Source organism: Vibrio sp. 10N.222.49.C12 (assembly GCF_041475025.1).
Classification (GTDB): domain Bacteria; phylum Pseudomonadota; class Gammaproteobacteria; order Enterobacterales; family Vibrionaceae; genus Vibrio; species Vibrio crassostreae_C.
Window position 1 is genome coordinate 1 of sequence record NZ_JBFRVF010000014.1, and the last position, 115,343, is coordinate 115,343.

Annotated in this window: 101 protein-coding genes and 4 pseudogenes (1 of these 105 running past the window's edge); 57 read left to right on the forward strand and 48 right to left on the reverse strand. The window is 44.3% G+C overall.

The genetic code is table 11. The annotated features are described in order from the left end of the window. Positions 1–94: 94 nt before the first annotated feature. The gene (locus AB4583_RS04255; RefSeq protein WP_017069196.1) at positions 95–1,429 is read right to left on the reverse strand and encodes an MATE family efflux transporter; all 1,335 of its coding nucleotides are present in this window, start codon (positions 1,427–1,429) and stop codon (positions 95–97) included. A 262-nt stretch (positions 1,430–1,691) separates the two neighbouring features. After that, positions 1,692–2,666 carry a helix-turn-helix domain-containing protein gene (locus tag AB4583_RS04260; RefSeq protein ID WP_372116558.1) on the reverse strand — a complete coding sequence of 325 codons (975 nt, stop codon included), beginning with the start codon at positions 2,664–2,666 and terminating at the stop codon, positions 1,692–1,694. Positions 2,667–2,758: 92 nt separating this feature from the next. Between AB4583_RS04260 and AB4583_RS04265 the strand changes: the two genes are divergently transcribed. Together AB4583_RS04265 and AB4583_RS04270 are read left to right on the forward strand one after the other, a co-directional pair. After that, the gene (locus AB4583_RS04265) at positions 2,759–4,114 is read left to right on the forward strand and encodes a serine hydrolase (RefSeq protein ID WP_017060556.1); all 1,356 of its coding nucleotides are present in this window, start codon (positions 2,759–2,761) and stop codon (positions 4,112–4,114) included. Positions 4,115–4,180: 66 nt separating this feature from the next. After that, positions 4,181–4,972, forward strand: a complete 792-nt coding sequence (locus AB4583_RS04270) for a hypothetical protein (protein ID WP_017060557.1) — start codon at positions 4,181–4,183, stop codon at positions 4,970–4,972. A 95-nt stretch (positions 4,973–5,067) separates the two neighbouring features. Here AB4583_RS04270 and ppsA read toward each other — a convergent pair whose 3' ends face one another. Continuing rightward, on the reverse strand, positions 5,068–7,440 hold the full coding sequence (gene ppsA, locus AB4583_RS04275; protein ID WP_050645846.1) for a phosphoenolpyruvate synthase: 2,373 nt from the start codon (positions 7,438–7,440) through the stop codon (positions 5,068–5,070). Between the two features lie 178 nt (positions 7,441–7,618). Here ppsA and AB4583_RS04280 point away from each other — a divergent pair, with 178 nt between their 5' ends. Next, positions 7,619–8,452 (forward strand): pyruvate, water dikinase regulatory protein, encoded by an 834-nt coding sequence (locus AB4583_RS04280; protein ID WP_372051315.1) that lies wholly within the window; start codon positions 7,619–7,621, stop codon positions 8,450–8,452. 119 nt (positions 8,453–8,571) lie between these two features. Here AB4583_RS04280 and grxB read toward each other — a convergent pair whose 3' ends face one another. From grxB to AB4583_RS04295, 3 genes are all read right to left on the reverse strand, one after another. Next, entirely contained in the window at positions 8,572–9,204 is a 633-nt protein-coding gene (grxB, locus tag AB4583_RS04285) for a glutaredoxin 2 (protein WP_017069201.1), read from the reverse strand. Positions 9,205–9,551: 347 nt separating this feature from the next. Further along, positions 9,552–9,710: a hypothetical protein gene (locus AB4583_RS04290; RefSeq protein WP_004733064.1), complete on the reverse strand. Its 159-nt coding sequence runs from the start codon at positions 9,708–9,710 to the stop codon at positions 9,552–9,554. A 164-nt stretch (positions 9,711–9,874) separates the two neighbouring features. Further along, positions 9,875–10,855 carry a Gfo/Idh/MocA family protein gene (locus AB4583_RS04295; protein ID WP_017069202.1) on the reverse strand — a complete coding sequence of 327 codons (981 nt, stop codon included), beginning with the start codon at positions 10,853–10,855 and terminating at the stop codon, positions 9,875–9,877. Between the two features lie 219 nt (positions 10,856–11,074). Here AB4583_RS04295 and AB4583_RS04300 point away from each other — a divergent pair, with 219 nt between their 5' ends. Both AB4583_RS04300 and AB4583_RS04305 read left to right on the forward strand, forming a co-directional pair. Further along, positions 11,075–11,557, forward strand: a complete 483-nt coding sequence (locus AB4583_RS04300) for a GNAT family N-acetyltransferase (RefSeq protein ID WP_017069203.1) — start codon at positions 11,075–11,077, stop codon at positions 11,555–11,557. A 2-nt stretch (positions 11,558–11,559) separates the two neighbouring features. Then, complete coding sequence (locus AB4583_RS04305; protein ID WP_372116561.1) at positions 11,560–12,351, forward strand: murein L,D-transpeptidase family protein; 792 nt, start codon at positions 11,560–11,562, stop codon at positions 12,349–12,351. A 104-nt stretch (positions 12,352–12,455) separates the two neighbouring features. On the opposite strand, the gene AB4583_RS04310 is transcribed toward AB4583_RS04305, so the two are convergent. The 3 genes from AB4583_RS04310 to AB4583_RS04320 all read right to left on the reverse strand — a co-directional run bounded on the left by AB4583_RS04310 (position 12,456) and on the right by AB4583_RS04320 (position 14,887). After that, a complete protein-coding gene (locus AB4583_RS04310; RefSeq protein ID WP_372051317.1) occupies positions 12,456–13,193 on the reverse strand; it encodes a sulfite exporter TauE/SafE family protein in 738 nt (245 codons plus the stop codon). Positions 13,194–13,353: 160 nt separating this feature from the next. Further along, the gene (locus AB4583_RS04315) at positions 13,354–14,073 is read right to left on the reverse strand and encodes a glycerophosphodiester phosphodiesterase family protein (RefSeq protein ID WP_372116563.1); all 720 of its coding nucleotides are present in this window, start codon (positions 14,071–14,073) and stop codon (positions 13,354–13,356) included. Positions 14,074–14,284: 211 nt separating this feature from the next. Continuing rightward, positions 14,285–14,887 carry a 2OG-Fe(II) oxygenase gene (locus AB4583_RS04320; protein ID WP_017069207.1) on the reverse strand — a complete coding sequence of 201 codons (603 nt, stop codon included), beginning with the start codon at positions 14,885–14,887 and terminating at the stop codon, positions 14,285–14,287. A gap of 202 nt (positions 14,888–15,089) precedes the next feature. On the opposite strand from AB4583_RS04320, the gene AB4583_RS04325 reads away from it, so the two are divergent. After that, the gene (locus AB4583_RS04325) at positions 15,090–15,878 is read left to right on the forward strand and encodes an MBL fold metallo-hydrolase (RefSeq protein ID WP_017067276.1); all 789 of its coding nucleotides are present in this window, start codon (positions 15,090–15,092) and stop codon (positions 15,876–15,878) included. A gap of 146 nt (positions 15,879–16,024) precedes the next feature. Here the strand turns inward: AB4583_RS04325 and AB4583_RS04330 are convergent, their stop codons facing one another. Together AB4583_RS04330 and rimK are read right to left on the reverse strand one after the other, a co-directional pair. Further along, positions 16,025–16,453 (reverse strand): RimK/LysX family protein, encoded by a 429-nt coding sequence (locus AB4583_RS04330; RefSeq protein WP_017069208.1) that lies wholly within the window; start codon positions 16,451–16,453, stop codon positions 16,025–16,027. A gap of 32 nt (positions 16,454–16,485) precedes the next feature. After that, positions 16,486–17,391 carry a 30S ribosomal protein S6--L-glutamate ligase gene (rimK, locus tag AB4583_RS04335; RefSeq protein WP_004740040.1) on the reverse strand — a complete coding sequence of 302 codons (906 nt, stop codon included), beginning with the start codon at positions 17,389–17,391 and terminating at the stop codon, positions 16,486–16,488. Between the two features lie 602 nt (positions 17,392–17,993). On the opposite strand from rimK, the gene AB4583_RS04340 reads away from it, so the two are divergent. Both AB4583_RS04340 and AB4583_RS04345 read left to right on the forward strand, forming a co-directional pair. Then, positions 17,994–19,778 (forward strand): SgrR family transcriptional regulator, encoded by a 1,785-nt coding sequence (locus AB4583_RS04340; protein ID WP_017069209.1) that lies wholly within the window; start codon positions 17,994–17,996, stop codon positions 19,776–19,778. A 187-nt stretch (positions 19,779–19,965) separates the two neighbouring features. Then, positions 19,966–21,027 (forward strand): MBL fold metallo-hydrolase, encoded by a 1,062-nt coding sequence (locus AB4583_RS04345; protein ID WP_029235615.1) that lies wholly within the window; start codon positions 19,966–19,968, stop codon positions 21,025–21,027. A gap of 111 nt (positions 21,028–21,138) precedes the next feature. Here AB4583_RS04345 and AB4583_RS04350 read toward each other — a convergent pair whose 3' ends face one another. Continuing rightward, positions 21,139–21,564, reverse strand: a complete 426-nt coding sequence (locus AB4583_RS04350) for a MarR family winged helix-turn-helix transcriptional regulator (RefSeq protein WP_017060573.1) — start codon at positions 21,562–21,564, stop codon at positions 21,139–21,141. 97 nt (positions 21,565–21,661) lie between these two features. On the opposite strand from AB4583_RS04350, the gene AB4583_RS04355 reads away from it, so the two are divergent. The 4 genes from AB4583_RS04355 to AB4583_RS04370 all read left to right on the forward strand — a co-directional run bounded on the left by AB4583_RS04355 (position 21,662) and on the right by AB4583_RS04370 (position 25,011). Further along, positions 21,662–22,153: a DUF2798 domain-containing protein gene (locus tag AB4583_RS04355; protein ID WP_017069211.1), complete on the forward strand. Its 492-nt coding sequence runs from the start codon at positions 21,662–21,664 to the stop codon at positions 22,151–22,153. Positions 22,154–22,186: 33 nt separating this feature from the next. Next, complete coding sequence (locus AB4583_RS04360; protein ID WP_017069212.1) at positions 22,187–22,492, forward strand: DUF3861 domain-containing protein; 306 nt, start codon at positions 22,187–22,189, stop codon at positions 22,490–22,492. Positions 22,493–22,698: 206 nt separating this feature from the next. Then, positions 22,699–23,463, forward strand: a complete 765-nt coding sequence (locus AB4583_RS04365) for a hydratase (protein WP_017069213.1) — start codon at positions 22,699–22,701, stop codon at positions 23,461–23,463. Positions 23,464–23,652: 189 nt separating this feature from the next. Further along, the gene (locus AB4583_RS04370; RefSeq protein ID WP_017069214.1) at positions 23,653–25,011 is read left to right on the forward strand and encodes a Na+/H+ antiporter NhaC family protein; all 1,359 of its coding nucleotides are present in this window, start codon (positions 23,653–23,655) and stop codon (positions 25,009–25,011) included. 201 nt (positions 25,012–25,212) lie between these two features. Here the strand turns inward: AB4583_RS04370 and AB4583_RS04375 are convergent, their stop codons facing one another. The 5 genes from AB4583_RS04375 to AB4583_RS04395 form a co-directional block, all read right to left on the reverse strand. Further along, positions 25,213–26,373, reverse strand: coding sequence for a multidrug effflux MFS transporter (locus tag AB4583_RS04375; protein WP_372116567.1), 1,161 nt, complete (start codon positions 26,371–26,373; stop codon positions 25,213–25,215). A 210-nt stretch (positions 26,374–26,583) separates the two neighbouring features. Then, positions 26,584–28,056 carry a methyl-accepting chemotaxis protein gene (locus tag AB4583_RS04380; protein ID WP_017069216.1) on the reverse strand — a complete coding sequence of 491 codons (1,473 nt, stop codon included), beginning with the start codon at positions 28,054–28,056 and terminating at the stop codon, positions 26,584–26,586. A gap of 10 nt (positions 28,057–28,066) precedes the next feature. Continuing rightward, a complete protein-coding gene (locus AB4583_RS04385) occupies positions 28,067–28,924 on the reverse strand; it encodes an ABC transporter substrate-binding protein (protein ID WP_017066686.1) in 858 nt (285 codons plus the stop codon). 221 nt (positions 28,925–29,145) lie between these two features. Next, complete coding sequence (locus tag AB4583_RS04390; RefSeq protein ID WP_372051320.1) at positions 29,146–29,526, reverse strand: hypothetical protein; 381 nt, start codon at positions 29,524–29,526, stop codon at positions 29,146–29,148. Positions 29,527–29,681: 155 nt separating this feature from the next. Then, a complete protein-coding gene (locus AB4583_RS04395) occupies positions 29,682–31,394 on the reverse strand; it encodes a pseudouridine synthase (protein WP_372051321.1) in 1,713 nt (570 codons plus the stop codon). Positions 31,395–31,685: 291 nt separating this feature from the next. Here AB4583_RS04395 and AB4583_RS04400 point away from each other — a divergent pair, with 291 nt between their 5' ends. Next, the gene (locus tag AB4583_RS04400) at positions 31,686–32,138 is read left to right on the forward strand and encodes an NUDIX pyrophosphatase (RefSeq protein ID WP_017069219.1); all 453 of its coding nucleotides are present in this window, start codon (positions 31,686–31,688) and stop codon (positions 32,136–32,138) included. Positions 32,139–32,155: 17 nt separating this feature from the next. Here AB4583_RS04400 and AB4583_RS04405 read toward each other — a convergent pair whose 3' ends face one another. The 9 genes and pseudogenes from AB4583_RS04405 to AB4583_RS04445 all read right to left on the reverse strand — a co-directional run. Beyond that, positions 32,156–32,593, reverse strand: a complete 438-nt coding sequence (locus tag AB4583_RS04405) for a bifunctional diaminohydroxyphosphoribosylaminopyrimidine deaminase/5-amino-6-(5-phosphoribosylamino)uracil reductase RibD (RefSeq protein WP_108099750.1) — start codon at positions 32,591–32,593, stop codon at positions 32,156–32,158. Between the two features lie 155 nt (positions 32,594–32,748). Further along, positions 32,749–33,303, reverse strand: coding sequence for a nucleotidyltransferase family protein (locus AB4583_RS04410; RefSeq protein ID WP_108207690.1), 555 nt, complete (start codon positions 33,301–33,303; stop codon positions 32,749–32,751). Further along, the gene (locus AB4583_RS04415; RefSeq protein ID WP_017060584.1) at positions 33,303–33,590 is read right to left on the reverse strand and encodes a putative quinol monooxygenase; all 288 of its coding nucleotides are present in this window, start codon (positions 33,588–33,590) and stop codon (positions 33,303–33,305) included. Before AB4583_RS04415 ends, AB4583_RS04410 begins: the two co-directional genes overlap by 1 nt. Before the next feature lie 942 nt (positions 33,591–34,532). Next, entirely contained in the window at positions 34,533–35,390 is an 858-nt protein-coding gene (locus AB4583_RS04420; protein ID WP_017060585.1) for a hypothetical protein, read from the reverse strand. Then, positions 35,390–36,244, reverse strand: a complete 855-nt coding sequence (locus tag AB4583_RS04425) for an ABC transporter ATP-binding protein (RefSeq protein WP_102321049.1) — start codon at positions 36,242–36,244, stop codon at positions 35,390–35,392. The genes AB4583_RS04420 and AB4583_RS04425 overlap by 1 nt, the downstream gene beginning before the upstream one ends. Next, positions 36,241–36,612: a GntR family transcriptional regulator gene (locus AB4583_RS04430; protein ID WP_017060587.1), complete on the reverse strand. Its 372-nt coding sequence runs from the start codon at positions 36,610–36,612 to the stop codon at positions 36,241–36,243. The genes AB4583_RS04425 and AB4583_RS04430 overlap by 4 nt, the downstream gene beginning before the upstream one ends. Positions 36,613–36,835: 223 nt before the next feature. Further along, positions 36,836–38,581, reverse strand: coding sequence for an EAL domain-containing protein (locus AB4583_RS04435; RefSeq protein WP_372051322.1), 1,746 nt, complete (start codon positions 38,579–38,581; stop codon positions 36,836–36,838). Positions 38,582–39,416: 835 nt separating this feature from the next. After that, positions 39,417–39,896 (reverse strand): type II secretion system protein, encoded by a 480-nt coding sequence (locus tag AB4583_RS04440; protein WP_017060589.1) that lies wholly within the window; start codon positions 39,894–39,896, stop codon positions 39,417–39,419. 250 nt (positions 39,897–40,146) lie between these two features. After that, a pseudogene (locus AB4583_RS04445) lies at positions 40,147–41,535 on the reverse strand (putative bifunctional diguanylate cyclase/phosphodiesterase); the annotation flags it as partial. Positions 41,536–41,717: 182 nt separating this feature from the next. On the opposite strand from AB4583_RS04445, the gene AB4583_RS04450 reads away from it, so the two are divergent. Together AB4583_RS04450 and AB4583_RS04455 are read left to right on the forward strand one after the other, a co-directional pair. Continuing rightward, positions 41,718–42,407 carry a response regulator transcription factor gene (locus AB4583_RS04450; protein ID WP_017060591.1) on the forward strand — a complete coding sequence of 230 codons (690 nt, stop codon included), beginning with the start codon at positions 41,718–41,720 and terminating at the stop codon, positions 42,405–42,407. Further along, positions 42,400–43,749, forward strand: coding sequence for a sensor histidine kinase KdpD (locus AB4583_RS04455; RefSeq protein WP_017069225.1), 1,350 nt, complete (start codon positions 42,400–42,402; stop codon positions 43,747–43,749). The genes AB4583_RS04450 and AB4583_RS04455 overlap by 8 nt, the downstream gene beginning before the upstream one ends. A 138-nt stretch (positions 43,750–43,887) precedes the next feature. Here the strand turns inward: AB4583_RS04455 and AB4583_RS04460 are convergent, their stop codons facing one another. Further along, positions 43,888–44,424, reverse strand: a complete 537-nt coding sequence (locus tag AB4583_RS04460; protein WP_017069226.1) for a GNAT family N-acetyltransferase — start codon at positions 44,422–44,424, stop codon at positions 43,888–43,890. Between the two features lie 226 nt (positions 44,425–44,650). On the opposite strand from AB4583_RS04460, the gene AB4583_RS04465 reads away from it, so the two are divergent. After that, a complete protein-coding gene (locus AB4583_RS04465) occupies positions 44,651–45,916 on the forward strand; it encodes an HD-GYP domain-containing protein (RefSeq protein WP_029235617.1) in 1,266 nt (421 codons plus the stop codon). A 135-nt stretch (positions 45,917–46,051) separates the two neighbouring features. Here AB4583_RS04465 and AB4583_RS04470 read toward each other — a convergent pair. Continuing rightward, positions 46,052–46,375: pseudogene (locus AB4583_RS04470) on the reverse strand (PTS sugar transporter subunit IIA); the annotation flags it as partial. Between the two features lie 187 nt (positions 46,376–46,562). Here AB4583_RS04470 and AB4583_RS04475 point away from each other — a divergent pair. From AB4583_RS04475 to AB4583_RS04515, 9 genes are all read left to right on the forward strand, one after another. Next, a complete protein-coding gene (locus AB4583_RS04475; RefSeq protein WP_017060596.1) occupies positions 46,563–47,183 on the forward strand; it encodes a hypothetical protein in 621 nt (206 codons plus the stop codon). A gap of 445 nt (positions 47,184–47,628) precedes the next feature. Beyond that, positions 47,629–48,837 carry a NupC/NupG family nucleoside CNT transporter gene (locus AB4583_RS04480; RefSeq protein ID WP_372051165.1) on the forward strand — a complete coding sequence of 403 codons (1,209 nt, stop codon included), beginning with the start codon at positions 47,629–47,631 and terminating at the stop codon, positions 48,835–48,837. A 321-nt stretch (positions 48,838–49,158) separates the two neighbouring features. Further along, entirely contained in the window at positions 49,159–49,428 is a 270-nt protein-coding gene (locus AB4583_RS04485) for a hypothetical protein (protein WP_017060599.1), read from the forward strand. Between the two features lie 114 nt (positions 49,429–49,542). Continuing rightward, the gene (locus tag AB4583_RS04490) at positions 49,543–50,976 is read left to right on the forward strand and encodes a TolC family protein (protein WP_372051164.1); all 1,434 of its coding nucleotides are present in this window, start codon (positions 49,543–49,545) and stop codon (positions 50,974–50,976) included. Next, positions 50,973–52,202, forward strand: coding sequence for an efflux RND transporter periplasmic adaptor subunit (locus tag AB4583_RS04495; protein WP_372116573.1), 1,230 nt, complete (start codon positions 50,973–50,975; stop codon positions 52,200–52,202). The genes AB4583_RS04490 and AB4583_RS04495 overlap by 4 nt, the downstream gene beginning before the upstream one ends. A 2-nt stretch (positions 52,203–52,204) precedes the next feature. Continuing rightward, entirely contained in the window at positions 52,205–55,393 is a 3,189-nt protein-coding gene (locus AB4583_RS04500; RefSeq protein WP_372116575.1) for an efflux RND transporter permease subunit, read from the forward strand. A gap of 135 nt (positions 55,394–55,528) precedes the next feature. Continuing rightward, on the forward strand, positions 55,529–56,239 hold the full coding sequence (locus tag AB4583_RS04505; protein WP_372116577.1) for a response regulator transcription factor: 711 nt from the start codon (positions 55,529–55,531) through the stop codon (positions 56,237–56,239). Further along, positions 56,236–57,489: a sensor histidine kinase gene (locus tag AB4583_RS04510; protein ID WP_372051160.1), complete on the forward strand. Its 1,254-nt coding sequence runs from the start codon at positions 56,236–56,238 to the stop codon at positions 57,487–57,489. Before AB4583_RS04505 ends, AB4583_RS04510 begins: the two co-directional genes overlap by 4 nt. After that, the gene (locus AB4583_RS04515) at positions 57,489–58,106 is read left to right on the forward strand and encodes a class I SAM-dependent methyltransferase (RefSeq protein ID WP_372116579.1); all 618 of its coding nucleotides are present in this window, start codon (positions 57,489–57,491) and stop codon (positions 58,104–58,106) included. The genes AB4583_RS04510 and AB4583_RS04515 overlap by 1 nt, the downstream gene beginning before the upstream one ends. Positions 58,107–58,250: 144 nt before the next feature. On the opposite strand, the gene AB4583_RS04520 is transcribed toward AB4583_RS04515, so the two are convergent. Further along, the gene (locus AB4583_RS04520; RefSeq protein ID WP_017060606.1) at positions 58,251–59,393 is read right to left on the reverse strand and encodes a DUF3541 domain-containing protein; all 1,143 of its coding nucleotides are present in this window, start codon (positions 59,391–59,393) and stop codon (positions 58,251–58,253) included. Between the two features lie 283 nt (positions 59,394–59,676). On the opposite strand from AB4583_RS04520, the gene AB4583_RS04525 reads away from it, so the two are divergent. Beyond that, positions 59,677–61,032 carry a diguanylate cyclase gene (locus AB4583_RS04525; RefSeq protein WP_372116581.1) on the forward strand — a complete coding sequence of 452 codons (1,356 nt, stop codon included), beginning with the start codon at positions 59,677–59,679 and terminating at the stop codon, positions 61,030–61,032. 163 nt (positions 61,033–61,195) lie between these two features. Then, positions 61,196–62,845, forward strand: coding sequence for a DEAD/DEAH box helicase (locus AB4583_RS04530; RefSeq protein ID WP_017060608.1), 1,650 nt, complete (start codon positions 61,196–61,198; stop codon positions 62,843–62,845). A 555-nt stretch (positions 62,846–63,400) separates the two neighbouring features. On the opposite strand, the gene AB4583_RS04535 is transcribed toward AB4583_RS04530, so the two are convergent. After that, entirely contained in the window at positions 63,401–64,930 is a 1,530-nt protein-coding gene (locus AB4583_RS04535) for a DUF3612 domain-containing protein (protein ID WP_372116583.1), read from the reverse strand. Between the two features lie 169 nt (positions 64,931–65,099). On the opposite strand from AB4583_RS04535, the gene AB4583_RS04540 reads away from it, so the two are divergent. After that, the gene (locus AB4583_RS04540; RefSeq protein WP_017060610.1) at positions 65,100–65,696 is read left to right on the forward strand and encodes a malate synthase; all 597 of its coding nucleotides are present in this window, start codon (positions 65,100–65,102) and stop codon (positions 65,694–65,696) included. A gap of 127 nt (positions 65,697–65,823) precedes the next feature. Here the strand turns inward: AB4583_RS04540 and AB4583_RS04545 are convergent, their stop codons facing one another. The 5 genes from AB4583_RS04545 to AB4583_RS04565 form a co-directional block, all read right to left on the reverse strand. Next, positions 65,824–66,840 (reverse strand): GGDEF domain-containing protein, encoded by a 1,017-nt coding sequence (locus AB4583_RS04545; protein ID WP_017060611.1) that lies wholly within the window; start codon positions 66,838–66,840, stop codon positions 65,824–65,826. A gap of 457 nt (positions 66,841–67,297) precedes the next feature. After that, positions 67,298–67,510, reverse strand: coding sequence for a cold-shock protein (locus tag AB4583_RS04550; RefSeq protein ID WP_004740083.1), 213 nt, complete (start codon positions 67,508–67,510; stop codon positions 67,298–67,300). A gap of 358 nt (positions 67,511–67,868) precedes the next feature. After that, a complete protein-coding gene (locus AB4583_RS04555) occupies positions 67,869–69,146 on the reverse strand; it encodes a cytosine deaminase (RefSeq protein ID WP_372116585.1) in 1,278 nt (425 codons plus the stop codon). Between the two features lie 9 nt (positions 69,147–69,155). Beyond that, entirely contained in the window at positions 69,156–70,394 is a 1,239-nt protein-coding gene (codB, locus tag AB4583_RS04560) for a cytosine permease (protein ID WP_372116586.1), read from the reverse strand. Between the two features lie 680 nt (positions 70,395–71,074). Continuing rightward, positions 71,075–72,127, reverse strand: coding sequence for an HlyD family secretion protein (locus AB4583_RS04565; RefSeq protein ID WP_017070982.1), 1,053 nt, complete (start codon positions 72,125–72,127; stop codon positions 71,075–71,077). On the opposite strand from AB4583_RS04565, the pseudogene AB4583_RS04570 reads away from it, so the two are divergent. After that, a pseudogene (locus AB4583_RS04570) lies at positions 72,126–72,956 on the forward strand (helix-turn-helix domain-containing protein); the annotation flags it as partial. The gene AB4583_RS04565 and the pseudogene AB4583_RS04570 sit on opposite strands and share 2 nt — an antisense overlap. Positions 72,957–72,966: 10 nt before the next feature. On the opposite strand, the gene AB4583_RS04575 reads toward AB4583_RS04570, so the two are convergent. Together AB4583_RS04575 and AB4583_RS04580 are read right to left on the reverse strand one after the other, a co-directional pair. Next, positions 72,967–73,887, reverse strand: a complete 921-nt coding sequence (locus AB4583_RS04575; RefSeq protein WP_372116588.1) for an urea transporter — start codon at positions 73,885–73,887, stop codon at positions 72,967–72,969. An 82-nt stretch (positions 73,888–73,969) separates the two neighbouring features. Beyond that, positions 73,970–74,629, reverse strand: a complete 660-nt coding sequence (locus tag AB4583_RS04580; RefSeq protein ID WP_372116590.1) for a pyridoxamine 5'-phosphate oxidase family protein — start codon at positions 74,627–74,629, stop codon at positions 73,970–73,972. A 90-nt stretch (positions 74,630–74,719) separates the two neighbouring features. On the opposite strand from AB4583_RS04580, the gene AB4583_RS04585 reads away from it, so the two are divergent. Continuing rightward, a complete protein-coding gene (locus tag AB4583_RS04585) occupies positions 74,720–76,177 on the forward strand; it encodes a PLP-dependent aminotransferase family protein (protein ID WP_372116591.1) in 1,458 nt (485 codons plus the stop codon). Between the two features lie 46 nt (positions 76,178–76,223). Here AB4583_RS04585 and yjeH read toward each other — a convergent pair whose 3' ends face one another. Beyond that, a complete protein-coding gene (gene yjeH / locus AB4583_RS04590; protein ID WP_372116593.1) occupies positions 76,224–77,495 on the reverse strand; it encodes an L-methionine/branched-chain amino acid transporter in 1,272 nt (423 codons plus the stop codon). 254 nt (positions 77,496–77,749) lie between these two features. Here yjeH and AB4583_RS04595 point away from each other — a divergent pair, with 254 nt between their 5' ends. The 3 genes from AB4583_RS04595 to AB4583_RS04605 all read left to right on the forward strand — a co-directional run bounded on the left by AB4583_RS04595 (position 77,750) and on the right by AB4583_RS04605 (position 79,867). Continuing rightward, positions 77,750–78,211 (forward strand): Lrp/AsnC family transcriptional regulator, encoded by a 462-nt coding sequence (locus tag AB4583_RS04595; RefSeq protein WP_017061781.1) that lies wholly within the window; start codon positions 77,750–77,752, stop codon positions 78,209–78,211. After that, positions 78,205–79,125, forward strand: coding sequence for a LysR family transcriptional regulator (locus AB4583_RS04600; RefSeq protein ID WP_017061780.1), 921 nt, complete (start codon positions 78,205–78,207; stop codon positions 79,123–79,125). The genes AB4583_RS04595 and AB4583_RS04600 overlap by 7 nt, the downstream gene beginning before the upstream one ends. A gap of 127 nt (positions 79,126–79,252) precedes the next feature. Further along, positions 79,253–79,867, forward strand: coding sequence for a LysE family translocator (locus AB4583_RS04605; RefSeq protein WP_017061779.1), 615 nt, complete (start codon positions 79,253–79,255; stop codon positions 79,865–79,867). A 393-nt stretch (positions 79,868–80,260) separates the two neighbouring features. Here the strand turns inward: AB4583_RS04605 and AB4583_RS04610 are convergent, their stop codons facing one another. Further along, complete coding sequence (locus tag AB4583_RS04610) at positions 80,261–81,424, reverse strand: carboxylesterase (RefSeq protein ID WP_017061778.1); 1,164 nt, start codon at positions 81,422–81,424, stop codon at positions 80,261–80,263. A gap of 53 nt (positions 81,425–81,477) precedes the next feature. Next, positions 81,478–81,708 carry a hypothetical protein gene (locus tag AB4583_RS04615; protein WP_017061777.1) on the reverse strand — a complete coding sequence of 77 codons (231 nt, stop codon included), beginning with the start codon at positions 81,706–81,708 and terminating at the stop codon, positions 81,478–81,480. A gap of 273 nt (positions 81,709–81,981) precedes the next feature. On the opposite strand from AB4583_RS04615, the gene hcp reads away from it, so the two are divergent. Together hcp and AB4583_RS04625 are read left to right on the forward strand one after the other, a co-directional pair. Further along, positions 81,982–83,643, forward strand: coding sequence for a hydroxylamine reductase (gene hcp / locus AB4583_RS04620; RefSeq protein WP_017068651.1), 1,662 nt, complete (start codon positions 81,982–81,984; stop codon positions 83,641–83,643). A 101-nt stretch (positions 83,644–83,744) separates the two neighbouring features. Continuing rightward, positions 83,745–84,806: a hybrid-cluster NAD(P)-dependent oxidoreductase gene (locus tag AB4583_RS04625; RefSeq protein ID WP_136982710.1), complete on the forward strand. Its 1,062-nt coding sequence runs from the start codon at positions 83,745–83,747 to the stop codon at positions 84,804–84,806. Positions 84,807–85,045: 239 nt separating this feature from the next. Here the strand turns inward: AB4583_RS04625 and AB4583_RS04630 are convergent, their stop codons facing one another. Next, positions 85,046–86,482: a glyceraldehyde-3-phosphate dehydrogenase gene (locus tag AB4583_RS04630; protein ID WP_017068649.1), complete on the reverse strand. Its 1,437-nt coding sequence runs from the start codon at positions 86,480–86,482 to the stop codon at positions 85,046–85,048. Positions 86,483–87,448: 966 nt separating this feature from the next. Here AB4583_RS04630 and AB4583_RS04635 point away from each other — a divergent pair. After that, positions 87,449–90,013 (forward strand): ATP-binding protein, encoded by a 2,565-nt coding sequence (locus AB4583_RS04635; RefSeq protein WP_372116632.1) that lies wholly within the window; start codon positions 87,449–87,451, stop codon positions 90,011–90,013. A 31-nt stretch (positions 90,014–90,044) separates the two neighbouring features. On the opposite strand, the gene AB4583_RS04640 is transcribed toward AB4583_RS04635, so the two are convergent. The 3 genes from AB4583_RS04640 to AB4583_RS04650 all read right to left on the reverse strand — a co-directional run bounded on the left by AB4583_RS04640 (position 90,045) and on the right by AB4583_RS04650 (position 91,586). Beyond that, entirely contained in the window at positions 90,045–90,281 is a 237-nt protein-coding gene (locus tag AB4583_RS04640; protein WP_017061772.1) for a hypothetical protein, read from the reverse strand. A gap of 166 nt (positions 90,282–90,447) precedes the next feature. Further along, positions 90,448–91,074, reverse strand: coding sequence for a D-Ala-D-Ala carboxypeptidase family metallohydrolase (locus AB4583_RS04645; RefSeq protein ID WP_017066096.1), 627 nt, complete (start codon positions 91,072–91,074; stop codon positions 90,448–90,450). 197 nt (positions 91,075–91,271) lie between these two features. Further along, on the reverse strand, positions 91,272–91,586 hold the full coding sequence (locus AB4583_RS04650) for a DUF496 family protein (protein WP_004742367.1): 315 nt from the start codon (positions 91,584–91,586) through the stop codon (positions 91,272–91,274). Between the two features lie 195 nt (positions 91,587–91,781). Between AB4583_RS04650 and AB4583_RS04655 the strand changes: the two genes are divergently transcribed. The 5 genes from AB4583_RS04655 to luxQ all read left to right on the forward strand — a co-directional run bounded on the left by AB4583_RS04655 (position 91,782) and on the right by luxQ (position 96,986). Then, positions 91,782–91,982 carry a hypothetical protein gene (locus AB4583_RS04655; protein ID WP_017068647.1) on the forward strand — a complete coding sequence of 67 codons (201 nt, stop codon included), beginning with the start codon at positions 91,782–91,784 and terminating at the stop codon, positions 91,980–91,982. 56 nt (positions 91,983–92,038) lie between these two features. Further along, a complete protein-coding gene (locus AB4583_RS04660) occupies positions 92,039–92,695 on the forward strand; it encodes a YceH family protein (protein WP_017061769.1) in 657 nt (218 codons plus the stop codon). Next, on the forward strand, positions 92,696–93,010 hold the full coding sequence (locus tag AB4583_RS04665) for a GIY-YIG nuclease family protein (protein WP_017061768.1): 315 nt from the start codon (positions 92,696–92,698) through the stop codon (positions 93,008–93,010). A 308-nt stretch (positions 93,011–93,318) separates the two neighbouring features. Then, entirely contained in the window at positions 93,319–94,413 is a 1,095-nt protein-coding gene (locus AB4583_RS04670; RefSeq protein WP_372051151.1) for an autoinducer 2-binding periplasmic protein LuxP, read from the forward strand. After that, the gene (luxQ, locus tag AB4583_RS04675; protein ID WP_372116596.1) at positions 94,413–96,986 is read left to right on the forward strand and encodes a quorum-sensing autoinducer 2 sensor kinase/phosphatase LuxQ; all 2,574 of its coding nucleotides are present in this window, start codon (positions 94,413–94,415) and stop codon (positions 96,984–96,986) included. Before AB4583_RS04670 ends, luxQ begins: the two co-directional genes overlap by 1 nt. A 59-nt stretch (positions 96,987–97,045) precedes the next feature. On the opposite strand, the gene AB4583_RS04680 is transcribed toward luxQ, so the two are convergent. Beyond that, positions 97,046–97,705 carry a PilZ domain-containing protein gene (locus AB4583_RS04680; protein WP_017066093.1) on the reverse strand — a complete coding sequence of 220 codons (660 nt, stop codon included), beginning with the start codon at positions 97,703–97,705 and terminating at the stop codon, positions 97,046–97,048. Positions 97,706–97,899: 194 nt separating this feature from the next. Between AB4583_RS04680 and AB4583_RS04685 the strand changes: the two genes are divergently transcribed. Then, on the forward strand, positions 97,900–98,250 hold the full coding sequence (locus AB4583_RS04685) for a HopJ type III effector protein (protein ID WP_017068643.1): 351 nt from the start codon (positions 97,900–97,902) through the stop codon (positions 98,248–98,250). A 134-nt stretch (positions 98,251–98,384) separates the two neighbouring features. On the opposite strand, the gene AB4583_RS04690 is transcribed toward AB4583_RS04685, so the two are convergent. Beyond that, positions 98,385–98,693 (reverse strand): DUF1289 domain-containing protein, encoded by a 309-nt coding sequence (locus AB4583_RS04690; RefSeq protein WP_080582242.1) that lies wholly within the window; start codon positions 98,691–98,693, stop codon positions 98,385–98,387. 160 nt (positions 98,694–98,853) lie between these two features. Here AB4583_RS04690 and yegD point away from each other — a divergent pair, with 160 nt between their 5' ends. The 4 genes from yegD to AB4583_RS04710 all read left to right on the forward strand — a co-directional run bounded on the left by yegD (position 98,854) and on the right by AB4583_RS04710 (position 103,461). After that, on the forward strand, positions 98,854–100,206 hold the full coding sequence (gene yegD, locus AB4583_RS04695; RefSeq protein WP_017064846.1) for a molecular chaperone: 1,353 nt from the start codon (positions 98,854–98,856) through the stop codon (positions 100,204–100,206). A 492-nt stretch (positions 100,207–100,698) separates the two neighbouring features. Then, a complete protein-coding gene (locus AB4583_RS04700; protein ID WP_372116598.1) occupies positions 100,699–101,757 on the forward strand; it encodes a porin in 1,059 nt (352 codons plus the stop codon). A 288-nt stretch (positions 101,758–102,045) separates the two neighbouring features. Further along, positions 102,046–102,678, forward strand: coding sequence for a fumarylacetoacetate hydrolase family protein (locus AB4583_RS04705; RefSeq protein WP_372116600.1), 633 nt, complete (start codon positions 102,046–102,048; stop codon positions 102,676–102,678). Positions 102,679–102,828: 150 nt separating this feature from the next. Further along, positions 102,829–103,461 (forward strand): LysE family translocator, encoded by a 633-nt coding sequence (locus tag AB4583_RS04710; RefSeq protein ID WP_017064843.1) that lies wholly within the window; start codon positions 102,829–102,831, stop codon positions 103,459–103,461. 107 nt (positions 103,462–103,568) lie between these two features. Here the strand turns inward: AB4583_RS04710 and AB4583_RS04715 are convergent, their stop codons facing one another. Beyond that, a complete protein-coding gene (locus AB4583_RS04715) occupies positions 103,569–105,275 on the reverse strand; it encodes a phospho-sugar mutase (RefSeq protein ID WP_372116602.1) in 1,707 nt (568 codons plus the stop codon). Between the two features lie 470 nt (positions 105,276–105,745). Here AB4583_RS04715 and coxB point away from each other — a divergent pair, with 470 nt between their 5' ends. The 4 genes from coxB to AB4583_RS04735 are packed head-to-tail and all read left to right on the forward strand — an operon-like array spanning position 105,746 to position 110,170. Further along, positions 105,746–106,948, forward strand: a complete 1,203-nt coding sequence (coxB, locus tag AB4583_RS04720; RefSeq protein ID WP_017061757.1) for a cytochrome c oxidase subunit II — start codon at positions 105,746–105,748, stop codon at positions 106,946–106,948. Next, the gene (gene ctaD, locus AB4583_RS04725) at positions 106,945–108,606 is read left to right on the forward strand and encodes a cytochrome c oxidase subunit I (RefSeq protein ID WP_017061756.1); all 1,662 of its coding nucleotides are present in this window, start codon (positions 106,945–106,947) and stop codon (positions 108,604–108,606) included. Before coxB ends, ctaD begins: the two co-directional genes overlap by 4 nt. Positions 108,607–108,617: 11 nt before the next feature. Then, positions 108,618–109,247, forward strand: coding sequence for a cytochrome c oxidase assembly protein (locus tag AB4583_RS04730; RefSeq protein WP_017064839.1), 630 nt, complete (start codon positions 108,618–108,620; stop codon positions 109,245–109,247). A 38-nt stretch (positions 109,248–109,285) separates the two neighbouring features. Next, complete coding sequence (locus tag AB4583_RS04735) at positions 109,286–110,170, forward strand: cytochrome c oxidase subunit 3 (protein ID WP_009845661.1); 885 nt, start codon at positions 109,286–109,288, stop codon at positions 110,168–110,170. Positions 110,171–110,189: 19 nt separating this feature from the next. Here AB4583_RS04735 and AB4583_RS04740 read toward each other — a convergent pair whose 3' ends face one another. Next, positions 110,190–110,420, reverse strand: coding sequence for a DUF2909 family protein (locus AB4583_RS04740; protein WP_029235581.1), 231 nt, complete (start codon positions 110,418–110,420; stop codon positions 110,190–110,192). Between AB4583_RS04740 and AB4583_RS04745 the strand changes: the two genes are divergently transcribed. The 7 genes and pseudogenes from AB4583_RS04745 to AB4583_RS04775 all read left to right on the forward strand — a co-directional run. Continuing rightward, positions 110,359–111,255 (forward strand): SURF1 family protein, encoded by an 897-nt coding sequence (locus tag AB4583_RS04745; RefSeq protein ID WP_372116605.1) that lies wholly within the window; start codon positions 110,359–110,361, stop codon positions 111,253–111,255. The two genes, AB4583_RS04740 and AB4583_RS04745, sit on opposite strands and share 62 nt — an antisense overlap. Beyond that, on the forward strand, positions 111,248–111,856 hold the full coding sequence (locus AB4583_RS04750) for a hypothetical protein (protein WP_017061753.1): 609 nt from the start codon (positions 111,248–111,250) through the stop codon (positions 111,854–111,856). The genes AB4583_RS04745 and AB4583_RS04750 overlap by 8 nt, the downstream gene beginning before the upstream one ends. A gap of 60 nt (positions 111,857–111,916) precedes the next feature. Beyond that, positions 111,917–112,972, forward strand: a complete 1,056-nt coding sequence (locus AB4583_RS04755; protein WP_372116607.1) for a heme A synthase — start codon at positions 111,917–111,919, stop codon at positions 112,970–112,972. After that, positions 112,962–113,936 carry a heme o synthase gene (gene cyoE / locus AB4583_RS04760; protein ID WP_372051143.1) on the forward strand — a complete coding sequence of 325 codons (975 nt, stop codon included), beginning with the start codon at positions 112,962–112,964 and terminating at the stop codon, positions 113,934–113,936. The genes AB4583_RS04755 and cyoE overlap by 11 nt, the downstream gene beginning before the upstream one ends. A 132-nt stretch (positions 113,937–114,068) precedes the next feature. After that, positions 114,069–114,422 (forward strand): XRE family transcriptional regulator, encoded by a 354-nt coding sequence (locus tag AB4583_RS04765; protein ID WP_372116609.1) that lies wholly within the window; start codon positions 114,069–114,071, stop codon positions 114,420–114,422. Positions 114,423–114,522: 100 nt separating this feature from the next. After that, positions 114,523–115,194: pseudogene (locus AB4583_RS04770) on the forward strand (DUF3313 domain-containing protein). Between the two features lie 13 nt (positions 115,195–115,207). Then, a protein-coding gene (locus AB4583_RS04775) for a DUF3820 family protein (RefSeq protein WP_372116611.1) crosses the window boundary here: on the forward strand, positions 115,208–115,343 show its 5' portion. 80 nt of this gene lie beyond the right edge of the window; only the first 136 of its 216 coding nucleotides appear in the window; its start codon is at positions 115,208–115,210; its stop codon lies off the right edge, out of view.

Below are 115,343 nucleotides of genomic sequence, written 5' to 3' on the forward strand. Positions count from 1 at the left end.
CTTTAACTGATCGGCATTACAGCCTAAGTGGCTGCTTTTTCGTTTAATAACTTTATAGCGGTTTAGCTGGCAAGCCGTTTAGTTCGCTAACTGATTAATTAGAAAGCTTAGCCTCGACTTGCCCAAGTGCGCGTTGGTACATAAACCAAGCACATGTACCGGCAAGCACATTACCCACCATGGCACCCCAGAACAGGCCTTCAATACCAGCAAGCTGCGAACCAATCCACAAGCAAGGCAAGAAGAAGGCGAACAGGCGCAGTGCTGATATCGTTAAGGCAGTATAAGACTTACCAAGCGCATTCGAGATAGAAACCATCAGCATACAGATACCCAACGGCCCTAAACTGATAGGAACGATAAGTAAGTGGTAGTTCAAAATGGTCGAGACTTCGTCTTCGCTGGTCATGAGATTTGCCAACCCGCCAGAGAACATCCAAGTTACCAGTGCGATCACCAATTGGAATCCTAATACAAACATCACGGCAATCTTCACAAGACTACGTATGTTCCCTAGGTTCTTTTCTCCCAACATTCGGCCAATCATAGGTGGCATCGACATAGTCAGAGCAAGCACTGCAACAATCGAAAAGAACTCAAAACGTGAACCTAGCGCCCAAGCTGCAACGGCTGCTGTGCCGTAGCCTGCAAGCAGTTTGGTGGCGAGCATCGAAGAGACTGGTGGAAGTAGCTGACTGATCATCGCAGGCCCCATGATGTTTCCTATAGAACGAATACTCTTGCCGATATCAAGATCGTGCCAGTCGAATGTCATCCAATGCTTCTTAGTTACCTTAGGAGCAACGATAAAGATACCCGCACCGAACGCCAAGATGGTCGCAATCGCGGCTCCGTTGATGCCCATGTCGAGCGTGAATATGAAAATCGGGTCCAATATCAAGTTGATGATGCTGGTCGCGATCATCATCGAACCGGGCAGCATGGTATTACCATTGGCACGACACACACTGTAGAAAAAGTAGAGCAGTGCGCCTGTCCAAGAGCTTACCAGCCAATAGATCCAGTAATAATCAATGATCGGTAGTACCGTCGGTGGTGCATCGAGGAGTTGTAAAATAGGACCACGCAACAGATAGATGATGACCGAGAACAGCGCGACACTCACACTGCCCATCGCAACGACTAATCCGCCGAGCTGTTTGGCATAGCGTATCTCGTTAGCCCCAATAGCTCTCGCGATCACAGCCGTTGTCGCGATGCCTAGTCCGACTTGAATCCCGATAATGATCATCTGAATTGGTAGCGTGAAGCCTTGAACCGCGAGCGGCAGTACGCCTAACTGGCCAATAAAAGCACTGTCTACAAGTTGGAAGCTCATCAGGGAGAGCACCCCAAACAGCATTGGCCATGTCATTGTATAGAGTTGTCGGCCAAGAGAAGGCGAGGGAGTTGCGGTCGTAGAATTCATAACACTCTTATCAGTCTTGAAGGTAGGTTTGTCGTAGTGACAATCCACTCAATGAAGAATTGCGTAAAGGATAACGTAACGTTAGCTCGATACCAATAAATGTCATTAAATCTATCGATATTACCTTTGCACAGTTTCATCGGTATGTGAGCATTGTACAATGTAACTTTATGCGTTCGCTTATTGAAATTTAAGGTGTCGTATCTTGTTTCTGAGTTTTATATTAGCGGATTGGGTCTAAAGGTTTTCCATTCGACTATTTCTAATGTTTCGCTTTATCCCGATAACTTGGTGGCGTGACTCCAACCCAACCTTTGAATGCACGATTGAAATTACTCAAGTCGCTGTAACCCACTTGCCAACTGATGTCTTGAACAGAAAGGTTGGTCTCTTCAAGTAGCTGTTTTGCTTTAGCTTCCCGAACTTGTTCTTTGGCTTGTTTAAAGAGAATGTTTTTGCTATTCAGGTTTCTCTGCAGCGTTCGTTTTGTCATGCCGAGCATGGTCGCAAACCACTCAATATTGAACCAAGGTAGAGTCGCATAGGTGTCTATTAATATCTCGACAGCGTGATGCCAATCTTGGGTACTATTTCGTTCTGAAATGGCACGATAATCATCGGGCAGCGGAATCGAGAACGCACCGTATTGCTGTTCAAACTGAATATCAGAATCAAAGAAATGCTTAGGTAATTTACGTGCGCTGTTGTGCTTAGAGACCAACTTGGCGTGTGATGGTTGCCAGCGACTGTCAATGAACTTACGGCATAGGCTAATCACGATCAGGGCGCGAAACCATTCTGCTTGTTCAAAACCTGAGGTCGATGGGTGATAGCAACTTCGATGACACAACCACCACAATCCATCGCTTTTTTCCGTCCATATGGTGACGTGATTACTTAAGGTCGATATTTCAGTAATCAAGCAGCGTACCGCTTGCTCGAGAGAAGTGCATTGTTCAATTTTTCGGTCTAGCTCAGGTGACAATTGCTCTAGAGAGGCCTTACGTCCAACCTCAATCCCTATCGAATAGCCAAACTTACGCTCAAGGCCATGAATGAAGCGAATCACGTCTTGTGTAGGAAGCCATTGATTGGATTGTGTCAGTTCAATGGGTAGACCGCACGCAACGGCGACGGTGCGCCAATCCAGTCTATGTTTGTCACAATACTGAATATATGGAGCAATGTTACTGGTCGAAGTGAGCAGTATGCTGGTGGTGTTCGATGATGCTTTCATTGTTTTGTGCCTACCATTAAATGTCATCAAGTGACCTAATTAAGTGTAGCGCATCTCCCTATACTTTTCCTAACCCAAACAGGAGAACAATTATGAAACTTAAACACATTGCCGTTCTAGTATCGTTAGCGACCCCATCATCATTTGCTCTTGCAGCAAACCCAGTTGAAGAAGCTCTGAAAGTTGAAGGTGCTCAAGTTACCTTGACCGTGAAAGAGGCGAGCACAGCATTTACCCCAAGTTTTACTGACTCAGCTCGTGAGTTATTCAATAACTTTCATTGGCAGATGGGCGGCGACCACAGCGTTTACTACAACATGCACATGAGTGAGTTTCTACCAACGGCACTGGCGGCTCCAAACGAAGAGTACAAGCCTTTAGTCAAAAATATCGACCCACGACTCGCTGCACTGAAAGTTGATACTGAAAGCAAAGGTCAGTTGACAATGGATGAGTACTTGGCGGATGAACAGTTCCGTACCCAAGGCTTTATGTTGATTCACAAAGGGGAGATCGTTTACGAAGCTTACCCAGGTATGAAGCCGACAGATACGCACGTTTGGGCATCTACAGCAAAAACGACGGTTGGCACAGTGATCGCAATGTTAGTGGAAGAGGGCAAAGTCGACCCTGAAAAAGAGATCGCTGAGTATGTTTCTGAATTGAAAGGAACGAACTGGGATGGCATCACAGTACACCAAGTTCTGAACATGTCGACCGCGCTAGACAATGAAGAGACATTAGAGTCTATCTTGAACCCAGACTCTGATGTGGTGCGTTTCTTTGCGGCATCGTTTAACTCACCTCGTGCAAAAACGGGTGAAATGGAAACTTGGATGGAAGTGGCTCAAGGTGCACAGAAACTGGAAGGTGAAAAAGCCGGTGACCATTTCCGTTACGCATCTATCAACACCATGGTGCTGACTAAGTTAGTTGAAAACGTTGAGAACAAAACTTGGACTCAAGTATTCGAAGATCGTGTTTGGTCAAAAGTGCACGCACGTCAACCAATGCAATTCAACTTGACGCCAGATGGCATGGCGATCGCGGTTGGCTTGGTTTCATCAACGGTAGAAGACATGGCTCGCTGGGGAACACTATTTACACCTAGCTGGAAAGCGGTGGCTGATGAGCCAGTGGTGTCACAAGCTGTGATTGATCGTATCCGCAACGGCGGTGATCCAAAAGCATTCGTAGGTACTAGCAAAGAGAGCAGTTCACTGCACGCATACAACGAAAAAGCAGACTACAACGCATACCAATTTGATTTCATTTTCAATGACGGTGCAATGTCGAAAAGTGGCAACCTAGGCCAATTTATTTACATCGATCCTGCACGTGACTTTGTGGGTGTGATGTTCTCAACCAACCCATACCACTCAGGTTTTGGTGAGAATAAAGGCCCTGCACTAATGCGTTCGGCAGCAAAACTACTTGCTGACAAGTAATCTATTTATTACCTAACAGGATGTTCCAGGCTTCAAGGAGGAAGCAAACGACTTTCGAGAGAGATAATGAAAAAGTTTGCTCTATTAATCCCGTTGAGTTTAGGTCTAGCCCTTCCTGCACATGCCGATTCAGATTCCGAACGTGTTATCGATCCTGCTGATGTCACTAAAGTTTATACTCAAGCTGCATTGATGCTGAATGGTAGTTCAGATATCCAATTTCAAGGGCAAGTTTCTGGCGGTTTAGAAAACGGTCAGCAGTTTGCCCTACTGGCCGAAGGGACGTTTGTCGATGAAAGCAACACAGCGCTTCGCGATCCAGACAAATTCGGTACAGAGTACAGCAACTCTAGAATTCAGTACTTCCACGTCTTTGAAACAGGGACGAAAGCTACGCCTAAAGTGGGTCTTTCATTAGATTATATTAATACGCGCAACAGTATTAAAAATGACTTATTGTCGGTTGGCGGTGTTGTTGCGATTAATCCAGCTTATACCGGTGGATTCCTGGTATTTCCAAGAGCAGGACTGATGACTGGTAGTATGGAGATCCCTGGCGTCACTTCATCTAAAGATGATTTAACGGGATACTCGCTTGGTTTGATTACCGCGAAGCATCTCGGTGACTCTGGCGCTTATGTGTCTCTGGTTCCTGAGTGGCAAGATCTTTCTGGTGATGATATCGACATGCAAAACTTCTCATTTAAAACATCGTTAAATGTGCCGATGAACACTGCAAGAACTTGGTGGTTGAATACGCGCTATGACATTACCAAAGCGGATGTTGATGTGAAAGGTGTGCCAATGCCGAATGGTTGGCAAACCGAAGCTTGGGTTGGTGTGAGATACTACTTCTAGCGCTCTAGCCAGCTAATTTGGAAAGAACCTAAAAAAGCCAGTCAACGTGACTGGCTTTTGTCGTTAAGGTACCGCGTGAAGCGTTACTTATTTACTTATTTATTAGCAACGTTACCTAGCTTCAACCACGTATCGATAACCGTATCCGGGTTTAGTGAAACAGAGCTGATGCCTTGCTCCATTAACCACTCTGCTAGGTCGTCATGGTCAGATGGGCCTTGGCCACAAATACCCACGTATTTACCCGCTTTGGTTGCCGCATCGATCGCCATTTTCAGCATTGCTTTCACGGCTGGGTTACGCTCATCGAAGAGGTGTGCCACATCGCCTGAATCTCGGTCGAGGCCAAGTGTCAGTTGCGTCATGTCGTTTGAACCGATAGAGAAGCCATCGAAGTACTTCAAGAACTCATCAGCCAAGATTGCGTTCGATGGTAGCTCACACATCATGATCACTTTCAGACCTTGGTCGCCACGGCGAAGGTCGAATTTAGCCAGAATGTCGATAACCGATGCCGCTTCGCTTGGAGTACGAACGAATGGGATCATGATTTCAACGTTCTTAAGGCCCATTTCGTTGCGAACGCGTTTGATCGCTTGAGTTTCTAGCTCGAAACAGTCTTCGAATACTGGTGAGATGTAACGAGATGCACCACGGAAGCCCAGCATTGGGTTCTCTTCATGCGGTTCAAACGTTTTACCGCCGACTAGGTTGCTGTACTCGTTCGACTTAAAGTCAGACATACGTACGATCACACGCTTAGGCCAGAATGCAGAAGCGATAGTCGCGATGCCTTCTGTTAATTTGCTTACGTAGAAATCGATAGGATCTTTGTAGCCACGAATACGTTCGTTGATTTCCGCTTTTAGCTCATCCGTTTGTGCATCGAAGTTAAGCAGCGCTTTAGGGTGAATACCGATCATCTTGTTGATGATGAATTCTAGACGAGCAAGGCCAACACCTTCGTTCGGGATTTGTGCAAAGTCGAAGGCACGATCTGGGTTACCCACGTTCATCATTACTTTGGTTGGTAGCATTGGTAGCTCATCAACCTCAGAACGTTTGATTTCAAAATCGAGTTCGCCGTTGTAAACGTAGCCTGTTTCGCCTTCTGAACATGACACTGTCACGGTATCGCCATCGTTTAGGCTGCTTGTTGCTGTACCACAACCAACAATCGCTGGGATACCAAGCTCGCGAGCAATGATCGCAGCGTGACAAGTACGGCCACCACGGTTAGTCACAATCGCAGACGCTTTCTTCATCACAGGTTCCCAGTCTGGGTCTGTCATGTCAGTTACCAGCACGTCGCCTTCTTGAACCAGTGACATTTGGTCTAGAGAATCAACCAAGCGAACAGGGCCAGAGCCGATACGCTGACCGATAGCGCGGCCTTCAACCAAGACATCCGCCTTATTGTTTAGCTCGTAACGCTCGATAACGTTTTGATCGCTTTGAGAACATACGGTTTCTGGGCGAGCCTGAACGATGTAAAGCTTGCCGTCGATGCCATCTTTCGCCCACTCAATGTCCATTGGACGTTGGTAGTGCTTCTCGATGATCATCGCTTGTTTTGCTAGCTCTTTGATCTCTTCATCGTTGAGTGAGAACTCGTTACGCTCTTGAGTGTCGGTGTCGATGATATCGACTTGCTTGCCGATTTCTTGATTGGTCGAGTAGATCATCTTGATCAACTTAGAACCAAACGTCTTTTTAACGATTGGGTAGTGACCTGCTTCTAACATTGGCTTGTGAACGTAGAACTCGTCTGGGTTCACTGCGCCCTGTACAACCATTTCACCCAAGCCCCAAGAAGAGGTGATGAACACGACTTGGTCGAAGCCAGACTCAGTATCAAGCGTGAACATCACACCTGAAGAGGCTTTGTCTGAGCGAACCATGCGCTGGATACCCGCAGACAATGAAATGCCACGGTGGTCAAAGCCTTGGTGTACACGGTAAGAGATAGCGCGGTCGTTAAACAGTGACGCGTAAACGTGCTTGGTTGCTTCGAGTACCGCGTCGATGCCTTTCACGTTAAGGAAGGTTTCTTGCTGGCCTGCGAATGAAGCATCTGGAAGGTCTTCTGCGGTTGCAGATGAACGCACAGCTACAGACAATTCTTCGTTGTCTTCGATTAGCTCGCGGTAGTTATCACGGATGTCTTGCTCTAGTGATTCTGGGAAGGGTGCGTCTAGAACCCATTGTCGAATCGTTGCACCTGTCTTACGCAGTGCGTCAACGTCTTCAACATCAAGTTCATCAAGTAGTTGGTGGATGCGCTCATCAAGACCTTTGTAGTCAAGAAAGTCGTTAAACGCATAAGAGGTGGTAGCAAAACCATTAGGTACAGAAACACCAGCATTGGACAGGTTAGAAACCATCTCGCCCAGTGAGGCGTTCTTACCGCCGACTTTGTCGACATCTTCCATGGATAGGCCATTGAACCATAGGGTATTATTTTGCATTTATTTCTCCAGAAACATAGCAAGCATTGTAGGGATTTAAAGGCAAACGATTACGTATCAGTTTAAAAAAATGTAAATTATTTTTTAAAGCTGTGGGGGACGTAATAGTCAGCAGGGTTTCGTTATATATATTATGGTTCCCATCCTACTCAAAATAATTTTAAACATTAAATAAAAAATGCAAATTGATATCCAAAGTCGTGATGTATTCTATGTTTCTGATGGAACGGCCATAACATGTGAGACTTTAGGGCATGTTGTTCTAGGTCAATTCCCTTTTAAAGCCAATGAAAAAACCTTTCCGTTTGTGGAAAGTGAGGACAAACTTTCTGATTTATTAAAAGAGATTGAAATTTCGTATCGTGATACGGGCAACCACCCGTTGGTCTTTTTTTCGATTGTGATTCCAGACATCAAGCAGAAGCTCTTGGAGGCACCAGCGCATTGTTATGACGTGCTAGAGAGTATTGTGCAGAAAGTGCAAGACGATACCCAAATGGCCCCGGTGCCTAAGCTGCAGCGCTCACGTAGTGTTAATAAAGATTCAGTGAAGTACTTCGACCGTATTGCTGCGATTGAATACACGCTGGCTCATGATGATGGCATCACGCTAAAAGGGCTTGAAGAGGCGGATATCATCCTATTGGGTGTGTCTCGAAGCGGTAAGACACCGACAAGTTTGTATATGGCGATGCAGTTTGGCTTGCGCGTAGCGAACTATCCGTTCATTCATGATGACTTGGCGCGCTTGAAGCTGTTACCCGAATTTGAGATCTACCGACACAAGCTGTTTGGTTTAACCATTGATGCGGAAAGGTTGACTGAAATCCGAGAGAATCGTTTAGCCGGCAGTGAATACGCGAGTGATTCGCAATGCTTGTATGAGTTGCAAACGGTAGAGTCGATGTTTCGCCGAGAAGCGATACCTTACATCAACACGTCTTCGCTATCGGTTGAAGAAATTTCGACACGAATCTTGGAGCGAACAGGGTTGAGAAGACGCTTGTTGTAGAAAAAGACAATTGAGTCATAAAAGTCGAAGCTCGTACGAACAATGGTTCGGGGAGCTTCGATTTTTCGTTTAGGCTGGTTGCTAACGGCTAACGGCTAACGGCTTAACAAATTAGCAAATTAGCGAAGAAGCTTGATGCCTAACGTTTGACTCTGTTTTTCTAACCAACGCTCAAGTGTTGGCGGCCATGTGATACTTGGTTCAACACAGAAGCCACGAAGCATTGAGAAATAGAGTGCTTGATCAACTAAAGGTAGCGATGACTCACCATTCTCTAGATCCAGTAAGAGTTCGGCATCTTTCAGTAATGGGTTAATCAGTTGAACGAACTGAGGCGTCTTTTCTAACAGTTCTTCAAAGTTAAAACCTTCGGTCTCTTTACTGGCACGCCAAGCTTCTTTGGCTCCAGCAGAGCGATATTCAGCCAAGTCGAGGTTCCACCAACGTGGGCGTCCAATCTGTTGAGTAAGAGGGAATGCGCGAGTTTGGAACACAGTCACTTGCTCAGATGGCACACGCTGCTCATCGTTTGATTTCAAGTCCATGAAGTACGCGATGATATCTAGGCTCTCTGCCATGATAGAGCCATCGTCTTTTTGTAAGACGGGCACCATCTTTTTACCGATCAGATCGATAAGGGTTTGGGCATCATCATAATCGACAGAAACAAGCTCAATGTTCAAGCCTAGCGATTGAGCAATGTAGGAGACTCTTGCACAGAAAGGGCAGTGATCGTAAATGTAAAGCTTCATAGCTTCCCTCATTCGGGTCATTCTTAGTATAAGATGATGCTAATGTACCAGAAACTTTCGCAGACAATAAGCCTTTGTTAACAAGAACTATTCACTGCGATTAAGTGCACGGGAATATCAAGAGAACGATGAGAATAAGCACCTAGTGTAGAAACTCGTTGCCTAATTCTATTGTCAGTTGAGTGCGGTTTTATTGTAACGAGTAAGCGAATGAGAAAGCTAGTGGGTAAATTACAGGCATAAAAAAGGCTCTGGCTGCTTACTCTAATGCAGAAGAGTGAAGTCAGCCAAAGCCTCAATTTTGTTACCTTTAGTAGAGTGACTACTAAAAGGGCAGAGTGGTTAAACTATGCTTTTTTAAGATCTTGCGCTGGGTAAGTAAGCGTCATTGCGCCTTCTACCGTTGTAACGTGAACGTAGCCGCCACCAGCACTTAGGCCAGTTACTACCATTTCACCTAGTTCAACACCTTTTGTTGCTACAACGCGATCATCAACTGAAAACACTTTACACACCTTCAATAAATTAAATAAATACGATAGATATCGAACGCGGATTTAAACAGATGGGACCTCAGTCAACTAATCCGGTTATTTGTCGTAAAGATTAAATTCAGTTATGTATAAATAATTATGTATTAAAAATCAGTTTGTTAACTTACGCTGTGACGTTATTTATCCGCTGGATACACTACACCAACTTGTTGGCGCATCTCTGTAATTAACTTCGCAACCGTTAAAGCGCGCAGTTGGGCCTGCGCTTGTGTTGCGTTGTCGCCAGCAATGCAGCTAGCAAAGGCCTGCGCTTCGTAACTCATGGAGTTTTCGCTTTGTTCTTGAGTAAGGTTTTCTACCGTGCCATCGCGGTAGCGGATCTTAACGTCAGTACATTCAGCGATGTGATCGATGATGATCGCCCCTAATTCACCTTGGATCTCGCTTGGCGCATAAGAGTCGCTGACTTTGGAGTGCGCAAGGGTCACATCAAACTCAGGGTATTGGAAGATCGCACAGCCATGAGCATCGACACCTGAATCAAGTAGCTTTGCAGAAGCCTGTGCGTTTTCAGGTTTGCCAAATAGCGCGACTGTCGCGGCAACACAGTAAAAGCCAATATCGACCAATGAGCCGTTAGAAAAAGCTGGGTTGAAGGTATTTGGGTTCTCGCCGTTTAGGTATTTTTGGTAGCGCGATGAATACTGGCAGTAGTTGATGTGTGCTTTATGTACCTTGCCAATCTTTTCTAACCCAAGTTGAACTTGCTTAAAGTTCGGTAGGAATTGAGATTTATACGCCTCAAACAGCACCACACCGTTTTTCTCAGCGACTTCGAACATGCGTGTTGCTTCATCAATATTTGATGCAACCGGCTTTTCACAGATAACATGCTTGCCGTGTTCCATCATGAAGATAGATTGCTCGCAATGCAGTGAGTTAGGGGAAGCGATGTACACGGCTTCTACAGTGTTGTCATTGGCCAATGCGTCGAGTGAGTCATACGTGGTTTCAACGTCAAATTCTTGGGCGAACTGTGCCGCGCTGTCTAGATTTCGAGAGTAAACCGCAGCAAGTTGCATCGATTGAGATTCGTGCGCAGCTTGAACAAACTTTTGTGTAATCCAATTGGTTCCAATTACAGCAAACTTAATCATATAGGTATCCAGTCGTTAGTCGTCGTTAGTATATTGATTCTGCAGAGATAGTAGCACTCAACGGCTGGCAATGTGCCTGAGATTTACGGAACAATTTCCCTAAACATAGTGCCTAATATTAATGTTCAGCCTTCACAGAGCGTCTGAGTTGACCAGTGTAACGGTGCACAACTAAGCCATTTTTGCTAAGGTGTTATTGAATTCAAACAAGGTGATGATATGCAAATCCGGGCGGCCAAGGTAACTGATATTAACGCGATCTTAGCGCTCTCTGAGCAGATAAACCGTCAACATCATCTTGGTGCGCCTATGGTATTTGCACCAGCGTCACAAGGCTTGGCCGACAGTGAAGAGTATTGGTTAGGTTTGATGCTTGACCCACTTGGCGCTTTCTTGGTTGCAGTAGACGACAAGCAAGTCGTTGGCTTTTTAGCGGGTAAGGTAACGCAGAACAAAGGCGTCAGTTTTATTCAGCCGCACAAGGTGGCAAGGGTCAATACGATTGTGGTGAACGATCAGGTTCAGAGCCAAGGTGCTGGTCGAGCGTTAATGAAGTCTTTTAATCAATGGGCGCAGGCGAGAGGAGCGATAGAACTTAGGTTGGAGGTAATGGAGTTTAACCAACAAGCTCAGGGTTTCTATGAGTCGTTAGGAATGGAAACTCAGTCACGAACCATGTCCATGCGTTTTGAGGAGATCTAAAGGTGCGTCTGTTTCTGCCTTTATCACTGTGTTTACTGTTTGTGGCTTCGAACGCGAATGCTGAGCAAGTCGTGGTCGAGAAAATAGTCTCTGACGCGACCGCTATCGAAACCATCGTATTCGAGTCTGCACCGGCTCATTCTCAACGTGTCTCAACGTCTTCATCTAACTCAAACTCTTCCACGAGCTCAAACTCTTCCACGAGCTCAAACTCCGAGCATGTGATTATTGTGGATGATGTTCTTAACAGTAGCCCTGATGAAAAGGTAGCTCAGCTTTCTCAAGGGTCATCGAAACGTCCACCTCAAAGTTCCTCTCGACAGTTTTACAACGTACCGGATAGCGCATCTGAGATAGATTCGCTGTCGCAAGTGGTTACGTTAGTTAAAGTCGATAAATCGAAACGTAGGATGTATCTGCTAAAAGGTGAAGAGGTGATTCAGGAGTTTCGTATTGCGCTAGGCAAACAACCGAAAGGGCATAAACGCTTTGAAGGGGACAACCGAACGCCGGAAGGGGAATACCAGCTCGATTATGTGATGGAAGAGTCGGACTTTTATCGCTCAGTACATATTAACTATCCGCAACCTTCGGATATGCAATGGGCAGAGCAAAATGATGTAGATCCTGGAGGAAACATCAAAATCCATGGCATCAAAAACGGCGAGCGTCGTTCGCCGAGCTTTATTCAAAGTTTTGATTGGACGGATGGCTGTATCGCGTTAACCAATCAAGATATGGATGAGTTTCTCCAACTTGTAAAAATGGGTACCCCTATCCATATCGAATGGTAGTCATTGGTACCCAGTTTTCTTAATCACTTTCCGCAGTCAATTAGCGCAATCAATTCGCGAAACCAATTCGTAAAAGCAACGTCCAAAATTAAACGCTAAAGCCGTTACAGTAAGACTCGACCTGCACTGAATATTGCAATCACAATCAGCAATGCAATGGTGACTGGCTTAAACTTCGCTCCACCAAATCTTTCGAACAGTTTAGAACCCACATAACCGCCAAACATGCTGCTTGGTAGAAGCGCGAGAGTCAGCCAAACTACATCGCGGTCGACTAACCCAGCGATAGATGCCGAAACAAACGCAGTGGAATCAGCCAATACAAAGAACGCAATCAGGCCTGCTCTGGCAATGTGCGGAGCGACTGGGCTTGCTAATGCATGAGTGCCAATTGGAGGCCCTGACATCGAAGCCGCGCCGTTCATTACACCCGCAAGGCTTCCTAGAATATAGGGAGTAAATCTAGGTTCGCTTTTGTACTGGAAACCTTTGTAGATCATAAGTGCAGACGCAAAAATGAAGGCACTGATGATCAAGATGATCGTGTCTTGGCTAACGGATTTAAGCAGAAGTAAGCCGACTGGTGTGAAGGCAAAACAAGGGATAAATACCTTTAAAACCCAGCGCCAGTTAACGTGTTTTCGAACTTTAGGCAGTAATTGGATATTACCTAACAGGTCGATCAGCATGAATACAGGAACCAGTTCAATAACAGGTACGAATAACGCACTCAATGGCAATGCCACTAAGGTGAAACCAAAACCTGAGAAGCCACGAACAATAGCGGCGAAAATGAAGATTGCACCCAAAATTGGGAAGGTTGGACTAAAAATGAGATCCATAAATTAAGTAACCAATGAAGCTGTCTGTATAGAGCGAGCTAATGAAACCAAGTGAGTAGCGGAATGTACTCCTACTCACTTGTGTTTGCTACCTAATTTTAAGGTTTCCCGAGAGTTAATTTTAAAGTCTCTCGGGGTTGTTTTTGCGGTATTTGTTTGGTCAATTTATAGAGGCAAATTGATTCGGAAAATCAGTGAATACGGCATCTACTTTTGAGATGAATTTGAAGTGAGACGGATCGTTTACTGTGTAGCACCAAGTTTGGATGTTTGCTTCACTGAGTGTATCAAGATCGCTCTGATTCACATGCTCGTAGTTCATGTGACAGCTGAACACTTTAACCTCGTCAATCAACATCAAGTCGGCTTGAGTCAGTTGCTCAGTGAGCACACCAACTCGGTATCTCGGCAGGTGACGAGCCATTTCAGAAACGACTTGATGGCTGAAACTTGAAAGCAGCACTCTGTCGGTGTCTAGATTTGAACGAATTAACTCGGTATGCAGCAAATCAACGACATGAGGCGCTTGATGTCGACTGTCGACTTTGATTTCTAAATTGACGCTAAGGTCATGTTGCTCAACAAGCGCGAGCAACTCTTCCAACGTCAATATTCTTTCACCAGCGAACTGCTCAGACTTCCAACTGCCAAAATCGAGCTGACGCAGTTCTGCAAGGGTGTGTTCGTCGACACGACCCTTGCCATCACTGCAGCGCTCAAGGGTGTGGTCGTGACAAACCACAAGTTGATCATCCTGAGTGGGCTGAATATCTACTTCAATCCATTTCAAGCCGAGTTTAGCGGCTTGTTCAATGCTTGCTTTGGTATTTTCTGGGTGAGTACCTGCTACACCCCGATGACCTACGATGATAGACGACATAATTAATCCTTCTTAAAGACGCACCGTAAATATTTATTAAATATCAGTTTTCCCGAATACGCCAGAGTAATTGCTGGGCAAGAGTCTCTACACAGGATTCGGCTCATAAAAGTGATATTTTCCTCTTAGTACTTTCCTAGCAGTACTAAGTGGAAAAGCCTCTCGAGTGGAGAGGCTTTGGATGAGATGAGGCTTTGACCCGAACCTCGCTTTAGTGTGCGATATCGAGTTGGTTGTCTTTCACGCCGTTAATACGGAACCAACCTGCAATACTGAATCGCTCTGTGTTGGTTGGCAGAACCTCGTGTGGGAACTGTTCAGATAAGAACACAAATAAGCGGCCTGACTTTGGTGGAATGGTCGCGATGTGGTTGTCTTTTAGGTCGTAAACCACAAGTTCACCAGCGTCTTCTTCTGTCCACTCATCATTCATATAGAACACAGTGGTCAGGCGGCGGTTTTCATTGCCCTTGAAACAGTCTAAGTGCTTCTGGTAGAAGTCGCCTTTTTCGTATTTAGCAAAGTGCGCTTCGTACTCGAACAGACCCAAAAAGAACGCTTGGTTTGCCGCTAAACGAATTTGTTCCATTTTGTCTAGGAACAGAGATGCTGGCTGACCTATATCGCGGCGCACCCATTGAATCTTGTCACTACGAATGGTCGACTCTCGCGTTACTTCATCGTTACGGCCAATCCTAGCCTTTTTCCAGTTCTCTGGAATGCAATCCCTCAATGCCACCACTTCTTCTTGAGTTAAGAAGTCATCCCAAACGAAATAACCTTGGGTAGAAAGAGCATCGATTAATTGGTTCATGTATAGCACTCAGACAATAAATTAGAGGCGCATATATAGTCCTAATAACTTAGGTCAACAAATCACGTATTTTGTCGTCACGATAAAAGAGCGGAAGAGCATGGTACTTTGATGTGATTTTATAGTTAACAAATTTGTTACAAATAAATGTGAGTTTGCTATGGTATAGGTCTGACCAGTTGTTTTATCACAAGGAGCGGTTTTGCAGCTGCATACCATCAAAGGCTATATCCAAGACATGTATCTCGTAGAGTACCCAGATAGGTTGCTGTTACTTGATGGTGCGTGCCGTGCGGATATTCCTCATCTTAGGGCTTTCATTGAAGATGAGCTTGGCCGTGAATTTAGCGACCTACATACTGTGGTTGTTACACACATGCATCCGGACCACGCAGGGGCAGCGCATACGCTCAGAAAGCTGACTAATTGTCATTTGGTGGCAGCAAACAGAGACAAAGATTGGTATCACGGCATCGATGGCATTTTGATGCACCTGACCGACTTAGCGCTTGCTAGGTGGATGGCGAACCGCTTAGGCAAGCCTAAAGCAAACCTATGGTATTCAAGAAAGTTAAAGCCGGACTACAAGCTGTCTGATGGGGATAGTATTCCAGGGTTTGATGATTGGTTGGTTCTTGAAACACCGGGCCATACCGACCGTGATCTCTCGGTCTATTGCCCATCACACAGCGTGGCTTATGTTGCCGATTTAATGGTCGAGGTTAAGAAGAAGCTGATTCCGCCGTTTCCTATCTTTCACCCTAATAAGTATCGAGCGTCTGTATCGCGCATTTATGACATGCAGCTCGATACCTTGCTGGTGGCGCATGGTGGGCAAGTCGATTTCAGTCAGAAGGCTTTTGAACACCTGCTGATGAGTGCCCCAAGAAGGCCTGTTACACATTGGCGAGTGACGAAAATCAAAACCAAGAAATTACTTTTATCGATTGGGCGATTTGGTTTTCAATCTCATGGTAAATCGAAGAAATAGATCAGAAGCTTGAATGCAAAGTCGTGTATTCAGAGCTGAAAGTAGAAATAGAAAAATAGATAGCAATAAGGCCAGTCATGAGACTGGCCTTATATCGTTGTGAGTAGCTTTAGTTATAACCTGTGGAGCGGTTACGATGACTCGGATTAGTGAGTCAGCAGGAATTCACCCGCAGGGTCAACAATCACTTTGTCACTCATGCCTTGACGTCCAAGCAACATCATGTAAGTCATGTCTTGACGGTTGCTTAGCGTGATATCGATAGGCCATTCCTGACCACCGATTCTGAGCATGGTTTCAATCACGCAACGGTGTTCAACTTCGCCGTTAGATGATTTAATTTTCTTACTTGTTTTCAGTTTCGCCTTGCAGCGCACCGTCTCTTCTAGGTGATAAACGTCTGGGTGAAGGTCGAACTCTACGAATTTCTCACCATTTGATTTAACACATAGTAGATTGTCTACGTGTAGAGAAGAGGTTTTAGCCCCTGTATCAACACGTGTATGTAGTCCAGTTATCCCTAACTCTGGTAAGCAAAGTGCTTCGGTATTCCCTATGATCATTTTATTGTTCATTTTCTTTCCAATCATGAGTTATCGGTATTCAATCAGCCCTTGCCACGAGTACGGTTAGCGTTTGGTTTTGCATTCTTCTCGATGAATTCGAAAATCATGTCTGCTACATCTTTACCCGTTGCTTTCTCGATGCCTTCTAGGCCTGGAGAAGAGTTTACTTCCATTACTACTGGGCCGTTCTTAGATTGTAGGATATCTACACCACATAGGTTTAATCCCATGATTTTCGCTGCATTGATTGCTGTTGCGCGCTCTTCTTTGGTTAGTTTAACCAGCTGAGCAGTGCCGCCACGGTGCAGGTTAGAGCGGAATTCACCTTCACCAGCTTGACGCTTCATTGCAGCAATTACTTTGTTGCCAACAACAAAACAACGGATGTCTGCGCCATTTGCTTCTTCAATGAACTCTTGAACCAAGATGTTCGCTTTTAGGCCCATGAACGCTTCGATAACGCTTTCTGCTGCTTTGTTTGTTTCTGCTAGTACAACGCCGATACCTTGAGTGCCTTCAAGAAGCTTGATCACAAGTGGCGCGCCGCCTACGTTTTTGATCAGGTCTTGAATCTTGTCTGGGCGGCTAGCGAAACCTGTTTTTGGTAAGCCAATACCTTTACGAGACAACAGTTGTAGTGAGCGCAGTTTGTCGCGAGAGCGACTGATTGCTACTGACTCATTGATACAAAAAGTGCCCATCATTTCAAATTGGCGAACAACCGCAGTTCCGTAAAAGGTAATGGAAGCGCCAATACGTGGAATAACAGCATCGTATTGAGGTAGCTCTTCACCCATGTAGCGAATCTTCGGATTGTTACTCGCGATATCTATATCACAGTGCAACGTGTCGATAACATCGACCTGATGACCACGTGCTTCTCCAGCCTGCTTTAGACGAGCGGTAGAGTATAGATTTTCGTTGCGAGAAAGAATTGCGATACGCATGGCGTTTCCTTAGTTAATACCTGATTGGTAACTGCAAATAAATTAGTTGTTAGCTGAGCTTTCAGTTTTTTCTGAGGCTCCTTGCTTGCTTCGGGGCGAACCTTAAGGCTTTTCGTTCAACTAAGAAAACGAATTAAATTTGTCGAGTCGACAACGGAAATTTATCGATTGTGTGAGCTATTGGTACAGCAGGCTTGAGAGGGGAATTGGAATGGAAAAGCGAGTTGAGACCTAACTCATATTGGGGGTAGGAGCATATTAGGTTGTACCCAACTCGCGTTTACTCGGTGCTAAAAAGTGTACTAATAACGCCAGTTACATAGATCTAAAAGTGTTCGTAGTGCTTCTCTTTCGAGCTTACGGCAGGTGCTTTTTAGCTTGTTAAGATAGTATTTTCTCATGGTCATTACTCTCTCTGGTTAGGCTTTATTTACAACCTATGGTTTGTTGCTGACCCGTTCATTATGGATAATTAAGAGGAACTAAAAAACAGATGGTATTTTTATTGGTTGTTCCTGTTTTGGTCGCATTACACTACTTTTTGATGAATGTGTTTTATAATGAGCTTAATTAGGAAGAGCTATCTTTAAAAGGTTCACTATTTGTCTGATCTAAACATGATGCGTTACTACACGCGGCTAGAATCGTTCGAGCCAAACATTTCTCATTCAGTCACCCTAGCCGAAGTAGCGGATATGCTGTTTACTAGTTTGCGCCATGCACGAACCTTGTTAGGCAAGATGCATCAGGCTGAGTGGGTAGTGTGGGAGCCTAAAGTGGGACGGAATCAACGTTCTAACCTGACATTACGTTTTAGTAATCAAGAAATGACTCAACATGTTGCCAGTAAATTGATAGAGCAGGGCAAATACGAAAAAGCACTCTCTATTTTGGAAGATGACCGCGCTGTATTTGGCTCTCTCCTCCAAGAAACCTCTGGCGCGACGATGCGCGAAGGGTTACTGCACGTCCAATTGACCTACAAACGTAAGTTTGAAGATCTCTTCCCGCACCATATACACCGCAGTAGCGAACGATTTTTGATCAGACAGGTGTTTAGCTGCCTAGTGACGTGTAATGGTAAAGGTGAGTTAAAGCCTGAACTAGCTCACCATTGGGAATATGACACTGAGCAACTGGTTTGGACTTTCTATCTGCGCCCCGGTCTGACATTTCATGATGGTCAGCCAGTTGATGCCAAGCAGCTGGTTGCTTTGTTTACTGCTTTACAAGCTCTGCCTTTCTATCAAGCTGAGTTAGATCATGTTTCTTCCATCTACAGTGAACAGCCATTGAGGATCAGCTTTCAACTCACCAAAGCAGACACCGGGTTCGCGGGCTTATTGGCTGGCGTTAAGTATTCGATTCAACCTGCTGCGCAAGTCACACGAGAGCCATCGCCATTAAATTCGGTCTCTCATGCTGTGATTGGAACCGGCCCCTTCAAAGTGGTTGAGACCAATAATGAACGAATCAAGCTTGCCGCATTTGAACACTATTATGGTTGCCGCTCGTTAACCGATGAGGTGACTATCTGGCAGTTTGAGGAATCAATGACGGGCACTGCTCGTTTCGATGACAGCCAAATGCACGTATCGCCTTATGGAAATTCTTCTTGTTTCCATCAATTAGGGAAAAGCGATGCGGAACTTGTTTCAGCAGACACAGACGGCCTTCGTAGCCGAGTCGAGGATGGTTGTTTGTTTGTTCTGTTCAATCAAAACTCAGCAGTGAATCCGTTAAGCGACGAGCAACGTAAGTACCTATCAGCCCTTGCAAACCCTCAGGCTATTTTGGCGCAACTGGAGCAAAACCAAGGATTATTCAGTGTCTCTTTGGCTCAGAACATATTGCCAAGTTGGCAGAAGCTGTATCGAACGCCTTCCAGAGAGAGCGAGTTGCCTAAGAAATTGAGCATTGCGGTATATAACTACTATGCCCTTTATCGGTGTGCCATTTCCGTGTCGGACATCCTTAAACGACATGGAGTGGAAGTTGAGGTGAACACCTACAGTTTTCGAGAATTGGCTCAGTTATCTCAGAGTGGCGAGTTAAAGGAGGACTTGGTGCTGTGTAACTTGAACCTCGATGACAATGCTCCGTCTTCGCTGTTCTCGTGGATGATGAACGATCCTGTTTTGCACTCTGCTTTAGGAGAGATGAACAGCGATTGGCTCAAGCAGCGCTTGGATAGTCATAAAGCATCCGTGGAACTGCCTAATTACTTGGCAGAGCTAGAACCCATCGCGTCTACTCTGATCTCAGATTATTGTTTAGTGCCTATGTTCCACCACTTACAGACCGTTCGTTTCCAAGGGATTCTGAAAAACGTGGCCATCACAAACTGGGGATGGCCAGACTTCAAGAATGTATGGTCTGCTGATTAACCTTTCTTACTAACTAAATAACTAAGTTAGCTCGTTTTCAAAGTCGGTTTTTCCAAAATCGACTTTGACACGCTTACGTCTAGATAAATTAAAAATTACACTCTGTGGTTTACTTTTTGGTTTTGGTATGTAAACTAGTCAGTGTAGTTTTTGAGTTGGGTCTTTCCCAACGGTTGAAGAGATACCAATGAAAAAATATCTATTACCGATTTTAGGAGTACTTGCCGTGGTCGCTATCGTAAGCACAGGTTCACAATCAAATGACAATCTAGATAAGCTTCCAAAGAAGTTTGCTAACAGTGAGTTAGAGTACAAATCGGGCATGTCTGATATTTTTTCAATCTTGAAAGCGTATGTAACCGTGGAAAGAAATGAGCCAGTGCCACGTGCTGCATTGCCTTTGATTCCGATGACAGCCGAGCAATTGATCGAAGAGACAGAAGACGTTGCGTACCGCTTAGGTCACTCAAGTGTGATGATGAAGCTAGATGGCAAGCTAGTGATGACTGACCCTGTGTTCAGTGATCGAGCATCACCAGTGCAATGGATGGGGCCAAAGCGCTTTCACCCAACCCCAATCTCACTGCAAGATCTACCTGACATCGATGTGGTAGTGATCAGCCATGATCACTACGACCATTTAGACAAAGGTGCCGTGAAGGTATTAGCCGACAAAGTAGGGACGTTCTTAGTGCCATTAAGAGTGGGCGCACTGTTGGAAAAGTGGGGCGTGGATAAAGAGAAGATCATCGAATTGAACTGGTGGGAATCGGCAACGGCCTCAGACATTGAGTTCACGTTGACACCGACACAGCATTTCTCTGGTCGTGGCTTGCTTGATCGTGACCAAACACTGTGGGGCAGTTGGGTTATTAACGCTTCAGACAAGAAAGTCTTCTTTAGCGGTGATTCTGGTTACTTCAATGGCTTTAAAGAGATTGGCGACCGTTTTGGGCCGTTTGATTTAACCATGGTTGAAACGGGTGCGTATAACTCACTTTGGGCGGATATTCATATGTTCCCAGAACAGAGTGTTCAGGCACACATTGATCTGCAAGGTAAGGTGATGATGCCAATCCACAACAGTACCTTCGACCTTTCTATGCATGATTGGCAAGACCCAATGGAACAAGCACTGGCGATTAGCAAAGAGCGAGATGTACAAATGGTAAGCCCGGTGATGGGTGAACGTTTGGTGATCTCAGAGCCTGTACCTGTTCAGGCATGGTGGAAACTAGCATCGAATTAGAGCTGTCATCCAAATAGACATAGCTAAACCACTAAGCTGTACAACCCAACTTATACACGAAACGCCACCGATCTTACGATTCGGTGGCGTATTTTAGTTTTATTTTTAAGATCAGCTTTCTAAGTTCTGCGCCATTTTCTTCGCAATTTTTCTGAATTGTTCTAACTCGTCTTCGGCCATGCCTTTGGTCATTCTCTTCAGCATGTCTCTATCGATATCCGAGACCTTACTCATGATCTCTTGACCCTTATCAGTCAGAACCAATAACTGGCTGCGCTTGTCTTCCGGGTTCGGAGACTTCTTCACAAGTTCCTGATTGATCAAGGCATTAATGAGCCGAGTGACCTGTGCTTTATCACGATCTAGGAAGTGTGCGATATCGATAGCGGTACATGGAGACTTCTTAGTAATGATCTTCATGACACGAATGTTCATAGGTGCGATCTCTGAGTCTAAGCTCTCAATCTGTTCGCTCATTTGACGTTTCAAAGAGTGCACTAGACGAAAGATTGATTCTAGCGATGTGTTATCAGACATAAACGATCCTTAGAAATATAGTTGACATTATCAACTACTGTATTTATAGTTGACATTATCAACTTAATTGTTCGTAAATTCAAGACAGGAAATAGATATGACGATTCAAGCAACTCTAACGCCAACTCTTCCTGAGCAAAAAGGCACACCGGTTTTATACAAAGTTTTGGTCATGATGAGCTTAATGCTGACGATTGGCGGCAGTTTAACGGCTGTGATGACTTACATGAATGTCGGATTCGGCGAGGAATTTATTGGCAACTGGCTTTCTTCGTTAGCCCTTGTTGTCGTGATCATGATGCCAATGGGCACGGTGATGATGGCTTTAGTCACCAAAGCCGTTGCTAGAGTGTTCACAACTTATAGCGAGAAAGTTCGCAACCTGATCGTAGGACTGATCATGGCATTCATAATGGAGTCCATGATGGCATTTGTAACAGCGGCAAATAACATTGGATTTTCGGATACATCGGCGTTTACCAGTGGATGGTTTAATGGATTTATTGCCGCGCTTCCTGTTGGCCTTACGATCATGGTCGTAATGTCGATGACGGTTAAACCTAAGCTAGAACGATTCATGAAGAGCTAGCCAAAACATTTCACAGCATTGTAGGAGATCCACATGAAAGCATTTACAGGCAAACACAATAACTACCGCATCACTATTGAAGAAGTGAGCGTTAAAGAAGACCGCGAACTTCAAACCATGCAGTTTGAAATTGAAGACAGAGAAAACATGTTCGCGATTGTTGAGAAGATCAAACAAGACAGCGGCTTAGATGAGCAATCAGCAGCACGACTAGGCGTGAGTATCCGCTTACTCGGCCCATTGATGATGCAAGATAGAAAGCATCCTCTGTTTGTTAATTTTATGCCTCACTTCAGAGACTTCATGCAAAACCTTAAGAAGACCTTGAAAGGGCAGTAAAGCCTAACCATCAGCAACACATCGAAAAGCCAGTAACGAACTTACTGGCTTTTGTTGTCTTTAAATCAAAATAATTTCAGTTGTTTGCGTCTAGAATATGCGAAAATTGATGGCTGAATTTTCGGTGTAGCACCGTTGTTGAATTGTCTATTCAAGCTTTAAGAAATCCGATATTATACTGGTCATAAAACTAAAGGTGGTATTATATGACAAATGTATTTAAACAAGCAGCTGAAGAACTGTTGAGTCGTCGCGTTGCTGGCACCAAAGCACCAAGATTGGACGAACAGTACCGTCCGAATAACTTGGAAGATGCGCTAAAGATCCAATCTTCAATGATCGATTTGAAAAGCGATAAAGTCGGCGGTTGGAAGTGCTTACTTCCTCTGGCTGAAGACAAGTTTGTTGTTGCGCCAATCTTCTCGGGCAGCGTTCAACAAGGCGAAGTTTGTGAACTGTTTGCAGACAACGATGTAGTGCGTGTTGAGCCTGAAATTGCATTTACTCTTGCTAAGAGTCTGCCTGCAAACCAAGAAGGCTACAGCGAAGAGCAAATCAACGAAGCGATTGGTTCTTGTCACATGGCACTTGAGTTAATGCAATCTCGTTTTGCGGATGACAGCGGCGCTGAGTTCTATGAAAAACTGGCCGATGGCCTAGTAAACCAAGGCTTATTCATTGGCCCTGAGATTGATCGCGAAAAAGCGTTCACTTCTGCAGAGATCAGTATTGAAGTGACTCAAGGCGAGCAAGTTCAAGCATTCGACGGTAAGCACCCGAATACACTGCCACCAAGCCCAATTTACTGGCTGATTAACTACATGACGCGTCGTGGTGTTGATTTCCAAGCGGGTGAAGCAATTATCACGGGCTCTTACTGCGGTATCGTGGAAATGGAATTCGATAAACCAACGACCTTCCATTATGAAGGTATTGGCGAATACCAAGTAACCTTCAAGCAGAAACGCTAACTTCTAGCGACGCACTATCTGTTATCGAAAGGCTGTTTACTGATGAGTAAATAGCCTTTTTTATTACGTGATGCTCAATAGGGTTCTTATTACTTTGCATTAAATTAGGCGTTTAGACGTCTAGACGTTGACAAGTTCTAAGTGTGACATTAGTCTGCTCACCTTCCTGTTCTATTGTGTTGTCGTTCCATGTCCAATTCAAAAAATTCTAACGCGGTAATTGCCCCTTCTGCAGTGGCGCTTATCCCTCTGATCGTTTTCCTTGCGCTGTTTATTGGCGTGGGTACATACCTGTCGCTACAAGGCGTCGATTTTGCTTTCTATCAACTTCCAGCTCCGATTGCGGCTCTGCCTGCTGTGATGTTAGCGTTGCTATTGAGCAAAGATAAATTGAACCGTGCGATTGAGCAGTTCTTAGGTGGCGTGGGTCACAAAGACATTATCGCAATGTGTATGATCTACCTATTGGCGGGTGCTTTTGCTGCTGTGGCTAAAGCTTCTGGTGGCGTGGACGCGACGGTAAACCTTGGTCTATCGGCTATCCCAACGAGCATGATCCTACCGGGCATCTTCCTTATTTCGGCGTTCATTGCGACAGCAATGGGCACCTCTATGGGTACTATCGCTGCGGTTGCTCCTGTTGCACTAGGCATTGCTGACTCAGCTGGTATGAGTATTCCTCTAACCGCTGGCGTAGTGCTAAGTGGCGCTATGTTTGGTGACAACCTTTCTATCATCTCAGATACCACGATTGCCGCGACTCGCTCGCAAGGCTGTGAGATGAGAGACAAGTTTAAAGAGAACATCCGTATAGCACTTCCTGCTGCACTTATCGCGATTGTTATCTTTGCTTTCAACAGCACAGCAACTCAAGTTCCTGAAACAGGCCCAATTGAATGGCTGAAAGTCCTTCCGTACATCACTATCCTAATCCTTGCGGTATCGGGCATGAATGTGTTCGTTGTGTTGACGATTGGTATCTTGCTAGCGGGTGGAGTGAGCCTAGGTTCTATTGAGAACTACGGTATGACGGATTACGCTCAAGATATCTACGCAGGCTTTGGCAACATGCAAGAGATCTTCTTACTGTCGATGCTGATTGGTGGTTTGAGTGAGCTGATGCGTCGCCAAGGTGGATTAGCATTTCTGACTAACTTAGTGAGCGGTTTGATTCGTGCATTTGGTTCTTCTCACTCTAAGCAAGCGAATGGCCGCGCAAGTGAGCTAGGCATTGCAGGCTTGGTATCAATGGTGAACCTATGTACGGCAAACAACACCGTAGCAATCATTGTTTCTGGTAGTGTGGCTCGCCAATTAGCTGAAGAGAACGATGTATCTCCACGCCGCTCTGCAAGCTTATTGGATATCTTCTCGTGTGTGATTCAAGGCGTACTGCCTTACGGTGCTCAGGTATTGCTATTAGGCTCTGTGTTTAACCTATCGCCGCTAGAGATCGTGTCTAACTCTTACTACTGTTTCGCGCTTGCAATCGTGGCTGTAGTCGCTGTGTTTATTAAACACCCAGCACGTCAAGTGGCTCAAGCTTAGTAACAATTGACCAAACTGAGTGCTCACTGGCTCTGATAAGAAGGCTCCTTAATAGGAGCTTTTTTGTGCGTGAAACTCATGGCTTGAAAATTCAATGTACGTCTTCAAATACAAGAAAACCGCCTATGTAGACGGTTTCTAATTTCGTTATAGCGGTTTTCAAGTTTATTGTAGTGTGAATGACAATTAGGCTTGAGAGCTTTAATTCAGCTTATTAGTCACGAACTCTTTGTTTCTGACCATTAGCCACATCAGGCCGCCTAGCGTACCGATGGATAATTGGATAAAGCCTAGGTTTTCAATCAGTGACTCTGGGCGGATTGAAACTAATACCATGCCAAGCGAGCCACAAATCATGCTGAAGAACTGTATCAGTGCGACGGCAGAGCCCGTGTCATGATCTTGTTGATTCAACATTAAGTTGGTGCCCGGTACTCGCATGATGATCGCCATTAATGTTGCTGGAGCAGCGATGAACATAAAGAACCAAGGGGACAGGTCGCCAATGGTTAGGGTGAAGATGCCCGCAAGCGCCAATAAAGCAAAACATCCTGAGATGACCTTTTGAACCGGCATTCGGTAGGACAACTTCATGTAAATTGTTGGACCAAATGAGGCGCATAATGCATTGAATGCGAACGCGTAGCTAAACTGTTTTTCGGTCAATCCAAAGTGATCGATGTAGATATAAGAACCCGCCGCAAGAAAGCCCATCAACGCCATCGGTATGATAGAGAAAATGACCAGTAGCTTGAGGAACGAGCGGTTTTTCATGACCACGCCCATTCTTCCCCATGAACGGAACATGGAACCTTGGTATTTGGTTTCGAGCGTTTCTCGATAGCAGCAAGCTAATACTGACGCAAATGCACCAAAAATGGCGAGGGTGACGAACATCATTCGCCAAGACGCAATTTTCAGTAGAAAGGCACCAAATACAGGCGCAACCATTGGCGCGATGATCACCAGTGACATGATAGTCGCCATGATCTTTTCACGTTCTCTGCCATCATAAAGATCTTTGACAATGGCGGTAGCGATAACGGTGATAGCACTACCAGCAAAGGCTTGGAATACACGAGCACCAATTAACTGTTCGATGCTATTGGTCATCGCGCACAATATGCTCGCGACCATATAACCCGCTAATCCAATTAATAGGATCGGCTTACGACCGAATTTCTCGCTGAGCGGCCCCCAAAATAAAAGACCAATAGCGTAAGTAACGAAGTAGCTGCTCAGGGTTAGGTTGACCATGGATCGGTCAGTATTAAACACCTCGACCATCTGCGGAAGTGCAGGTAAGTAAAGGTCGATGGTCAATGGAGGGAAAGCACTTATTATGACGAGAAAAAATAGCATACCGGTCTTTCCCAGTACTGGTTGTGGTCTCTTCAAGGTGGCTCTCCGTTGTCCAAAATAGGTTTTTAATTGGTGTGATAGTATCTTTAGGTTTTGTATGATTAGTTATCTCAAAGCTCTAAAATCAGCAAGGATTTGTGACCTCTAAATGTTTAACATCGAGTTGAAAGGTTCAAGCCAGCAAGTACCTATGCTGGCTTGAGGGTATACTTAGAACTTAAATTTAGCAATCTGAGTGGAGAGGACAGTAGTTTGCGTCAAGATATCATTGGATACGTTTGCCAAATCGTCATTCACGTTAACTAGTTCTTTTGCACTACTATCAAGAGACTGCATGTCATTTGCGACTTTTGAACTAACGTTTGACTGCTCTTCGCAGGCGGATGCAACAGAATCTACCATGCCATTGATGGACGTTACGGAAGAGATAATGCTCGATAGTGCTTGCTGTATTTCATCTGCGCTGGTTTTTGTTTGCTCCACTAAAGCTTTCGAGCTCTGTGTTGCAACAAATGACTCGTTTGCTTCTTTTTGTAGGCGTTCAATAATAGATTCAATTTCATTGGTTGAATCATGGGTTTTAGACGCTAATGAGCGCACTTCATCCGCAACAACCGCAAAACCACGGCCAGACTCACCGGCCCGTGCCGCTTCAATAGCTGCATTCAATGCCAATAAATTAGTTTGTTCCGCAATCGCTTTGATGACTACAATCACTCGACCTATATCATCACTGCTTACTTTTAGTGAATTCGCACATTCCGCTGCACTTTCCAGACTTACGACCAAGTCATCAATATTACGTTCATTGATATCGATTGTGTGACCACTTTGCTGACAAAGCTCGAGTGCATCATTTGATTGATACAGCGTATTTTCCGTATGAACAGCAATTTCTTTGGTTGCTAAATCAAATTGCTCAATGCTGTGCAAACTTTCTTGAGTTAACAAAGATTGTCGTTGGCTTTGTTGGTTCATTTCATCACGTAGTTGCGATATACCGTGGCCACTCTTATCCAACAGTTTGGTCGTGTTCGATGTTTCGAGAATGATAGATTGAATAGTAGCAACGAATTGGTTGAATGCTTTCGCAAGTGATGTGACTTCATCATTGCCTACTTCCGCAACACGTGAAGTGAGGTCTCCTCCACCAGAAGCAATTTCATTCATTGAATCAGCCATGTTTTTGATGGGCCTGACGACTTTTCTATCGAGGACTATGGAAATCAGAATCAGGCTAGCAATAAATATGCAAAGCAAAATACTAATCGCAAGTTGCATAGAGTTCATTAAATTAGCATTCGTCACATCATGGTTAAAACCAACATTAACTTTACCGATAGGCAATGAATCCCATGAAATAGCCATCGATGAGGATTCATCAATGTCACGTGGATTAACACTACCTAATATGTTGTTATTTTGATCGAGCACTTGAATGTTTGCGATTACGTCATTATTTGAATACGCTTCAATGATATTAAGTATCAGTGTCTTATCGTATGCATAAACAGGTTCTTGCAATATCACACTTAATTCAGAGGTTATACGCTGGATTTCTTGTGAAGATTTATCAGTAACGTTTGATTGGTTAATCATAAATTGGATTGGCAAAGCGATAGCAGCAACAATAAGCATCACTGCAGCGATCAGTAAAACCATTTTTTTTGTTATTTGGTTCATAAAAATGTACTCAGTTGGCAAGCGGATCAAAGAAATATTTTTCTGGGATAGAGCGGGTGTCTTCGGTCAGATATGGATTTTCAAGATCGATAATAGTTCGCTCTGAAAGGTTGGCCCGTGAGAGCGCCATTCTTACTTCGGAGTCTTCGAAAAAGAGTTTCTCATAGGTGCCATCAGCGAAAATTTCTTCAACCACTTCTGTGATGTGTTGCTGAAGTTCTGTGTTTTCTTTTTGGACAAAGAGCATATATGGCATGCGATAGCGGAGCATGACATGACTATCAACAGCTAAAGGTAGTTCTGGGTATGATTGCATTTCTGCAAATGGTTCCATGACACCACGAGCAAACAAGTGGCACCGATTACCAGCAAGCATCATCTCAAAAATATTTGGATATTTAAGCGATTTAGCGGTTTTTATACCATTGGCATCAAGAATGAATGTGTCTGGCCATGTTTTCCCTGAACAAACTTTAAAGCGCGTGAAATCCGCTTTAGATCTTACGTTTGCGAGTAATTGTTTATCTTTTTCATGAATTAATCCGATTCGCATACCAAGCATTCCTCGATATATAGGGAACAATATTGGAGCAAAGCGTTTTTCCATGTCGAGACTGGTCGCTGACCAATAAAGGTCAATCTCTCCCGACTCTAAATCCGCCATAACTCTTGATTGAGCAGGTTCCCCTGTTGCTTGATAGACAAACTCGATTTCATCGAATCGGCTCGAGCGATTAACAATTTCTTGAACCAAAGTAAGGTGCAGTTTTTTGTCATTCGGTTTACCTGGCAATCTTAAAGGTTCAGCGTAAGTTATTTGGCAAGTACTAAAAATAAGTATCAAAAAAGTAAAAATGGAGCGAAACATTCTTGGTTCTATAGGCGTGTGATTAAGTGGCAGTAATATCGGTTACCGTGTGCTATTTTGATACGAAATTAACGCCACATTGTGACTTTTCTCTCGTTTTGTATGGGTAATTTAATGCAAGGTCGGATCTGAAATATAAGCATGTAAATATAGGTTTCCAGCCCAATCAGGGTAGCTTGTAATCGCCAGCGACACATTGTAATGATTATCGACTTGGCTTGTTATCTTTTCTTTGGGCGTTTTTCGACTAAACCGTTACGCTCTAAACCACGTCGAACGCTGCTGCATAGTTTACCAAAGCGGCGCAGTTCCTCGAAGTTAGGACCTTGGCCAATGGAAATACTGTGCTCCCAATACATTAACTCGCTGTCGACCATCTCAAGTAGTTTCTTAGAGCAACCCGAGCAATTTCCTTTTGGACCACAGATAAACGTCTCTGACTCGTAAAGTGGGAGTTCGTTTTTAACTTCTTCAATTAAGTTAAGCATTGCCGAGTTTAAGTCTGGCTTTTTGGATGTAATTGGCTTCAAGCTTGGTGCTTGAGTTGCAATTAATTGGGAAGTCAGTTTGTTAGGTTGTAAATTCAAAGCAGCTGATGACATATCAAAGGCCTCAAGGAGAGAAGAAGGTGGGCATGCTACTCTTCACAACAAAGTGAATATTGATGTAGTGCAATAAGCGTGGATATATACCCAAAAGAGGTAGGAGCCACAAGCGGTTGTGACTCCTTATCAAAGCTCGGTACTAATGAGAGATTTTAGAATTCGGCGTCGAACTGGAATTCCATCCACTCTTTGGTGACTGGGTGGTGCAGCGCAAGTCTTTCTGCGTGTAAGTGCAATCGGTCGGCTTTATTGCCATACAAGCCGTCACCGACGATAGGCGTGTTAAGGCCTTCTTGGTGTGAACAGTGAACACGCAACTGGTGTGTACGCCCTGTTTTAGGATGCAGGTAAACCTTAGTGGTTTGCCCGTTTCGCTCAATCACTTCCCATTTGGTTTCTGCTGGCTTGCCGTGTTCGAAGCAGACAATTTGACGAGGGCGGTCATACAAATCACCACGTAATGGTAGTCGAACATAGCCTTCATTTTCTGTTAGAACGCCTTCAATCATTGCCACGTAACGCTTTTCGACTTCACGAGTAATGAACTGCTTCTGTAAGCTCTTGTTCGCACGTCGTGTGAGAGCGAAGATTAGAATGCCAGAGGTCGCCATGTCTAAGCGATGAATCACAAATGGGCCTTCAACATCGGGATGCATTTCTTGAACACGTGTGTAGGCGGAATCTTTGATGGTTTTACCCGGCACGGATAGAAAACCTGCTGGCTTGTGTACTACCACGATGTGCTCATCTTGGAACAGAATATCCAGTTCTTTGCCTTCTGCTGGGTTCTCTAGCAATGGGTTTGGATCGACTTCTAGGCCTTTCATCATATGGCCTAAAATCGGCACACATTTACTCTGACAAGAAGCGTAGTATTTCTTGTGCTTGCGGATTTCCGACTTTGGAGAGCGGCCCCACCAAAATTCAGCCAATGCCAGTGGCGTGTAACCATGTAAGTACGCGTATTGCAGCAATTTAGGCGCAGCGCATTCACCAGAGCCAGCTGGTGGTATCTTGTTTGGCGTGTTTTCAAAGATTTGGTTAAGGTCTTCAACGTTTCCTTCCGCATTTTGGAAAGCGTATTGTGAAAACAACTTGTGTTGAAGCTGATGAGAAATGTGTGCTCTTTGCTCTTTTAGCTCAGCCAGTTGAGTGTTGAACACATCAACTTTAGCTTGCAACACTTGCAGGGTCTGTTCCCAGTTAAGTTTTAGGTACTTCTGCTGGTTCTTGTCGGCAACACTGGCTTTGTTTAGCTCATTATTTAGCTGTTCGAAAGCTTGCTCATCAAGGTTTTCTTTACCTTGTTCACGTTGTTCTTTACGCGTTTTTCGGCCTTCAATAATCAATAGACGTTGAGCTTCAATCTCTTGCTCGGCTTGCGCTTTTTGCTGTGCCAGTTGCTCGCACAATTCAAGGTATTCAGTATTTGCTTGCAGCGCTTTAAACTCAGCGTTGACAGCCATCATGTCGGCTGTGTCTTGATGGAAAAAGCTGTCGCTGCTGAGCATGTCGAACACGGGCGGTACAAAGTGAGGCAGTAGGTTTTGGTCGGCGATTTTCCCTGAAAAAGCAGAGAAGTACCCCAATTCACCTTCAGGGCTTTTCACCAATAACACACCAAACATTTTGCCGCGACCAGCGTCAGTATCAAGTCCGAAGTCATGCTGCCAGTCGGTTTGAGTTTCTAGATATTGTTGAAGCTGATGAGAGGCGATTTCACACAGTGCGTGTGGTTCATAATAGAACGGGAAGGTGAAACGCTCAGGCAACGAATATGACTCGATCGGCTGTTGAAAACGAGTGAAGCAATGCTCAGGTGTGTGGCTGTTTTCTGAGTCGTGCGTTGGTTTTGATGAGTGCATAGTCGTATTAATACTTATATCGTGGTGATAAATGGTTGTGAGTCTACTGTGTATGTTTAAAGGCTTTAAACACAGTACAAGGCGGCGATTCTACTCTTTATCGAAATACGCCTCAAATAAGAAATGGTTCTATTACAGGATAGCTAAGCGAGACGGTTAACACGGACCCCATGAGTTATGGTTTGAACTTCATTAATTGATGAGTAACTTCTCGTTTTTAATCATAGAAGGTAACTTCACAAACGAAGGGTGGTAGCCTTGCCGCCCTCTTGTTCAACCTAAGGTAACGTTATGATTCCACTCAATACTTCGATTGTATCTGGTGTCGCTATTTCAGAGATCGACGGACAAATGAAAATGCTACTAATGAAGCGTGTGAAGGGCGAGTTTTGGTGCCATGTCGCAGGTTCCATTGAAGCAGGTGAAACAGGCTGGCAGGCTATCGTGCGCGAGTTTGAAGAAGAGACCCAAATTAAAGTGGAAGCTTTGTATAACGCGCAGTTTTTGGAGCAGTTTTACGAGGCGCACGTGAATGTGATTCAGCTAATCCCTGTGTTTGCGGTGCTATGCCCACCCAACCAAGCGATTGAACTGAATGACGAGCATACTGAGTACCGTTGGTGCAATTTAGAAGAAGCAAAAGCGTTAGCGCCGTTCCCCAACCAACATGCCGTCTACGATCATATTTGGTCATACTTTGTCGGTAAGCCAGTCAATCCGCTTTATCGAGTCAAATTGAGCTAGCGTTGGCTGTTTAAGAGTTAAGATTTACCAAGATATGGGGTTAGAAAAGCACTCACTTGCGCTTGGCATAACCCCACATCCACCTTCACGCCGTGCGATTCAAGGATCGCAACACCACGACCATTATTGCGAGGGTCTGGGTCTAGCATCGCTACTACCACGTGTTTTACACCTGCTTTAACCAATGTATTGGCGCAAGCGGGTGTTCTGCCGACAAACGAACATGGCTCTAAAGTTACGTAAGCGGTAACCCCCTCCATTGTTCCGTCCGTTTTGTCGTTATAACTATTCAGTGCTTCAACCTCGGCGTGGTTTCCGCCGACTTTTTGCGTGTACCCAACAGACACCACCTTATCGTTCTTCACCAAAACGCAGCCTACTGGCGGGTTTGGTTGGCAATCAGGTAAGGCTTGGCGCGAAGCTTCGAGTGCTTGCAGCATGTATTGTTGGTTCATGGTCGTTACTCAGTATGACGAGAGAGCGTAGCAGCTAGTCGCCACGCGTGGTTGATGAGTTGGTTAATTACTAACTTAATAAGCTAATAAGTGGGGCATGTTCGATCTGATTGGACTTTTAGTCAATGGTTTTAGCGTTTGAATTCGACTGCTAGTTAACTGTGACTCATCGTTAACTTGGGCCACTGGGTTAGCCAACCTTTGGATTGCACTCTTTGATCAAAGATATCTCGGCTACGCTTTGGATTGGGTGTGATTTGCAAATCAAACAAACTCTCTAAGCCAAAGGCAGAAATACACTCGATGTTTCCATGGAGGCTTTGTTTCACGGCGACGGCGGTTTCTTTCTCTGGCCAATAACTCATCGCATCCAATGAGCCTTGGTAAGGTTCATCCCCATTTCTGGTGTGCATGTAGGCTTGATTGCGAACTTGCCAATTCAGTTCGGGTAACCGTTGTTTAAGCTGAGCCTCGTATCTAAGATCCGATTCGTAAGAGGTATCAATGGGATCAAAGTAGATCACATCAATATCATTGAATGGAGTCGGGGAGGCATAACCATGCTGGTGATCCCAAACGAGGTTTCTCACAAAGCCCGCAGCGACATAACACTGCGGCAAATCCAACTGAGCGACACAGTCTAAAACCTTCATTCGTAAGGGATCTTGTTTGATCAACGTGACGATGCGTTTGGCTAGCGGATGTATCATTATGATGTCGGAACATCAGTGACTTGGTAATGACGTGTCACGTTCTGGGAGATTTCACCCCATTCAGAGGCTTTTACTCGCTGTTGGTGCATTTCGAATGCTTCTCGGCTAGTGAATTCTTCATACACTTCAAAGCGATTAGGTTGAAGCGTGCTTTGACTGACTCGAAACACAATACAACCAGGTTCTTCTAGTGTCAGTTCTTTGTGCACAACCAAGGCATGTGTCACTGCTTCTAGGTCGTTGTCTGGCACTAGAATATGCCCTTGCAGAATTACTTTACTCATAATTACGTCCATTTAATTACGTCTATTTAATTTGGTCCATTACGGCTTTTTTCTATCAAAAGCTCTATCCGTTACAAACATAATCCCATTTTGATGTTGTAACGTATAGGCTAATGTGGCGGTTATTAGTTCACATTGAATGTATTTTTTAGTTACACCGTAACTTTAAAGGTGATGTAATCAACAAATGATAAGACACTGGAACTAAATCAGCGTTGGTCCGGTCTATTAAATTAGTATCATTGAACTGTATTGATACTGAAATGAATTTGTCATCTGAGAGAACTAACCTTAATTTTGAACAGCGGCTCATAGGATTGAATTGAGCCATAGTTGATATCTAGGTCATACTTTGATGTAAATGGTACTAAAAACTCTATATATTTTGTGATTTGTATCATTGAACTGGGCATCAAACACCGTTAGATTCGAATGGTTGGCAATAAAAATAGCTCATGAAGAGCAGTTAAAGAAAAGGAAATATCCCTTATGAAAAAAATGAGAAGAGCACAGCTTCATCGCGTTCGTATCCAATACTGGAAAGACACGTCAAAAGAAGCATCAAAGAAATAAGCTTTAATCGTAGAGCTTTAAAAGCTGAAAAGCTTAATCAAATGTAAAACGCAACAAACTGATTTCATTAGCACTCTCAAGGACCTTCATCTGGTCGGCGACTAACGAAATCATCCCCAAAGAGCTGGCAGGCATTAACAACAATGCAATTCAATGTCAGCTCATTAATACCTCCTCTAAGTTTATCTTCGTTTGTTAAACCTGTTACCCCAAACTAAAGCTTGTTCCTTGTTCCTTGTTCCTTGTTATCGCATCCCTGTACTCGTTAACGTCTTGATAATAAAAAAGCTCCCGATTTCTCAGAAGCTTTGATTTAGATTTTGATATCTGATGTGACTGCCCGATAAAGGCTCGTGCTTAGGATAGACTCTAACGTTGGAACAGCGTCTTTAAGCTCACATCGTCCGTTCTATTTAGCTTTAGGCTCAGTAGATAGCCACCAACACCGATCAGTGCGTAAATACCTAAAGATAAAATCGGCGCTTCTGCAATCGCACTTAATGGGTTGCTTGCTATGAGTACATTCATTGGTAATGACGCGATGAGAGATAGGAAGTCATTGATGCCATAGAACCCAAACACTGCGACAGAGAGGAACTTAATCGCATAGCTTGAGATGAAAATGACAAGCAATGGAGAGTTTACCAGCTGCGAAATCGCTAGAGTGACGGTTGCCAGTGGCAATAAAACCAGTGCAACTAACATCATTCGTCCAAAAAACACGACCCAGTTGCTCAGCACATAAAACAGAGATTGTTGTTCAACCAATAGCGCCAGTTGTTGTTCACTTGAGACGTTCAATATCCAGAATAGAAAATCTGCGAACAGTACTAACAATGCACAGATAGCCGGAATCACCACTAAACCGAAGCCGAGTTTCACACCGTGAGTCATTGCGTTAGATACCGGCATACTTCTCCAAAACATCGAACTGCCTTCTTGGCGCTCTTTACGCAGCGTTTTAGGGATGTAAAGCGTTGATAGGATCAGTGAAATAAGGCCCGCGCCAAAGTAGATCACTGAGTTGAGGTCTTGTGCGAACTCTCTGTGGATGTCGCTCACGTCACCGTTCACTTGCATTTCGAAGAAAAACTCATGCTGTGCTGCGCCATTGAAGAACAGACTAACGAACAGTAAGAAACCACATAACGCGACAAACAGAGGCAATCGAGTGTTAATTTTGTGCTCGATGAGTTCTTTTTCTAGCATGTAAAAACTTGGATGCATTATGCCTTCTCCGTCTGTGTTGCAAGGAATAGATCTGCGAGACCAACGTTATAGATGTTACCCAGTGATTCAACCTGCGCTTTGTATTGACCTTCCAATAACCACTTAGTGGTGCCCAGGCCTGATTGCGAGGTCAGTGGGTTGAGTTTCTGTATCTCGCTTGAATGGTTATTTGCGACTTCGATAATGAAATAGTCATTTTCGATGTCTTCCATGCTCTTTTGCAGCACACAATGGCCTTGTTTTAAAATCAGAACATCCGTTAATAAATGTTCAATCTCTGAAACCTCATGGCTTGCAATGATCATGGCGCGTTCGCCGTCGTGGAACCACTCAAGTAGATGGCGATAAAAAGTATCGCGGTACAGTAAATCTAGGCCAAGTGTAGGCTCATCTAAGATCAACACTTGGGTGTCAGTCGCGATGATGATCGCAAGGTGAAGTTGTACTTTCATCCCTTTAGAAAGCTGCTTGATAGTCGAAGAGAGCTTGATGTTGGTGCTGCTTAGCGTCTGTTCTGCTTTTTGCTTGTTGAAGCTAGGGTGTACACCTTGGGTGTATCGAAGCAGTTGTTTAACCGTCATCCACTCTGGTAACACGTTAACATCTGAGATGTACGACAAGTGCTGCATGAGCTCTGCGTGCTGGTGGATAGGGTGGTAGCCGTTTACTTCAATCTCACCTTGATAGTTGTGTCCACCAAGCAGTGATTTGATCAGTGTCGATTTCCCTGCGCCATTATGGCCCAGCAGTCCAAGCACTTGCCCCGGTTTTAACTCAAAGCTGATGTTCTCGACACCCACTTGATTTGAATAGGTTTTGGTTACGTTTTTCACGGAAAGTAACGTACTCATGACTTGTCCTTTATATGTTGTGCTAGCTGTTTCACGAGTTCTTCGACACTCATATCAATGATGCTTAGCGTCTCAGCGATGGCTGGGATCTGTGTGTTGATGAATGATTGGTGTGCGGACTCTTTCAATTTTTGAAGTGCCCCTTCGGCCACATACATGCCTTGGCCGCGTTTTTTCTCTACCAAGCCTTCATCCACCAGTAACTGGTAGCTTTTCATGACAGTAAGGTGGTTGATCTTGAGATCGGCGGCAACCGCACGCACAGAGGGCAATGCTTGTAGCTCTAGCCAAACACCCTGAAGAATTTGGTCACTGATCTTGGCGGCAAGCTGCCTAAAGATCGGCTGGTCGTCTTTCCATTCGGTCATAATTAAAACTGCATGGTGATATACATGTGTATAACACTAACCTATTTATTCGAGTTGGCAAGGATTTTATGAAAGTGCATCGGGTATTTTTATGTTTAGATAAAGCACGTTTGGTGGGGAGGGCACTTGAAGCCTACATCCTTGTGGGCTCTCAAGCAGCTGTATAAGCGATGATTATTTGAATAGGGAATGGTTGCTGATCAAGATTTCTATTAGGCTGGGCCTATTGCTCCTTTGAGTCATTAGGCCGGCTATATAGGTAACCTTGATGTAAGTTGTAGCCTAACTGACACAAGATATATTGCTGCCTACGCGTCTCGACACCTTCATAAATCATTGTGATATTTGATAGGCGTCCAATCTCCGAGATATTGAGCAATACACCCTGATGATGCTCTCCTGACTCGATATCCTTAACAAAGCAACGATCCAGTTTTAGATAGGCCGGAGAGATAACATTGATGATTTCGATGTTGTTATTGCCCGTACCAAAGTCATCCAGAGCGATAGTGATACCAAGCTTTTTGATATCCTTAATGTTATCGATAACCTCACACCCATAGCCAATGTTCGAATATTCAGTAATCTCTACGACAAACTCATTCGCTTCCATCGCGGCTAAATGCTCTCTGAGCCTTGCGAAGTTCGACCCTACCAAAGCACTCGGACACACGTTGACACCATAGATCTCATGGCTGTTGTTTAACTTCGCTTTTCTGACTGTCTCGATGAGTAAAATAGTATGAAAGGTGAGTAAATTGGTGCGTCTCATGGTGTTGATGAAGCTTAAAACGCCAACGTTACGCACACGAGATAACAACTCGTAGTAGAGAACGCAGTTGTCTTCGGTGTTGATGATCGGCTCTTCTTCAAAGGAGATGTGTTTCCAACGAAACAGGTAGATCACGAAACCCAGAATATAGGAGCGATAAAGCAGGGTGGCGAGTATCAGAGAAAGCGCAATCCATAGTGCAACAATGTCGTCACTGTAGAAGGTGATGGTTGCACCCGTTGGTAGGGAGGTTTGATAGATAGATTTACTCTCTTCGCCAAGGTTTAAGATGTGGTAACCATTCTTCTGGATGGAAATCGAATCGACTAATAGAGGCAATAGTGAGTTCTTGTATCGAGCTTCGATAGATCGTTTAGATATTCGAGCAACCATCTCAATGTCGTGCTCGGTATCCATGAAGCGTGAATAGGCAAAGTCAGCACTATCGTAGAAGTCGTCTAATTGATTGAGCTCTATCATCTTAGAACGTGTTTTAGAGATATAGCAGGAGTCATAAGGTGTGGTCATGACGACAGAATCAAGGTTGAGCGAGTGCCTTAGCGAGTGCACAGCCCCGTGGCTATCGCAACCGTAGTCCATGACTTCTGCGGCAATGTGTTTGGTGTTCTCACTGTATTCATTCGCAATCTTCGTCGTATAAAGGATTTGGGAAAAGTAGACAACGAATAGGAAAAAGGAAGAGATGGTGAACACGGCTATCAGAGCCTTAATCAGCTCTCGATGATAGGTGTTGAACATCAGTTTCAACATCTCGAACTGGCTGGGCTTGAACTGGTTGATGTCGTACTTAGGTGCGATACGGTTGGTTGAGCTTTTATCGAGATCGATAAAGTAACCTACCTTATAAAGGTTAGAGATAAGTTCGCTATTATTATCTACCTTCGCTTTCTTACATAAGCTTCGATATTTCTTTCTTATAGAAGCAATAATATTTTTTAACGCGTATAAGCTAAACTCTTCGTCAAAGTGTAATTTAAAAGATTCTTCAATATCTCGTGCAGATTGAGGGTTTGATATTGACGAGTGTTCAATAAGGTATTTGAAAACAAAACTCTCTTTACTATTAAGAGTTTCCTCTGATATCTTATTACTGTCTCTTTTTATGTATATTTTTTCTTCATTGTAGATTAGTTGCAAGCTCTCATTATTGTTATTTATATTGAAAGAACAGTGCATAGCTCAACTCCTAAGCGATAGTTATTATATTTGTGTGATGGATATGTGATGGCTGGGATTTTCATTCAACACAAGAGTTCGATCTAAATAATATAACCAAAATGTCACCATTTTATCTCAAGATGTTGATACTAATCGCAGAATTTGGGCTTTAATGAAAGGTTATGGAGATGTTCACCCAAAAGTTGAATTTATAAATGAAAGCCAATGATTTACAAGGGGTAAGGGGGATTTATCCATTTGTTTTGGTATTTATCCATTTCACAGCTTCTACGCGGTAGGTTTAGCGACTGGATTTAGAGGTTTCTAATGTAGCTTCTGATGGTATTCATTCGGTTTATCGATGTGTGAGATTTATCAGAATTTTTCATAATAAAATTAAATTATGTCATTTTATGTAATATTAATATAATTTATGTGGCGTATTGTTTTGGTGATTTAATTAAAGTAATCAATGATAGAATTAATTATATTTGTTGAATGATTGACTTTAATTTATTCTGTTACGAAATTTAAATAATTGAACTTTAAGGTGGGATATTTAAAATAGGGAAAGGATGATTTTTATCATGATGTGTTGATTAAAGAATTTTAATGGTATTATTATTGACATATGTATCAAATATGTGTCTATGTAAATATTAATCGGCTAGTGATGAAAATAAGATATGAATGAGGTTGGTGTTATACCATGAGCACTGCCTAAAAGTATAAGCAGCAACAAGTTAGATCAATTAGTGTTATTTTTGAGCAAATGTTAGCGTAACCACATGATATTCAAAGATCTGTTGCGGTGGCTTTGTGTTAACTATGGAAGCGTGCAATCGTTGAGTATTTAACATGCACCATCAAGCACCACGATCTGTGGTTCTTTTTCTGGCTGATAAAGCACCTGACAAAAGTCTCCTTCTGGCGAATAGGTGTAGTTTTCGGTGTCGAAAGAGATGGCGGCTACTCTTTCTGCATTGCTGCCAGAGTCTACTTCTTTGTTGATGACATGAAGCTCTGTTGCGTCGATATTGAGCAGTCTTCTTAGTGAGTCAACATAGGCGATTGGGTAACCATGACAAACGTAGTAGGTCTCAATCTCCGTCTTTTCAACATAGTTGCACTCATCCTCAACGCCAGCAATCGCTGACTTCGCGTAGATCATATCGATACCCGTGCGAAGGTTACCAGCCACATCATGTATTTTACTCGCCCGAGCACTTCCTTGAACGTCTAAGAACTTGACCATAGCTGTCGCCGAAACGATCGCTAAAATTAATACAGAGATGATGAGTTCTAAAAGAGTGAAGCCGTTTTGTCTGTTCATGGTTACCGATTATTTGCTCTGCTAAAGGGACGGAATGAGGGTAATCTAAATACCAAAGTCATTACAGTTAGTGGGTATAATGGTTTGGTGTTTTATTGTGTAAATTTCTAAGTAATTTTCTTTATAAACAATAGCTTAATTATTCCCTCTTACTGTTAAACGCTATGTAAGCATACGTAAGCGTACACACCCACAGCAGCCCATTGTTTAGGAAGCATTCAAACGACTTAATTTATTGATAAATAAGTCTTTAATTGTAGGATTGTCGACCATTCAAAAACTGACTTTCGACTTCATTTGAGGGAATTGGTTTACTAAATAAAAATCCCTGAAGATATTGGTATCCACAATCGATTAAGAACGCTTTTTGCGTTTCGGTTTCGACACCTTCAGCAACCACTTTTAGCCCCAATTTTTCACAGATAGCATGGGTGGCTTGGACAATCGCTTTGCTCCCTTTGTGTGAACCGTGGACGAAGCTTTTATCGAGTTTCACGGTGCTAATCGGTAAGTCATGCAACATCGACAGTGACGAGTAGCCTGTGCCAAAGTCATCAAGGTGAAGCTCTACGCCCAATTTAGAAATATCGCTTAACGCTTGCCTGACTTCACCATGCTTGAAGATCATGGAAGATTCGGTGATCTCAAGGGCGATGCTTTGAGGTTGGATATTGTAGAAGTTCAACATTGCTAATAGCTGCTCGGCAAAGGTCGCGTGCATCTGAATACTCGAAATATTGATACTCATCATCAACTCACTATCAAACTCACGTTGCCATATCGATAGCTGTTTGAGTGCAGAGTTCAGAACCCATTTCCCGAGCGGTACAATCTGCCCCGTCTCCTCCGCTAAGCTAATAAACTCATCAGGGCCTATGTTACCTAGCTCTTTGTCTGACCATCGAAGCAAGGCTTCAAACCCTTTCACCTTGTCGCTGTTGGTGTTCATGATCGGTTGGTAGTGAAGGTTGAGATCGTCGTTTTCTATGGCGCGTGCCAGTCGATGGCGGATCTCTACTTTGCGATGCAGGGTTTGTGCTAAGTCTGGGGTAAACGTTTGGAAGCGGTTTCGACCATTCGCTTTTGCAAGATGCATCGCCATACCCGCTTGCTTTAGCAATGTTTCTTGGTCAACCGCGTTATCAGGGAAATGCGCGGTACCTATGCTGCAACCGACAGATAAACTGCCGATGCCTCTGATATGGAAACTTCGGTTTAAGGCATCAATGATGCGAGAGCAAAGTAGTGGGATATTTTGATTTCGGCAGGTGTGGGCAATCACAATGAATTCGTCGCCACCAAATCGCCCTATCATGCATTTCTCATCAACCAACTGTTTAAGGCGTTCACCAACCTGTTTGAGTAGTTGGTCTCCGACAGTGTGCCCATAAGTGTCATTAACTAATTTGAAGCCATCAAGGTCGACAAACATCAATTCAAACGGTGAGCGATAGGCAATGCTGGTTTCTAGAAGGTTGCTGATCCCACGGCGATTATAAAGCTCCGTTAAACAGTCGTGTTCTGCGTTGTATCTGGCTTTTATCAGCTTCTCTTTTTGCTTTGTTGTACAGGTTAGGTTTAGCAGCAGTTCGCTTTTATCAAAGAGCCACTTTCCTTGCACATCAAAATGGTGTGCTCTGAAGGAGGAAACCTTGATAAACCAAGGCGCACCGGTTGTTGGTTCTCTATTCTGTAAACGTGTATGTACAAAAGTGATTACTATGTTTTGCGTACGGTAAATGTAGGGCTCTGATTCCAATATTGATGATCTATGACCAATATATATACTGCCTTCGCTTTTAATAAATACTGGTGATAGGAATGTCGAAAACCAAAGTGCTCATTGTTGAAGATGACCAAGAGATAGCTCGTCTAACGACGCTTTACCTCGAAGCTGAAGGTTACAATGTTAGCGTTGTTCATGAAGGGAACTTGGCACTTGAAGCGATCCGTAGTATTGAACCTGATTTAGTGCTGTTGGACTTGATGCTTCCAGGGATGAGCGGCGCGCAAATTTGCCGTCAAGCCCGTGAGTTTTACAATGGAATGATTTTAGTGCTAACGGCTTCCGCCGATGAAATGAGCGAGGTCAGCTTGTTTAAATTTGGTGCGGACGATTACGTTGCCAAACCGATTCGTGGCCATGCCTTGTTAGCGCGAATTGAAGCGTTATTGCGTCGAGCGACTCCCGTAAAAACTGCGCAAGAAACTACGGCTGAAAAACAGTGCGATATTGTAATCAACAGCTCTGCTCAAAGTGCCACGCTCTACGGCCAAAACCTCAAGCTTACTTCTGCTGAATTTGAAATCTTAAACCTTCTCGTTAATAACATCTGTCAGGTCGTGACTCGAGACCAGTGCTGTCAGTTATTTAGAGGGATAGATTACGCGTTCAACGACCGCTCGATTGATATGCGCGTGTCTGGGTTACGCCGAAAGCTGCGCATTCACGCAAAAGACAAACAGTTGATTCGTACGGTTCGCAACAAGGGGTACATGCTGGTTGCGTAAGTTCATTGCTACGAAGCTTCGCTCGGTTTCGATGTTTGCTCGCTTATACCTTGGGATTGTGACTGGGATGTCGGCAACGATATTTTTGTTCTTGAACCTTGGTGAGGGGTACATGCGACGCACCGAGATCGAAACCTTCCTCAATGATGGCATCTACTTTGCGGAGCAGTATGTTCGTCAACACAATCAAGAAAACTCACTCTATAAAGAGCTCGATAGAACAGGCTACCAACAATTTTATATCTTCAATTTACGCCTGTTGGAGAATTGGTCGGGCGAGGCGCCTTGCCAACAATGTGAGTTATACACAACCTTAAACGGTGTGCCGATATATCTAAGTGATGACAACCTCTATTCGACCGTGTTTCAGCTACCAAACTCTAAATTCAGTTTTGGGTTCAGTGAGGTAGGGGACTTTTTCTCTCCTGACATTGAATGGTACGAAGACTCAGAACGACACTTTTTGTTAGGGCTGTTGTTGGCTGTGATTGTGGCGATTGGAGCAAGTGTTTACTTACCTGTGAGGCGTTTTCAAGAAAGAATAGAGTTGCTCGTCGAGAAGCAGAAACAGTTTGGTAAGGGCAAGCTTAGTACTCGATCTGACATGGACGACATCCATCCTGTTTCTGATTTGGCCAGCAGTTTTAACTTCATGGCTGAAGAGATCGAAAGCAAAGTAAAACAAAGTCATATTTTCGCTCAAGCTATCCCACACGAAGTACGAACTCCGCTAAGTCGTATTCAACTGGCGACCGATATCCTAAGAAGGGGAGCCCCCGATAATCATCAGGTTCTTTTCGATGACATTGATACCTACATTGAGGATATCAACGAGCTCACGTCAGAAATCATCATGCTGTCGAAGTTGAATGTCATGGATAACTCTTTCTTTGAGCTCGTTAAAGTGACCTCCGATCTTCGTGAGTATTGCCTAGACCGAATTCGTTACTCGAAACTAGACAATGCCACCTTTGAATCTAAGGTACAGCTAGAGTGCAAGATTAAGTGTGATTGCTCAATGGCACGCTTGGTGTTCGATAACGTTCTCAAGAATGCGGGTAATTACACACAAGACAAAGTGTGGATGACGCTGGATGAGAACTCAGAAAACTGGCTGGTGGTGATTGAAGACAATGGTTCTGGAATACCGGAGAATAAGCGTGATGAGGTATTTCTACCGTTCTCTCGATTAGATTCAAGCAGAACGTCGACCACAGGTGGATTGGGGTTAGGCCTCGCGATTGCTCTATCGGCGGCTAAAAAGCTTTCTTGGGATATCAAAATCGACGACAGCAACTATGGTGGCGCCAAGTTCAGTATCGTGATTCCTAAGATCGCATAAGCTGCAGCTTCAAGAGCTCTTCAGGCTCGTCAAATAACAAAGCCACCGACTAATACCGTGGCTTTGTTATATTCCGATTTACAAGCGAGTGACTTCTTAGTTACTACTGCCTAGAGCCTAGAGCCTAGAGCCTAGAGCCTAGAGCTTAGAGCGATGAAGTCCATAAATAGCGTGGTCTACGATGCGGCCATTCAAATTCTCGTTACGAGTTATAATACCTTCTAACGTGAAATGTAAGCGCTCACAAACCTTGCGGCTGCTTTGGTTACCGGTTGCGGCTGATATCTCTACCTTTTCCATATCTAACTCATTGAAAGCAACATCAATCAGCTTCTGGACAACGCGCGTCACAATCCCCTTTCCTTGGTATGTCTCAGATAACCAATAACCTATGGTCACCTTTTGCTTATCATGATCAATGGTATTGAAACTGCAGTTACCGACGACCTTGTCTTGATACACGATTGCACAAGTCATGCTTTTACCTTCGGCATAATCGTGTAGCGAGCGTTGGATGAAGATCCTAAAGTCTTGCTCGGTTTTACAATGTGGCGGCCACACGAGCCATTGACTTAGGTACTCATTCTGGCTTTGTGAGATTTCCGCGTAGTGAGAAGCGAAGCTCTCTTCAACCAATGCGATGGAGAGTTCGTTGTCGATAACCGTTTTAAACATGTCTTTCCTTTTCTTAAGGCTGCTTATTTAAGCGAATCTTAGTCGGCAGGCTATAATGTCGCATGATTTTTAATATGCAACCATTTGTAGCACGGATTTTTCGTGAAACTTTGGTTCTATCACGAAACTCATTAAACCTTACAATAGTTGTGTATATAATCATTAGCTATGCATTAGTATTAGCGGCCTAAATATATAAAAAATATAAAAATGCTAGACTTAAATAATGAATCAACATTGCCAGGACGTGACCGTGGACTTAAGGAAGGCTCTATTCGGTATTGCTAAGGCGCTTGATAACGTCGGTTTCGAAAGTAAAAATCATGGACAGAGAGTGGGCTATATCGCGTATCGATGTGCTCTGAGTGTGGGGTGGGAAGAAGAGCAAGCGCAGCTCGCGTTTTCGTTAGGCTTGATTCACGACTGTGGTGTCTCGCAAATTGATGAACAGCTCAGTTTAACGTCTGGGTTTGTACCTGACTCAAGCTATCACCATTGTCAAAAGGGCTACCAAATCTTAAAAGAGTGCCCAGTTCTTTCTATATTTGCTAAGCCGGTTCTTTATCACCATACTCCGTGGTCTGAGCTAAGGGCTATTCATATCAGCGAGTTAGAAAGAGAACTAGCTGCCATCGTGATGCTTGCCGATAGAGTCGATTATCTATACGGCATAACCTCTTCTGATCGTTATGGAAACCTAACACCAGACGGCAAAGCGAGCATCATTGAACGTTTGACTGAACAAGCGGATGAGATGTTCGAAACCAACCTTGTGCAACACATGTGCGAGTTGGTTGATTTGGATGACTTCTGGTTTTCTATGGAGATTCCATACATCGAGAACATGAGGGATAACTTTGAACCTGTGCCATTTTTCTCCCAGCAAATGTCGCTGGATGAGACGGTGGCCTTTGCCGAGTTTATCGCCAATGTTGTTGATACCAAAAGTTCGTTTACCTTTAAGCACTCTTTAAAGGTTGGGCAGCTTTCAGAATACCTCGCCAAACAGCTGGGTTATTCCTACACCACTCAGCGCAAACTCTATCTGGCTGGGTTAGTCCATGATATCGGTAAACTGCAAACCCCTAATGACATTCTGCATAAGCCGGATTTACTCACTGAAGAAGAGTATTGCTGTATTAAACGCCATGCAACGGACACTCGATTCGCATTGCAGGAGTTGTTCAGTTCACCTCAGGTTTGTCAGTGGGCATCTAATCATCATGAAAGGTTAGATGGTTCGGGTTACCCAATGGGAAAAACGGCGGAAGAGTTGGATCAACCCAGTCGAATTGTTGCTGTGGTGGATGTGTTTCAAGCGCTAACTCAGTCTCGACCTTATCGTGGAGGCATGACGTTAGAAGAGACTCTCGCTATTTTGAGGGACCACGTTGATAACTTTAAGTTGGATCGAGAAGTGTTTGAGTGCCTTAATAAACACGCGCAATATTGCTTTGAATTATCGACAGACAAACGAATGTACGCGTTTTAACGCCACTGAATGCTTTCTAGGTGTGATGCCTTAACTCATATTCGATGAGAAATGACCAAGCACCAGAAACAGAAAAGCGATAGCCGAGGCTATCGCTTTTTTTAATGGGGGCTTATCAGGATTTTTAGATCGAGATTAGTATCGCTTTAAGATCTCGATGATCGCTTGCTCAGTTTCCGCTGCGATGATGGCATCAATGTCATTATCATTTTGGAACAACTCTGATAGCGCCATAATCGTATGGATGTGGCTATCTGAGTCCATCGCCGCCAGAGTAATCGAAAGGTAAACGTCACCGTTGTCTTCTGACTCTAAATCAACACCCTTTTTGAATACCGTTACTTGCAGTGATGCTTCGTTCACACCATCTTCAGGGCGAGCATGAGGCATCGCAATTTTTGGTGCCAGAACATAGTACGCGCCGATGTCCTTGTGCTTTTGCTTGATAGCTTGAACATAATCTGTTCATTTCATAACGTTCCGTTACAAACCCTTTTTATTGACTGATGACTCAATAAATTTAACCCGATGTGTGAGCGAATTTATATAAATAACAATTATGTAAAATATTGATTTTATGAATGTTTACTCATTAAGTCGATTTTTGTTAGAACAGCCTATTCAAAACAATAAGATAGGTAAATCTATGAAAAAACTCGTCAGTTTACTGCTCGCTGCAGTATCGTTAGGGCTTTCTGGTTGTGCAACGGTATTAACAGCAGAACAAAGTGCGCCTCAACTCAATGAAGTTCCACAGGAAAAAGCGTTGACCGTCGCTGTAATCGATAAGAGACCATACGTTCTCGATCATGATAAAGAGCCAAAATTTGAGGGAATTATTCGCAGTTCGTTAGGTATTCCTTATACCTACAACACGGCGACACAGCAGCCAATGTCTCAATTTTTGACTGACAGATTGGTCGCAGGCTTGAAAAAACAGCAAGTAGCTGTTGAGTCGGTTGAGACGACGCCTGAAGAGGATATCACCAAGGTTGCTGAGCAGATGAAAGCATTCGACAACAAATCGATGATGTTTGTCTTGAATGAGTGGAAGTATGACTTCCACGCATTTACGGATAACTCTTGGTACAACGTTAATGTGATTATCTATGATGAAGCTGGTAATAAGCTACTCAGCAAAAATTTCCAAGGCGAGAATGATGTACCTGATGGTGGTGCAATCATCAATGAGATGCAACTGATCTACAAACAGCGTTTTGAAGAGATATTCCGAGATGCTGAAGTGAAAAGTGCCCTGCTAAACTAGTTATTCCCACTTTGATCTCATATTTTGAAAAAGCCACACTCTGTGGCTTTTTATTTTAATGATGGTTTTTTTTGCATTATTTCTTGCTGGAAAAATTAATTATTGCGAGAAGTAGTTCGATTTGTACGCTTTATGACCGCGCGATCGTTTGCGTTAAAAAATGTGATGAAAGTCTCACTTAACTGTTTATACTTCTCTTCCGGTTTTAAGCCGGTGCTTAGCCAATACAAGCCGTCACATGGATATGTGAATGACCCCACGGACCGGACCAGCTACGTTCCACTGCTTGTATAAGGTGATTTTTTACATGAACAACTCGTTGTTACATTCGCTAACCCTGTTAGCTCCTTCATCGCGTAGCGTTTTGCTTGCGGTTCTTTGTCCTGTTCCTTTGATGTCATTTGCTTGGCTCATGTTCACTCTTTAAGGATTACTAGGACACATTATGAATATTCTATTTGGTTTTGTCGGTGTTCTTGCACTGATTGCTTGCGCGTACCTGTTATCTGAAAGTCGTTCTTCAATTAAATGGAAAACGGTCTCTCGTGCACTATTACTTCAAATCGGTTTTGCAGCCTTAGTATTGTATTTCCCTTGGGGACAACTGGCGTTAACAAGCCTAAGCAATGGCGTTTCGAGTTTGCTTGGTTTTGCAGACGTTGGTATCGCTTTCCTATTTGGTGATCTGGCTACTGAAGGCTTCATTTTCGCGGTTCGCGTACTTCCAATCATTATCTTCTTCAGTGCTTTGATCTCTGCGCTCTATTATTTAGGCGTTATGCAGAAAGTGATTCAAATCTTGGGCGGAGCGGTGCAAAAACTGCTGGGTACAAGTAAAGCTGAATCTCTGGTTGCTACAGGTAATATCTTCCTTTCTCAGGGTGAGTCTCCTCTTCTAATTCGTCCCTTTTTAAAGTCTATGACTCGTTCGGAACTGTTTGCTGTCATGGCAGGTGGTATGGCGTCGGTAGCGGGTAGTGTACTTGGTGGTTATGCTGGCCTGGGTGTTGAGCTTAAATACCTAATCGCTGCAAGCTTTATGGCGGCTCCGGGTAGCCTGTTAATGGCGAAGATCATCGTTCCTGAGCGCAGCACACCAAGTGATTACGACGATATCGAACTAGATAAAGCTGACCAAAGCAACGTGATTGATGCATTGGCAAGCGGTGCGATGAACGGTATGAAGGTTGCGGTAGCGGTTGGTACTATGTTGGTTGCATTCGTGAGTGTGATTGCGATGGTCAACACTGGCCTAGAAAGCCTAGGTGAAACGTTCGGTTTTGCGGGTATTACGCTACAAGCTATCTTTGGTTACCTGTTCTCGCCTCTTGCATGGCTGATCGGTATCCCAAGTGACGAAGTATTGATGGCGGGTTCTTACATCGGTCAGAAGATCGTTATGAACGAGTTTGTTGCTTTCATCGACTTCGTTGAGAACAAAGCTCTGTTATCTGAACACAGCCAAGTGATCGTGACTTTTGCTCTATGTGGCTTTGCTAACATTGGTTCTATCGCGATTCAGTTAGGTTCAATCGGTGTTATGGCACCAGAGCGCCGTGCTGAAGTTGCAAACTTAGGTTTGAAAGCTGTAGCTGCTGGTACGCTAGCAAACCTAATGAGTGCATGCTTAGCGGGTATTTTCATCCTGCTTTAAGCTATATTCAGTTAAAGCGGACACTTTACTTACGGAGTTAACGTAAGGAGGGTGTCCGCTTTTTTGTGCCTGTTAATCAGGCGAAATCAGGTTTTGGCCGTCGACTGTGATTTGTCTATCGTGAGTAAAAGCTCACTCGGAAGAGTAATAGAGCCAGTTCCTTTTATCCGATATACTTGAATATCATCAGGTTGCGATTAATAACATTCGGCTTCGATTAAGAACATTCGATTTCGATTGAGAATATTCGGTTCCGACTAAGCATATCCGCTTTCGATTAGGAACAATGGCAACCAAGCTAAATTAATCAAGGGTCTCTCCATGAACATTCGCGTTCTCATCGGTCTTATTGTTACCTTCATTGGCTTGTTTGCGATGGTTTACCTAATTGCTGGCGGCGCTCAGTTTCCTATTTACCAGTGGCCAAAAGAGGCTTATCTCGGTTTGGTGTTCAGCGTGGTGTGGGGGGCTGGTGTCGCAGCGTCTGTAGCGTATTTCTTCTCGGCATTGGTGTTTGTTACTGTCGCCGTGGTTTGCTATGCGATCGGTTATAAAATCGGTGGGCTCTTTTCAAGCAAGTCAGAAGCGTAAAGCTGAAGTTTAAACGTACGCTTTTTGTATTTTCTTTTGGGGTTAACGTTCGCCTTAACCCTCTCTTAACCCCCAGCTCGTTATCTTGTCTCCATTCTTACAGGAGACAAGAAGATGAAATTGAATCTTCCTTTAAAACATTCCCTTATTTCACTTGCTCTAATCGGATTGATGGGTTGCACGACAACCAGTCAGGCCGACTATGTTTCACTCGCTGAGCAAAGCACTAATCAGACACAACAAAGCTTACTCGCAGAGCTGATTCAACAGGCTTCTAGTGATCAAGCGTCGACTCAACAAGATCGAGACGCTGAAAACCTACAACTGACCGATTTAGTGAATGCACCGGAGCTCGATCTCTATATCGAGCGCGCTCTGCAGAACAGCCCAAGCCTCCAACAAAGCATTACAGCACTCAAAATAGCTTATGCGCAGCAAGGTGTAACTTCAGGTGATCGCTTACCAACCGTCGATGCGAGCTTTTCTGGTCAAGCTGACGAAGGCACTAACGGCTCAAGCACTACTGAAACCTACACCACTGATGTCACGGTTGGTTGGGAGCTCGATCTATGGCAGAAGCTTGCAGACACAAACAACGCCGCTTTGAAAGACATTGCGACGTCTCAGGCTAACCTTCAGGGCGCTCAAGATCTTTTGGTCGCGAGTGTGATGAGAGGTTGGCTTGATATCAGTTTGAAGCAACAGCTTGTTGATATTGAAACGCAGCGTTTGGTGATTCTAGAAAACAATGAAGAACTTGTTTTAGAACGTTATCGAGCAGGGCTAGGTAGCCTTGAAGATCTAGATAATGCAAAAACCAGCAGCGCATCGACTCAAGCAACCTTAGCTGATTACCGTGAGCAGCTTGCACAAAGTCGACGTGAGTTGGTTTTGTTAACAGGGCAATGGAGTGGTGAGTCTGATGAGCTATCCCTTGCTGAGCTCGGTTCATTCCCAACCATCATTAATCCGCTAGAAAACATGCCGACACAAGATCTAGCAGGTCGTCCCGATCTTCAAGCCGCTTTCTTTAATATCGAAGCAGAAACATTGCGTGCTGACGCGGCGTACAAAGCGATGCTGCCATCTATCAGCTTATCTGCCAGCCTAACCGATATGGCGGATTCTCCGAGCGAAGCTCTGCTTACCGGGCCTTTGTGGAGTGCGCTTGGCCAAGTGTCAGCACCACTGTTTCAAGGTGGCAAGCTAAAAGCACAGGCAGAAATTGCTGCCCTAACCACAGAAACCAGCTACTGGGCTTACCAAGAAACACTGCTCAATGCGGTGAATGAAGTGGAAAACGCAATGGGGCAAGAGTCCTCATTAACGCTTCAACAGCAACACCTAACGAACGCCTTGGTAAGCGCACAACGCAGCTTCACTAGCTATGAAGAGAAATACCGTCAGGGCTTGGTCGACATTTTTGATCTACTTACTGTTCAGCAGCAAACCTATGACCTTGAAGCGCAGTTAACACAAACCATTTATAACCGTCTCGTAAACCGAATTGATTTAGGCCTAGCTCTGGGCTTGGGAGTATCTTCATGAAACTGAACACCATCACAATTGCAATCACCTTAGTTGCTGGTTCAAGCATTTTTGCTGCCCTTGCTTACAATGGTTCACAAGTGGCTCCTGCTCCTCAAAAGACGAATGAACTAACGGTTTCAGAACCTCAAGCTACGCCTATTCAAACCAAGTCTATTGATACGACGACCTTACCTGCTTCACAACAACAGCAAGTGTCTGTGGTACTTGCCACTCTCGGTGACTACCAAGCAGAAGTGGTGGGTTATGGCGAAGCGAAGTCGCGTTACGAATTGATGTTTTCAACGGAAGTTGGCGGTCGAGTAGAAACAATAAGTTCACAGTTTGAAACTGGGCAAGTGATAAGCCAAGGCGAAGTGATCGCCAATATCGATTCGACCAGTTACCAACAAGCGGTGACGCAAGCAAAGGCGAATGTTGCTCAAGCTCAACTGGATTTATTGGAAGAACAGAGGCAAGGCGAACAAGCTAAGTCTGAATGGCAACGTTCTGGTTTGTCTGGCGAGCCGGATTCACCTTTGGTGTTGCGTGAACCACAACTGGCACAAGTAACAGCAGCCTTGGAGAACGCCAAGCTAGAGTTGGTAAAGGCTGAGCAAGACCTCGAAAAAACAACCTTGGTTGCCCCTTTTGATTCGTTGGTCGTGAGCCGTGATGTTCAACCGGGAAGCTACGCACAAACGGGCGCTCAGATAGCCACGTTATACAGCGTTGATGAGGTTGAGGTCTCTGTTCCTTTGTCTGAAAGCCAATGGTTGAGCTTACCCAACAGCGATAACTCGCAATTGAAAGAGCAGTCGTGGCCAGTGACTCTGTCGAGTTCTGATGGTCAATACCAGTGGCAAGGTTATGTTGAGCGAGTAGAGCAGCATTTACAACAAGACACGCGTCAACGTTCATTGATCGTTAAAGTCGATAATCCTTTGGAGCAAGAGAAAGATCTTTATCCAGGCACATTCGTACAAGCAACGATTTCAGGCAAGCAACTAACTCAATTGTGGGAGCTTCCGGCTTCTGCACTTTCGCAACAAGGTGACCTGTGGTTTGTGGATGATAGCGGTCAACTTTCGAAATCAAACGCGAATGTTGAATTTGAAAAGGGTGGTTTGATTTATATCGACCCTACCAAACTGGGCGTGGAAATTGGTGACAGTGTACAAGTGGTTAAGCGTCCGTTAAGCAGCTTTAAAGCGGGCATGGTCGTTCTGGCTAAGGCGGAGGGTTAGTCATGTCTCATGAGTTGAAACCGAATAACCAAGCGGACAGTAACCAGAAGCCAACTAAACCACACACTGGCGCAATCGCATGGTTCGCGAATAACTCTGTAGCGGCGAATTTGTTGTTAGTGGGCGTGATCATCATCGGTCTTTTATCGCTTAACACGCTACGTAAAGAAGCATTTCCAAGCCTTGAACCCGATGTGGTAACTGTATCTGTGACCTATGACAGTGGTGACCCTATTCAGGCGGAAGAAGGCCTAGCGATTAAGATTGAAGATGCGTTAGAAACCGTACCAGGCATTAAGCGTATTACGTCAACGTCTGATGCGAATGGCAGCCATGTTTCGATCGAAAAAACCAGCACTTACGATCTTGATACCCTATTAGCCGACGTAAAAACCAAGGTAGATGCGATCAATAACCTGCCTTCTGGCGCTGATAATCCTGTGATTGATAAAGCTCGCATGCAAGATCATGCCTTATGGGTACAGCTTTATGGGGATGCAGACAGAGCAACGCTGCAGAGCTTAGCCGAGCAATTGAAATCAGATCTACTGAGCCAGTCATCCATTCGTGATTTGGAAATCAAAGCCAAAGCCGATCCTATGATCTCGGTTGAGGTTGATGAGAACAAGCTACAGGCTTACGGCTTAACTCTGACTGACGTTTCTGAAGCGATCAATGCGGAATCTTCTGCGGCTATCTCGACTAGCCTTCGCAATGGCGAAAAAACGGTTCGTTTGAAGGTTTCTGAACAGGCGTATGAGATCCAAGATTTCAATGCGATTCCGGTGATGACGACGACTGACGGTACGCAAATTACCTTGGGTGATATTGCCAATGTAGAAGACATGTTTGCCGACGACACTTTCATGCTGTCTCGCTATAACCAACAGAATGCGATGGCAATTCAGATCGTGATGGATGAATACGGAGACGTCGTCAGCATTGTTGAACAAGCAGAGAAAGTGGTAGAACGCTGGGAAAACAGCAACATGCTGCCGAGCGATGTCGAAATCGAAACTTGGTACGACAAAAGTACCATGATCAAAGACCGCTTAAGCCTATTGATGAAGAACGCGCTCACCGGTATTGCATTGGTGTTCATGGTGTTAGCGGTATTCTTAAACGTGCGTGTCGCTTTCTGGGTAGCAGCTGGCTTACCGTTTGTCTTTTTTGGCACCATGTTCTTCATGACAGATACCTTCATGGGGTTAACCATCAATGAAATGACCACCTTTGGTTTCATTATGGCGCTCGGGATAGTAGTCGATGATGCGGTGGTGGTTGGGGAAAGTATCTATTCCACGCGCAAAGAAGAAGGCGATTCGATAGGCAGTACTATACGAGGCACCATGAAGGTGGCATCACCGACTATATTTGGTGTGTTAACGACAGTTGTTGCCTTCTTAGCGTTAGCGAATGTTGACGGTAAAATGGGGCAAATTTACGCTCAATTCGGCACGGTCGTGATTATCTGTTTGTTGCTGTCTTTAGTTGAGTCTAAGTTCATTCTGCCATCGCACCTTGCTCATATTAATACTAAGCGTAGTGAGAAGAAGGGGCTGTGGGCTCGCGTTCAACATGCTGCCGATACTGGGCTAGGTTGGTTTAATAAGCGTATCTACTGCCCCGTAATTGAATGGGCGTTGAAACTGCGTTATGCGGTAGTGATGGTTTTCTTGTCATTGCTTATTTTAGTTGCTGGGTTACCAATGACGGGGGCGGTTCGTGTAGCGTTCTTCCCTGATATGCCGGGCGATACGGTAACTGCCGATATGTCGATGCAAAACGATGCGAGCTTTGGTCAAACACAACAAAACTTGTTGGTGCTTGAAGCGGCGGCAACCCAAACGGATGAAACTCTGAGAGCGCAATACGGTGCTCAAGATGAAGCATCTGAACTGCTGAGTCTTCAAGTTATCGCGGATGCTGATGACTCTGGTCAAGTTAAAATTGAATTGGACAGCGACAGTGTCTACACATCGAATGAGTTTGCTGATGCTTGGCAAGAGGCTGTTGGCCAGATGGAAGGGGTTAAGAAGCTCAAAGTCTTGTCTAAAATGGAGATGGTCGACAACTTCAAAGTAGAATTGAAAGCGTGGAACGAAGAATCAGTGACTGCGGCGGGTAATGAGTTCTTAACCAAGCTGCAAGCGATTGAAGGTGTGAGTGGTATTGACCATAACTTGGATCTTGGTGAGCCTCAGTATCGTTTTGAATTAACACAGCAAGGCCGTGCGTTAGGCTTTGATACTGCAAGTCTTTCACAGCAAGTATTGCAAGCGTTTGGTGGTGATATTGTTCAGCAGTTCCAACGTGGTAAGGATGAGGTAAAAGTCCGTGTGCGCTACCCAGAATCGGATCGCCAAACCATTGCGGATATCAAGCAATCGAGCGTGAGAACCAACGACGGTACCGTGGTGCCTTTGAGCACCGTTGCTGAAGTATATTCTGATTACCAAGTATCAGAGATCACACGTATTGATAGCCAACGAGCGGTGTACATCAGTGCAGTATTAGATAAAGACGTGGTTGCACCTGCTGAGCTTGTTCATCAGTTGCAAGACACATTAGTACCCGATTTAGAAGCGCAATACCCGGGATTAACGGTCGACTTTGCTGGCGAAACGGAAGAACAAGAAGAGACGGCTAGTTCAATGATGAGTATGTTCATACTTGCCATGATAGCGATTTATACGCTGCTTGCTATCCCGCTGAAGTCTTACATTCAACCTGTGATCATCATGACAGCGATTCCATTTGGCATTGTTGGGGCAATCTTAGGGCACTGGTGGAATGACTTAACAATCAGTATCCTATCGTTAAACGGTACCCTTGCGTTGAGCGGTGTGGTGGTGAACGACAGCTTGTTGTTGGTTTCTCGTTTTAACGAGCTAATCAAAGAGAAAGGTAAGTCGGTTCACGATGCGATTGTTGAAGCGTGTTCTGGTCGACTAAGAGCCGTGTTACTCACATCGGTCACCACGTTCGCAGGTTTGATGCCACTATTAAGTGAAACGTCTCTGCAGGCTCAGTTCCTGATCCCTGCGGCAGCGGCGCTAGGCTACGGTATTTTGTTTGCGACGTTTATTACACTGATTCTAACGCCAGCATTGTTAATGATTCAGTGTGAGATTAAGTCTCTGATTCTTAAAATCACAAATCGCGTCAAAGGCATTGAACAAACAGCTTAACAATGGCTAAGCTAATGATATCTAGGCTGATGATTGCCGAGCGAGGCTCAGCAACTTCGGTCTAGGTTCATTACCGAACAAGATATTAAAGATCACTATAAAGCTACACTACAACTAACAATAGAGGTCGTCACGATGGCAGAATCCGTCACTAATAAATTCACAGATAAGCTTCAATTGCTTTTGGTTGAAGACGACCTCGATTTAGCCACTGCGGTTATTGATTACCTCGATTTAGAAGATATCCAGTGCGATCATGCAGCGAATGGTTTAGCTGGACTCAACCTCATCGAAACCAACCGCTATGACGCGGTAATTCTCGATCTCAATTTGCCTAAAATGAACGGCTTGCAGGTATGTGAGAATCTCAGAGCGCAGGGCATTGATACACCCGTTTTGATGCTCACTGCACGTGATACGCTTGATGATAAGCTGACAGGCTTTTCAAAAGGGGCCGATGATTACCTGGTGAAACCTTTTGCAATGGAAGAGTTGATTGTTCGAGTGCAAGTGTTGGCGAAGCGACGCAGTGGTCAGGTTCGCCGCTTGTCGGTAAGCGATTTGGAAATCGATCTCAAACAGCATCAAGCCTATCGCGATAATTCCCCTTTAAAGCTTTCGCCTACCGCACTCAAAATACTGGAAATCTTGATGCGTTCTAGCCCTAATCCTGTTTCTCGTGAGACCATTATGCAGGGCGTGTGGGGCGACGATCAACCAGACAGTAATAGCTTAAAAGTGCATATCTTCAATCTGCGTAAACAAGTCGATGCTGAACAAGACAATAAGCTGCTGCATACCATTGCGGGTAAAGGTTTTGCGATTAAGGAGTTACGACAAGAATGAAGATCCGACCAAGTCTAAGGATCTACGTTTTATTGGCGATTCTGGTTACAGGTGTGACGACGATTCTGGTTCTTTCTGCCTTGAGCGTAAATTACTTTGTCTCTGGGATGGATATCGCTATGCGTGGCTCTATGATTGCCCAAGCGCAACAAGATGCGGTAAAGCCGGGTAAGCCTATGACCAATCAAGAATTTACGGTGGCGACCCAATGGACCGACTTGCCACAAAGTATTCAGAACAACCTTAACCAGAACGAACTGCAATTCAACCGCATGACCAAAATAATCATTGGCAAATCTATATTCTCACCTCCCGAGAAAGGCTATTTCGCCATGAAGGTGATGAAAGGTAATGAGGTTCGTTATGTTTCTGCGGTGTTTGCTCAAAAACATGACCCTTTCATTAATGATGAAGGGCTTCCGCACTTTATCACGATTCTTTTGACCGCACTGGGTGCGATCGTACTGTTTTTCGTTATCTTGGTTTTGGTGTTACGTAAGGTGGCATCGCCTGTTGAGCAGCTAAAGAACTGGGCCAAATCGCTAGATAAAGATAACCTCAGTGAACCGACACCTGATTTTCACTTCAGTGAACTGAACACCTTGGCTAACATCATTCGTGATAGTTTGAGTTCGGTTCAAAACAGCTTAGAACGAGAGCAGAAATTTTTGGGTTACGCGAGCCACGAATTACGTACTCCTATTGCGGTCACAAGAACAAATAGTGAATTGCTAGAGAAGTTGATTCAAAAGGGAAAGAGCCCAGAAAAGCAGCTTGAAGTCATTGATCGAATCAAGCGCGCGGGTTTCACCATGACAGATCTGACAGAAACCTTGTTGTGGCTTACCCGACAACAAGACAAAGATCTGCCTCTAGAAAACATACATCTCGGTGAACTGCTGCAACAAATAAACCACGATTTAAGCTATCTATTGAATGGCAAAGCCGTGGCTGTGAATCTTGAACGCGACGACACACAATGTCAGTTGCCAGTCGGACTCACTCGCATAGTGCTGACCAATTTGATTCGCAATGCTTTCCAACACACAGGAAGCGGTACCGTGGGCATCGTTCAGGTAGGCTCGAAAGTCACCATTGTTAATCACAACACTGACGGCACGATAGAAGACAATCATTTGGGCTTTGGTCTAGGGTTAGAGCTCACCGAAAAGCTGCTCGCGCAATATCAATGGCAATACCATAACCAAGAGCTGGCTGGTGGTCGTGAAGTGTGGGTGGATTTCTCGTAATGCACTGGCTCGATCGTTGGAAGGTGTATCGCTATCATCGAAAGCAGACAAACCGCTCGAATGGCGACAAGGCTAAAGCTTTAGGTTGGACTAGCGAAGAGAGCCAGTTGTGTCGCTTTGAAGTGATCGCTCGTGCAGCGGACTTCGAAAAGAAGAGTGTTTTAGATTTGGGTTGCGGCTATGGCGAGCTGTTTGAGCTGCTCGACAGCATCTATCGCATTCAATCTTATACCGGCGTTGACCAACACGCAGGCTTTCTTAAGAAGGCAAAGCAAAACTATACAGAAGATCGTTGTCGGTTTTTGTCGGGTGATATGAGCAAAATGAAACTTGAGGCGCACGACATTGTCATCGCGAGTGGTTCACTGAACTATGTCTCTCGTGATTCTGATTATCTGACAAACATGATTACTCGCATGTATGAATTGGCGAATCAGACGGTGATTTTTAATCTTCTCAATTCAAGCCAACATCCTTCACGTAATACCTTGATGAGTTATCACCCTCAAGGTGTCTATCGTTTCTGTAAAACGCTCTGCGATGATGTCTCTTTAACGGAGGGCTACGCAGAAGGGGATTTTACGATAGTGATGAACAAAGCCGTGTCAGGAGCTTGATGTCGTCTTTGTTTTTATCTTTACGCAGGTTTTGATATTAACAACTTTTGATACGAGTACTGACGTAGTAAACAGCAAAAAGCCGCAGCCTTGAAAGGTATGAGGCTTTTTGGGTTCTATGATGAACCTAGGCTAGGTATGTTGCTAGTTCTTCGGTGGTTGGTTTTTAATGAGTCCGTAAGGGATGTTAGTAAACACCTTAGGGTTGCCTTCATAAGTCGGCGCTTCATTCACTTGCTGCCAATCGAGTAGCATGATTGCTAATACGTTGCGGTGTTCACCGTACTCAAGGTCAAAATCGCCAGTAATTGAAGGGATCATGCCTTGTTTCTCATCGATTGAAGCTTGAATCGCGAGTCGAGTTTTCTCTAGAACTGGGTCATCTTCTAAACCTGCCAATAAGAAGGTTAATCCAACCTCAGCAATCACATCTTCTTTCGCACGCAGCAGAATCGTATCGATGTTTTCTCTAAAGTAATCGTAGATCCATTGATGGTCTTGTTCGCTTACTTGATGTTGGTAATATTCTGAGTCGCCGAAGATGACGTGTGTCATACCATAGATCTTATTGCCGAATTGCTGGCTTGAGAGTTTTTTGTCTTTATCGTCTGGATACGCTTTTTTGAAGGTATCGACAAACTCATCAACGACATCCTGCTCACCCAGTTGGCGCAACCAGTAAACCTGATTCGCTAATTGAGCGGCCCACGCTTTCACCATGTCTTCATTGGTCACGTATCGTGAGAAGTCATAGCGACGAATGATTTCGCGTAGCTTGGCATCGTTCTTGTGTTCTAAACCGTATTCGTTAGCACGAGCCATAGAGCCTAGAAGGTCAACACCAAGGTAAAGGTATTCAGGCATGTGCTTGGTGATGTTGTAGCGTCGAATACTGCGCTCATCGTTATCACCAATATAAGATGCAACTCGCTTCTCTGAGTAGAGTACGATTTGTTCCATGGTTTGAACGTCATTCGACAGGGTGCTGAGCTTGCTTGCCACTCGAGCCATGTCGCTCCACACCGCCGCTGAATACTTATCGTCTAATGTTTGACGATACATGCGCAGCCCGTAGTGACCTTCTTTGAATGCAGGCAGGGTGTAAAGCTGGCTTTCGTAGGTGGTGCGAATTAGGTCTGCAGATTGCTTGAAAGATTGTTCTTGAGAATTGAGCGAATCTGCTTGGGATTGAACGTTCACTGCGGTTGGCGCTTGAACGTTTTCTTGTGCGTGAACGGCAACCGAGGCTGATAGCAATGTACACAGTGTGATAGTTTTTAACTTCATGTCGTGAGGTACCAAGCTGATTATTAGTCTATGTAAAATAACATTGATGAATCCTTCAATGTAAGCGTTGAGTCAATACAATGTAAGCTTTATAAGGTTCACTAACCCTTTTTGATTAAACCATTCGTTTAGTAAAGAAGTTTGAAGTGATGGATCACTCAATATTTGATAGATAGTCGACGTCAGTATGGATTTTTAATGACTTAGCGGCATACTGGGGCAATAAGCCAGAAATGAGCCGTTATAAGGCAGTATATAGAACAATAGTGTTAGAGGTTCGTAAATGCCAAGTGGTTCTAGCAAGCAGTGGTCTGCCAGAGTAGTATCTTTTCTTTTTTTCCTTGCGATAGTAAGCGCAATTGAGTTCTTTCATGCCAAGCAATTAACTTTTCTTAAAAACGAATCGTATTCAGAGGCAAAAAAGCAACTATCCATTATTCGTTCTCGGATTGAAGCCGCGATCGTGTCAGATATGTATATCCTCAATAATTTCTCGACCTTAGTGACCATCAACCCCAATGGTGAGGTGAAAAATTGGGATAAGATTGCTGAGAATATCATTCAAGATGGCTTCCATATTCGACTTATCGGACTCGCCAAAGACGACATTCTAAACTTTGTTTACCCGATGGAAGGTAATGAGCAGATTCTCGGTATTAATTATCGTGATCACCCAAATCAATGGGAGTCTGTTGAGATAGCCCGTAATCTTGGCAACACCTTTATTGCCGGTCCTTTTGAGCTGTTTCAAGGTGGACAAGCCCTCATTGCACGCACTCCGATCTTCCGAGACCCGCCTTTCAATCAAGATTACTGGGGTGTCTCCAGTGCTGTTATCGGTTTAGATGAGCTGTTTGAAGATGTTGGAATCGGCAAGATAGAGAACAAGTATGAATTAGCAATTCGTGGTGCAAACAGTTCAGGGAAAGATGGCGCTGTCTTTTATGGCACTCAGGATGTGTTCGATAATGCGTTTGCCACTGAACAGGTGAGTTTTCCATACGGGGGTTGGTACCTTGCTCTCTCCGGTAACGAACATGTATTGATGGATGAGCCTTGGTATCGCATCCAAGCGGTAAGGCTGGTGGGCTACTCCATAATATTAGTGCTGGCGTTTGCTTTCTTTACTATTTATCGCCTTTACCGCATTGCAGATAGCCGCTCTATGCATGATGAGTTAACGATGTTGCCGAATCGTCGATACTTCATGTATAGCCTCAAGCAGGCCTTCAAAACCACTCAAAAACAGAGAGCGAGAACCTTTGCTGTTGTAAATATCGACCTCGATGGGTTTAAAGCAATCAACGACACTTATGGTCACGCGGCAGGCGATCAGGTATTGATCGAGTGTGCTAACCGCATAAGAAGTGAGCTGCGTGTTTCAGATATCGTTGCAAGGATAGGCGGTGATGAGTTCTTGGTCTTGTTGCCACGCATCATCGATGATCAACACGTATCTTCAATCGTGACTAAACTACGAAAGGCGATATGCTCGGCGCCAGTTGTGTACGAAGCGCACTCTATTTATCTCAGAATCAGTGTGGGTTGGGTTATTCACAATAGTAACTACAATGATGTCGATGCGCTCTTGAAAGCCGCTGATGAAAAAATGTACGAACAGAAGCGACAAGTTATCTAGGTTGAATTTTAGCTGCGATTAGAATTTAGTTGCTGAATGGGGGGAAAAGCCTCAGAATACCGCGCTTTGCTCCGTATCAATGTATTTGATGAGCAAAAGCTGAAGCAACGCACTTTTTAACGTGTTGCTCATACTAAATGTTATTCAACTGAGAAAATAATCTATGAGTTTTACCTCCCTTGGCCTTTCTGAACCGATCCTTAAAGCTATTGAAGCACAAGGTTACGATAAGCCATCACCAATACAAGAGAAAGCCGTGCCAGCTGTCCTAACGGGCAAAGATGTTATGGCCGCTGCTCAAACAGGTACAGGTAAAACTGCAGGCTTCACGCTACCTATTCTTGAAATGTTATCGAAAGGTACTCGCGTACGTCAGAACCAAGTTCGTGCGCTCGTGCTAACGCCAACTCGTGAGCTTGCTGCGCAAGTGAATGGCAGCGTAGTGAAGTACGGTATTAACTTACCGCTGACTTCGACGGTAGTGTTTGGTGGTGTGAAGATTAACCCTCAGATGCAAAAACTGCGTAAAGGTAGTGACGTGTTGGTGGCAACACCTGGTCGTCTACTTGACCTATACAACCAAAATGCAGTGCGTTTTGACCAACTAGAAATCCTAGTGCTAGATGAAGCGGACCGCATGCTAGACATGGGTTTCATCCGCGATATTCGTAAGATCTTAGCTTTCTTACCTAAGAAGCGTCAGAATCTACTGTTCTCAGCGACGTTCTCTGATGATATCCGCAGCTTAGCGAAAGGCTTGGTGAACAATCCTGTTGAGATTTCAGTAAGCCCTGCAAACTCGACGGCAAAAACGGTTGAGCAAAGCATCTACCCAGTAGACAAAAAGAAAAAGAGCGCAATGCTAGCGAAGCTAATCAAAGATAACGATTGGCAACAAGTGTTGGTGTTCAGCAAGACGAAACACGGTGCGAACAAGCTTGCTCGCTTCCTTGAAGAGCAAGACATCACTGCTGCACCTATCCATGGTAACAAGAGCCAAGGTGCACGTACTAAAGCCTTAGAGAACTTCAAAACAGGTAAGGTACGAGTACTTGTTGCAACTGATATCGCCGCTCGTGGTATCGATATCCCGCAACTGCCTCAAGTAGTTAACTTCGATCTTCCTCATGTATCAGAAGACTATGTACACCGTATCGGTCGTACTGGCCGTGCAGGTGAAGTAGGTAAAGCGATTTCATTGGTTTGTGCTGATGAAGTGGGTGAGCTGTTCGGTATTGAACGCCTGATTCAACAAGTGCTAGAGCGTCGTGAACTGGAAGGTTTCTCTCCAGTAAATAAGTTACCTGAGTCTCGCTTGGATTCACGTCCAATCAAGCCTAAGAAACCGAAGAAAGCAAAACAGCCACGTGAACATGCTGATGGTCAACGCTCTGGTGATAACGCTCGCGGGCACAAGCCAGCAGGTAAGAACAAGCGTCATGTAGCTGGTAATGGTTCGGCTCCAAAGCGTAAGCCGACATCTGGTAAGAAACCTGCTGAAAACAACTCAGCTGCGACAACTGAAGATAAATCAGTAAGAAACAACGGCAGCAACTTTAAACGCGGTAGTGCGGGCAATAAACCTGCTGCAAATAACGCAGGTGCTCAGAACACTCTGAGCAAACCAAGCGGTGCGGGTAAATCTAACGGTACTGGTAAGCCAAACAACGCGGGTAAACCTGCAGGCAAACCTAAGAAGTCTGGTTACGGCGGTAGCTACGGCCCAAGCAAGTCGTCAAATAAGCCGACAAGCAACAAACCTTCGACAAACAAACCGTCTCGAAGCCGTTCTAAGCCAGCTCCTCAGAAGTAATCTTTTCTGAGATATTGAAAGAGCAACGAACATGAGTCGCTTTATAAAAAGGCGTCTCGTGGGTTAAGTTCTTTCTGTCATAGAAATCGAATAAGCGCGAATATTGAATCTCAATGTTCGCGTTTTTTTATGGGCGTTGTTTATGTTGAGTAACCGTATAGCTTGAGTAAGCTAGGGGAGGTTTATTGCTGTTTAAAGTGATTGAATCTAAGGGAAATATGACATTTTTGGGAAGGGTAATGAATCTTTAATTATTCATTAATAATAACATAATCACTAGCGTTTTTGTTGAATTTTGCAATTTGCAATTCCAGTTTGCAAAACAAACAAGGATATCCGGCCGATACGTGTCCAGATGCGTAGTAAATACGTGTTTTAAAAGTTGGCACGCATGCTGCATTAGTAATGGTGACCCTTCTTAAGCCGAGGGTCACCTAGCCAACTGACGTTGTTAGTGAACCTTTTTTGTTCACACAAAATATATGACCAATCACCCTTATTGTGATTGGTTTTTTTTTGCCTGAAATTTAGGTTCTATTTTTTGTTATTACTTTTTTACTCACCACACTTAGAGTAACAGCTTGGTTGGCGTGGGCATTCTCCACCTCTGGAGCAGATAAGCCTCGCCTCTGTCTCAATCCCACGTTCAATCCAATTTATATTTAGAATCTTGGCTATTGTCGTGAGATCTTTTTTGATGTTACGCGGAATTGCCACAGAGCCACCATTGTTAACGCATGACGCTTTAAGCTGCTCTGCTATGTCTCTTGAATTACCGCCTTGAGCATCAATCGCAGGGTTGAGATCTATACCAGCACACAACACACGATTGTTACCCGCAGGATCCGTCATATTGATGGATTCACAGCAGTAGATTCTTGGCTCATCACCCACGTTCAAAATGGAGATTTGAGCCGAGCTTCCCGCTCGAGGTTCTGATAATCGACGGAACACAGCCCAATGTTGACATGGGTCAGCGACCGTTCTCATATTTCCCCAAGGTAGCGGAATCCCGTTCCCGCGATATACCGCCTTGAGTTTCCCCGGCCCATAAGCATCAAAGTAGTGCCAGTGAGGGTAGGGCGATACTACAGTCATTCGACGCATCGCAACAGAGGGGGAAACCCCTGCTCTTTTGTGAACGTCGATTTCGTAACCAGTGCGGTCAAGTAGCTGCCTAAACGGGACTTTCGGGCACAGAAGTGCGCCAGCAAAGAAGCTGGATTCAAAGTCTCGCCATGCTTGAAGAATATCTTGGGAGTTGAGCTGTGAAGAGCCTGATACCTGGTTGTCGTCCCACGTGTTGTTGTTACCGACCGACAACACACTCTTTAGGCCTTCTTTGCTGTGCAGAATGCAATGACCGATATAAACCGAAAGGTCGTATTTCAGACGAGTTGGATACTCTTTAAGAATCTCGTTTAAGAAGATAGTACCGGGAGGCTCAAAGAAGGAGGTCACTAACTGCTTAGCGTTAATTCCGAGCTCATCGACGACGTCTTGCGGCGTGCGCGTCACCCAGCGGATGTTGATTCCTAGGCTTCTAGCGATGTCTATCAGGTCTTCTACGCTGAGGTTAAGACGTTTTAAGCCTACTTCTTCCGCAGCGCGCTCAAGGTCAGGGAAGTGGTTCTGGTTGCTCTCTTGGTGTGCTCGAATCAAGAGGTGCGCAAACTGGCGGCCTGAAATGCCCGTTTGTGACAGCATCTCAGGAATCGCAATTTGCAGGATGTCGTTTGAGAATAGGAAGCTCGGCTCGAGCGCCATGCCACTTATCCCACCACGATTCCCCTTATCAGGAGCAATGGCTTGTTGTTCAGATTCGTCGTCGAGGAACCACATCGGATTCTTCTGAAAGACCTGTGCAATCACTTCCAGCATATCGATGCTCGGAACCCGCTTTCCACGTTCAATCATTGAAAGGTAAGAAACGGAAGGAGCACATTCTGGGTCGATTCTAATACAACGCGCAGACAGGTCTTCCATCGTTAAATGGTTACGTTTTCTTAGGTTACGTATTTTCGTACCTAGGAAATGTGACTGACGAACTAAACTTTTTGACAAGGCCATATTTGTAAAATTCACATTGTAAAATTTTTGTTGTGAAATTGTATGTAAAAAAGCGCTAATCTACAAACTAAGCAATTCACAAAATGACAAATAAATTAAACGTTAGTTTGGAATAATTGCTCTAGGACACATTTTTGCTGTAGAAATCGGTGGTTATCACCGGACTGGTCAAGAGGGAAAGACTATGAATATGCTTACATTCGATAAAACAGAAATCCAAAAACAATCAAAGCCATTTATCGCTGAAGCTGTCTTTGCCGTGGAGACAATCAATGCTAATCAGCAAACTGAAAAGCAAGTGAAAGCAAAGCAGCTGCTTGATCGACTATTCCCACTAGAGAATGGCTCACATCAAGACGTAACCAGCTACGTAGTCGATTACCGCCATATTATGGCTTACTTTAAAGACGGTCAGCACAGCGGTCTGAAGCACCCTAAGCAGTTTGTAGCGTACATGGGTGAGAAGAACGACCCAGACTCTATCTTGTTTCGAGATGGCAGTGGCAGCCACCTAGAGGTGATGTTTGGTTGCCACAAAGGGACAGGTTGTATTGAGCTAGTAGAAATTGATGATATTCAGTTGGAATCATGCACCACGTTTGGCCAATCACCAATGGAAGCAACAACCACAATGCGTGAAGAGACCATTGCAGCGATGCGCCACTGGATCAGTTTGATTCAAGGTGACGCAAAGGGTAAACCAAAGGCATGCAGTGAAGATAAAGAGTTCAGAGCAAAGAGTGGTGAAGACTACTGCTTGAATTATTGCTTCCAGATCTAACGGTGAATCCTAGTTAGCTAAAGTAATTTATACAACTAAAGAAAAAGCCCCGAAGATAATGTCTTTGGGGCTTTCTAGTCTCAATACGAGCCGACTAATATGTCGATAAGAGCATTGTTGGTGTGTTTTACAAAGGCATGACTCGGTTACGGCCAAGTGATTTCGCTTCATAAAGTAGCTTATCAGCACGTTCAATCAGCGATTGAGCTGATTCGCCGGGTTCAAGTTCAGCGACACCAAACGATGCAGTGATACTGCCGACTTGTTGACCACTGCGGCGATCTTTAATCGACAGCTTTTCTAGAGAGCGACGATTGGTATCAGCGAGTTGACGAGCAATACGCAAAGACTTGTTAGGCACAATCAGCGCGAACTCTTCACCACCAAATCGATAGGCAGAAATACCTTCACGGCAACTTAACTTCAGCTTGCGAGCGATCGCTTTAAGCACCATATCGCCAAACAAGTGGCCATAGGTGTCGTTGAAATTTTTAAAGTGGTCGATATCGAGAAGAATCAGACACAAAGATTGTTGTGCTTCACACAGGGTTTCTATGTCACGGTCGAAAGAGCGACGGTTATAGAGTGTGGTTGTACTATCGAAAAGCGCATCTTTCTGAACTTCTACTAACTGGGTTTTTAGCTTGGTGATCTCTGAGGTTGCAGAGTTTAGCTGAGAGTTTAAAAACTGAGTAGAGTGACGAATATGACGGGATTCAGACACCAGCTGTCGAACTAAGGACATGACTTCATCAATAGATAGGCTTTCATTATCAACACGAGCCAAGTCCTCGAAGCTTTTATCGATCATGTCAGAAAAAGCGGAGGTGTCGGTCAGGGTGTCATTCATTGAATTGGAAACTTCAGAAACTAACAGTTCCAAATTAGCGCGAAGGTCATTGATATTGGTTTCGGATTTGCTGGCAACATAATTGTTGTATAGCTGCTCACCAACGGCAGGAGGACAAATACCGTAGTGTTCTAAAACACCATCCATGTCTTGAGTCAGCTGGGGAATAGCGTTATCGACATAGGTGTACCAAAGTGCGTAATTTGCAGGTGTCGTTGACACCCTGTTCTTCATCATAAGAGGCACCGCTTTTTTTAGATTTGCGGTGGATTTCTGAAATTCGTCTTTGTTCATTATTTTTACTGCAGATACCAAAACAACTAAGCCACTTGCGAACAAGGTTAGCGGATTTCGAAGGTCTTTGCTTTAAAAATTATATGATTAGTGGATGAGGGTTGGATAAATAACTCATTTTTATTATGAATATCGATTGCGTATTCATAAGTGTAATCTAATGGATTGTTCTTTAACCATATTTGGGCTTATCAAACTTTCGGCGTAGCGTGAGTTAGTATCAAAAGATTGCTGAGAATTAAGTGTTGTCTAGGGAAGTGCATACAAAAAGTGACGTAAATTGATCGTTGAGCTTTAACTGAGAAAGTCTAGGTTGAGGACGCTTGGCTGGTGATTTGCATTTGTTCAGAGTTTACGGGGGAAAGCCTGTATCGAGAGGGGAAATGTTTATAAGCAGGCATAAAAAAGCGCCGATAAAAATCAGCGCTTTAAAATTCTTTTTAGCTATAAGAGCTAATTATTGAGCAACAACGTTTGCTGCTTGTAGGCCTTTTTGACCGTTTTCAACTTCGAAAGAAACCTTTTGGCCTTCTTTCAGAGTTTTGAAGCCTTCAGAAACGATTGCACGGAAGTGTACGAATACGTCAGCGCCGCCGTTGTCTTGAGAAATGAAACCGAAACCTTTCTCTTCGTTAAACCATTTTACAGTGCCAGTATTTGTGTTAGACATAATTTGTCCCTTATTCATAAATTTTCTAAGTTGTTGATTGCATTTAATGCAATGCGCTGATAATTGAATTATTTAATATTGCTAAGAAATAAGGAAAAACTACTTACAAAAACGGGTAACGATTTTACATGTCAATTTTTTACTATTCATCTAACTTAAATAACTCCGGCTAACAGAGCGAGAGCATGTTAACACAGTCTTTTGAGATGTACACGCATTGCTTAAGAAATTTGTGCTTTTTTTGTCATACCGTGCGAATGTACAAGATTTACACTGATTTAGTGATAGTTTTGTCGCTTCGTCCAACACAACAAAAGGAAGCATCTCAGCTTCCTTTTGATCATTAGTATAGACGATATTAACGCTTAAAGTTGATATCTTCAGTTTGATCTAAATTTATTTTTGTTTTCGCTGGTTGAGTCTCTGCAATCACCTTACCGTGGCGTATTGAGTACTGCACTGGTACTTGGCGGCGTACTGCATCAAAGCCATTGTCAGCAGGAAGAATCAGCAAGCTACCTGGCTTACCTTCTTCGATACCGAAGTTGTCTTGAATGTTCAATGTGCGAGCAGAGTTCTTGCTGATCAAATCAAGTGAGTTGTTGATTTGGTCGTAGCCCATAACCTGTGTTACATGCAGTCCCATGTGCAGAACTTGAAGCATGTTCGCTGTGCCCAGTGGGTACCATGGGTCAAACACATCATCGTGGCCAAAACAAACGTTGATGTCTGCTGCTAGCATCTCTTTAACGCGCGTTACACCGCGGCGTTTCGGGTAATCGTCGAAACGGCCCTGTAAGTGAATGTTCACTAGCGGGTTTGCCACGAAGTTGATACCTGACATCTTCAATAGACGGAACAGGCGAGATGTGTAAGCACTGTTGTACGAACCCATTGCAGTGGTGTGGCTAGCAGTTACTTTCTCGCCCATTTCAAACTTATGAGCAAGGGCTGCTAATGTTTCCACAAAGCGAGACTGTTCGTCGTCGATTTCATCACAGTGAACGTCGATCAGACAGTCGTACTTGCGTGCAAGCTCGAACACATAATGCAAAGATTCAACCCCGTATTCACGAGTGAATTCGAAGTGAGGGATAGCACCGATAACGTCAGCGCCGATCTTCACGGCTTCTTCAAGCAACTCTTTGCCGTTAGGGTATGAAAGAATACCTTCTTGAGGGAATGCAACGATCTGGATTTCGACCCACTCTTTCATCTCTTCACGAACTTCAACCATCGCTCTTAACGCAACGAGTGTTGGGTCAGACACATCAACGTGTGTACGAACGTGTTGAACACCGTTAGCTATCTGCCATTTCAGTGTTTGCTTGGCACGAGACTTTACGTCTTCGATTGATAGCAGTTCTTTGCGCTCAGCCCAACGCTCAATACCTTCAAACAAAGTGCCAGAGATGTTCCAGTTAGGCTCACCAGCAGTTTGAGTAGTATCTAGGTGGATGTGCGGTTCACAGAAAGGAGTAACTGCAATGCCACCTTCAGCATCAAGGATGTCGCCTTGATGATTGATTTGCGCGCCATTATCGAGAATGCGAGAAAATTGACCATTTTCAATCAGAATCTGTTTCAAGCCTTCTTGGTCTTGAAGTTTCGCGTTCTTGATTAATAAGGTTGTCATAGTGTGTCCTTAAGCGGCCTGAGATTTCAGAGCTTTGTTGTTCAATAGAGGATTAAGCACGAGGTAACTGATTGCACCACCTAACACTGCGTTCAAAGGAACAACGCCAGGTAGGAAGTGACCAGCGGCTACACCTGTTGCTACCGCGATAATGCCAGCCCAGTTAACGGTTTGGAACTCTGCATTTGCAAAATCTTTGTAACGTTTACGGTTCGCGAAGAAGTCGGCGATGATTACGCCACCAATTGGTGGAATCGCCAGCGAAAGGAAGGTTAACCAACCAACGAAGTTGTTGTATAACCAAAGTGCGAAAATCGTACCGATAATGCCGTTAATGATTGACATTGTAGTACTTGAGCGACCAGTGATGTTAGATAAACCCAAACCGGATGCATAAAGTGCATTTTCATTGGTTGTCCAGATATTCAAGCCAAGCACGATGATGGCTGGAAGCAGCAGACCTTGCGCGACCATCACATCTGAAATATCAGCCTGACCGGTTGCTGCTGCTCCTGCTGCGCCGAAGATAAACATCAGCGAGTTACCGATGAAGAACGCAACCATAGTAATTAATACTGCGCTTGCTGGCTTTTTACCAAAGCGAACGAAATCGGCCGTTAACGTACCCGCACTTACGAACGAACCTACAACCATTGCAAGAGCCATTGAAAAGTCCATTGGCGTCTCTGGTTTAATAAGTTGCAATTGCTCTAGTCCACCAACACTGTCTACCGCAGTCAGTACTGAGTAACCACCCAGAATCGCAATCGCAGGCACTGCAATCGCTGAAAGCACCATTAGCGCTTGAATGCCGAAGTACACTGTACCCGTCATCAATAAGCCAGATACGATAATCAAGGTGTTGGTATCAATGCCCGTTGCTTTTTGTACTGGAATAGCAAACATCGCAACACCCACACCAAACCAACCGACTTGTGTACCACCAAGTAAAGCAGAAGGAAGCCATGAGCCTTTAGTACCGAAAGAGAAACGAGCAAGGAGGTGGGTAGAGAGGCCAGTAGATGAGCCGATGTAGCCAAGAAAAGAAGTGTAAATACCGAGGATTAGGTTACCGATGAGAACGGCGAGGAAGAAATCGTTGAATGAAAGACCTGTCCCGAGTGAACCACCTGTCCACATACTTGCAGAGAAGAAAGTGAGTCCAAGCATTACCATGGTGAGTGAAGCGACTCCTTTCCTAGCCGATGTAGGAACCGGCCCTAGACTGTAGTTATTATCAGCAGCCATTTTTTACCTCCGCAAATGATCAAAATTAAAATTAACGGTCGCCGTATTGCAGGCAAACTTGCGCATTATGGTGATATAAATCACATAGTCAATGCTAATTTTGTCAATAATTGCCCATAAAAACCAGTTATTGCAGTAATTATCTTGTAAAACATAGGGTTATTTTCTGTCTTTATTTAAAAAAAACAAATAGAAAACGTTTTCTATAATGCGTTGGTTATCTGCTGTTCTTGGTTGGCTGTGAATGCTTATTATTATACGTCTGAATGGGTGTCTGTATCGAAAAAGAGGGCGGTTGGCCAAACTGCAGGCAAAAAAATAGCCAATCGCAATAATCGCAATTGGCCTATATATTTTGTGAACAAGAATAGGTTCACTAACAACGTCAGTTGGCTAGGTGACCCTCGGCTTAAGAAGGGTCAATATATACATTGCAGTTAGTGTGCCAACTTTTAAAACCACGTAAAACGGCAGTTTTATAGCAATCTGGTGCGTATTTGAGCGTTTAATTTGCGTTTTTGAAATACCCAATTGCAAAATGCAATTGCGATTTGCAACTTTAGAGTGTTTATTCGTTTTTTGGGTTTGTGTTCTTTCTGGCGACGAATGGTGAAATAAACAAAAAGCCCGTGCGATCTAAGAGCGCACGGGCTTGGGTATTGTTTCACCAATAGGAAGTATTAGATGGAGTAGAAGAAGTACAGTTGAGACTTCATTCTAATGATGATCCCGCGTATTACGTCTAGGAACGCCATAAAGCTGATAGGCTTCTCACCGCTTACCCACGCTAATCCGACAGAGCCAACAGGAATATCGTAACCCTCTGCCTCATCAATTTTTAAACGAACAAAGTGGTGCTTGTTCTGAAGGTTTTTGCCTGTGGTAACACGAACCTGCTCATCGATACCCAGCAAACTTGCTTGCGCTTCACCAGTGGCTTCTACAATGCCTTCTACGGTTGCAGAGAACACTTTTCCTGGGTATACCGCTGTCGCAAATTCCGCAGGTTGACCGACCTTAATATTACGAATCGCTTGGTGGTTAACTCGCATCAGCACGTACTTCTCTTCGGTATACATCTGGATACGAGGCATCATTGAAACACGCTGACCTTCACGAAGAATAAAGTTCGTTACAAAGCCGTCAGTCGGTGCCGTGACTTTGGTGCTGTTCAAGTCCCATTGTGCTTGTGCCAGTGTTGCCTTTGCTGAATCGACCTCAGTTTGCTTCTTGCTCACATTGGTTTCAGCTTTGTGGATGTTCAACTTCGCATTCTCGGCATCGACTTCTTTCTTGCTAAGCTGAGATTCCAATGTCGTAACGTTATACGTCGCTAAGTCTACCTTTGCTGTTTGTTGGTCGATGTCAGTTTCAGTGATCGTATGTTCTACCACTTTGTTTTGCTTCTGGTAACGATCAAGCGTCTTTGACTGCAGTACTAAGTCTGTTTTAGCCGAATCTATTTGTGCGACTGAAGCTTTGATGTCTTCAAGCGCCGATTGATAGCTGACTTTTGCAATGCTCACTTCTTGACGAGCTGTGTCTAAAGCGACCTCTGCAGATTCAAGTTGAACGCTGGCTTTGTCTCTTGCGATGACATATTTAGTGTCATCAATTTCGTAAATTAGTTGTCCTTCAGTCACATCCTGGTTTGGGTCGATGTGGACTTTGGAAGTTTTTCCCGACACATTAGTTGAATCGGGACGCAGCTGAATATGTGGAGACTGAACCACTGAGCCTCCCGATATTATCTTGAAGCTGGCTGATAGAGTGGATATTGAAAGGCTAGGTCCTCTCTCTAACTGGTTTTTCTCGGGGCACGATCTGGCGTCGTCTATACGCCGAGTTAACATCGGGTTGCACTGTTTGCAGTCCGGGGCTTTTCTATATGGCGCTCAAGTCGGTAATTTCATCAAATGGTGCTACGACAATCCTGCTTATACTGAGGTGGGTAAAGTTCATGACTCAATTCGAGTTGCCATCTTTATGATGAAGATATTAAGGCGTTACTTGGGAGACGACTTTACTCCCGCAGCCGTCTCTATCGCAGGTTATCGCGAGAACACTCAACTCTATCAAGAGTATTTTGGGTGCAATATTCAGTGGGGCCAGCCACGAACTGAAATCTGGATACCAAGCCAGTCGAGGTTATCGAGCAATCAAGCCCCTTCTAGCGGCAAGATGAGCTTGGCAATGAACTTTCATGACTTAGATAATTACCTCAACATGCCTGATGCCGCGGATGAGCATAAGGTGACCTATGAGATGATCAATTACAGTCGCCATTTCGGCCTGCCAACACTGCATAAAGTGTCGAGTTTGCTTGGGTTATCTGAACAGAAATTTCAACGTCGATTGCATAACTTAGGCATCAACTTTTCTACCATTATGGGCTATGCGTTAAGTAATGTGGCGGTGGAGTTGTTGATGTATTCAGTGCCAATAGATAAAGTCGCGACGAGGCTCGGCTATACCAATGTCGCGAGCTTTAATCGGATGTTTAAGAAACATCGAGGTTTGACACCCAAGCAATATGTTGAGCGCCTAAAAACTGGCCTGTAACTATTCAGAGCTAACTTATGGTTCGTTTATGGATCAGGCTGGACAAGTAAACCATCCCCCAAGTACTCAAAATGAAAGGGGCGGTGAGTGGTAACAGTGACAGTTCATGAAAACCAAGTGTGATGAGACAGCTTAACAGCATGCCTAATAGGATTAACGGCCAACGGATTCGCGGATAGGGCACAAGTGCTAAAGTGGCAAGAATGGCGTTGTACCCGTAAAGACCTTGGGCTACCAGTTCGTTAGAAGCGCCAATCAACCCGCTAAATACGGTGCTAATTATTACTGCGAGCATAACCCAAATGGCATGCTTGATATTGTTGAGTGCGATGGCGACTAAGATAACGAGCCCCGACAACGCATTTTCGATGAAGCTGACTTGGCTTATCCCTTTTAACAACGGGATCACCACTGTCGGCAGGTTGAACCACGAGTTAGCCTCAATACTGATGAGTGGCATCAGTGCGGAATCAGGTGCAGAAAACGCTGACAGCTCAAAGGTTGATTGGATAATATAAATCAGCCAAGTGGTGAGGATAAAGGCGCTAGTGTAACCGCGATATTTCTCAAAACTGAATACGATGTGGGCAATCGGCACCGTGAGTAATGCACCTAACGCAGTCACTAAAGCCAATAATGGTGTCACACCAAAAAAGTTACCGATAAATAAACCAATCAAAGCGCCATTTAGCGCGTACATTCCACTATCAATGTCGTCAACTGACTTGTTGGTGTTGGTGTACATATAGCCATAGAAAGCTAATGCATAGCTGCAACTGGCGCCAAGTAAGGTAAGAAAAGCCAGCGCCAGTGACTCAATAGAAATGGCAAGCAACAGCAAAGTCGACGTAATGATAGACGGTGTGAAATAGACTTGCCCAATGCCATTGAGCAAGCCTTGAAACGGCAGAATATCCTTGTTCGTTTTCATCGTCTGATTACATTATTGAGTCATGTTAAATTTTTGTAATTCAGATTGTATACAATTTTATCAAGTTCACCATCTTCGAGTGTTAATTCTGATACCAGCGTTCACCATAAGCTTGTTGGTAATCTGGTGTTTCAATGATGCCTTCTTGTTCTGGAACGGTTTTTAACGGCCCAACAACAGTTCTATAGGGTAATACGCCAGCCCAAACTGGAATGTCCATATCGGCTTTATCATCATTCACTCCATGTTTACCAATCTTCACGGAAGCTTCTGTTAAAGGTATCGCCAACAACTCGGTCGCAGTGAGTTCTTTTTCATTACTGAGCCTCACTTCATCGGTTCTGCCCGGTGCGATTTGCTCAATAAAGATATTCAACAAGCGATCCTTTTCTTGATTGTCATCGATGACTGAAAATGACCCCAATACCACAGCAGAACGATAATGCGCACTATGATGAAATGCCGAACGAGCCAGCACCCAACCATCGAACAAGGTGAACGTTAAACAGGTTGGTTCTCCCTTTTTTAGTCCTTTTAGTAGGCGACTGTTTTTAGCTCCATGAATGTAGACTATATCACCCACTCGCCACGCGAGCATCGGGATGACCATTGGTCCTTGTTCGCCCTGCAATGCAATGTGTGCGATTAAGCTCTCATCAATAATTTGGTGCAGTTTCTCTTGTTCAAATACGGCTTTGTGAGCCCCTTTTTTAATCGTGGTTCTTTTCGTGTTAGATAACATAATCGCTCCTTAATCATTGCCTTTTGATTAATGTAGCGATTAACTGGTCTATTAAATAGAGCCACTTTTAAACACTATTTGGATCCAGTTATGCAGCCTATCGATGTCGGTGATCTACAGTTAGACGAACAACACGGCACGCGTCAAACCGCCTTGTTCCACGCGATCAGAGAGAAGATCGTTCAAGATTTATGGAGCAAGGGCAGTAAGTTACCTTCAACACGTAAGTTGGCTGTCGAGTTATCGGTGAGTCGAAATACGGTGATTTATGCGTACGAACAACTGGTTACTGAAGGCTATATCGAGAGTAAGCAAGGCTCAGGGTTTTATGTCTCGGTTGAACAACCAGAACACTTTCTAAGTTTGTCTAAGCCAAACAGTGTTCAGGATCCGAAGGTCAAACAAACAGTCAGTAAACCGAGTACAAACATAGCGACACCTAACGACATTAACCGCAGCTTTGCCCCAGGAGTTCCTGACTTAGATACGTTCCCTTTTGCGAAATGGCAGAGGTTGCTGCAACGTCACTCTACACGTCAGAACATTGCGGGCAATCAAGAGGTTCAGGGAAGCTCAGCCTTGAGGGAAGCGTTGAGTGGGTATCTTGCAAGCAGTCGTTCCGTTCATTGTAATGCCGACAGAATCATCATCACCGCAGGTGCGCAGCAAGCCATCTCAATCGGATTAATGGCAACGTTAGCGATGGGCGACAAAATCCTCGTGGAGGAACCCGGTTATCGACAAGTACATAAAATTATCGATCTGTTGAGACTAGAGTTAGAAGGTGTAAGTGTGCGTGAAAAGGTGGGGTTGGATATTGAGAAAGTGTTGGCCAGTAATGCTAAGGCTCTGTATGTCACACCGAGTAACCAATACCCAATGGGCACGACTTTAAATACTGAGCAGCGCCTTAAACTGATCGATTGGGCCAATCAACATCAGTCATGGATCATTGAAGATGACTATGACAGTGAGTTCCAGTTTGCTCATCGCCCTTATACCAGTATGCAAGGCTTAGCGGGTAAACTCGGGTTTGATGAACGAATCATTTATGTTGGTTCGCTGAGTAAAGTCATGTTCAACGGACTCCGCTTAGGTTACTTAGTGGTGCCAGAAAGTCTGGTGGCGAAGTGTCTTGAGATCAAAGACGCGCTCACTGGAGACACGGCGTCCCACACACAGGAAGCTTTGGCGGATTTTGTTCGAGAAGGCGACTTGCTGCGTCATATTAGAAAGATGCGTCGGTCATACAAAGTCAAGTATGAAGCGATGATAGAAGCGATTGAAAGCGAGTTTAACGGTGATCTTGAAGTGATCAGTCAGGCGGCAGGGCTACATGTGACCGTGAAGTGGTATCAAGGTATATCTGAACATGAGTGGAGCCGACGAGCTGATCTTCAAAATATCATCATTCGTCCGTTTGATTTTTATGAGTACGGTTCGAGTGATGCTCGTGATTGGAGTGGGGCGGTGCTAGGGTTTGGAAATATCCGTCTGGCTGAGATAAAGCCGAAGATCAAACAGATCGCTCGGCTTTTTTATCAGTGATATTGGTAGGTATCGTTTACAGCTTGTCGATTCATCATTTATCGAGTTACAACTTGTCGATAGAGACGGTGGGTTTACCTTTACCTAGCCACTTCCGCCAAGGGAGTGACAATGTCACAAAAACAGTCACAGCATAGAGCATCGACCAACTTAAACAGATAAACACCAAGGTACAGGTGACCAATGAAAGCATGGCAGTGTATCTAGATGCGCCTGTTAGTAATCGGCAAGCGGCTAACATTGCGAGCAGATAAACCAGAACAAAAATACCGTTGGCGAGCTTGAGAAAGAACTCAAGGTCTAAATTAGACAGCTCACCAATCACACACGAAATAAGCACGACAAAGCCAATTGCTAACGTTGGGTAGAGCGGTACGCCGCGGCTGTTCAGTTGAGCCATTCGACTTGCAGGGCTGTGTTGGCGGGCCTGAGCCCAGATCATCCGAGACAGGCTTTGTGTGTAAAGGTTTAGGCTGGCAAAGCAAGCAAAGAACCCCAGCACGCTGATGACGGTTTTGAAGCCATTACCAAACAGTTGTTCTGTTACCCAAGGGATGGATGCGGCATCGAATTCAGATGAACCGAAAGCACCCAGCTTAAGAATCACTACTGAACAAGCCCAGTACACTAGCCCCGCAACAAAACAGCCTGCAATGATGGCGATTGGGAAGTCACGTTGTGGATTTTTGAATTCCTCTCCCATGTGAGCAAAAGCTTCTATTCCGACAAAGCACCAAAACATGACAGCTAAAGCAGCGCCGATAGACCACATTGAATTGGATGAGATGGCAGGAAGAGCAACATCGGTTGCCGTGATGTCGGCTTTCCAAACAAAAGCGCTGACTAAGGCAAAAATCGACAATGCGATCACGGTTTGCAGTCGGCCAGAAGATTTACTGCCCATCAAATTGACGGCAATAAGCAGGGCGACGGTAAAGGATTGAGCACCAAGTGGTGTATCGAGAGGTGCGGGTAACAATTGTTGAGCAAAACCACCAGCCAGTGCAATGGCCGCTGGAATACCGACAGGAATAACACTCACAAACAACCACGCCACGCTTGTTTCTAATCGCTCGCTAAACGCCTGGCGCACAAAATAGGCAGTACCACCTGCATTCGGGTAGCGTTTTCCTAATGATGCGAAGGTCAGTGCAATCGGGCAAATAGCGATAAACAGGATTAACCAAGCGAGAAGAGACAACTGTCCTGCAATGCCTGCTGCGATCGCAGGGATCATAAATAATCCAGTGCCTAGCAAGGTCGTCGAGAGTTGTCCGATTCCTGAAATAAGCGTGATTTCTTGTTTGAGTTGTGTCATTCGCTCTCCTAGCTATTTGATTCTGGTCACGGTCTTCCAGTAACTTTCTTCTGGTGTGTGAGAAGTTATGATTGAGAGCATACATTGTTGACATCAATAATACAGCTAGCGAAACGTCGTAAGACACCGTCATTTTAACGGTATTAATCCGATTCAGTGTGAAAGTGTCGGCTGTCAGAATGGCTGTTATAAGTAGGAAAGTTGTGTCAAATTAGGCGTTATAAATAGAACAATAAATGAAAAGAATCAGAAGCATGGATAAATTTGATCGCCAGATTTTGGATATTCTCAAAACCAATGCACGATGCTCAGTGAGCGATATCGCCCGAGATGTCAGCCTCTCGCGCTCAGCGGTGAACGCCAGAATCAAGAAACTGGAAAGCGACAAAGTGATTACGGGCTACTGCGCTCAAGTGGCAGAACCCAACCAAACGAAGAATGTGTGCGCTTATATCTTGTTGAAGTTCGACATGTCGAGTAGTGACCATAGTTGTGAGTCTTACGCGAAACAAATCCAGAGTATTGATGAGGTGCAATGGTGCCACTCTATTAGCGGTGAGACAGATATGATGTTGTACGTGGAAGTGGAAAGCATGGAGAGCTTGAACCGAGTTCGCGATCAGCTGCAAAGTTACCCGGATCTTCGCCACTTAATGACTCATACGGTTTTGACCGAGTTTTTCAACAAACAGAATGCGACGGTGCATTCATGTTAGGCAATATCAACTTAAACCTACTGCGTTCACTGCATGTACTTCTTGAAGAGTGTCATGTGAGCCGTGCCGCCCAACGTTTGCATATCACACAATCCGCGGTGAGCCGTCAGCTCAGCCAGTTACGTGATTTGTGTGGCGACCCTTTGCTGGTCCGTGACGGCAACAAACTGGTGCCGACCAACCGTGCATTGCTACTCAAAGGTAAACTCGACGACCTGCTTGGCGAGTTTGACCACCTGTTAGATGATAAACCCTTCGAGCCGCAAGACTGGCAGGGTGAATTGGTGTTGTCTTCGAGTGATTATGTCGCTCAGTATATTCTTCCTGTGATTGTGGCAGAGGTGTCTGCTGAAGCGCCGAACATTAATTTGGCTTATCGATTGTGGCAGCCAAACTACCTTGAAGCACTGAACGAGTCTGGGATTCATTTGGCTTCCAGTATGTTTCCCACAAAGCCAGAACATGTCTCAAGTATCAAACTTGGTGAAGATAAGTCGGTGTGTTTGATGCGAAAGTCGCACCCGCTGGCTCAACAAGCGGTTTTGAGTGCAGAAGATATTGTTCACTACTCTCACATCAAAGTGACGGGTGGTGGAGATAAAGACAGTTACGCGGACATAGCATTGAAGAAGCAAGGGCTGAAGCGAAGAGTGGCTTTACAGGTTCCGTTCTTTTCATCTGCTGGTACTGTGTTATTGCAAGACGACTATCTGATGATCGTGCCAGAACATATCGCCTATAACCTAGGTCGACACCTCGATACTACCTACTTTTCGTTGCCATTTGATACGGAAATGCATACCTATTGGTTAATGTGGCATCCTAAATATGACAACGACTCTGCCCACAAATGGGCGCGAGAAAAAGCATTCCAAGCCATGCAAAAGTCGAGTTACAATATCAGTATGACTTGAAATCATAGGTGTGATGATAATCTTTGATTTCAAATAATACCTCCTGCGAATTATGGTAAGTGCCAAGTATTGAGTATTAAGCGTAGAGCGTTCAGCTGGAACGCTTTATTTTATTAGGAATGGAATGATGACAGTAACAATTTGGTTTTCTTTATTAGCGATTTGCTTGTTGGGTGCAATGTCTCCGGGCCCAAGCTTGGCGATGATCGCTAAACACAGTTTGGCTGGTGGCCGTATGAACGGGCTTATCGCAGCTTGGTCACACGCTGCTGGTATCGGTATTTATGCGTTCGCAACCATTGTTGGTTTAGCCGTTGTGCTTGAGCAATCCCCAATGTTATTTAAAGGTATTAGCTTAGCGGGGGCTGCTTATCTGCTTTATCTTGGCGTTAATGCGTTACGTTCGAAAGGTGGTGTTGCCGCGAAATTAGAAGCGGGTGAAAAGATGAGTTACATGCAGTCTGCTCGTGAGGCTTTCTTGATCTCTATCTTGAGCCCAAAGATCGCATTGTTCTTCATCGCTCTGTTTAGCCAATTTGTAGCGCTAGGTAATGAACTGACCAATCAAGTGATTATTGTCTCAACGCCGCTGATTGTCGACGGCCTTTGGTACACCTTTATCACCTTGGTACTGTCTAGCCCGTTGATTGTTGAACGTATTCGCTCGAAAGCTCAGTTGATTGATCGACTATCTGGCGTGGTGCTGATCCTGCTTGCTGTTCGCGTGGTGTGGACGATATAGCAGTAAACGATAAGAATAAGTAACTAGGGTCTGTTAACTTTTAGTGGTTAAATTTTGTTCGAGATAGAATCGTTTTAGGCGCGGCAAGGAGTATGTAGCCTAGTCATTCTAAGTTAATACTTCTTAACAAAGCATAAAACGATTCTAGCCGAACCCTTCGGGCAGCCTTTGTGGTTCATTTCTACTGCGTTATCGGCTTCTCATGTAGGCTAGCTACACTTCAAAGCCTCTGCCTTGTAGAAATTTCCCACAAAGTGCTGCAAAAATCAGCTCTAAAGGTCAACAGACCCTAGACGTTCACCAGAAACGACACTCATTAAAAAAGGCTCACTAGACGTTATCTAGTGAGCCTTTTTGATTTCTCTGGATTAGCTTTTGGAAGACTTGAGCTTATTAGCCTTCAGAGTTCAGTACGGCATCTAGCTTCGCCATCGAGTCTGAGAAGTAGGGGTTGTAGGTCAAACGCGCATGGTTCTTCCCTTCTTCACGATAGCCCCAAGCTGAGTACCAAACCTCACTGGTTGCATTGCATTGTTCTTCAAACCCTTCTGCCTGACCATTGGAGCAAATCTTCTCGCTACCATTGATTCCGTAATAAGGGTTGTTTGGTGAGAACAGTAAGCCCATGTGAGAGCCGTTCGAGATGCGTTGCTCTGGGATCTTCATGCTGTACTGAACAGCGCGAGGATCCTCGAGAGTCGTCTCTCCTTGCCAAACCAACACATTGTTTGGATTCGGCATAGATTCAGTAAAGGCTTGCTGAACGTAGTTGGTGTCAATCACGCTGTCGCCTTCACTCATCATAATAAAAACTGGTTTATCGAAGTGTTTATCTTGTAAGTCACCACGTACGACTTCTGATGTCTCGTAGTAAACCGATGCCCCATTCATTGGCAACGAGTTGTAACGCAACACATTGTCTTCAGGATCTTGATCCGCCCAAGTGACAAAGTAGCTTGCTAGTCCCGCGTATTGAACGGCAGACGAGCTCGGTTGAAACGCAGGTGAGAACAGCAGTAACCCAGAGATCTTTGGATCGTTCATCGCCTGTGAAGTCACGAGGTTCGCGCCGGTTGAATAGCCGCCTAGCCAAACAGAATCATACTCTTGCTCAAGTAACTTCGTATGATGAGCCACCACACCTTGCCAATCTTCTAGGCTCGGCTGCATTAAATCACCCACGCGACTGCCGTGACCCGGAAGTAATACGGTTCTCACTAAGTAACCTTGCTCTGCCAAATGGGTAGCGATGTCTTTAAATGAGTAAGGTGAGTCGCCTAATCCATGAACCAATAATACCGCCTTGCCGTTTGGCGAGGTTGGTTGATACTCGGTTGGTGAATTGAGTTGGATCTCGAGTTGCTTGTCTTCCGTCATGAACACGCGGTTTTTCAATAACCAATCTTGTGTGTCATTGACGTAGGCATCAAAGCTGTCTTGCTGATAGCTAGGCAAGTCTGGAGATGTTTCGTAAGCGGGTATCGGTGTCTCGTTGGAACAACCAACGAGACTTAAAGTCGTTAAGGCCAGCAGTGCTAGGAGGGGCTTTCTTTGCATTATGTAATCTTGTCTCTGTTGTGCTTTCACTATGTCTGAAACTAAAGTTTAGGTTACTTTTTGCTTGAAAGGTCTTCGTATTCACCTTCAATAACACCGGCATCATTGGTTGATGACTGACGAGTGTTCATATGAGCTGCGAAACCTTGTTTCTTCATTTGATTCTGAATGCGCTTGCCAGTAATTAAAGCTGCAATAGCTAAAGGAATAGCAAGGATCAAGCTTGTGAATAACGCCAAAAGGCCAGTAAACAATGCAACAATCGTAACTAATATATTTTTCATATTCATTCCTCTTTTTCTATGTTGTTACTTTATCGCTTCTATTCTGAACGAAACATGAACGCCGTTAATAAATCTCTGAGAGTCACTATGACACGGATGTGTGCTGTTAGGGAGTTTATATGTAGTCATAATCACGCACTAAAAACATGGAATAAAACTAAGTTTAATAAAATCAATATGTTAAAAGTTGGCACGCTTGATGCTCTATAGGGGTTGGAATAAGTCACTGTAAGCAAAGTACTTACAGTTAATAAAAATTACTGGAGCCCTTATATGTTCTGTATTCAATGTGAACAAACAATTCAAACCCCAACCGTAAAAGGCTGTTCTTTCGCACAAGGTATGTGTGGTAAAACTTCGGAAGTATCCGACCTTCAAGACGTGTTGGTGCATTCTCTTCAAGGTGTTTCTTTTTGGGCCAATTTGGGCCGTGCGTGTGATGTTATTGATACTGAAATCGACGAGTGGGCGCCAAAAGCGTTTTTCGCAACACTAACCAACGTTAACTTCGACCCTGCTCGTATCATCGAATTCGCACAACAGTCCCATGAATTCAAGCAGCGTTTAGAGCAACAGGTTCGCGCGGCAGCGACATTGATTGGTTTTGAGATCCCAGCGCTTTCTGCTGCTGCTCAATTCGACCTTCCAACGGACTCTTCAGAGCTATTGGCGCTTGCCCCTCAAGCGGCGGTAAACCGTGGTCACGACTCTCAACACGAAGATGTGATTGGTCTTCGCCTTCTTTGCCTATACGGTCTAAAAGGTGCAGCAGCTTACATGGAGCACGCACGTGTTCTTGGTCAAACTGATAATGCTATTTTCGCTGAATACCATGAAATCATGGCGTTCCTAGGTACAGATCCATCAGACCTAAAACAACTGTTAGATACGTCTATGCAGATCGGCTTAATGAACTACAAGGTCATGGAAATGTTGGATAAAGGCGAGACAGATACCTTCGGTCACCCTCAACCTACAACCGTGAATGTGAAGACGAAGCGAGGTCACTGTATCCTTGTTTCTGGTCACGACCTGCATGATCTAGAAAAGATCCTTCAACAAACGGAAGGCAAGGGCATTAACGTATACACCAACGGTGAGATGCTACCTGCACACGGCTACCCTGAACTAAACAAGTACCCACACCTTGCGGGTAACTACGGCAGCGCTTGGCAGAACCAGCAAAAAGAATTTGCGAACTTCCCAGGTGCGATCGTAATGACATCTAACTGTCTGCTTAACCCAGATGTGGGCTCGTACGCTGACCGCCTATTTACGCGTAGCATCGTAGGCTGGCCGGGTGTTGCTCACCTTGAAGGTGACGATTTCAGTGCAGTGATCGATTGTGCTCTTGCGCAAGAAGGCTTTAAGCATGACGAGATCGAGCAAATGATCACTGTCGGTTTTGGTCGTAACGCCTTGATGGAAGCAGCGCCTGCGGTTGTTGAACAAGTGAAAGAAGGCAACATCAAACACTTCTTCCTAGTGGGTGGTTGTGACGGCGACAAATCTGAACGTAGCTACTACACAGATTTCACAGCTCAAGCGCCAGAAGATTCAGTAATCCTGACATTGGCATGTGGTAAATTCCGTTTCAACAAAAACCAATTCGGCGACATTAACGGTATTCCACGTCTGCTCGATGTTGGCCAATGTAACGATGCATACTCAGCGATTCAGCTTGCTCTTGCGCTGTCTCAAGAGTTTGATTGTGGCATCAACGAACTACCACTAACACTTGTTCTTTCTTGGTTCGAGCAAAAAGCGATCGTTATCCTGCTTACTCTGTTCGCACTGGGTGTGAAAGGTATCTACACAGGCCCAACAGCGCCTGCATTCCTAACTGAAAACCTACTAAAGATTATTCAAGACGAGTTCGATATGCGTTCTATCTCAACGCCAGAGCAAGATCTTAAAACAATCTTAGCGGCTTAATCTAAGCCCACTCCCAAGCCCCGTTGTTGCTGTTCTCTAGGAACGTGCAGCGGCGGGGCTTTTTAGATTTAATTCTTTAGTATCAGTGAGGTGTGTGAACTATGTATGCATGGTCGGATAGCGATTCAATCAATTTAGTGTGTTTAAAGAAATGGCACGAGACGCCAGATACGGTCAGCTTTGAGCTTGGCAGTATTCCACAAGATTTACATTTCAATTTTAAGCCCGGTCAGTTCATCACCTTGGGTTTAGATATGCCGACGAAAACGGATTACCGTGCTTATTCCGTGGCTTCTTGCCCCGAAGATAACCGCCTGAAGTTGACGGTCAAGCGTGTGGAAGGTGGCTTGGTTTCGAACTTTATTGTTGATGAGCTTGATGAAGGTGACGAGGTTTCTGTGTTGAAGCCGGCAGGCTCGTTTAACTGTATTGATTGCATGCCAACGGCAACAAAGAAAGTAACGCTAGTGAGTGCGGGCTGTGGCATTACACCCGTAATGGCGATGGTAAAATATTGGCTGTCTCAAGACAGTGACAGTGACATTGAGATTGATTTCGTCCACATGGCACGCAACAAGCTTGAGACTATCTACTTTCAAGAACTTCATCAGCTCGATGAATCACATGCGAATTTCAACTTAAAACTGCTGTTAAAAGACAACGAAGGAACAACCGCCCCTCAAGGTCGTTTAGATAAAAACTGGTTGGTGAAACTGAGCCCAGATATCTTAGATAGAACGGTTTACCTGTGTGGGCCTGTCGGCTTCATGCAAGATATTGAGAGTTATCTGAAAGAGCTTGAGTTCAACATGGATAACTTCTATCAAGAAAGCTTTACTCCTGCTACTCAGGATGCTCAATCAGAAGCGTCAAACGCCGAAATTGCTGACGATACGAATAGTGCTGTTAAGGTATTTGTGCCTGCGTTCGGCGCTGAAGTTGAAGCGGAAACTGGCACACCATTGGCGGATTCATTAGAAAAAGCAGGCGTTCCAATTATTATCGCTTGTCGTAGTGGGATTTGTGGTTCGTGTAAATGCAAAGTGACCAAAGGATCTGTGGAATCAAGCAGCCAAGAAACATTGACGCCAGAGCAGATTGAACAGGGCTACGTGCTTGCATGTTCAAGCTCGATTCAGTCAGATGTTGAGGTTGAGTTATAACAGACGTAAAGCTGTGCAAGAGTGATGAAGACAAGATCTTATTATAGCGATAAAAGTTAGGGCGCTAGATGTAAAAAGGCCACCTAGATCAGTTAGAGAGAGCAGACCTAAGTGGCAACCCTCTTGTTTATACGGGGGAGTAAAACAAAAGGGGTTGCGAAGTCCATACAGACTTCGCAGATATAGTTATTATGTTGTGGAGCTTGTTGCGATGGACGTATCTACAAGAGCGAAGTTAATTAAACTTCTGGGTATGTCTTGTAGCGTACACCCATCATCTGTTCCATACAGTGAACAACTTGGCAGCTGTAGCCAAACTCGTTATCGTACCAAATGTACAGCACGGCACGGTTGTCTTGTGCGATAGTCGCCACACCGTCAACCACACCTGGGTGACGAGAGCCAACCAAGTCGGTAGATACAATCTCAGTCGAGTCTGTGTAATCAATTTGTGCAGACAAAGCAGAAGACAGCGCCATTTCACGCAGGTACTCGTTCAACTCTTCTTTGTTTGTGCCTTTCTCAAGGTTTAGGTTCGCAACTGCCATTGAAACGTTTGGCGTAGGAACGCGAATCGCATTACCTGTTAGCTTACCTTCCATTTCCGGCATCGCTTTTGATACTGCTTTAGCAGCGCCAGTCGATGTCAGTACCATGTTCAATGATGCAGCACGACCACGACGATCACCCGAGTGGAAGTTATCGATTAGGTTTTGATCATTGGTAAATGAGTGCACCGTTTCGATGTGACCAGACAGCACGCCAAACTTGTCGTGAACCGCTTTCAATACTGGCGTGATTGCGTTAGTAGTACAGCTTGCTGCAGAGATGATGGTGTCTTCTGGCTGAATAACATTTTCATTCACACCAAATACCACGTTCTTGATGTCGCCTTTACCAGGTGCAGTCAGTAGCACTTTCTTCGCACCGTTACACGCAACGTGTTGGCTCAGGCCTTCCGCGTCACGCCATACGCCTGTGTTATCAACCACAAGTGCATTTTCAACACCGTAAGCCGTGTAATCCACTTCTTCTGGTTTGTTTGCGTAGATAACTTGGATGAAGTTACCGTTAACGATGATCGCTTTGCGTTCTTGGTCTACAACAATGCTGCCGTTGAATTGGCCGTGTACAGAGTCACGACGAAGCAGGCTTGCACGTTTTTCTAGGTCGCCATCTTTGCCGCCGCGTACAACGATTGCACGTAAACGCAGTGGGTACCCCGGGCCACTTTTCTCGATCAACAGACGAGTTAGCAGTCGGCCAATACGACCAAAACCGTACAATACAACGTCACGAGGTTCTGTCATTGCATCGCCTTCAAGCGATTCGATAAGTGCAGTTTGTAGGAAATCATCCAACCCATGTGTGTCTTCGCGATCTTGCCAGAATGAATGCGCAAGGCGACCAACATCAATACGACATGGAGATAAGTCCATAGAGAGAAGGTGTTGAATAATAGGTTGAGTCTGTTCTGCTGTAAGAGGAGAACCAGTGTAACGTTTTGCGATGCGGTGAGCTTTGATGATGTCGATAGTTGTCGCGTTAACTAAGGTCTTACCAAAGAGGATAACTTCTACGCCTTTTTGACGGTATAACTGACCTAAAGTTGGAGCGATGGATTCAGCAATGGTTTGACTAGTTTGCCAATCTAGGAGGTGCTTTTCGGGACTCATCTTTACTCGGGACCTTTCACGTTAAGTTTCTGCATTCATGGCGGTTGTAGGGAAGCCAATCAGCATAGGGGATTTGAGGCATCAGTCTGTGGTCTTTATTGCCACTTAAATGTGCTGATATACCTTGTGTGTAACTTGTAATTTTTATGTGGCAGGATTGTAAGGTACGACGGGTTATTCTGCTAGGAAAAATAAATGCAGACAAAATATCTGCAAATTGGCTTTATATTAGCCATAAATCAAGGTTTGAACGTAGATAAAGACTATTGACTTTAATAATCTGTAGCACTTATTTTTCGTCAAAAAATACTCAATTCAAAGGATAATATGTAATACAGGTCATATTGAACATTAAAGGTGTGATCGCTAACTCAAGTTACACGTAAACAGTAAACGATAAATAAGGGAATTAACGAGTATTGATGTTTGACCTTTGAATAAGCCTAGCTTGAGTGTGAAAAGTGCATCACGCAAACGATTGGATGTCACAATTTTAACCTAACTATCCACTTTGTTAGCACGCAGAGTCATTATTCACAGTCTAGTTGAGCCGCAGAATGTGGATGTGTACTTGTTATGCCGGTGATAATAACTGGAGAAAACGTCTTTTGTTTACATTTTGCTCACTAAAACCTCGCTTGCTTACATCTCATTTGTAGAAACCTCCTCGAGTAGACCTCTCTCACGTAACGTTCACTTGTCTAAAATCGGCTTGTCTCAATCTCACTTAGTAAAGCAGACTCCTCCGCTTTAAAGCCCTGTTTTGGATGCCTGTTGATTCTAATTTTTCGTTCTGGGCTCAGAGTATCATTTGTTCATATCCAATTTGATCAATAACCCCCTGTTAATGTCCTATTCTTAATTTGGGCTAGGTAAATTACTTTCGGGAAGGGAGTCGTTATAAAAATGATAAATATGTCAATTAGATGGCGTCTTATTTTTCTTTCCACGGTTTCTGTACTCATTATGTTCGGGTTTACAGTGAATGAAGTGCTTAAGAACGATGAGAAGATGAATCACCTTGAAACAACGCGTATTAAGGTCGAAGCGCTTCAATTTTTTAATACGGTTTCAAGTGATGCTTATCGATGGTTGGTGCTGTCTAATGATTCCCCTGAGAAAGGTCAGTTGCTTTTAACACTGCAATCAGAACTGGATAGACTGACTCAGTATGGAATGCGACTTCAACGGTTCGACAGCAATTGGAGTATTGACCCTCAGTTAGCTGAATTGAAAAAGTTGTTGATGATCCTAGCTAGTACACCTGAAACGACAGACAGCAGAAAATTGACAGAGCGCGCTTTCGACTTGTTAAAAGACGTGCTGATGGAGCTGTCCGAATATCGCATGGCTTTAGTCGATGGCAATATTGGTCAAGCGGAAGCGATGTTTATCAATCTTACGCATTATGTGTTTTGGACTCAGAGAGAAGCGTGGTTAAGCTTCAGTTTGTATCGCTCGCCCGAGCTAAGAAATCAATATTTATTGAGCTATGTAGGTGCGCTAGAGAGGCAGCAACAGTTGCTTGATACATTTTTCCGCTCTGATACTCGTTCACCTGAAATTAGGCAACTGCTAAACGCGGTCGCCAAAGATGATTTTCAAGACAAATTTATATCTCGAATCCTCAAAGGGGACTTTTCATCACCCGAAATATATCAACACTTGAAAAGCTTAGAGGTTAAAAAACGGGCTATTTCAAACGCGATTGGCGCTTACACCAATCAAATACAGTTTGAACTGACCAAGAATATCGCGTTGCAGAAAAGCCAAACCTTGGTCATGACGTTGCTTATACTCATCGCTTCTGGTGTTTTGATGTGGCTTGGGGTTGCGACATCTCTGCGCTTAAACAGAAACCTGTCGATTATCTTGAAAGGTGTGTCGGAATGCGCTGATAGCTACGGCCAGCCAAAGGTGATTCGTATCCAAGGGAACGATGAGCTTGCCGAGTTCACTGAAACCCTAAATCGAGTGATGGAACGCAACTATCTGCACAACAAAGAGTTGATAACAGCAAAAGAAGACGCGATTTCGGCTAACAAAGCCAAAAGCGCATTCTTAGCAAATATGTCACATGAAATACGCACGCCACTTAACGGGATCATTGGCATGGCTGAGATCTTATCTCAAAGCCAACTGAGCCCAAATCAACAAGAAGTACTGGGGGATATCGAATCGTCCTCTCACTCTTTACTGGTGCTGCTGAATGACATACTCGACCTGTCTAAAATCGAGTCGGGTAACTTGATGTTGTCACGACACAATGCTGATTTGCGAGAAGCGGTTTATGACTCTGTGAGTGTGATTCAGTCGAAAGCGATAAGTAAGGATATTGAGCTCGACATCAATATCGATTATCAAACGCCGTCACAACTGTTTTTCGATGAGTACCGCGTGAGACAGGTGCTGACCAATCTGCTTTCTAATGCCATCAAATTTACGTCTAAGGGCACAATTACAACTGACATTGCTTATACACCTATGTCTATGGGCAGGGGCAAGCTTGAATGCAGCGTGTCTGATACCGGGATTGGGATTGAGCCCGAGAAGTTAGAGTCCATATTTGAACCTTTCACTCAAGAAGATGGCAGCATTACCCGTCAATTTGGCGGTACGGGGTTAGGGCTTGCGATTTGTCGACAGCTTGTTGATTTGATGGGTGGTTACATTACCGCGCGTTCAGTGAAAGGAGAGGGCTCTACATTCACTTTTTGTTTGTATGTCGATGTTGTAGAAGCGCCTGTTCAAACTTTCGATAACCTGAGCCGAGCGACCATCATCTCGAACTCTTTCAATTACCTCGATCAGCTCGTTAAAGAGTGTGAGCGTTTGAATGTTCGAGCCAATGTGGTGTCATCCATTGCTGCCCTTAGTGAAAGTGTAAAAGAAAGTGACTTCATACTTTATTGTCATACCTTGCACCACTCTATGGAAAAAGATCTTGCGACGTTGAAGGTGATATATCCTCTTGCTCGCGTCATCGTTTGTCAGCATCACCTATTTAAAACCAACCTAATCAGAGAAACGGTCCACTCGACTCATACCTTGCCATTCTTGGGCCGACGTTTCTTAACCAGCTTACAATCTCTCGATGTGGGCGAAGAGCAAACGCCTCAAGTGGAAGCAAAAGATGAAGAAGTTCGCTCTCTGAATCGACGCATTTTGATCGTTGAAGACAATCTGATGAATCAAAAAATAGCGAGCTTCTTCCTTGAGCAAGCGGGTTATGAATATTTGATTGCCAGTAATGGCCAAGAAGCGGTGGATGTCATCACCCAGGGTGCTCAGTTTGATGCAATCTTAATGGACTGCATGATGCCTGTTATGGATGGCATAACGGCGACTCGTGCGATACGTCAGTGGGAAGCCGATCAACAAGTCACACCATTACCCATCATAGCTTTAACCGCCAGTGTTCTAGAAGAAGACATCAAAGATTGTTTTGAAGCCGGTATGAACGCCTACTTACCTAAACCCTATAAATCTCACCAGCTGTACGATCTTTTCAGTAGCCTTGATATTGTCTAGGGCTCCCGTATCAAGGCTAGCGCGGCGCTACTTAACGAACTTCCAATCCAAGGTTGTATTGTGCAAGGCAACGACCGACATAGCTGATGTTCAGCAAGGCTGCGACTAAGATGGTGCTGATGTGGGCGACGATTTGAATTGGCAGTGAGAAGTGATCGGCCATTGGATAAGCAACAATAATACTGAGAAGCATAAGCAAGGTTGTGATAGCTAGACTGAAGTTTGAAACAGAAAGCAGAGTTTGAAAGCGTTGAGTCATCGTCTTCATATTGAATTCCTAATTGCTATTAATAATTATGATACTTGTTATTAATATCAATTAGCGTTCCAGTTTTAATTTACATTTAAAATCATAATCTTATGTAATTTCGCTTGTTTTTAGAGTCTAAGTGACACGTGCGAATTGCAGGTCTTTATGACTTAATCGTGTTTCTTTACCATTGTCTAAACCCACAAGTATCGATGTGGAATCGAACACCTGAATATAAACCAAGCCCAACATTATTTTTTTGCCCGAATTCCGAATGAATCTTTTTAAGTTTCACGTGTAGATCTTCGCGAGTAATGTCATTTGCAGGCACTAGGTCTAAGGCACAAAACTCTAAGTGCTTACTTCGCAGTGCACCACCAGCTTGTTGATTGTAGATATCGGTTCGCTCTCCAGATACTGGTATAACAACACCGATTTCAGGCTCAATATATTGTTGTATGTACTTCAGGGTATTGATCATGTTTGGCACATGTTTCTTATTTGGGAGGGTAAACAAGGTTGTATTACTCATTGCCCAATCCGTCCCTTGCAATAGAACGAGATGCAGAGGCATGCTCTGAGTAACGCCATTGTCCTTGAGTTGTTGTCCGATTGCTCTCACTTGGTCTTGAGCGTGATTGAGGAGCATCCAACCTCGAAATGCTGATCGGGTCGGAACCTTGTAGCCATGAACATCGACCACGAGATCGTCATAAGTGATTTCGGTTTCTTCGGTATAAAGTTTCTCAAATTTTTCAGGGTAAGGTTGTGTCGTTGATAACGCCAAGGTAATCAGAATACTTCCGTACATAAAGTCTCTCCATCGCTAGTGTACACTCGTTATTTAGTTTGATACTGCTGTTGAGTTTCATTCATTTTGCTTAGGTACGCTTAAGCCTAGACGGTTAGGTTTAGATGCTTAAGTATAGACGCTGGAGTTTAGGTAAAAAAAACCCACTACTAAGAGTGGGTTACTAACATTGTTACAAGTAAATTAGCGAGGTTAGATTACTTCTTACCTTGGATTTGCTTGTCTTCTTCTGTCAGTTCACGAATGCGACGGCTGATGTCACGGCGAGCTTTAGAAATCTCAGCGCTCTTGATGATGTGGTCATCAACACGGTCTTCGTAGTCAGCTTTCATATTTTTGATAATGCCTAGGATCTCGTCGTGGGTCATCTCTGGCTTGATGTAATCAAGTAGGTTATCAAGAAGGTCGACACGCTTACGGTTGTCACGAACTTTCTTTTCGTTGTCTAAAAGTTCACGCTTAAGTTTGTTCTTACGTCGTGCTTGGTTAACAATTTCAAATACGCTGCTCATAGATTCCTTTTCCTATTAGTCAAATACGTTGTCTGCTTCTGATTAAAGCACATCAATTGATGATGTAACAGTCTTTAGATCAAAGCAAAAGTAAGGTTGTTTAATTATTCGTCACTCTCGCTGATGTGTGATTGTTTTTATCTTACCGTTCAAGTTAGTATCCCATGTAGATACTGCATTGATACGAAATGTGAAATGAATCAACAACAATTGGAAAACGAAGAATTGGACGACAATGTCACTGAATCTTCAGCAGAACAAAACAAGCTTCGTGATGCGTATGTACAAGAGCGTACTTATTTGGAAGTCGTGGAAATAGAGCTAAACCGTTCTAAGATCATAATGATTGATGAACAGGGCAGAAAGAAACGAGTACCAATTTTGTCTGAACACTAGTTACTGCATTGTTAGGTGTTGAGATGGAATTATCAAAATAATAAAAAGGAAAAACGATGAACACAGTACTTTCCCCAATTGAAGCGAGAATTATCGGTTGTTTGATCGAGAAAGAAGTCACTACTCCCGATCATTACCCACTGACACTGAACAGTTTAACCACGGCATGCAATCAAAAGAGTAACCGTGAACCTGTTCTCTCTCTTTCTGAGTCAGATGTTTTAGATGCAGTTGATGGTTTAATCGGACGTCGCATGGTGAGTGATGAGAGCAGCTTCAATAGCCGTGTTAATAAGTATCAGCATCGTTTCTGCAACACTGAGTTCGGCGATCTGCAATTTACAGAGCAAGAGCGTGCAATCATCTGCTGTATGTTACTGCGCGGTGCGCAAACACCCGGTGAACTTCGTACTCGAACGGGTCGCCTTGCAAACTTTAGTGATGTGAAAGAAGTAGAAGCAACATTAGACAAACTCGCTGCAAGAGAAGCAGGTGCCTTAGTTGTGAAGCTGCCACGCGAAGCGGGTAAACGTGAATCACGCTACCAGCATTTGTTGAGCGGTGAAGTGGACGTTGAAGCGTTTGCGATGGCATCAGTAAGCGCGGCTGCCCCCTCTGCAACGAGTGAAAAGTTTGAAGAGCTTGAGTCTGAAGTTGCAAGCCTACGAGCAGAAGTGGCAGAGCTTAAGGCTCTGGTTGAATCACTGCTTTAAATGTCAGATGCTGATAAAAATGCGGATTGGGTCGTGTACTTGATCCGCAATCGTCACAATGCCCTTTATTGTGGCGTGACGAACAATCTAGAACGTCGATTTGAACAACATCAAACCGGTAAAGGCGCCAAAGCTTTAAAAGGTAAAGGCCCACTTAAGCTGGTTTGGAGCTTTGGTGTTGGCTCAAAAAGTGAGGCGTTGAAAACCGAATACGCGATCAAGCAGTTGCCCAAATCCCGCAAAGAAAAACTGGTATCACTCAAACTGATTATTGAGTGGCAAAAAGACAAAATTCAATATATCGAAGTCTCATAATTCATAGCTAAAATGTTTGTTATTGATTAAATCTTAATAGTGTAAGGAGCTATATCGGCTCTAGCTAAGTTTATGAATTTAAATGGTAATTACTCTTACCGTGAATGGGCTGAAATCATAATTTAACTCGTTGTTCTTAATCTCCATTCCAAATTAACATATTGCTCATTTAGAATGTCGTTCTAATTAGTGTTAGACGCTATCATTTATCATCGTTGTCCTACATAATATCCATTATCCATACAAAGAGATGGTGTCATGCTAGGTTAAAAAATGAGCCAAAGTAGCTCATATAAAACGAGAAAAATATGAAACGTTTACTGATGTTGTTTGGACTTGCCGTATTTTCTGCGTCCGCTCTTTCCCATGGTACTCACGTCCTCAATAGGTACTGGGAATACCAAGATTATCTTTCCACTTTTCCAGAACAAAGAGCATTGACCGATAAAATGGTCGAGGCTGTACAAAATCACCCTGTGCCATTGAGGCGACCTCAAGATCGACCTATCACGATCTCGGTTGTGTATCCGGGCCAACAGATCTCGGATTACTGGGTTCGTAATATTCAAGCTTTTGAGAAGCGTCTCGATAGGCTGAAGATCCGCTACCAAATAAATCAAGTATTTACCCGTATTAATGCCGATCTCGCGCAGCAGAGTATTTCGTTGCAAGAAGCGATTGAAAACAAGACGGATTATTTGATTTTCACGCTAGATACCACGCGCCACCGCAAGTTTATCGAGCACGTGTTGACCTCTACAGACACCAAACTGATTCTTCAAAATATCACGACGCCAGTGCGAGCTTGGGCAGATAGACAGCCATTTATGTATGTGGGTTTTGACCATGCGACAGGCAGTTTAAAACTGGCGGACTATTTTAAACAAGTAAGTCCGCCAGACAGTAAGTATTCTGTTTTGTATTACTCACAAGGCTATATCAGTGATGCGCGTGGAGATACTTTTATCCATGAAGTGAATACGGTTACCAACTTTACCCTTAAGTCTTCGTTTTACACAAAATCAAATAAAGACAGTGGCTACCAAGCGGCTAAAATCAGCATAGAGAACGATAAGGATCTAGACTTTATCTACGCATGTTCAACGGATGTCGCTCTCGGTGCAATGGAAGCGATTCGTGAATCGGGCCAAGACATCTTAGTGAATGGTTGGGGAGGCGGCTCTGCTGAACTTGAAGCCATTGCAAGGGGCGACCTAGATGTTACTGTCATGCGTATGAACGACGATACAGGCATTGCAATGGCAGAGGCGATCAAGTGGGATCTAGCCGGTTTGGAAGTGCCTACCGTTTACTCTGGTGAATTTGAAATTGTCACCAAGGAAGATTCCCCAGAACGTATTTCAGAACTTAAACAGCGAGCATTTAGGTACTCAGGTCACTAATGAAGAAAAGTTACGCCAGTACACCTAGAAACACTTTAGCTAGACTCATTACGCGTATCGTTATTTTGGTGATAGGCGTGATGGCACTTGGCGTGCTTATTCATAATTATGAAACCAGCAGTAATATCGTACAGCAAGAGACGAATCGAACGGTACAGCAAACCTCAAGCCTGATCCAAAACATGTTTGATTATCGTTTGTCGGTGCTGCAAATCCATCAAGACAGTAGCTCACACAGTGAAACTCTCAGAGAGTACTTTGATACGGGTAATGACGAGACTCTGAGCTACTTTTTCTTTGGTGTTGACCAACGTGAACCGGATCATGCACCAGATTTACGCTTTGTCTCAACCCACGATGGTTTGGCTTGGGAAGACGGCAACAGTCAATTTTATGGTTTGGATGAGTCCAACTTAAAGCATATTTCTGATGAGGTTTCGTTCAGCAGTAATTGGCATTTTATTAAACTGAGGACAGATATAGGTAAGCGTCACTTGTTGGCTCGCCGTACCCCTATTGTTGATAACGCTACTGGGGAAGTCCTTGGTCAACTCTATATCGCCATTGTGCTTGACAACAACTTCTCTTTGGCTGAGTCAATCCAACAGGGCAGTAATAGCGAAAATATCGTGATTGAAGCGCACGGTACACCGGTGACATCGACATTCAGTGGTGATGAAAGCTACACCATTACTGACATCCTCAATTACCAAATGTACGAACAGTTGCCGCGTCATTTCGTTACCATCGCAACCATTAAGATTAATGCTGTTGAAACTCCTTTAATCATTCGAGCTGTTCAAAAAAATAATAATTTCATTGCGTTAGAAGAGAATTATCAGCGTGCGATCATCGTGGTGATTGTGGTGATCATATTGATGTCTTTTTTTGCTCGAACTTGGATTCAAAAGAGAGTCTCAGCCGAGCTTGATAAGCTAATGGACTTTACTCGTTCGGCAAGTGCTAGCGAAAAGTACAACAAGTTCGATGGCTCTAACATTTTCGAATTTCATCATATTGGTTGTACTCTTGAAGACACCTTTGAGCGCTTATCTGAACAGAATCAAAAATTCCAAGATCTCTTTAACTTTGCTCATTCGCCTATCTTAGTTTGGTCTGAAAAAGGCGATTTGATTCAGATGAACCCCGCCGCTCGCATGGCGTTGTTCGATGCTGATGACAATTATGGTCCAATTGCCCAAGAGTTTGAGCAGCGAATGCTGCCTAATATTCAAATGGTGGTTCAGGGTTCTAAACTGACGGGTATTAACGTACCCATTGGTGAAAAGGTGTTTCGTTGGAACATGTCTGCTATTCGCGTGGAACACGGCATCACAGGAGTGGTGGTACAAGGGCAAGATATTACTAAGCTAATCGAGGCGGAAAGACAGGCTGATCGAGCAAGAGAAGAAGCTGAGCATCTTGCGAATGTGCGAGCAGACTTCTTAGCTAAGATGAGTCATGAGATTCGCACGCCGCTCAACGGTATTCTCGGTGTGTCTCAGCTGCTCAAGCGCTCTATACACAATGAAGATAATCGCGAGCAGGTGGATGTACTGTGTAATAGTGCGGAACATTTACTGGCGGTACTTAACGATATCTTGGACTTCTCAAAGATTGAGCAAGGGCAGTTTAATATTCAAAAGAAAGACTTCCGTTTAGGGGAGTTAGTTAATACCTTAGACAGCATCTATCGACCGCTGTGTGAAGATAAATCCGTCGAATTTACCATTGTGAATCACTTGGTTGATGACATTGAAATCAATACCGACCAAGTACGCCTCAATCAGATCATGTTTAATCTGTTGAGTAATGCTTTTAAATTCACTCATCAAGGCGGTATCTCCGTCAGCTTTGAGCTCGAGAGTATCTTTAACTCCGATCGCGCCAGCTTGATCGTTCGAGTGAAAGATTCTGGCATTGGTATTGATGAAAGCAAAATTGATGCTGTTTTTGAACCCTTTGTTCAAGCCGAAGAGACCACCACTCGTGAATATGGTGGCACTGGTTTAGGACTTACAATTGTAAAAAATCTGGTCGATATGCTGGAAGGGGACATTCAAGTCCGCAGCGTGATAGGTCAAGGCTCAGAGCTCACGATAGAAATTCCTGTAGTCGTACACGCCAAGCCGCTATTAGTCGATGCTAAGCAACAAGCTGAGGTTGAGCCAGAGGCGTTGTTTAGTCGACCTTTGAATGTGTTGCTGGTGGAAGACAATCACACCAACGCCTTTATTGCTCAGGCTTTCTGTAAGAAATATGGCATGGTCGTCACCTGGGCAAAAGATGGCTTAGAAGCGATTGAGATGGCTAAGACGATTACCTATGACTTGATCTTGATGGATAACCAACTCCCTAATCTCGGTGGTGTTGAAACCACTCAGCAGCTAAGAGGTGAGATTGGTGTGTCAGCCCCTATTTATGCGTGTACCGCTGATGCTCAAGAGTCAACTAGAGACAGCTTTATGGCCGCAGGGGCGAATTACGTGATTGTAAAGCCGATTAAAGAAGAGTCGCTCCACCAAGCGTTTGTTCATTTCAAAAACTCATACTGGAATGACACAGAGCACTAGGCTTTAACTTAGTGCTCTTTAATGGAGTCTGTTGAAGAGAAGTAACTAATTTTCTGCCTTTATATCGAGCCAGCGACAAAGGCTTGTTCCAATAGCAGCGTTTTCAACTCATCACTCATATCTAGGTGTTCAGGGAATTGGATACCTAGCAGCCAGCCTTGTCTTTGCCTTTTCTTACTTACCACCTTGTAGACAAGATCGTCATCTAAGTACTCATTTAAGTCAGAATTAACTTTTATCTTCCAGCCGACATCAATATCTGATTGCTGGGTAAGATAGATACCGCACCCTGACGCTGAAAAGTCGACTAGTGTGGCATCCAGCGACAAGGTATCAAAAGTGACTTCACAGCTGAGACGTACTTTATACCTTTCGTGTTCACGAATAGGCTTGGTTGCAAAGTTTGAGGGTGGGCGAAGGAAGATTAGATGTGCTGGAGAGGTGATATGAGCCAGTACATTGGTTTTGAACGCGACAATGTGCCCAAGTTCGGTGTCGGTAATCGCACGAACAATAATATCAACGTTTGTGAGCTTTCTCAGCGTCAGTGCTTCTGTCGCTTTTTGCGTAAGCTCTAGGATGAGGTACTGATCTTCTTTGTGTCCGATATAAAGTGTACTGATCTGGATTGAGTCGTCTGGGCCAAATTCCAATACACCTGCTGTTTTTGTACCTGGCTTTAGGTATCTGAACAGTTCTAAGTTTTTATCTTTATGCATATTCGTTACTGAACAATGTTAATCGTTTGATAAAATAATATAACGCCCTGATAAAACTATGTCATTAGTTTCATTGAAGTAATTAGCAGCGTACAACAAAAAAGTGAATCGCTATCTCAAGTAAACAACGGCTTACTCTTGTCGTAAAACAAGATACACTGCTGACAGATATATACTTGATGGAGAAATAGTAAATGGAACTGGAAACCTTATTGAATACTCTGGCTGAAACCCCAGAGGCCGTGCAATTTGAAGATACAATGCAAGTGATCGAAGCTCACTATGATTTTTCTGAGCGCGAATTTCGCAATGGTCAGGTAGTGAACGCTGCAGGGCAGAATAATGGTTCGTGTAAGATTTTTGCTTTTGGTTTAGAGCAAGGCCTATCAGCAGAGCAAACACTTGCTTGTTTTGGTCAATTTTATCGTAACGACGTGCTAGGTTTTCCTGAGAACAGCGACCATCAAAATATTCGTAACTTTATGGTTCATGGCTGGAATGGTATCCAGTTTTCTCAGCCTGCGCTGGTTGCAAAAGTGAAGTAGACACTAACCAGGTAACGATTAGGTCGAAATTTAATCTCAGTATTTTGAAGCGAGAAAACAACCTCTCGCTTTTTTTGTCTATGTTGAACTGGCTAGTAACTTGCTATCCAGTAACTTACTAAATGGGCTCTAAACTACTGAACGGGCAGGGCAGACAAGCACTTACGACACATACAAACTCCAGCCTTTGGAATATCGCTAGTATCTCGTTTTTCTAACTCAAAACACCAACACGTCTCTTTGCCCGCACTGATATCGCATTGAGCTGGCTCATTACACTGTGGACATTGGTGAGTCGAACTCGCGCCACTAAGATTATCCATAACCGACGTTTGCTCTTCTTCAGATAAGCCTTTCCAACCTATAATTTCATCCATTGTTCGAAAGCAGCCACTACACATTCCGCCATTATTTTTACAAGCCGCTCGGCAAGGTGTTTTCATTTCTCTAACCTGTGATTCATTTGGGCTGAAATGTAGCATATTTGTTTCTTCTTGAAGAGCCGTTAAGCTAAGAAATTACTCAGTTAAATTTAGAAATGACCTCGTAATTTTTAGGCTTTTCATGTAGCATCTCGCCCCTTTTGTTGAGTGGGGGGATATTATGTTTATTGGATTTGATTATGGAACAGCGAACTGTTCTGTCGCGGCGATGGTTAATGGAGAGCCAAGCCTGTTACCGCTAGAAGGTAACAACCACTATATTCCCTCAACCGTGTTTGCGCCTACTCGTGAGAGTGTTTCTGAACATCTATTCCGCCACTTGAATATCAAGCCGAGTGATGCGATCGGTGAGCAAGTACTACGACGTGCGATTGCGCTGAACAGAGAAGAGAGTATCGACTTAGTGCCAGAAGACATGGCATTTGGTCAGGCTGCGTTGGACTTATATTTAGAAGACCCTCGCGATGTTTATTATGTTAAGTCCCCTAAATCTTTCCTTGGCGCGAGTGGACTGCATGATGTGCAGGTGAGCTTTTTCGAAGATTTAGTGTGCGCCATGATGGCAAATATCAAGAATCAAGCCGAACTCACGACTCAAGAGCAGATCAAGCAAGCTGTTATCGGCCGACCAATTAACTTCCACGGTCGAGGTGGTGAAGAGGCGAACAGACAAGCTGAAGACATACTGTCTCGCGCAGCTAAGCGTGCCGGTTTCCTTGATATCGCTTTTCAATTTGAGCCCGTAGCCGCAGGCCTTGATTACGAAAGCACATTAACTGAAAACCAAACAGTATTGGTTGTTGATATTGGCGGTGGTACCACCGATTGCTCATTATTAGAAATGGGACCAACGTGGTCTGGTAAAGCGGATCGTACCCAGAGCTTGTTGGCACACAGTGGGCAAAGGGTAGGGGGGAATGACCTCGATATCTATCTTGCATTCAAACAACTGATGTCACCTTTTGGTATGGGCAGCAAAGGCATTTCGGGTATTGATATGCCACTGACTCAATTCTGGAACCCAATTGCGATTAATAATGTTGAAGCTCAAAAGAACTTCTATTCAAGAGAAAACCTAGCGGCATTAAAATTACTTCGTAAAGAAGCGTCAGAGCCTCAAAAGCTAGAACGTTTGATGAAGGTTTATCACGACACTTTGGGTTACGGTATTGTGCGTAGAGCGGAAGAGGCCAAGATTGCGCTGGCAGAATCCCCTCAATATCGTGCTGCGATTAATGTTGCCTCTGAACTGGTCGAGGTAGATATCTCAGTCGAACAGATGGTTGAAGCGATTGAAACACCAAAGTCTAAGATGATTGAGTTGGTTAAAGAAGCGATTCAACAAGGCCAGAAAAAGCCAGATGTAATCTACATGACGGGTGGTTCCGCTCGTTCACCGATACTTCGTGAAGCCGTACAACAAGCTGTGCCGAATGTACCGATTGTGAGTGGTAATTACTTCGGTTCAGTAACTGCAGGTTTAGCTCGTTGGGCTGAGGTTTGCTTCAAATAAGAGTTCAATGATGAGTTATGAAGGGCAACCAGTCGCTGATTGGTTGCCCTTTTTTTGTTTTTCTCTAATGAACTTTCTATTGAACGATTTTTCCTAGCTCATATTGGGATTTGTTTCACAAAGCTAAATATTTCAGCTGAGCTCTACGTGTTACAAAATGTTTCAAAGGCAAAGGCGAGCCTCTCGATGGTCTGATGAGTTACCTTGGGTTTAGATTTTTAATGCTTTTTTAGTGATTATAAAATCAAAAATAATCAAAGTATTTATCTCAAAGAATGAAAGGAGATCCCAGCAATTGTCGTGTTAATCAACTGTTTTAAAGGGTATTTTTGTTTTTTATAGTGCGATTTTTTTTATTTTATATATTTTAATGCAACTTTCTTGTCATTCGTATATTAGGGTTTGCCTACTTGTTAAATGCAGGTAACAACTTCTCCGTAAGCACGAGGTTGTTAGTGAATAACTCACCCAGTTACATAATGGACATGACAAATGAATAAGAAACTTTTAGCGCTAGCAATTTCTGGTGCAGTATTTGGTACACAGGCAGTTGCAGTAGAACTTTACAACGAAGACGGCACAACATTCTCTGTTGGCGGCCACGTTTCAGTTGCAGTTGGTGATGTAAACAGCGATGACCGCCTTAACAGCGACGACATCGGTGTAGAAACTGTTTCTCCACGTATCAACTTCGGTGCAACTCATGAACTTGGTAACGGCTTTACTGCTGATGCTAAAGGTGAATGGGCGCTAAACATGCTAGACGGTGGTGATCAGTCATTCAAAACTCGTCTTGGTTACGTTGGCCTTTCTCACGATGATTACGGTCGTGCAGCAGTAGGTACTCAATGGGCACCTTACTACAACGTTGCTGGTGTAGCAGATATGCCAATCGCATTTGCGAATGACTTCATCTACGAAGATCACGGTAATCTAGGTACTGGTCGTGCTGAAGAGATGGTGAGCTACGCTAACGCTGTGGATTTCGGTAACGCTGGTTCTCTAAACGTAGGTGTTGCATGGCAAGGCCGCAAGACTGATAAAGTTTCAGATACAAACACAAACAAATACGGTAACCGTGCTCAAATTGCATTGAACTACGCAATTGCTGATTTCACAGTAAACTACGCATACAACACTGGTGACGTTACATTTGGTAACATTGGCGGTGGTTCTAAAACTGCTGATTCTAACGTAGTGAGTGCTACTTACGGTTCTTACGGTTCTGAAGGTCTATTCTTAGCTGGTGTTTATGCTATGAATAACTACATGAACTCAAGCGCTGGTGTTGCTTTAGAAGAGACAGTTGCAGTTGAATTACTTGCTTCTTACGCACTTTCTAACAGCCTTAACCTAAGCGTTAACTACGAAGCTGTAGAAGATGACAAGATGAGCGAAACAGTATTTGCTACAACTGCTCTACAAGCTGAATACAACTTCACATCTCAGTTCGTAGGCTTCGCTGGTTACCAATTCGACCTACAAGGTTCTGGTGAGTACAAAGAGAAAGCTGACGACCAATGGCTACTTGGTGCTCGTTACTACCTATAAGTCGCAGACTGATTTAGCATAGTGTTTACTCCTTAGGTTTACCTTTTAGGATACTGTCCTAGACACCATGCTAAGCCCTCTCAAACCTTTTGGTTAGAGAGGGCTTTTTTCGTTTTGGGCTTTTGTCTTGAATGGTGATTTCGCACTATTGCGACCTTCGTATAAACGCTTTCAAATCATCGAATTGAGCTAAAGATCAGAATTTAGATCTTAGTAACCATCTTGTCGAAGACTCTCATTTTATGATGCGGTAAACTCTGCGTTCCAAGAATAGTTCAGGGACAAACTATGAGCAGCGTTGTAGATCAGGAACAATTGATGAATTCGAAACGAACCGCAACACCGACCAAGGTGCTGTGTGTTGGGCGTAACTATGTCGATCACATTGAAGAACTTAACAACGCGATCCCTGACTCTATGGTGGTGTTTAATAAACCAAGCACCAGCGTGACTTCCTCTCTTTCTTCGTTTCATCAAGAAGCACTGCACTATGAAGCTGAAATCTGCTTTATCGTTGAAAATGGCCAATACTCAGCCGTGGGCTTAGGGTTAGACCTCACCAAGCGTGAGTTGCAAAGTAGCTTAAAAGCGAAAGGCTTACCTTGGGAACGCGCCAAGGCGTTTGATGGTTCCGCTGTCTTGAGTCGCTTTGTTCCAATTGATAACTTAGACCTTGCAGACTTAAACCTAGAGTTGTTTATTAACTGTGTTCGTGTTCAGAAAGGACATGTTGAGCAGATGCTTTACTCTCCAAAAACTATCCTAGAAGAGCTGTCTTCTTATACCACCTTACTAGACGGCGATGTTGTGATGACAGGTACGCCAAAAGGTGTTGGGGCCGTACATCGAGGCGATATCTTCCTTGGTCGCCTAAAGTGTGGCGATACGACATTGATTGAGATCGAATGGGTAGCAAGTTAATTAGTCTTTTCTATTTAGTTAATAAATTGGCTTTGTCGCTTAATGTTGGTTTTTAATTCGATTAAATAAACGTCGAACAACTGATTGCATCTGGAAGGGTGTTGGTAATTGATATAAAATCCGCCTCCGTTTTTATCAATGCTGACCCTCATGATCGACTTAACCATTTTACCTGTCTACCTGACTGCCGTTGTTGCACTTCTTCTTTTACCTGGCCCTGATATGTTACTGATTGCGAGTTCAAGCATGAGCTATGGCCGTAAGGTCGGCGTGTTTGCAAGCCTAGGTAATGCGACTTCTGGAATCATTCTGACAGTATTAGCGGCTATGGGTGTATCAGCATTGATCGCAATGAGCCCAATAGCGCTTAAAGCTCTCCATTTGTTAGGCGGCGCATACTTGTTGAAGATGGGTTGGGATTGCCTGCGAACAGAGCAGGGTAATGCGCCGGAGTTAAACGATAATTTTGCTGCAAAAGCCTACTATCAAAGAGCGCTAATCAGTAACCTGCTTAATCCTAAAGCGTTGGTTTTCTTTGTGATGTTTCTGCCTCAGTTTGTGTCGACGAATATTGAAGCGACTTCCGGTCAGCAGATGCTTGTTCTGGGTTTATTACTGAATGTTCTCGGCTTAACGTTTAACTTTTTGCTGGTGGCGTTAGTGGGTACGATTGGTAAATCTCTCGTAGAAAACGCGAAGTTTCGTACCTATCAACAGAAAGTCATGGGCGGAGTTTTCATCGTGTTAGCTATCTGGATGTTGTCTTCTTTCTTTACTTCGTAGACGAATCAAATCAGACATCTTCTCGTGGTTAGCCGCTGAGACAAAAATGGACGCTACGAGCGTCCATTTTTTATATTTAACCGTTACATGTTGAACGCGCTAAATCGCTATGAATTCAACTCTTGTTGGTGTTGTTCAATCAGTTTCTCCATGTACTTCTCACCGCGCAGGCGAGTGTCTTCGTAGGTTTCTGTCCCTTCAAATTTTGTCACCGTCTCATAGTAGACCTTAACTTTTGGCTCAGTACCGGAAGGTCTTACGATAATGCGTGAACCATCTTCGAGATGATAGATGAGTACGTCACTTGCAGGCAGGTTAATGGCTTCAGTATTGCCTCCAATGACGAAGCGTAAAGAAGACTGCAAATCTTCAATTACAGAGATAGCGACACCGTTGATTGCTTTAGGCTGTGCCGAGCGGAGCTTAGAACCAATCGATGGTGAATCTGGGTGAAGCGCGATACTGCGTTGTGCGTTGGTGTGGACACCATGTTCCAACGATATCTGAGCAAGAAGATCCCAAACTGTTCGGCCTTGAGATTTCAGCTCCTCAACCAGTTGAGCGAAAACAACGATGGCAGACAGCCCATCCTTATCTCGAACCTGAGTACCAATCGTATAGCCTAGCGCTTCTTCATAGGCGAATAAGAACTCATTGCTTTCGTCTTCTAATTGCATGCCGATATTGGCTAACCATTTAAAGCCTGTCAGTGTTTGGAAATAAGTCGCCCCGTGGGATTGAGCTACTTTTTCAAGCAATGTTGAAGATACGATACTGTTACCAACTAATTGGTTTTTGGTATGCGGCTTTGAGAGTAGATAATGAGCGAATAGCACACCGACTTGGTCACCTGTTAGCATTTTGTATGAGCCATCATCTGTTCTCACTGCAACCGCAAATCGGTCTGCATCTGGATCGTTGGCACAAGCAATGTCGGCATCGACACTTTTTGCTAAGTTAACCACCAGATCCATCGCGCCTTTTTCTTCCGGATTCGGGAAGTTGACGGTCGGGAAGTTACCATCGGGCTCTCTTTGCTCGGCGACGCTGAACACCTTATGGAAACCAGAATCGTGAAGTAGATCCTCGGCCATTTGTGCGCCGACACCATGCATTGCGGTATAGGTGATGGTGGTGTTCGCCGATTCGATCTCGTCACTCACGTATGGGCTCTGATTGATCGCAGCGCGGTACGTTTGATAATAGCCTTCAGTTAACCACACCAACTTACCTTGCGTCTCAGCGTCACTTAGGCTCATTAAAGGGAGCGGCTTGGTCGATGCGATATCGATTTCAGCGGCAATACCCGCATCGTGAGGAGGAATGATTTGAGCGCCATTCTCCCAGTACACTTTGAAACCATTGTATTCCGGTGGGTTGTGGCTGGCCGTCACCACAACGGCAGCTGCGGCGTTGAAGTGCTCAATACCAAAGGCAACGATAGGGGTCGCCGCGACGTTCGAGGTTAGATAAACCTTAATGCCTAAAGCCGTGAGTACGGAAGCGGTATCAATCGCGAACTGCTTTGAATCTAAACGGCCGTCATAACCGACGACCACACCGCGAATGGTCGCATTAGCGACATGTTCGATTAAGTAGTGGCCGAGCCCGGTTGCTGTTTCCTGTATGACTAAACGGTTCATTCGATTTGGGCCGCATCCAACTTTGCCTCTAAGTCCTGCCGTTCCGAACTCTAATCGTTGAGTAAAGCGGTCTTCAAGTTCGTCGTCCATTCCCTCATCGATGAGGTGTTGAAGTTCTTCACGAGTTCTTGGATCTGGGTCTCTCGCTAACCAATTCATTGCATCTTGCATAATCACTAAACCTATTAATGTCTGTATGACTTACCGTTGATTTAATTTAAGTGATATTGATTCTCATTTCCATGAAGGCAATCGTAAAACTCGATATAAAATAAATTCCAACGGCAAGAGGGCAAGTAGATTAAGCCACTTCAAATAATTGACTGTTTAGTAAGTAAACTTACCTTGAATAATTGGATATCACTAACTAGCCTTTTACATAAATATAACAAAATTTAACAAATTCGCCGTTTTTGAATCTTTCATGGAAACCTCCAGCGCTTTTGAACCGTATTAGTTCTTGGGTTATATGAGGTCAGTAGCCTGCTCACAGCCTAGTTCCATGTGAGTTGTAGATTGAGATTCAGCCTTTTCATGTGTAGCCGGAATAACAATGAATGTTGTCCAGCTCTTCATGACATATAGCTCGCAACGACATTTAGGTCGCAAGTATCCAATTAGGAAGGACAAGGAGAGATCTTTTGAAAAGATTACTGGTTAGGCTAGCGTGGCTTTTGAAGAGTTTTGTTGTGCTTTTAGTATCGCCTTTAGTGCACGCTAGCAGTGATTACAACATGACTCAAGGCGTCACTGAGATCAGTGGTAAGGTGTATGAACTTCATATGCTGATCTTCTACATCTGTTGTGCGATTGCCTTTGTTGTTTTTGGTGTGATGTTTTATTCGATTTTGAGGCACAGGAAATCGAAGGGCGCAGTTGCTGCCCATTTTCACGAAAGCACGAAAGTCGAAATTCTTTGGACCATCATTCCTATTATTATCCTTATCGCTATGGCGATACCCGCCACTAAAACCTTAATAGCGATGGAAGACACATCCCAATCAGATCTGACCGTTAAAATCACAGGGTCACAATGGAAATGGCATTACAGCTATTTTGGTGAAGACGTCGAATTTTTCAGCCTTCTAGCGACCAGTGACAAAGAGATTGAAGGCCTCGAAGTGAAAGGCGCGCATTACCTGCTAGAAGTTGATAAGCCGCTGGTACTGCCTGTTGACCGTAAAGTCCGTTTCTTGATGACTTCCGATGATGTGATTCACTCATGGTGGGTGCCAGCATTCGCCGTTAAGAAAGATACCATTCCGGGCTTTATTAATGAGGCTTGGACTAAGATAGATGAGCCTGGTGTTTACCGAGGGCAGTGTGCAGAGTTGTGTGGTCGTGCCCATGGTTTCATGCCGATCGTGGTGCATGCCATGGAAGAAGATGAGTTTGACGCATGGCTAGCGGAGCAGAAAGAGTTAGCGATAGCCGAACAACAAGCCGCAAAAGATGCATTAGATGCGTCACTTTCCTTGGCGGAGTTGAATACCATCGGTGAAGAGGTTTACAAAACTCGATGCGCGGTTTGTCACCAAGCAAACGGTGAGGGCATTCCTGGAGCATTCCCTGCCATCAAAGGAAGTCCTATTGCCCTTGGTGATGTGGATGTTCATATCGACACAATTGTTTATGGTCGTGGCGGTACGGCGATGCAAGCATTCGATAATCAGTTAACCGAGAAAGAGATCGCAGCGGTAGTAACTTATCAACGAAACGCTTGGGGTAATGATACCGGCGATATTGTTCAGGCCTCAGATATCAACGCTTATAAGGCGAAGCAAGAAGGCAGTTCTGAAAGCTCAACGGATGATGCACAAAATGATGCTAAGGATCAGTTATGAGTTCACCAATCAATAAGCCGGTGAAATCGGCTCCAGCAGAAGATCAAGTACTGAGCCATTCTGCGGAAGGCACCTTGGGCAATAATGATTTGCCTGTTGATGATCACGATTCACATGCGGCACCTAAAGGCTGGGCTCGTTGGCTGTATTCAACCAATCATAAAGACATTGGTACACTTTATTTGTGGTTCAGCTTTGCAATGTTCTTAACGGGCGGCGCAATGGCGATGGTGATCCGTGCGGAGCTGTTCCAACCGGGTTTGCAACTCGTTGAGCCAGATTTCTTCAATCAGATGACTACAGTCCATGGTTTAATCATGGTATTCGGTGCAGTAATGCCTGCATTTACGGGTTTGGCTAACTGGATGATTCCGATGATGATCGGTGCACCAGATATGGCGCTGCCGAGAATGAACAACCTCAGTTTCTGGATCTTGCCTTTTGCGTTTCTAATCTTAATCGGATCTTTGTTTACAGAGGGTGGCGGCCCGAGCTTTGGTTGGACCTTCTACGCGCCACTCTCGACAACTTATGGCCCAGACAGTACCGCGCTATTCGTATTCTCAGTTCATATTATGGGGATCAGTTCGATCATGGGGGCGATTAACGTCATCGTAACCATAGTGAACATGCGCGCTCCGGGTATGACTTGGTTCAAGCTACCGATGTTCGTATGGACATGGTTAATTACCGCTTTCTTGCTGATAGCCGTGATGCCCGTGCTCGCGGGTGCGGTGACCATGGTACTGACTGACAAATATTTTGGGACTAGCTTCTTTGATGCCGCTGGTGGTGGGGACCCGGTGATGTTCCAGCACATATTCTGGTTCTTTGGGCACCCCGAAGTGTACATCATGATCTTGCCATCTTTTGGTATTGTCTCAGCCATCATCCCTGCATTCAGTGGTAAGCGCCTGTTTGGTTATCACTCGATGGTTTATGCGACCTGTAGTATCGCACTGTTGTCATTTTTGGTTTGGGCACACCACATGTTCACCACGGGTATGCCAGTATTTGCCGAACTGTTCTTCATGTATTGCACCATGTTGATAGCGGTGCCGACCGGTGTGAAAGTCTTCAACTGGGTGGCGACCATGTGGCGGGGTGCTTTGACCTTTGAAACACCAATGCTGTTTGCGATTGCCTTCATTGTTTTGTTTACGATTGGCGGGTTATCTGGATTGATGCTCGCTATCGTGCCAGCTGATTTCCAATACCACGATACTTATTTTGTTGTGGCTCACTTCCATTATGTTCTGGTAACCGGTGCCGTGTTCTCGATTATGGCTGCTGCCTATTATTGGCTGCCTAAGTGGACCGGACATATGTACGACCACAAGCTCAGCCTGTGGCATTTCTGGACGTCGGTGATTTCAGTTAATGTACTGTTTTTCCCGATGCACTTTTTAGGGTTAGCGGGTATGCCGCGTCGTATTCCTGATTATGCGATTCAGTTTGCTGACGTTAACCAAGTCGTGTCGATTGGTGGTTTTGCGTTTGGGTTGTCTCAGCTAATTTTCTTATGGCTAGCGATTAAGTGCGTAAGAGGGGGAGAGCCTGCGCCAAGTAAGCCTTGGGATAGAGCTGAAGGTCTTGAATGGACAGTACCAAGCCCTGCGCCTCACCACACCTTTACCCATCCGCCGAAAGTGGATTAGAGGGCAGAACCATGAGTGATAAGCAAAGCGATCCCAATCAAGATAAAAAACAACCTAAGCGCCTGTCTAATAAGCGATCGACCAAAAAGCTGACGGGCTACTTGGTGTTGAGCGTGGTTGCGATGTTTTGCTTCGGTTTCGCTTTGGTGCCGCTCTACGATGTCATGTGTGAGGCCTTAGGCATCAATGGCAAAACTAATACTGTTTCAGCGGTGCAACCTCAGGGAATGCAGCCAGACTACTCTCGTACGGTTCGAGTCGAATTCATGTCCCACATCAAGCCAGATATGCCATGGCAGTTTTCGCCTGAAGTTCGAGTGTTAGAGGTTCATCCTGGTGAGGTGGTTCAAACTAACTACATTGCCAAAAACCTTTCTGGAGCCTCATTGGTTGGCCAAGCCGTACCGTCGGTTTCTCCAGGTATGGGGGCAACCTACTTCAATAAGATGGAATGCTTTTGCTTTAATCAGCAGCCATTGGACGGGCACAAGAGCGCAGAAATGGGTTTGATATTTTACATTGAGCCAGATATTCCAGAATCGATACATACGCTGACGCTCTCTTACACATTATTCAATATCACGAATGAGGTGGGTGCTGCGGCCAATAAATCTGAGCCTAACGTACTCGCAAGTAACTAGGAATTTACAGAACCAGTATCAACATAAGGAGTTGAGCGATGAGTTCTAAAAAGGAAGTTTATTTCGTTCCACATCAAAGCCACTGGCCATTGGTGGGTGCTGTAGCACTGTTTTTGGTCGCGGTTGGCGCTGGCTTGACGGTGCAAAACATGGGTACCGACGCCGCAGGTGGTGTGTTTGGCAAAGCGGTGTTGTTAGTCGGGTTTGCTGTGCTGCTTTACATGCTCGCAGGTTGGTTTAGCAATGTGATCACAGAATCATTGAGTGGTCTCTATTCTGAGCAGATTTCTCGTTCTTTTAGACAAGGAATGAGTTGGTTCATCTTTTCCGAAATCATGTTCTTTGGCGCTTTCTTTGGCGCGCTTTTCTATGCTCGAATGATTTCTGTGCCTTGGATTGGTGGTGCGGGCAATAATGAAATGACCCATGAAGTATTGTGGCCGATGTTCCAATCAATTTGGCCACTAACGACGACCCCTGATGGCGTAACGACACAAGCCATGCCTTGGCAAGGTATCCCGCTTAAGAACACCATTATTCTGCTGCTTTCCTCTGTGACGCTGCACATGGCACATATCAGTCTTGAACAAAATAAGCGTATGGCTTTGATCGTGTGGTTGGAGATAACCATTGTTCTGGCTGGCTTCTTCCTGTTCTTCCAAGTTGAAGAGTATCTTCACGCTTATCAAGAGATGGGGCTGACACTTCAGTCTGGCATCTACGGTAATACCTTCTTTTTGCTGACTGGGTTTCATGGCTTACATGTCTGTTTAGGGACGATCTTTTTGATTGTGTTGCTGGCAAGGGTTGCGAAAGACCACTTCACTCCGAAAGACCACTTTGCGTTCCAAGCGGGCAGTTGGTATTGGCACTTTGTTGATGTGGTTTGGTTGGGCCTGTTTGTGTTTGTTTATGTACTTTAACGATTGAGCCTATAGGGGATTAATAGGGGCGAGGGTTGGGAGTTATCACTCCTGATCCCAGAGCAAGTAATAAAAGTAGCACGACAACGGCTGACCACATGACTCGACGACCTAAGAAGTGACTCAGTCTTTTACCATTGTGTTTACCTGAGGCGATTTGGATTAGACCTTTCATCAAATTGAAAGCGATGAAGAACAGCAAAGCGACCAACACAATTTTAAACAACAACACAAAGGTAGATGTCGCCATAGTGATAACTCCAAACCGATTGATTGATGATGAACACAAGTTCCGCAGTAAAGGTTTTTGGATAGCGGTTGTTTTAACTGTGGTTTCAGTCGGCGCTTTAATCAAGTTAGGTTTGTGGCAACTCGATCGTGGTAACGAGAAATTACGTTATGAACAGCAATTAGCTGAGAGAGCACATCTCTCGTCACAACCTTTAGGTGTCGTTATTTCTGAGTTGCGAGAGCTGGATTTATCTGGTCAAGAGTCATTAAATCCTCAAACCCTAAACGGGTTAAAGGCTGATGTTGAATTAGTCAATACGAGCGGCTTGATGCTCTTGTTAGACAACCAGATAAGCCAAGGAACGGTAGGGTATGTGATTTACATGTTGGGTGAGGTTCGCTTTGAAGATGGAAACCAGTCCTTAGTGGCTGAAAAACAGTTGTTGATCGATCTTGGGTTTGTTCCGGCAAGTAATGACAGAAGAGAACTACCGCAATTAGGAAGTATCACTGTACCAACCAAAATGTCAGGGCGCTTGTATACACGCTCAATTAATCCTTTAAGTCATGAGTTGGGTTTAGAAAATACGACACCGAATAGAATCCAAAACCTAAACATAGCAGCGTTATCACAGTATACAGGAAAAGAAGTGCTGCCCTTTGTCTTCCAACCTCAGAGTTTAGATTCATGGCCCTATGAAATGTTATGGCGTCCAACGGCGATGAGGTCTGAGAAGCATTTTGGTTACTCATTTCAATGGTTTGTTATGGCTGCGGTACTTTTGTTTTTGATGTTGTTGATTGGCTATCAGTACCTAAAAGCAACACCTATCACGAGGAATAAGGATGGATAAATCTCAAGCACAAGTGAACAGGGAAATTACCGAGGCAAACATGGCTGAGCTCAGAAGCCGTCGTACTAAAGGACGCTTGGTATTAATCGGACTCGTTTTAATTTTCGCTTTGCCAGCCATTATCGCCAAAACTGTGTTGGATCAGAATTGGTATACGTCAGGTGTCACTAACTCAGGCGAATTGGTAGAACCAAGAATTACACTAGCGGATTTTGGCGTAACGGTACCCATGGCAGGAGAGGGTTGGGTTGTGGGGTATATCGCACCGATGGAGTGCGAAAGCTTGTGTGAACAACAGCTTCATTATTTGAATCAAAGCTACTTAGCGTTAGGGAAAAACAAAGAGCGAGTGACCGCCGTTGTTTTCGTCTCAGAAGGTAACTCGTTGTCGGGTTCGCTCAACAAGCCTGATTTATCTTTGTTAGCTGGTGGTGATCAGTTAAGCACCGAGTTTTCGCCGGCTTCCATTGTCATTATTGACCCGCTAGGACAGTTGGTTATGGAGTACAAAAGCGTGTCGGAACCGTCGCAGTTAGTCGGGCAATCCAAAGGTATGATTCATGATTTAAGAAAGCTACTTAAGCTGTCACGAGTTGGGTAGTTGATGGCGCAAATGCTTGAGCTTAAGCAGCGAAAGGGAATAAGTATAGGGAGATAAGTGATGCAGAATAAAGCCCCTGATTTACTGATGCTTGTGATGAGATTAACTATCTTGTTAACCCTTACCGTGATTGTTCTCGGAGCTTATACACGCCTGTCTGATGCTGGCCTTGGCTGTCCTGACTGGCCTGGGTGCTATGGAAAGATTACCGTTCCCTCGAATACCCAAGCCGTTAATCAAGCCAATCTACAATTTCCAGAACGAGCTCTCGAAGCAGACAAAGCTTGGATAGAGATGATCCACCGCTACTTTGCAGGAACATTAGGGCTGCTTATCTTTGTCGTTGTTGCTTGGTGTATTAAAAAGAATATAACAGCTGCTGGTCTTCCGTTACTTATCTCTGCCACTGTGATTTTTCAGGCTTTGCTTGGAATGTGGACGGTGACTCTTAAGTTGATGCCCGTTGTGGTTATGGCGCATTTGATGGGGGGCTTCACGTTGCTGTCACTGTTGTGTCTGCTCTACTGCCGTTTGTCTCAATTCCAAAGCCGTTTTGGCGAGGCTTCTTATTCTCCAACACTTAAATTTTGGGCGTTGTTTGGGTTACTCATTGTGGTTGGGCAGATACTGCTTGGTGGTTGGACATCGTCAAACTATGCCGCTTTGGTGTGTACCCAATTGCCTATTTGTGAAGGTAACTGGATGAGCTACCTCGACTTCAAAAATGCGTTCGATTTTGCTCAACATGGACACGATAACTATGAGTTTGGTGTGTTGGGATATCCCGCAAGGCTCACCATCCATGTCATGCACAGGTTCGGGGCTATTGTGGCTACGTTAACGGTGCTGATGATCGTGTACCAGTTATGGAAGTTTGGCCAAGCGCCTCACCAAAAGCTGAGCGTGACTGTCGCAATAGTCTTGTTTACTCAAATCAGTCTTGGGATCAGTAATGTATGGTTTCATCTGCCAATTTCAGTCGCGGTTTTGCATAACCTAGTCGCAGCGATGTTGCTCATCAGCATGGTTGTAACCAATTTTGTCGTGTGGCAACGCAAACCAAGTCAGAGCTTGGTGAAAAACAGTGTATTACAAGGAGGTAATCATGGTCAGTAGAACGTCAACACAGTATGAAGTGGTGGCTCAAGACGCAGCCTTAACTCATAAGATAGCAGCCAACAATGACATAGCTTTAAGTAGCGAAATTGCTGCAAGAAACAAAGCCACTTGGAAAGTTTATTTAACGCTGACCAAGCCTAAAGTGGTGGCTTTGATGTTGCTGACGGCATTGGTTGGGATGTGCTTGGCCGTGCCGAATGGATTGCCTTTGCAACAAACTGTGTTCGGAATGATTGGGATAGGGTTAATGGCAGGTTCAGCGGCTGCGTTTAACCACTTGATCGATAAAAAGATCGACGGCCAGATGACTCGAACAAATCGACGCCCTTTACCATCCGGTGAACTGAGTAGTGTGCGTGTGTTCAGCTTTGCCGCGGGTATCGGCTTACTTGGCTTTGCCACGTTAATGGTGTGGGTCAATCAACTCACCGCTTGGTTAACCTTTGCAAGCTTGTTGGGTTACGCAGTGATTTATACCATGTACTTAAAACGAGCGACGCCACAAAACATTGTGATCGCAGGGATCGCAGGCGCAATGCCTCCGCTGTTGGGCTGGACGGCGGTTACCAATGAACTGCATTCAAATGCTTGGTTGTTGGTGATGATCATCTTTATTTGGACACCTCCTCATTTCTGGGCGTTGGCAATTCATCGTCGTGATGAGTATGCCAAAGTGAATATCCCCATGCTGCCTGTGACCCACGGAATCGAATACACCAAGACTTCTATTTTGCTCTATACCTTGCTGCTAAGCATCGTATGTATATTGCCGGTATTGGTCGGCATGAGTAGCTGGATATATTTGAGCGCTTCTTTGGTTCTCAACGGCGGTTTTATTTATCACGCTTGGGTTCTTAAATATCGTGATGAACCTAATATGGCGATGAAGACCTTTAAGTTCTCCATCTATCATCTCATGATCTTGTTTGTTGCTTTGTTGGCGGATCATTATTTGCTCTGATAGCTCTGTACAGATTAAACAAGGTTATCCCCATATCAAAACCAAACCTTTGGTTTCCACTAACCGAACCCTGACACGCCATGTATGAAAAACCGGACAATTGATTGGTATGAATTATATAAAGGAGCCGGTATGGAATTCACAGAACTAGACAGAGACGCGTTGTATCAAACGTGGATGTCACAAAAATCGAGAATGCGAATTACGCAGATGGAGTTTTCAAAAAAGCTAGGCATGAACCAGCTTGATTTCTCAAGAGCTCTAAGAGGGGAGACGCCATTAACCATGTCTTTCATTAGTCATTTTTGTCGTTTACTTCATTTGGAACCAAGGAATGTATTCCCCTCGCTAAAAGAGGGCAATGAATCGGGGCCTAAAGTGGTCTACCTGAAAAGTAGAATGAGTGTTGATGGTGAGATCCAAAATGCTTATATTGAAGGAAATCAGGTAATTGTAGAGTACGCACACACTGTTCAACATGATTAATTTTAGAGTTAGCTCTGATTTTTAACCCCCTTTTTCTACAACCTTTTCACATAGGGTATGTCATACTTAATTAGATTCCTTAATTTTGACTAAGTGCGTTATGAACCCTTTAAAAGTCCTTTTGCTTGTTGCAACCAGCATTTTCTTGCTTGGTTGTGCAGGCGGCCCAATTAGAACCGCTACTAAATTTACCAGCTACGAAGATTTTCAGGCTGGGCCTGACGGAGGCGTCGACTAGGTTTGGGCAAGGGTTGGGCTACGTGACGCACAGCGTTTGAAATCCAAGTTAGATGATTACGACTCTGTAGTGATCGACCAAATTTTTGTTTTAGCAGAAGAAGGTTCGTTGGATCAGGAAGAGATTCAGGAACTCACTGAGCACATGGTTGCGCGCTTGGAAGATAAAATATCGCCTCATAAAACGATCGTCGATGAACCGACAGGAAAAACGCTCCGCTTGAGTATCGCTCTGAGTAACGTTGAAACGCCCAATCCGCTCTTAGCTGTAACGAGCAGCGTTCTGCCGTTTGGTCTTGCGATGTCAACCATATCTAAGGTCACGACTGGTGAGCACACCAATGTTGGGAGTGCGAGTGTAGAGTTATTGGTCAGTGATGCTCAAGAGGGCACACCACTGTTTGCAGCCATCGACCGTGAAGCGGGTAACAAAGATTTTTCAACCATGATTGATTCGCTGGATGATGCCAAAGACGCGATCAACTATTGGGTTGAACGTTTAGGTGATACTCTACACAACATAGATGACGCATAGTAAAGACCGAATAATGCTAGAGAAAGAGAACCTGATTAAGTTGGCTCGAATGCAGATGCCATTTGGAAAGTACGCGGGTCGTACACTGATTGACTTACCTGAAGAATATTTGCTGTGGTTTGATAAAAAGGGATTCCCGTCTGGCAAAC

Coding starts and splice junctions, on each gene's coding strand:
- AB4583_RS04255 (WP_017069196.1), bottom strand. CDS start 1,429: ATGAATTCTACGACCGCAACTCCCTCGCCTTCTCTTGGCCGACAACTC.
- AB4583_RS04260 (WP_372116558.1), bottom strand. CDS start 2,666: ATGAAAGCATCATCGAACACCACCAGCATACTGCTCACTTCGACCAGT.
- AB4583_RS04265 (WP_017060556.1), top strand. CDS start 2,759: ATGAAACTTAAACACATTGCCGTTCTAGTATCGTTAGCGACCCCATCA.
- AB4583_RS04270 (WP_017060557.1), top strand. CDS start 4,181: ATGAAAAAGTTTGCTCTATTAATCCCGTTGAGTTTAGGTCTAGCCCTT.
- ppsA (WP_050645846.1), bottom strand. CDS start 7,440: ATGCAAAATAATACCCTATGGTTCAATGGCCTATCCATGGAAGATGTC.
- AB4583_RS04280 (WP_372051315.1), top strand. CDS start 7,619: ATGCAAATTGATATCCAAAGTCGTGATGTATTCTATGTTTCTGATGGA.
- grxB (WP_017069201.1), bottom strand. CDS start 9,204: ATGAAGCTTTACATTTACGATCACTGCCCTTTCTGTGCAAGAGTCTCC.
- AB4583_RS04295 (WP_017069202.1), bottom strand. CDS start 10,855: ATGATTAAGTTTGCTGTAATTGGAACCAATTGGATTACACAAAAGTTT.
- AB4583_RS04300 (WP_017069203.1), top strand. CDS start 11,075: ATGCAAATCCGGGCGGCCAAGGTAACTGATATTAACGCGATCTTAGCG.
- AB4583_RS04310 (WP_372051317.1), bottom strand. CDS start 13,193: ATGGATCTCATTTTTAGTCCAACCTTCCCAATTTTGGGTGCAATCTTC.
- AB4583_RS04315 (WP_372116563.1), bottom strand. CDS start 14,073: ATGTCGTCTATCATCGTAGGTCATCGGGGTGTAGCAGGTACTCACCCA.
- AB4583_RS04320 (WP_017069207.1), bottom strand. CDS start 14,887: ATGAACCAATTAATCGATGCTCTTTCTACCCAAGGTTATTTCGTTTGG.
- AB4583_RS04330 (WP_017069208.1), bottom strand. CDS start 16,453: ATGAACAATAAAATGATCATAGGGAATACCGAAGCACTTTGCTTACCA.
- rimK (WP_004740040.1), bottom strand. CDS start 17,391: ATGCGTATCGCAATTCTTTCTCGCAACGAAAATCTATACTCTACCGCT.
- AB4583_RS04345 (WP_029235615.1), top strand. CDS start 19,966: ATGAAAAAATATCTATTACCGATTTTAGGAGTACTTGCCGTGGTCGCT.
- AB4583_RS04350 (WP_017060573.1), bottom strand. CDS start 21,564: ATGTCTGATAACACATCGCTAGAATCAATCTTTCGTCTAGTGCACTCT.
- AB4583_RS04355 (WP_017069211.1), top strand. CDS start 21,662: ATGACGATTCAAGCAACTCTAACGCCAACTCTTCCTGAGCAAAAAGGC.
- AB4583_RS04360 (WP_017069212.1), top strand. CDS start 22,187: ATGAAAGCATTTACAGGCAAACACAATAACTACCGCATCACTATTGAA.
- AB4583_RS04365 (WP_017069213.1), top strand. CDS start 22,699: ATGACAAATGTATTTAAACAAGCAGCTGAAGAACTGTTGAGTCGTCGC.
- AB4583_RS04370 (WP_017069214.1), top strand. CDS start 23,653: ATGTCCAATTCAAAAAATTCTAACGCGGTAATTGCCCCTTCTGCAGTG.
- AB4583_RS04375 (WP_372116567.1), bottom strand. CDS start 26,373: ATGCTATTTTTTCTCGTCATAATAAGTGCTTTCCCTCCATTGACCATC.
- AB4583_RS04380 (WP_017069216.1), bottom strand. CDS start 28,056: ATGAACCAAATAACAAAAAAAATGGTTTTACTGATCGCTGCAGTGATG.
- AB4583_RS04385 (WP_017066686.1), bottom strand. CDS start 28,924: ATGTTTCGCTCCATTTTTACTTTTTTGATACTTATTTTTAGTACTTGC.
- AB4583_RS04390 (WP_372051320.1), bottom strand. CDS start 29,526: ATGTCATCAGCTGCTTTGAATTTACAACCTAACAAACTGACTTCCCAA.
- AB4583_RS04395 (WP_372051321.1), bottom strand. CDS start 31,394: ATGCACTCATCAAAACCAACGCACGACTCAGAAAACAGCCACACACCT.
- AB4583_RS04400 (WP_017069219.1), top strand. CDS start 31,686: ATGATTCCACTCAATACTTCGATTGTATCTGGTGTCGCTATTTCAGAG.
- AB4583_RS04405 (WP_108099750.1), bottom strand. CDS start 32,593: ATGAACCAACAATACATGCTGCAAGCACTCGAAGCTTCGCGCCAAGCC.
- AB4583_RS04410 (WP_108207690.1), bottom strand. CDS start 33,303: ATGATACATCCGCTAGCCAAACGCATCGTCACGTTGATCAAACAAGAT.
- AB4583_RS04415 (WP_017060584.1), bottom strand. CDS start 33,590: ATGAGTAAAGTAATTCTGCAAGGGCATATTCTAGTGCCAGACAACGAC.
- AB4583_RS04420 (WP_017060585.1), bottom strand. CDS start 35,390: ATGCATCCAAGTTTTTACATGCTAGAAAAAGAACTCATCGAGCACAAA.
- AB4583_RS04425 (WP_102321049.1), bottom strand. CDS start 36,244: ATGAGTACGTTACTTTCCGTGAAAAACGTAACCAAAACCTATTCAAAT.
- AB4583_RS04430 (WP_017060587.1), bottom strand. CDS start 36,612: ATGACCGAATGGAAAGACGACCAGCCGATCTTTAGGCAGCTTGCCGCC.
- AB4583_RS04435 (WP_372051322.1), bottom strand. CDS start 38,581: ATGCACTGTTCTTTCAATATAAATAACAATAATGAGAGCTTGCAACTA.
- AB4583_RS04440 (WP_017060589.1), bottom strand. CDS start 39,896: ATGAACAGACAAAACGGCTTCACTCTTTTAGAACTCATCATCTCTGTA.
- AB4583_RS04450 (WP_017060591.1), top strand. CDS start 41,718: ATGTCGAAAACCAAAGTGCTCATTGTTGAAGATGACCAAGAGATAGCT.
- AB4583_RS04460 (WP_017069226.1), bottom strand. CDS start 44,424: ATGTTTAAAACGGTTATCGACAACGAACTCTCCATCGCATTGGTTGAA.
- AB4583_RS04465 (WP_029235617.1), top strand. CDS start 44,651: ATGAATCAACATTGCCAGGACGTGACCGTGGACTTAAGGAAGGCTCTA.
- AB4583_RS04475 (WP_017060596.1), top strand. CDS start 46,563: ATGAAAAAACTCGTCAGTTTACTGCTCGCTGCAGTATCGTTAGGGCTT.
- AB4583_RS04480 (WP_372051165.1), top strand. CDS start 47,629: ATGAATATTCTATTTGGTTTTGTCGGTGTTCTTGCACTGATTGCTTGC.
- AB4583_RS04485 (WP_017060599.1), top strand. CDS start 49,159: ATGAACATTCGCGTTCTCATCGGTCTTATTGTTACCTTCATTGGCTTG.
- AB4583_RS04490 (WP_372051164.1), top strand. CDS start 49,543: ATGAAATTGAATCTTCCTTTAAAACATTCCCTTATTTCACTTGCTCTA.
- AB4583_RS04495 (WP_372116573.1), top strand. CDS start 50,973: ATGAAACTGAACACCATCACAATTGCAATCACCTTAGTTGCTGGTTCA.
- AB4583_RS04500 (WP_372116575.1), top strand. CDS start 52,205: ATGTCTCATGAGTTGAAACCGAATAACCAAGCGGACAGTAACCAGAAG.
- AB4583_RS04505 (WP_372116577.1), top strand. CDS start 55,529: ATGGCAGAATCCGTCACTAATAAATTCACAGATAAGCTTCAATTGCTT.
- AB4583_RS04510 (WP_372051160.1), top strand. CDS start 56,236: ATGAAGATCCGACCAAGTCTAAGGATCTACGTTTTATTGGCGATTCTG.
- AB4583_RS04515 (WP_372116579.1), top strand. CDS start 57,489: ATGCACTGGCTCGATCGTTGGAAGGTGTATCGCTATCATCGAAAGCAG.
- AB4583_RS04520 (WP_017060606.1), bottom strand. CDS start 59,393: ATGAAGTTAAAAACTATCACACTGTGTACATTGCTATCAGCCTCGGTT.
- AB4583_RS04525 (WP_372116581.1), top strand. CDS start 59,677: ATGCCAAGTGGTTCTAGCAAGCAGTGGTCTGCCAGAGTAGTATCTTTT.
- AB4583_RS04530 (WP_017060608.1), top strand. CDS start 61,196: ATGAGTTTTACCTCCCTTGGCCTTTCTGAACCGATCCTTAAAGCTATT.
- AB4583_RS04540 (WP_017060610.1), top strand. CDS start 65,100: ATGAATATGCTTACATTCGATAAAACAGAAATCCAAAAACAATCAAAG.
- AB4583_RS04545 (WP_017060611.1), bottom strand. CDS start 66,840: ATGAACAAAGACGAATTTCAGAAATCCACCGCAAATCTAAAAAAAGCG.
- AB4583_RS04550 (WP_004740083.1), bottom strand. CDS start 67,510: ATGTCTAACACAAATACTGGCACTGTAAAATGGTTTAACGAAGAGAAA.
- AB4583_RS04555 (WP_372116585.1), bottom strand. CDS start 69,146: ATGACAACCTTATTAATCAAGAACGCGAAACTTCAAGACCAAGAAGGC.
- codB (WP_372116586.1), bottom strand. CDS start 70,394: ATGGCTGCTGATAATAACTACAGTCTAGGGCCGGTTCCTACATCGGCT.
- AB4583_RS04575 (WP_372116588.1), bottom strand. CDS start 73,887: ATGAAAACGAACAAGGATATTCTGCCGTTTCAAGGCTTGCTCAATGGC.
- AB4583_RS04580 (WP_372116590.1), bottom strand. CDS start 74,629: ATGTTATCTAACACGAAAAGAACCACGATTAAAAAAGGGGCTCACAAA.
- AB4583_RS04585 (WP_372116591.1), top strand. CDS start 74,720: ATGCAGCCTATCGATGTCGGTGATCTACAGTTAGACGAACAACACGGC.
- yjeH (WP_372116593.1), bottom strand. CDS start 77,495: ATGACACAACTCAAACAAGAAATCACGCTTATTTCAGGAATCGGACAA.
- AB4583_RS04595 (WP_017061781.1), top strand. CDS start 77,750: ATGGATAAATTTGATCGCCAGATTTTGGATATTCTCAAAACCAATGCA.
- AB4583_RS04600 (WP_017061780.1), top strand. CDS start 78,205: ATGTTAGGCAATATCAACTTAAACCTACTGCGTTCACTGCATGTACTT.
- AB4583_RS04605 (WP_017061779.1), top strand. CDS start 79,253: ATGACAGTAACAATTTGGTTTTCTTTATTAGCGATTTGCTTGTTGGGT.
- AB4583_RS04610 (WP_017061778.1), bottom strand. CDS start 81,424: ATGCAAAGAAAGCCCCTCCTAGCACTGCTGGCCTTAACGACTTTAAGT.
- AB4583_RS04615 (WP_017061777.1), bottom strand. CDS start 81,708: ATGAAAAATATATTAGTTACGATTGTTGCATTGTTTACTGGCCTTTTG.
- hcp (WP_017068651.1), top strand. CDS start 81,982: ATGTTCTGTATTCAATGTGAACAAACAATTCAAACCCCAACCGTAAAA.
- AB4583_RS04625 (WP_136982710.1), top strand. CDS start 83,745: ATGTATGCATGGTCGGATAGCGATTCAATCAATTTAGTGTGTTTAAAG.
- AB4583_RS04630 (WP_017068649.1), bottom strand. CDS start 86,482: ATGAGTCCCGAAAAGCACCTCCTAGATTGGCAAACTAGTCAAACCATT.
- AB4583_RS04635 (WP_372116632.1), top strand. CDS start 87,449: ATGTTCGGGTTTACAGTGAATGAAGTGCTTAAGAACGATGAGAAGATG.
- AB4583_RS04640 (WP_017061772.1), bottom strand. CDS start 90,281: ATGAAGACGATGACTCAACGCTTTCAAACTCTGCTTTCTGTTTCAAAC.
- AB4583_RS04645 (WP_017066096.1), bottom strand. CDS start 91,074: ATGTACGGAAGTATTCTGATTACCTTGGCGTTATCAACGACACAACCT.
- AB4583_RS04650 (WP_004742367.1), bottom strand. CDS start 91,586: ATGAGCAGCGTATTTGAAATTGTTAACCAAGCACGACGTAAGAACAAA.
- AB4583_RS04655 (WP_017068647.1), top strand. CDS start 91,782: ATGAATCAACAACAATTGGAAAACGAAGAATTGGACGACAATGTCACT.
- AB4583_RS04660 (WP_017061769.1), top strand. CDS start 92,039: ATGAACACAGTACTTTCCCCAATTGAAGCGAGAATTATCGGTTGTTTG.
- AB4583_RS04665 (WP_017061768.1), top strand. CDS start 92,696: ATGTCAGATGCTGATAAAAATGCGGATTGGGTCGTGTACTTGATCCGC.
- AB4583_RS04670 (WP_372051151.1), top strand. CDS start 93,319: ATGAAACGTTTACTGATGTTGTTTGGACTTGCCGTATTTTCTGCGTCC.
- luxQ (WP_372116596.1), top strand. CDS start 94,413: ATGAAGAAAAGTTACGCCAGTACACCTAGAAACACTTTAGCTAGACTC.
- AB4583_RS04680 (WP_017066093.1), bottom strand. CDS start 97,705: ATGCATAAAGATAAAAACTTAGAACTGTTCAGATACCTAAAGCCAGGT.
- AB4583_RS04685 (WP_017068643.1), top strand. CDS start 97,900: ATGGAACTGGAAACCTTATTGAATACTCTGGCTGAAACCCCAGAGGCC.
- AB4583_RS04690 (WP_080582242.1), bottom strand. CDS start 98,693: ATGAAAACACCTTGCCGAGCGGCTTGTAAAAATAATGGCGGAATGTGT.
- yegD (WP_017064846.1), top strand. CDS start 98,854: ATGTTTATTGGATTTGATTATGGAACAGCGAACTGTTCTGTCGCGGCG.
- AB4583_RS04700 (WP_372116598.1), top strand. CDS start 100,699: ATGAATAAGAAACTTTTAGCGCTAGCAATTTCTGGTGCAGTATTTGGT.
- AB4583_RS04705 (WP_372116600.1), top strand. CDS start 102,046: ATGAGCAGCGTTGTAGATCAGGAACAATTGATGAATTCGAAACGAACC.
- AB4583_RS04710 (WP_017064843.1), top strand. CDS start 102,829: ATGATCGACTTAACCATTTTACCTGTCTACCTGACTGCCGTTGTTGCA.
- AB4583_RS04715 (WP_372116602.1), bottom strand. CDS start 105,275: ATGCAAGATGCAATGAATTGGTTAGCGAGAGACCCAGATCCAAGAACT.
- ctaD (WP_017061756.1), top strand. CDS start 106,945: ATGAGTTCACCAATCAATAAGCCGGTGAAATCGGCTCCAGCAGAAGAT.
- AB4583_RS04730 (WP_017064839.1), top strand. CDS start 108,618: ATGAGTGATAAGCAAAGCGATCCCAATCAAGATAAAAAACAACCTAAG.
- AB4583_RS04735 (WP_009845661.1), top strand. CDS start 109,286: ATGAGTTCTAAAAAGGAAGTTTATTTCGTTCCACATCAAAGCCACTGG.
- AB4583_RS04745 (WP_372116605.1), top strand. CDS start 110,359: ATGAAGAACAGCAAAGCGACCAACACAATTTTAAACAACAACACAAAG.
- AB4583_RS04740 (WP_029235581.1), bottom strand. CDS start 110,420: ATGGCGACATCTACCTTTGTGTTGTTGTTTAAAATTGTGTTGGTCGCT.
- AB4583_RS04750 (WP_017061753.1), top strand. CDS start 111,248: ATGGATAAATCTCAAGCACAAGTGAACAGGGAAATTACCGAGGCAAAC.
- AB4583_RS04755 (WP_372116607.1), top strand. CDS start 111,917: ATGCAGAATAAAGCCCCTGATTTACTGATGCTTGTGATGAGATTAACT.
- cyoE (WP_372051143.1), top strand. CDS start 112,962: ATGGTCAGTAGAACGTCAACACAGTATGAAGTGGTGGCTCAAGACGCA.
- AB4583_RS04765 (WP_372116609.1), top strand. CDS start 114,069: ATGGAATTCACAGAACTAGACAGAGACGCGTTGTATCAAACGTGGATG.